Here is a 112,492-nt window from a genome sequence, read left to right as displayed (position 1 = left end):
CCTGCCCGACCGGACGACGGAGATCTGGTTCAAGGCGGACCGCACCGGGACCTATCGGCTCTACTGCTCGGAATATTGCGGCACCGACCACTCGGTCATGGACGGCAACCTGACCCTGATGACCCAGGCCGAGTACCAGCACTGGCTCACCCATGCGGGCGCGCAGCAATCGAACGTGGCAGCGGGCCGCGTCCTGTACGAGTCCTATGGCTGCGCCGGCTGCCACGACGGCGCGGTCGCGGGTGTGAAGGCGCCGTCCCTCGCCGGCCTCTACGGCCGCCCGGTCCACCTCGCCGATGGCCGCACCCTCACGGCGGATGAGGACTACATCCGGGCCAAGATCCTCAACCCCAACGCCAACCGGCTCGCCGGCGGCGGCAAGCAGGTGATGCCGAGCTTTCGCGGGGTGATCCCGGCCGACGACCTCGACCGTCTCGTCGGCTACCTCAGATCCTATGATCGCGTCGCCGAAGGCATGCCCCAGGAAATGTCTCGAGGAACCCCCCGATGAGCAGCGCCGGAACCCTGCACGGCGACGCCGCCGCGCGCGATCCCCACATCCCGGCGCCGACCCTGGACCGGCCGGAGGATTATCTCCACGCCGAATCGACCCTGCGCTCGTGGTTCTTCACCACCGACCACAAGCGCATCGCGCTCCTGTATCTGGCCAGCATCACCGCCTTCTTCGTCATCGGCGCGGTGGCGGCCGGCTTCGTGCGCCTCGCCCTCGTCGTGCCGAACGGCGCGATCATGACCAACGACACCTACAATAAGGCCTTCACCATCCACGGGGTGGTGATGGTGTGGTTCTTCCTCATTCCGTCGATCCCGAACACCTTCGGCAACTTCCTGATCCCGCCGATGATCGGGGCCAAGGACCTCGCCTTCCCGCGGCTCAACCTGGCGAGCTGGTACGTCTTCATGGCCGGCGCCCTGTTCACCCTGGTCTCGGTGGTGCTGGGCGGGGTCGATACCGGCTGGACCTTCTACGCGCCGCTCTCCACCGCCTTCTCGAACACCTGGGTGCTGCCCGCGCTCATCGGCGTCACCATCGTGGGGTTCTCCTCGATCCTGACGGGGCTCAACTTCGTCGTCACCATCCACACCATGCGGGCGCCCGGCATGACCTGGTTCCGCCTGCCGATCTTCGTCTGGACCCACTACGCCACCAGCCTGATCTTCCTGTTGGCGACCCCCGTCATCACCATCGCGCTGATCCTGCTCATCGCCGAGCGGGCCTTCCACGTGGGTGTGTTCGACCCGGCCTATGGCGGTGACCCGGTGCTGTTCCAGCACCTGTTCTGGTTCTATTCGCACCCGGCGGTCTACATCATGGTCCTGCCCGGGATGGGGGTCATCTCCGAGATCGTGCCGGCCTTCGCCCAGAAGAAGCTCTTCGGCTACCGCTTCGTCGCCTACGCGGCGATCGGGCTCGCCTCCGTGACGTTCTTCGTCTGGGGCCACCACATGTTCGTCAACGGGCAGAGCGACCTCGCCTCGCTGGCCTTCTCGGCCCTGTCCTTCGCGGTGGCGGTGCCCTCGGCGGTCAAGGTCTACAACTGGACCGCCACCATCCACAAAGGCCGCCTGCGCCTCGACACCCCAATGCTGTACGCCATGGGCTATATCGGCCTGTTCGTGCTCGGCGGGTTGACGGGGCTCTACCTCGCGACGCTGGCCATCAACCAGCACGTCCATGCCACCTACTTCGTGGTGGCGCATTTCCACTACATCATGGTCGGCGGCACGGTGCTGGCTTTCCTCGGCGGGCTGCACTTCTGGTGGCCGAAGATCACCGGGCGGATGTACAGCGAGCCCTGGGGCCGGATCTCGGCGCTGTTCATCTTCCTCGGCTTCAACGTCACCTTCTTCCCGCAATTCATCCTCGGCTATCTCGGCATGCCGCGGCGCTACGCGACCTACCCGCCGGAATTCCAGCTCCTCAACGTGCTGTCCTCGGCGGGCTCGACCATCCTGGCGGCGGGCTACCTCTTCCCGATGGTCTACCTCGTCTATGCCCTGTGGTTCGGGCGCAGGGCACCCGGCAATCCCTGGGACGCCAAGGGGCTCGAATGGGAGACGACCTCCCCGCCCCCGCCGCACAACTTTTCGCAGCCGCCGCAGGTGCCGGAGGTGCCCTACGACTACCCGATCCAGGCGCAGGAGACCGGGAGGCAGCACACATGAGCGCTGATTCCATCGGTGCCGACCCGGTCGGCGTGACGCGTGCCGAGCACTTCGCCACGGTGGCTCAGCAGCGTCATGCCGCCACCCTCGGCATGTGGGCCTGGCTGCTCACCGAACTCCTGCTCTTCTCGGGCCTGTTCCTCACGGCGCTGATCCTGCGCCTGCTCCATCCCGAGGCCGTGCAGGCGGCGGCCGGACACCTCAAGTTCTGGATCGGGGCGGTCAACACGGTGGTGCTGCTCTGTTCCAGCCTGACCATGTCGGCCGCGATCGAACTCTCGCGTCTCGGCTGGCAGCGGCTGATGGTCGGCTGCCTCCTCGCCACCGCCAGCCTCGGCCTGCTGTTCCTGGTTCTGAAGGGCTACGAGTATGTCGCCGATTACGAGGAGCACATGATGCCCTTCCTGGCCCGCCGGCCCTATGCGCTGGCCGAACAGCCGGCGACGCGGCTCTTCGTCAATCTCTATTACGTGGCGACCGCACTGCACGCGGTCCATCTCGTCACCGGCATCGCCATCCTGCTCGGACTCACCTGGAAGGCCTCGCGTCCCGGATTCCTGCTGCGGCACCAGAACTGGATCGAGGTCTACGGCCTGTACTGGCACTTCATCGACCTGATCTGGATCATCGCCTTCCCGGTGCTCTACGTGGTCAACCGGTAGGAAGACGGCGATGCGCAACCCCTTTCACGCTCTCGGTCACCAGGCTCTCGGTCCCCAGGATCGCGCCCTCCTGTGGAGCCGCCTGCGCAGGCCGGTCCGCACCTTCCTGGCGCTCCTGGCCCTGCTCGCCGTGAACGTGACGCTCGGGGCCACGCGGCCCTTCGCCCAGGCCTGGATCGTCGAACTCGCGGTGGTCGCCGTGATGGCGGCGATCATCATCCTGGTGTCGATGGAGGTCCGCCACGAGGCGCCCCTGGTCCGGCTCTTCGCCGGGGTCGGCTTCTTCTGGGCCGCGATCCTGTTCGGGATGACGCTGACCGATTACCTCGCGCGCTGAGGCGCGCCACCGGAGGAGATCGCGTCCCTATGACAAAGGCGGGGCTCGCGCCCCGCCTTTGTCAGCTCAGGTGTTGCGCGGCCCTCAATAGGCCGGGCCGCCCGAGGTGGTGCCGTAATTGGCGGTCGGCTTGTTGTTCTGCTCGGCGTTGCCGGCCTTGGCCGAGTCGTCGGCGCGGCGGCCGAGCGAGCCGGTGGTCACGTCATCGAAGGCGCCGACGACGCGGCTGCCGGGCGCGGCGGCGGCGGGGATGCCGGCCGGGGCGTTGTAGCTCTGCGCGAGGGCGGATGTGGCGGGGGCGCCGAGGGTCAGGACGAGGGCGACGGCGGCGGAAGCAAGACGGGTGTTCATAGATCTAGTATCCAGATGTACAGGTCCGGTCTCCGTCAAACGATCCTGGATCAAGCTCAGGATGTCCGGGGGCCGTTCTTCTTGGTACAGTCTCGATATAGGCCGGGCTTTTCGAGGACGGCGTGCGCTGCAGCACCCGTTGCATGTGCCAGGCGCATTTCTGCCTTCGGTCTTGCCGTTCTTCATGCGCCTGACGCATCACGCGTCGGAGTGGGCGTCCGAGTGAGCGTCGATGTAGTGGCGCAGGGCGCTGGCGGCATTGAGCATGTGAGCCCGCATGCGCCGGGCCGCCGCCTCGCCGTCGCCCTCCGCGATCGCCGCCAGGATCGCTCCGTGCTCCTCGCGCGAGCCGCGGATGCGGTCGCCGTAGCGCAGCTGCGTCCGGCGGAAGCCCGACAGGCGGGTGCGGAGCGCCAACGCCTGCTCCTTCAGGAAGCCGTTATGCGTCGCGCCGTAGAGCGCCTCGTGGAAGCTGCGGTTCAGGCTGTCGTAGGCGTCGACATCGCCGGCCGCCACCATGGCGCCGGAGAGCGCGTGCAGGTCCATCAGGTGGCTGCGCTCCAGCGGCGTCATCCGGTAGGTGGCGAGCCGCACGCACATCGCCTCGAACTCGGCGGTGGTCTCGAACATGTCCATGATCCGCCCGGGCGTCATGCGCGTGACCACGGCGCCCCGGCGGGGGCGCAGCTCGACCAGCCCGTTGAACGCCAGCTGCCGAAGCGCCTCTCGCACGGGGGTGCGCGAAGCGCCGAAGCGGTCGGCCAGATCCTGCTCGTCGAGGGCGGTGCCGGCAGCCAGACGACCGGCCGCGATCTCGTCGGTGAGCGCGTTGCGGATCTGGTCCGACAGGAGGCCGCGTTCCGTTCCGGGTTCGTCCATCGGGTCGCCTCGCGGAGGCCGGGCGGTGCCCGGCTGCGTATACGGAGGAGCCGCTATAGCACGTCAGATGACGTCACGGAGTCGTTTTCCCCTGGTTCGGGATATCGATGGCCGGAATTCGCGTTATCATGTATACGAAGCGGGTCAGAGTCCGGGAGCCGATCCGATGAGCCAGTGGCAGAAGGAGCGCGACATCCGCGAGGCGCGCCTGGAACGGGCGCGGCCGCACGCGGATGGCAAGGTCGTGCCGGCGTCCCGGGTCGTCGACCTCCTCGAGGCGATCCTCCAGCCGGGCGACCGGGTCTGCCTGGAGGGCGACAACCAGAAGCAGGCCGATTGCCTCGCCCGCGGCCTGTCCGCCTGCGATCCGGCCCGCGTCCACGACCTGCACATGGTGCAGTCCGGCATCGTGCTGCCCGAGCATCTCGATGTTTTCGAACAGGGGATCGCGAAGCGGCTCGACTATTCGTATTCCGGCCCCCAGGGCGCCCGCATCGCCAAGATGCTGTATGGCGGCCAGATCGAACTCGGGGCGGTGCACACCTACCTCGAACTGTTCGCGCGCTACTTCGTCGACCTCACGCCGAACGTGGCCCTGATCGCGGGCGTTTCGGCCGACCGGGACGGCAACCTCTATACCGGCCCCAACACCGAGGACACGCCCACCGTGGTGGAGGCGACCGCCTTCAAGAACGGCGTGGTGGTGGCGCAGGTGAACGACATCGTCGACCGGGTGCCGCGCGTCGACATCCCGGGTGATCGGGTCGACTTCGTGGTCGAGGCCGACACGCCGTTCTACGTCGAGCCGCTCTTCACCCGCGACCCGGCGGCGGTGACCGAGACGCAGATCCTGATGGCCATGATGGCGATCAAGGGCATCTATGCCGCGTACGGCATCCGCCGCCTCAACCACGGCATCGGCTTCGGCACGGCGGCCATCGAATTGCTGCTGCCCACCTACGGCGAACGCCTCGGCCTGAAGGGTCGGATCGCGACCCACTGGGCGCTCAACCCGCATCCGAGCCTGATCCCGGCCATCGAATCCGGCTGGGTGAAGCAGATCCACTGCTTCGGGTCCGAAGTGGGCATGGACAATTACATCCGCGCCCGGCCGGACGTGTTCTTCACCGGCTCCGACGGCTCCCTCCGGTCGAACCGCGCCTTCTGCCAGACGGCGGGGCTCTATGCCTGCGACCTCTTCATCGGCTCGACCCTGCAGATCGATCTCCAGGGCCATTCCTCTACCGTGACCACCAACCGGGTGGCGGGCTTCGGCGGTGCGCCGAACATGGGCTCGGACCCGCACGGCCGGCGCCATCCCTCCGATACCTGGATGAAGGCGGGCCGCGAGGCCGGCGGCACCGGTGATCCGGCCCTGCGGCGCGGACGCAAGCTCGTGGTGCAACTCGTCGAAACCTTCGGCGACAAGCTGGTGCCGGCCTTCGTGGAGCGTCTCGACGCCCTGGAACTGGCGAAAAAGCTCAACCTCGAACTCGCCCCCGTGATGGTCTACGCCGACGATGTCACCCACATCGTCACCGAGGAGGGCATCGCCAACCTGCTGCTGTGCCGGACCCTCGACGAGCGCGAGCAGGCGATCCGCGGGGTCGCCGGCTACACCGATGTGGGCCGGGGCCGCGATCACGCGATGGTCGAGGCGTTGCGCGCGCGAAAGATCATCCAGCGGCCGGAAGACCTCGGCATCGAGCCCCTCGACGCCGACCGCTCGCTGCTCGCGGCGCGCTCGATCAAGGACCTCGTGCACTGGTCGGGCGGGCTCTACGAGCCACCGGCCAAGTTCCGGAACTGGTGAGGAGGGTTCGCCGATGGAGAAACTGAGCTTCCGCCACGCCACCCGTACGGCGCTCCCCGGCACCCGGGCCAGCGCGATCACCGGGGTCGTCGCCTCCGGCAACCTCGAAGTGCTGCTGGAGCGCAATCTCGCGCCCGATGCCTGCCGCGTCGAGATCGACACCGCGATCGCCGGTTACGGGGCGGTCTGGGCCGCCGTGGTGGCGGATTTCGTGGCGCGCCGGCAGCCCGGCGGGCTCACCATCACCATCAACGACGGGGGCGCGCGCCCCGACACCGTGTCCCTGCGCCTCGCCCAGGGCGCGCGCCTGATGGAGATGCCGTGATGGATTTCAAACCCGTCTCTCTCTCCACCTCTCCGTTCGACCAGAGCTGGTACGAGGCCAGCGCCCGCGCCCGCCTCGCGGGTCTCCTCGACGCGGACACGTTCCAGGAATTCATCGGCCCCGAGCAGCGGATGATGAGCCCGCACCTGCCGCTGTTCGACCTGCCGCGCGCCTTCGACGACGGGATGATCGTCGGGCGCGGCCTGCTTGAAGAGCGACCCGTGCTGGTCGCCGCCCAGGAGGGCCGCTTCATGGGAGGCGCCTTCGGCGAGATCCACGGCGCCAAGCTCGTCGGCCTGCTGCGGGCGGCGCTGGCCGTGAAGCCGGCCGCCGTGCTGATCCTGTTCGACACCGGCGGCGTGCGCCTGCAGGAAGCCAATGCCGGCGAGACCGCCATCGCGGAGATCATGCGGGCGATCACGGAGGTCCGCACCGCCGGCATCCCGGTGATCGGGCTGATCGGCGGCCGGGCAGGCTGCTACGGAGGCGGCGGGCTCATCGCCGGCACCTGCGCGCGCCTCGTCATCTCCGAAGGCGGGCGCCTCAGCGTCTCCGGTCCCGAGGTGATCGAGACCAACCGGGGGGCGGAGGAATTCGATTCCCGCGACCGGGCGCTGGTGTGGCGCACCATGGGCGGCAAGCACCGGCGCCTCATCGGCGCCGCCGACGCCTTCGTCGACGACACCATCGGGGCGTTCCGCAAGGCCGCCCTGGCGGCGATCCCGGCAGCCCCCTCCTTCGACCTCGCCACGCTCGAAGCCGAGCAGGCCCGCCTGGAAGCCCGCCTCGACCGCTTCGGCGATGCCCGGGACGCCACCGAAATTTGGGGCCGCCTCGGCATCGCCGATCCCGCCGCCGTGCCGGGCCTGACCACCGAGGGCTTCGACGCCCTGCTCGCCCGCCTGCCGGAGGAGCCGCACCATGCCCGATAAGATGGCCCTCGAGGCGATCCTCGCCGCGCTCTTTCCCGCAGGCCACGCCGTCACGGTGTCGGACGGTCTGATCACCGGGGATGGTCCTCTCGGGGACGGCCGGATCGCCGTGGTCGGCATCGACGGGAACACGGCCCTCGGGATCGAGGGCGCCTGCCACGTGGCGTGGCGCGTCCTCGACGTGGTGCGGGGCGGCGGCGAGACGCCGATCCTCGTCCTGATCGATTCCGACAGCCAGCGCATGAGCCGGCGTGACGAACTGCTCGGCCTCAACGAGTACCTCGCCCATCTGGCCAAGGCGCTGCTGCTGGCCGACGCGCAAGGCCATCCGACCATCGGCCTGCTCTACGGCCACAGCGCGGCCGGCGCCTTCATCGCCACCGCGCTCGCCACCCGCGTGCTCGTGGCCCTGCCCGGCGCCCATCCGAGCGTGATGGATCTGCCCTCGGTGGCCCGCGTCACCAAGCTGCCCCTGGAGAAGCTGGAAGAGATGGCTCGCGCCACGCCGGTCTTCGCCCCCGGCCTCGACAACATGGTCCAGACCGGTGCCGTGCAGGCGGTTCTCGATCCCACACAGCCCCTCGGTCCCCAGGTCGCCGCGCTGATCGCGCAGGGGGCCGCAGCCGACATCCGCGACGTCCTCGGTCGAGAGCGAGGCGGCCGTCCGCTAGCCCACGACATTGCCGCCCGGGTGGTGCGCGAGGCGCAGGGTGCGTGATCCTGTATCGCCCCTGTCGCCCCTCGCGCGCCACGACCTTCTCACCGTGACGCCCGGCGCCTGGAGCCGAGTGCTGGCGGAACGGCCGGACCTCGCGGAGATTCCCCATCTCGCCGGCTGGGCGGAACGCGGCTGGCCCGTCATCGCCCGGCGCCGCGGGCCCGGCGAGGATGCCGGCCTCGTCGCCGCCGGCCTGCCGCTGCCGCCCGCCCTCGGCAAGCGCCGCATCGGCCTCGCCCTCGATCCGGGCTCCGTCACGCCCCGCCCAGGCCTGACCCTGACCGAGGCCGGCGGGGCCGCCCCCGCCGCCTGGCACCCGACCATCGCGGCCCTCGTCGCGCACGGGGCGGCCCATGGCTGCGTGCCGCGCGTGTTCGGCGGCCTGCTCTGGCAGGCGCTGACCGGCCTGCCCTATCTCTCGGACACCTCGGACCTCGACCTGCTCTGGCCCGACTCCCTCGATCGCGCCTTCCTCGACGGTCTGGCGCGCATCGCGGGACCGGCGCCGATGCGCCTCGACGGCGAGATCTGTCTACCGGACGGTTGCGCCGTGAACTGGCGCGAACTGCACGCGGCCGGACCCGACGAGGCGGTCCTCGTCAAGGGCCTGCTGCGCCTGGAGCTTCGGCCCGTCGCGACACTCCGCGCCGCCCTGTCCCCGGCAGCTTGAGCGATGCCGTCCGCCTCCGCACCTGCGATCCAGGGAGCTGCCATCCCGTCCGCGACGCCCGACCCGGCGCGACCCCGCGGCCTGTCGCGGCGGATCGCCCGCCTCGCCACCGCATGCCTGCACCGCGAGCTCGCCACCTATCCCAAGCCCGGTCTCGTCAGCCACGTGGACAGCGGCAGCCATTCCGACATGGACGCGGGCCGCTTCCGGGCGAGTGCCGATGCCCTGGAGCCCTTCTTCGCGGAGCTCGCCGAGGCCGGCGCGGCGGGGGCCGAGATGGCGCATCTGCGCCGGATCGGCCTCGCGGCGGAGGCGGCGATGCGGGCGGCCACCGGGGGCGTGAACACCCACCGGGGCGCCATTTTCGGCCTCGGCCTCCTCAGTGCCGCGGCCGGCGCCTCAGGGATGCGCCCGGCGGCCGGGAGCCTCGGCGCCCATGTCCGCGCGCGCCACGCGGACGCGATCCTCGACGGCCCCGAACTGCTGCACGCGCCGGGCGCGCGGGCGCGGCGCCGACACGGCGTCGGGGGCGCGCCGGCCGAGGCGGCGGCCGGGTTCCCGAGCCTCTACGGCACCGGGCTGCCGGCCCTGCGCCGGGCCCGCGCTCTTCGCCCCGATGCGCCCGAGGCCGCGCGGGTGGAGGCCTGCCTCGCCCTCGTCGCCTGCCTGGAGGACACCAACCTGCTGCATCGCGGCGGCCCCGAAGGGTATGCTTTCGCGCGGGCGGAAGCCGCCCGCTTCATCGCCGCGGGCGGTATCGCGCCGGACGACTGGTTTTCGCGGGCGGAGGCGCTGCACCGGGCCTTCGTCGCCCGCCGCCTCAGCCCCGGCGGGGCCGCCGACCTTCTCGCCATGACCCTGTTCGTCGACGCCTGGGAGCGACCATGATCGTCGCGCCGTCATGACCCTCGCGATCCTGCTGTCCGGCCAGGGCGGCCAGCATTCGGGAATGTTCGACCTCACCGCCGATCGGCCGGAGGCGCAAGGCATCTTCGCGGCGGCGACCCCGCTCCTCGGCCAGGACCCGCGCAACCTCGTGCGCACGGGCGCGGACCTCCACGCCAACCGCACCGGGCAGATCCTGTGCTGCGTCGCCGGTCTCGCCGCCTGGACCCTGGTGCAAGCCGCCCAAGCCTCGCAAGCCGCGAGACCCGCGCGCGTCGTGGTGGCCGGCTACAGCATCGGTGATCTCGCGGCCTTCGGCTGCGCCGGCCTGTTCGCGCCCGAGACGGTGCTGGACCTCGCCGCCGCCCGCGCCGAGGCGATGGATGCGGTGGCGGGTCCGGATTCCGGCCGCGGCATTCCTTACGGCCTCGCGGGCCTGCGCGGCCTGCCCGCCGAGCGGTGTTTCGCGATGGCGGGGGAGCATGGGTGCCACCCGGCGATCCGCAACGCCGTCGACAGCGTGGTGGTGGGCGGTCCCGTCGAGGCCCTCGACAGGCTCTGCGCGGCCGCGCTCGCAGCCGGCGCCGCGCGGGCGGTGCGCCTGCCCGTCCATATCCCCTCCCACACGCCGCTCCTGGCCGAGGCCTCGGCCCGCTTCGCCGAACGGCTGGCCGAAGCGCCCCTGGCGACGCCCCCGCGTCCGGCCCCGCGCCTCCTCAGCGGCCTCGACGGGGCGGCGGTGTTCCGGCCGGAGGTGGGCTTGGCCAAGCTCGCCGCGCAGCTCTCGCAGACCCTGGACTGGGCCGCCTGCCTGGAGAGCATCGGCGAGTTCGGCGCGGACCACGTTCTCGAGCTCGGTCCCGGCCACGCCCTCGCCACCATGGCCCGGGCGGCCCTGCCCGACGCGCGGGTTCATGCATTGGAGGATTTTCGGAGGTCCGCCGGTGTGATTCAATGGATCGAGGACGGGGCCTGAACCCCGACGGAGTGAAACGCACACGATGCAGTATCGCAATCTCGGCCGTTCGGGCCTCAAGGTCTCGCCGCTCTGTCTCGGCACCATGATGTTCGGCGGCCCCACCGACGAGGCCACCGCCGGCCGCATCATCGACAGCGCCCGGAGCGCCGGGATCAACTTTCTCGACACGGCGGACGTCTACAACGAGGGCCGCTCCGAGGAGGTGGTGGGCCGGGCGATCGCCCGGGACCGCGAGGCCTGGGTGCTGGCCACCAAGGTCGCCAACCCGATGGGGCCGGGCGTCAACGACCGGGGCCTGTCCCGCGCCCACGTGCTGCGCGCCGCCGAGGCCAGCCTCCGGCGGCTCGGCACCGACGTCATCGACATCTACTACCTCCACAAGGAGGACCACACGACGCCGTTGGCTGAGACCATCGGCGCCATCGCGCAGCTCGTGCGCCAGGGCAAGATCCGCTACTTCGGCGTCTCGAACTACCGGGCTTGGCGCGTCGCCGAGATCTGCCGCCTGTGCGACGATCTCGGCATCGACCGTCCGGTGGTGAGCCAGCCCTACTACAACGCCCTGAACCGGATGCCGGAGACCGAGCACCTGCCGGCCTGCGCCCATTACGGCCTCGGCGTGGTGCCGTACTCGCCGCTCGCCCGCGGTGTGCTGACCGCGAAGTACGATCCCGATGCCCCGCCCCCCGAAGGCACCCGCGCGGGGCGCCAGGACACCCGCATGATGCAGACGGAGTGGCGCCCGGAATCCCTGGTGATCGCCCGCACGTTCCAGGCCCACGCGGCCGCGCGCGGGCTGACGGCGGGGCAGTTCGCGGTGAACTGGGTGCTAGCCAACCGCACCGTGACCTCGGTCATCGCCGGGCCGCGCACGGAGGCGCAGTGGGACGAGTATCTGGGCGCTCTCGGCTACACCTTCACGGACGAGGACGAGGCGCTGGTCGACGCCCACGTCGTCACCGGCCACCCCTCGACCCAGGGCTACAACGATCCGGCCTATCCGATCGAGGGGCGCGTACGGGGGTAAAACGCCATTGTGCGGGGGAGGGAGACGCGTTCAGCCTGCTTACCCCCGCGTCTCGGCCAGGTGCAACTCCACCAGCGCGTCGAAGCTGGCGTCACCCTTGAAGCCCAGTTCCAGGGCGCGGCGGGTATCGAAGGCCTCCGGCCAGGTCTCCACGATCGCCTGGATGGCCGGATTCGGTTCACGCCGGATCAGCGCCACCGCCGGGTCACCACCCACGCGGCGCAGGGCCTCGATCTCGTCGGCCACCGTCGCCGAGATCCCCGGCATGGTCAGGCTGCGGCGCAGGCCGAGGGGACCAAGGTCGATGCGGGCGGCGTGCAGAAGGTATTCGGTGGCCGAGCGTGGACTGGCGAACCAGTGGCGCACGCTGTCGGGCACCGGCAGGATCGCCTCCTGGCCGGCCAGCGGCTCGCGGATGATCCCGGAGAAGAACCCGGAGGCCGCCTTGTTCGGCTTGCCCGGCCGTACGCAGATGGTGGGCAGGCGCAAGCCGATGCCGTCGAGGAAGCCGCGCCGGGTGTAATCGGCGAGCAGCAACTCGCCCATCGCCTTCTGGGTGCCGTAGGAGGTGGCCGGTGTCAGGATCATGTCGTCCGGGATCACGCCCGGAAGCGGCGGCCCGAACACCGCCAGCGATGAGGTGAAGACCACGCGGGGCCGGTAGCCCTCCGCCCCGTGGGCCTGCCGGATCGCGTCGAGAAGCAGGCGCGTGGCGTCGAGATTGACCCGGTAGCCCTTCTCCAGGTCGGCCTCCGCCTCGCCCGACACGATCGCCGCGAGGTGGAAGATCACGTCCGGCCGGCCCGCGATGGCGGCCTCCGCCGCGCCCGGGATCGCGAGGTCGGCGGCGGCCGTGGCGACAGGGCCGGTGAAGCCCGTCGGCGGCGTCGGCTCCACCACGTCCACCAGGGTGAGGGCGCGGGCATCGCCCTGCGCGGCGAGGGCGTCGGTGAGGCGTCGGCCGATCATGCCGGCGGCGCCGAGGATCAGAGCGTGCATGGGGCTTCCTTTCGGGCTCAGCGCATCAGGTCGAGGGCGCGGGAGAAGAAGTCGCGGCCGCCGAAATTGCCGGACTTGAGAGCGAGCAGCATGGGATCGCCGAGGCCGGCTGCCCCTTGCCCCATCGTCCGGAGCACCGGCACCCCGGCGGCGATCTCGGGACCGAGGCGGAAGGCCTTCAGCCCGAGCGTGTCGACGACCGCGCCGGAGGTCTCGCCGCCCGCCACCACGAGGCGGCGCACACCGCGCGCCACCAGGTCCCCGGCGATGCGGGCCAAAGCGGCCTCGATGGCATGGCCGACCCGGTCGCCACCGTGGCGGGCCTGGAGGGCGCGCACGGTCTCGGGCTCGGCGCTGCTGGCGATGAGAACGGGGCCGGCGCCGACATGATCGCCGGCCCAGGCCACGGCGGCCTCGATCTCGGCCTCACCCGCGGCGAGCAGGCGCTCGGGGTCGAGGCGCCGCACCGGCATCACGGCTTGCGCCGCCGCGATCTGTCCGAGCGTCGCCTGCGAGCAGCTTCCGGCGAGGCAGGCGGCCAGGCCCCCAACGGGCGCGCCGAGATCCGAGGCGCTGTCCGGCGCCGCCGCCCGGCCGGCCGCCACGAGCGCGCGGGCGAGGCCGAGGCCGAGGCCCGACGCGCCCACCGAGATGCGATGGCCGAGCGCCGCCACCCCGAGAATTTCGAGATCGGTCTCCCTCACGGCGTCCGCGATGGCCGCGCCCACGCACTCGGCGGCGAGCGCGTCGAGGCGCGCGGCGACGGCGTCCGGCCCCTTCGCCACAGTGGCGAAATCCACGAGGCCCACGGGCGCCGCGCTCTGGCGGGCCAGCACCCGCACGAGGTTGGCGTCGCGCATCGGGTTGAGGGGATGGTCCTTGAGCGGGCTCTCGTTCAGCGGCACGGCGCCGACGAACAGGTTGCCCTGGTAGACGGTGCGCCCGGTCTCCGGGAAGGCGGGGGTGACGAGGGCGATGGCCTCGCCCGCATCGCCCCGCAGGGCGTCCAGGACGGGACCGATATTGCCCTGGTCGGTCGAATCGAAGGTCGAGCAGATCTTGAACAGGACATGGGCGGCGCCCCGGCCGCGCAGCCAGGCCTCGGCCGCGCGGGAGCGCGCCACCGCGTCCGCAGCCGGGATGGAGCGGCTCTTGAGGGCCACCACCACGGCATCGACCCCGGCCAGATCGAGGTCGTCGGCCGGGATGCCGATGGTCTGCACGGTGCGCAGGCCGGCCTGGGTCAGCGTGTTGGCGAGGTCCGAGGCGCCGGTATAGTCGTCGGCCACCGATCCGAGGGCGAGGCTCATCGGGTGGCCTCCCGGATTTGCGCCTGCTGTCCCTGCGACGCGCGGTAGGGCTCGAACCAGCCGAGGCCCTCCCCCGTGCCGCCGGCCGGGTTGTACTCGCAGCCGACGAAGCCCGCATAGCCGAGGCGGTCGAGCTCGGCGAAGAGGAAGGCGTCGTTCATCTCGCCGGTGCCGGGCTCGTGCCGGGTGGGCACGCTCGCGGTCTGGACGTGCCCGACCATCGGCATCAGGGTCCGCAGGCGGGTGGTCACGTCCCCGTGCAGGATCTGGCAATGGTAGAGGTCGAACTGCAGCTTCAGGTTCGGCAGGGCGAGGTCCTCGATCAGGCGGGCGGCCATGGCGAAGTCGTTGAGGAAGTAGCCCGGCATGTTGCGGGCGTTGATCGGCTCGAGCACGAGGTCGAGCCCTTCGCGACCCACCCGCTCGGCGGTCCAGGCCACGGCCCGGCGATAGGCCGCCTGCGCCGCCGGATCCTGCGCATCCGCCATGCCGGCCATGAGGTGGAGCCGGGCCACGCCGGTGGCCTTCGCGTAAGTCAGGCCGGTCTCGACGCCCGCCTGCACCTCCGCGAACCGGTTCGGCAGGGCGGCGAGGCCGCGCTCGCCCGCCGCCCAATCGCCCGGCGGCAGGTTGAACAGGGCCTGGGTGAGGCCGTACTGCGCCAAGCGCTCGGCAATGGCCTCGGGCGGATGGTCGTAGGGGAACAGGAATTCGACGGCGGTGAAGCCCGCTTCCCGGGCTGCCGCGAAGCGGTCGAGGAAGGGGCGTTCGGTGAACATCAGGGTGAGGTTGGCGGCAAAACGCGGCATCGGCTGTTCTCCCTTCAGGCCTTGGGCGACGGCAGGGTGACGCCGGCCACCTGGGCGTAGAGGCGGGCCACCGAGGCGTCGTCGTCCCGGCCCATGCCGGAGCCCGACGCCATCAGGAACATCTGCAGGGCGGCGGCCGCCACCGGCACGGGGTACTTTTCCGCCCGCGCCATGTCCTGCACGATGCCCAGATCCTTGACGAAGATGTCGACCGCGCTTCTCGGGCTGTAATCGCCGTCGAGCACGTGCGGCATGCGGTTCTCGAACATCCAGGAATTGCCGGCTGAGGCCGTGATCACCTCGTAGACCTTGCGCAGGTCGAGCCCCTGCTTGGCGGCAAAGCTCATGGCCTCGCTGGCGGCCGCGATGTGCACGCCCGCGAGCAGCTGGTTGATCATCTTGAAGGCGGCCCCCTGCCCGGCCGCGTCGCCGAGCGCGTAGAGCTTGCCGGCCATCGCCTCCAGGGCCGGTCGGGCGGCATCGAAGGCCGCCGTGCTGCCGGAGGCCAGGAAGGTGAGTTCGCCGTCCGCCGCCCGGACCGCGCCGCCGCTCATCGGGGCGTCGAGATAGTGCCGTCCGGTCTCCTCCAGCCGGGCCGCGAGGCGACGGGCGATGGCCGGGTCCATGGTGGCGGAGGAGACGAACACGGCGCTCTCGGGCATGGTCTCGGCAGCCCCGTCCGGCCCGAACAGCACCGCTTCGGTCTGGGCGGCGTTGACCACGACGCAGACCACCACGTCGGCCTCCGCCGCCGCCGCCGCCGGGTTCGCCGCCGCCTGTCCCCCGCTCTCGGCGAAGCGCGCGACCGCTTCCGCGTTCACGTCGCAGGCGGTGACCTGGAAGCCGGCCCGGAGGAGCGAACCGGCCATGCCGGCGCCCATGGAGCCGAGGCCGATCACGGCTACGCGGCGGTTCTGGGTGTTCGTGCTCATGGAGGGACCTGTCGGATGGAATTTCGAAATCAGGGGAAGGCGGATCGAACGGATGCTCCTGCCACTCACCCCGTCATCCCGGGTTCTGCTGCGCAGCCCCGGAATCACGGTGTGGGTTTCGGATCCGTCCGGCTCAGCGATTGACCACGTGCTTCGGGGTGACGAACACGCAGACCGCGCCGATCACCAGCATCACGGCGAGCGCGTACATGCCGGCGGCGGTGCTGCCGGTGGAATCGCGCAGGGCCCCGATCACGTAGGGGCTGGCGAAGCCCGCGAGGTTGCCCACCGAGTTGATCAGCGCGATGCCGGCCGCCGCACCCGCGCCGCTGAGAAAGGCGGTGGGCAGGGACCAGAACAGCGGCGCGCAGGTGAGCACGCCGCCGGCCGCCACGGCCAGCGCCGCGATGGCCACGACCGTGCTGCCGGTGCTGGCCGCGACCACGAAGCCGACCGCGCCGCAGAGGGCCGGGACGATGAGGTGCCAGCGCCGCTCGCGCATCCGGTCGGCGCTGCGGCCGAGCAGGATCATGACGAAGACCGCGAACAGGAACGGGATCGCGCTGACGAGACCGATGTTGAGGTTGCCCTGGATGCCGGACGCCTTGACGATGGTGGGCATCCAGAAGGTCAGGCCGTACTGGCCGGTGACGAAGGCGAAGTAGATCAGGCTCATGAACCAGATCCGGCCGTTGCGGAACACGGTGGCGATGGAATGCGGGCTCTGTTCCTTGCCGGCGCCGTCGGCGGCGATGTCGCGCTCGATGACCTGCTTCTCGGCGGCGTTCAGCCACTTGGCTTCCGAGGGGCGGTTGTCGAGATAGAAGAACACGGCGAGACCCACCAGCACCGCCGGCACCGCCTCGATCAGGAACATCCACTGCCAGCCGGACAGGCCGTGCGTGCCGTTGAACGTGTCCATGATCCAGCCGGAAAGCGGGTTGCCGAAGATGCCCGAGACCGGGATCGCCGACATGAACACCGCGATCACCCGGGCGCGGCGATGGGCCGGGAACCAGGTCGTCGTGTAGAGGATCACGCCCGGATAGAAGCCGGCCTCCGCAAGGCCGAGCAGGAAGCGCATGAGGTAGAACGAGGTCGCGGAGTTCACGAACATGAACCCGGCCGAGATGATGCCCCAGGTGATCATGATGCGGGCGATCCAGACCCGGGCGCCGACCCGGTGCAGGATGACGTTCGAGGGCACCTCGAACAGGAAGTAGCCGATGAAGAACAGGCCGGCGCCGAGGCCGTAGACCGTTTCGCTGAAGCCCAGCTCCTGGGACATCTGCAGCTTGGCGAAGCCCACGTTCACGCGGTCGAGATAGGCGACCACGTAGCAGAGCATCAGGAACGGCACGAGCCGCCAGAATACCTTCGTGTAGGTCTGCTCGACGAAATCCGACGATGGCGCGCCGGCGCCGCGCGCGGATGCGCCCGGCATGGTCGAAGCTTTCGCCGTTGAAGCTTGCACGGTCATGTTTCCTCCTGCGGGCGCCCGCTTTGCGGATCACCGTTCTGGCGTTGCAGAATTTTATCGGTGCGCGACTCCTGTTGGCAGCGCTTGCATCCTAGATAACAGTGATTGGCAGCGCTGCCAATCTGATTGTTGCGGGTCGCTAACCTTGCTATGGCTCTGCCGTCCCTGCCCCGAGGATGAAGGTCGCCGATGAACGTGCATGAGCCCGAGCGCCGGCTCGTGACCCTGGCCGACGTCGCCCGCGCGGCCGGGGTCGGCGAGAGCACGGTCTCCCGCGTCCTGCGCAACCAGGGCTCGTTCTCGAAGCGCACCCAGGATCGGGTCGCGGAGGCGGTGGCGCGCCTCGGCTACGTGCCGAACCGCCTGGCCGGCATGCTGGCGGGCTCCGGTACCACGGCGGGCGCCAAGCTGGTCGGCATCATCATCCCGTCGCTCACCAACATCGTGTTCCCGGATCTCCTGCGCGGCGCCAACGCCGCCCTCGACCGCGACGGTTTCCAGAGTGTGATCGGGGTCTCGGACTACGACCCGAGCCGCGAGGAGGCGCTGATTGGCGCCCTGCTCTCCTGGCGCCCGGCCGGTCTCATCGTCACCGGCCTGGAGCACACGCCCGGTGCGGTCGCGCGCCTGCGGGCGAGCGGCATCCGTGTCGTCGAGATGATCGATACCGACGGCACCGGCCTCGACATCGTGGTGGGGTTCTCGAACCGGGCGGTGGGTTGCGACAGCGCCCGGCACCTGCTCGACCGGGGCTACCGCCGCATCGGCTATGTCGGGCACGACATCACGCGGGACCTGCGCGCGGCCAAGCGGTTGGCGGGGTTCTGCGAGACGCTGGTCCAGGCCGGCCATCCCCTGGTGGAGCGCGCGATCGCGTCGGGCCCCTCCTCGGCGGCGGCCGGGCGGGAGGCCCTGGGGCAACTCCTCGCCCGCCGGCCCGACCTCGACGCGGTCTATTTCTCCAACGACGACATGGCGCTCGGCGGCTACTTCCACTGCCTCGCCGAAGGCATCGCGGTGCCGGGGCGCCTCGCCCTGTTCGGTTTCAACGCCCTCGACATCGCCGCGGCGATGCCCCGGCCCCTCGCCACCATCCGCACCCCGCGCCTGGAGATCGGCGCGATGGCGGCCGAGCGCCTCGGAGCGGACGGCCCGCCGGAGGTGATCGATCTCGGCTATGAACTGATCCCCGGCGCCACCGCCTGAGATCGCCCCTCACGATCAAGGAACGCCATGAGCGAGAGAACATCGAACGAGAGAACATCGAGCGAGACTACACCGAGCGAGTCCCGGCTTCGCGAACAGATCTGCCGGTTCGGCCGCTCGCTGTTCGAGCGCGGCCTGACGCCGGGCTCGTCGGGCAACATCTCGCTCCGCCTCGACGACGGCGGCTGGCTGGTGACGCCCACCAACGCCTCGCTGGGCTTCCTCGATCCGGCCACGATCTCGCGCCTGGACGCTACGGGCGCCCTGGTCTCGGGCCACGCGCCCACGAAGGAGATTCCGCTTCACGCGGCGCTCTACGACAGCCGCACGGAGGCGCGCGCCATCGTCCACCTGCACTCGACCCACGCGGTCGCGGTTTCGATGCTGCCGGAGATCGACCCGAAGGCGGTGCTGCCCCCACTGACGCCCTATTACCTGATGCGGGCCGGCGCCACGGCCCTGGTGCCGTATTACCGACCCGGCGATCCGGCGGTGGCGGACGCGATCCGGGGGCTGGCTGGCCGCTACGCCTCGGTGCTGCTGGCCAATCACGGCCCGGTGGTGGCCGGCACCACCCTGGAGAACGCGGTCTTCGCCACCGAGGAGCTGGAGGAGACGGCCAAGCTCTACCTCCTCCTGCGCAACCTCAATCCGCGCCACCTCAGCCCAGGGCAGGTCCAGGATCTCGTCAGCCATTTCGGCCTGACCCTGCCGGAGCCGGACGGGCACGACCACGGGCATTGAGACCGCGACCGGCGTCGATTCAGGCTGCCACCTCGATCTGCGCCCCCGGCAGGGCGGCCGCGATCTCGGCGGCGATGCCGACCGAGGCGATGTTCTTGGATTTCGCCTCGATCTCGAAATCGGCCCAGGCCATGTGGCGGGCCACCAGGGCGTTGACGGCCCGGTTCCACATCATGTCCGAATGGGCGGCGAGGTCGCGCCAGTTGTGGCCGGCCTCCGTCAGCGCGGCGAAATCCGGCAGGGCGTCGGGCGCGTGGCCCTCCAGCAGGCTCTCGCGCGAGACGCTGATATGCGCCACGGGGCGCACCCCGCGCCAGGATTCGCGCACGCGCATCACGCGCGGGTCGTCGGGTTCGATATACGCGCCCCGGCTCTCGACCCAGTGATGGTGCAGGTCGAGCACCACCGGAACGACATCGGCGAGGCCCAGCACCGTGTCGAGCCCGAAGACGTTCTCGTCGTTCTCGACCGTAAGGAGGTCGCGCGCCGTCTGCGAGAGCTTGGGCAGGCTGGCCCGGAAGCCGGCGATGCCGGGGTCGCGGGCGCCCACATGGATGTTGATGTGGGCCCCGTGCGGATGCCAGCCCTGGCCGTAGCCGAGCATCGCCATGAGTTCGGCGTGGTGCTCGAGTTCCTCGATACCGTTGCGCTCGGCATTCGGGTTCTGCGAGGCGATGACGCAGAACGGCCCCGGATGGAAACTCAGGCGCACCGCCCCATCCCGCGCGATGGCGCCGATCCGGGCGAGGCCGTCCTCGACGAGGCGGCGCATCTCGGGTTCGGCGTAGATGTCCTGCGCCACCGCGTGGGTGTAGCCGGGCAGGACGTTGCTGGCGATCCGCAGCAGGCGCTCGATCACGGGCCGGGCGGCGACCCAGGCCACCTGCCGCTCCAGGGCGCCGAGGTTGTGGCGCACCAGACCCTCGAGCTTCGCCCGCCGCGCGGCGGGCGCCAGCGTCTTCAGATGCGCCATGGTGGCGTGGGTGAGATTCATCTGCAGGGTCGCCTCGCGGGCGGCCTTCAGGGTCTTGAAGCTCTCGGGCGGGGCCTCGAGGATGAACTTGCAGCAGAAGCCGAGGCGGGGTGTTGGATCGGTCATGGGGCGATAACGCGGCGGAACGCCATTGGTGCACGGCCGGAACCCCCGGCCGGCCCAGGCGCGTTGCCCCGGCGCCGAACCCTTGTGCAGGGTGGTCCGGTGCAAGCGTAACGTGCCGGCTCCCGCGCCGGACCCGGAGCCCCGATGGACGCCAAACTCGCTGATCAGGTCCGGCACGCGGCCGACCTCGCCCGCCGGCTGACCCTGGCCTACCCGAAGGGGTCGCGCCGCGACGACTTCCCCTTCGCGGTCGTGGCCGCCTTCGACGCCGACATCCGCGGGCGCGTCGAACGCGATCGCCGGATCGAGGACGAGCGCGACCGGGTGCTCATCGCCGCCGTCAACTTCGCCGAGACGCCGCCCGACGACGAGCCCGAGGCCGTCGAGCCGGCGCGCCGCGCCCTCGTCGCGGCGATCGACTACCTCGAACAGGCGACCCTGCGCTTCGGGATCGTCAATCGCGAGGGCGCGCGGCTCGGCTACGGCGAGGCCGGTCAGCGGCTCACGGCGGGCGGCTGACGCCATCTTCCCCGCCGCCCAATTCGTGATGACGGATCCTGCGACCCAGGCGCCGGTCCGCGCGTTATACACCTCCGCCGGCGCATACCCGGCGCTCCGTTCGATCAGCGTGGTCTTCTTCCGATGCGTCGCCTGTTTCCCGTCTTCATCGCCGCCGTCGCTCTCCTGGCAGGGGTGATCCTGTTCACCTTCGTCAAGCACGGCGACACCGCCCACACCCAGCCGGTGCCGGAAGCCGGCGCGAGCGCCCGCTGATGCCGCGCTGGCTGCCGCTCGCGGGCGCCGCATTGCTCGCCATCCTGGTGGTGATCGGCCTCGGCCTGTGGAAGTTCGAGCGGTTGCAGGAGGCGCGCATCGAGAATGGCGGCCGCCCGGCCATTCCCGCCTGCGCACCCGACCGGGTCGGCGATACGGGGCTCGCCGCCAATTGCCCGGGAACCGCCTTCCCGCCCGCCAAGGCGCCGTAGGACCCGCGTCGCACGGCGGGGACCGCGTTCAGGGCCGGCAGGCCCGCAGGAAGAAATCCAGCGAGCGCTTCAACGTCTCGCGCTTGACGTGGGTCATGCCCGGCCGCTCCAGGCCGAGTTCCGTCCGGTCGACGAACCCCCGGATGGTCAGCCCCAGGAAGGCGTCCGCCGCGTGACGGACATCCTCCACGGCGATCTCGCCGGACCGGACGCCTTCCTCCAGGCAGCGCTCGACCAGGGGCACCACGCGTGCCAATCCGAAATCATGGAGCGCGCGGGCGAATTCCGGGAAGCGCGCGGCCTCGGCCACCATCACCCGCCGGAACGCGATGCAGTCGGGGGTCAGGACCGTCTCGAGGATGGCGAGGGCAATGCGGTGGAGCCGCTCCTCCAGGGAGCCGGCCTCGGCCGCCACCCGCTCGATGGAGGGCACGTTCTCCTCGATGAAGCGCACGCAGACGGCTTCGAAAAGATCGACCTTGGAGGTGAAGCGCGTGTAGATCGTCTTCTTCGACAGACCGGCGGAACCCGCGATCGCGTCGATGCTCGCCGCTTCGAAGCCCTCGGTGAGGAACACCGCCTTGGCTGCGGCCAGGACGCGCAGCAGGACGTCGCCCTCGGTCCCGCGCGGCGGGCGGCCGAGGCGCCGGACCGGCGACGGCGTCACGTCCCTCTGAGTCACGGCGCGGTGTCCTCCCCCGGGGAAACGATGCCAGCCCTGCCCGGCGAACACCAGGGCGGCGGCACCAACGCCATGTGGACCCGGTTCCGCCATGTTGATCCGGCTCGCCCCTCCTGCCGTTTCAGAAGAACGCCTGCAGCCCCGTCTGCGCCCGGCCGAGGATGAGCGCGTGGACGTCGTGCGTGCCTTCGTAGGTGTTCACCGTCTCGAGGTTCTGGGCGTGGCGCATCACATGGTACTCGCCCATGATGCCGTTGCCGCCGTGCATGTCGCGGGCGACCCGGGCGATGTCGAGGGCCTTGCCGCAATTGTTGCGCTTGATCAGCGAGATCATCTCGGGCGCCATCCGCCCCGCGTCGAACAGGCGCCCGACCCGCAGTGCGGCCTGGAGGCCGAGGGCGATCTCGGTCTGCATGTCGGCGAGCTTCTTCTGAACGAGCTGGGTCTGGGCGAGCGGCCGGCCGAATTGCTGGCGCTCCAGGGTGTAGGACCGCGCCCGGTGCCAGCAATCCTCCGCCGCCCCCATGGCGCCCCAGGCGATGCCGTAGCGTGCCCGGTTGAGGCAGCCGAACGGCCCCTTCAGGCCCGAGACGTTGGGCAGAAGCGCGTCCTCCCCCACCTCGACATCCGCCATCACGATCTCCCCCGTGGTGGAGGCGCGGAGCGAAAGCTTGCCCTTCAGGGTCGGGGCCGAGAGACCCGGCATGCCCTTCTCCAGGATGAAGCCCCGGATCGCGCCCTCATGCGCCTCGGACTTGGCCCAGACCACGAACACGTCGGCGAAGGGCGCGTTCGAGATCCACATCTTGGCTCCCGATAGGCGATAGCCCCCGTCGGTCTGCACGGCCTTCGTCTTCATGCCGGCCGGGTCCGAGCCGGCATCGGGCTCGGTCAGGCCGAAGCAGCCGATCCACTCGCCGGCGGCGAGCTTGGGCAGGAACTTGCGGCGCTGGTCGTCCGAGCCGTAGGCGTGGATCGGGTACATCACCAGCGAGGATTGCACGCTCATCATCGAGCGGTAGCCGGAATCCACCGCCTCGACGGCGCGAGCGACGAGGCCGTAGGCGACGTACGTGGCGCCGGCGCCGCCGTATTCCTCCGGCAGGGTCACGCCCAGCAGCCCGCGCGCGCCCATCTTGGCGAAGAGTTCGGGGTTGGGGGTCTCGTGGGCGTAGGCCTCGACGATGCCGGGCAGGAGTTCCTCCTGCGCGAAGGACCGGGCCGCCTCGTGGATGGCGCGTTCGTCCTCGGTGAGCTGGTCGTCCATCAGGAAGGGATCGTCCCAGGCGAAGCCGGCGGAAGCGGGGGCTGTCGGCGCGGCTGAGCCGGGCGGGCGCGTCGGAGCGTTCATCGGCGTTCCTCGAATTGTCTGTTCCGGCGATCCTATCAGGCCGCGCCGGAGAGGCCACCCGCGCGGCGCCGGAGTGGAACGGGGCGAATTCCTGGTAGACAGGCACCGCGCCGGAGGGCGTCGTGCCGGGCGGCGCAGGGATGGGAGAACACGTATGGGCGAGACGACGGCGCAGGACGGCGGCCCACAGCCTTCATCGCCGGCCCTGCCGCTGACCGGCATCCGCGTGCTCGATCTCTCGCGCGTGCTCGCCGGCCCCTGGTGCGCCATGTGCCTGGGCGATCTCGGGGCCGAAGTGATCAAGGTCGAGCACCCGGAGCGGGGCGACGACACCCGCGACTGGGGCCTGCGCACGGGCGCCACCAACACCTCGTATTTCGACAGCGCCAACCGCAACAAGCGCTCGATCACCCTCGACCTCGCCACCCCGGAGGGGCTGGCGATCGCGCGCGATCTCGCCCGGTCCAGCGACGTGGTGGTGCAGAATTTCAAGACCGGCGGCGCCGATCGCCTTGGCCTCGGCTACGCGGACCTCAGCGCCGAGAACCCGCGCCTGATCTACTGCTCGATCTCCGGCTACGCCTCGGACGGCCCCGAGGCGACGCGGCCGGGCTACGACATCGTGGTGCAGGGCGAGTCCGGCCTGATGGCGCTGAACGGCGAGGCCGACCGGCCCCCCCTGAAGTTCGGCCTCGCGGCGGTCGACCTCTTCACCGGGCAATACGCGACCCAGGGGGTGCTCGCCGCCCTGTTCGAGCGCGAGCGCACCGGGCTCGGGCGCCACGTCGAACTGGCCCTGTTCGATTGCGGCGTGGCGCTCACCGCCTATTGCGGCCTGGAGGCGATGGTGCGGGGGCACGATCCCGTCCGTGCCGGCAACGCCCATCCGTCGATCGCGCCCTATGGCGTGTTCGAGACCGGGGACGGCCCGATCGTCCTGGCGGTGGGCAACAACGGCCAGTACCGCCGCCTGTGCGAGCAGGTGCTGGAGCGTCCCGACCTCGCCTCCGATCCGCGCTTTTCCACCAACCTGGAGCGCTCGCGCAACCGGTCGCAGTTCCTGCCGGCGCTCGAGGCCGAACTCGCCCGCTGGACCCGGGCCGATCTCGTCGCCCGGCTGGACGCGGCGGGCATTCCCTGCGGCGAGGTGCTGGGTCTGCACGAGGCCCTGACCTCCGATCGGGCGCGGGCCGGTACCCTCGTGCTGCCCCAGGGCGGCGACGCCCATCCGCGCGCCCACGTCCTCGCCCCGCCCTATCGCCTCGACGGGGAGCGCCTGCCCGTCCGCCTGATGCCGCCGGCCCTCGGGGCGTCGAGCGCCGAGATCCGAGCGGAATCCGACGCGCGGCGCGCGGGAGAGATCCGGGCGGAGCCGGTGGACGGAAAACCGTAGCGCGACCCGAGGACGAATCCCTCGAACCCGCAGGCGTCTTCAAACCGGCAGCAGCGTGAACCCGAGGCTCCGGCCCGCGAAGCGCGCCGTGATCCGGCCCGGCTCCGCCAGGTCGAACGGCACCGAGAGCGTGCCGGTGGAGACGATGCTGCCGGCGGGAAGAGTCATGCCGCGCTCGCGCGCCACGGCCATCAGGTCGGTGAGCGCGGCGAGCGGGTCGGTCACGTCGTCGCCCGTGACGGCGCGGACCCGCTCGGTCCCGTCGACTTCGACCACGAGGCTGCGCGCCACCTCGGCGAGGTCGGCCGCCGGAATCGCCGGGCCGAGCACCAGGGCCTGGAAGGCGGAATTGTCGGCGGCGAAGCTCGGCCAGCCGACGGCGCGGCGATCGAAGAACCGGGACAGCACGAGTTCGAACGCCGCGCAGGTCTCGCCGACGATGTCGGCCGCCGGGACCACGGGAGCGTCCGGGGCGACATCGCGGGCGATCCGGTACGCGATCTCGAACTCGATCGTGACCGCGCCGGCATGCGGCATCCGGAGCGCGGCGCCGTCGGCGTGAAGGTGATCCTTCAGCACCCGGCCCGCGATGGAGCGGCCGACGCCGGAACTGCGCTTGCCCTTGTGACTGCCAATGGCGAGCTTCCAGCCGACGGATTCCGCGTCGAGGGCGGCCAGGAGCCGATCCTGGACGTCGTAGCCCTCCGCCATTGTGCGCGGGCGGACGGCCTCCGGCAATTCGGCGAAGGGCCGCCCGTCGCGATAGGCATCCCGCAGCAGCTCCGCGGCGGGCCGGGGATCGAAGGTATCGGAATCGAACGTATCGGACATGGCGGACCTTGCTGTCGGGCGGAGCGGAGCGCGACCGATCCCCTCCCGGATCCTCTACCGGATTCCTGCGCCCGAATGCGTCTGTTTCCTCAGCGCGCCCTGTCCGGAGAAGGCTCGGCCCGCAGGAAATCGAAGTCGCAGCCTTCGTCCGCCTGCAGCACCGTCTCGTAGAACAGGTGCAAGTAGCCGCGCCTAGCCCAATCCGGTCTGACGGGCGGTCCGAGCGCGATCCGGCGCCGCTCCAGCTCCGCATCGTCGACCAGCACGTCGATGCGCCGGCCCGCGGTGTCGAGCCTGATGAGGTCGCCGCTCCGGACGAGGCCGAGGGGGCCGCCAACGGCCGATTCCGGCGTGATGTGGAGGACGATGGTGCCGAAGGCGGTTCCGCTCATGCGCGCATCGGAGATCCGCACCATGTCCTTGATCCCGCGCGCCAGGATCTGTTTCGGAATCGGCAGGTAGCCCGCCTCGGGCATGCCGGGGGCGCCCTTCGGTCCGCCGTTCTGGAGGACGAGGACGTCGTCCGGTCCGACGTCGAGGTCGGGATCGTCGATCCGGGTGGTCATGTCGGCGATCGAGGTGAACACCACCGCCCGGCCGGTGTGCTGAAGCAGGGCGGGGCTTGCGGCGCTGTGCTTGATCAGGGCGCCGCGCGGGGCGAGATTGTCGCGCAGGACCGCCATGGCGCCGACCGGCTTGATCGGGTCTCCGGCGGAGCGGATCACGGTCTGGCCCGGCACGTCCTCGGCATGCGCCACCACGTCCCGCAAGGTGCCGCCCGCCACGGTGCGGGCGTCGCGATCGATCAGCGATCCCAGGTTCCGGAGCAGGGTCGGCAGGCCGCCCGCATGGTGGAAATGCTCCATGTAGTGCTGGCCCGAGGGCTTGAGGTCGACCAGCACGGGCACGGCCCGGCCGATTGCGTCGAAGGCGTCGAGATCGATGCCGTGCGGCGTCCGATTGGCGATGGCGGTCAGGTGGATCAGGCCGTTGGTCGACCCGCCGATCGCCTGCATCACCACCTGGGCGTTGCGGAAGGCGGCCGGTGTCAGGAGTTCGCTCGGCCGCGGGCCGCCCGAGACCGCCATCTCGGCGGCGCGGCGACCGCTCGCCTCGGCGATGCGGATGCGCTCGGCATGGGGCGCCGGCACGGTGGCGCTCATCGGCAGCGACAGGCCGAGCGCTTCCGTGACGCAGGCCATGGTGCTGGCCGTGCCCATCACCATGCAGGTGCCGACGGAGGGGGCGAGGCGGCTGTTGACCCGCTCGATCTCCTCGGCGTCGATCGCGCCGGCCCGATGAGCGCTCCAGAGCCGGCGGCAATCGGTGCAGGCGCCGAGCACCTCGCCCTTGTGGTGGCCCACCACCATCGGGCCGACCGGGATGACCACGGTGGGCAGGTCGACGCTCGCCGCCGCCATGATCTGCGCCGGCAGGGTCTTGTCGCAGCCGCCGATGACGAGGACCGCGTCCATCGGCTGGGCCCGCAGCATCTCATCGGTGTCCATGGCCATCAGGTTGCGCAGGACCATCGAAGTCGGGTGGGCGAAGCTCTCGTGGATCGAGATCGTCGGGAACACCATCGGCAGGCCGCCGGCCAGCATCACCCCGCGCTTGGCCGCCTCGATCAGGGCGGGGGCGTTGCCGTGGCAGGGGTTGTAGTCGCTCGCCGTGTTGGTGATGCCGACGATGGGCCGGTCGAGGGCATCGTCCGAGTAGCCCGCCGCCTTGATGAAGGCCTTGCGCAGGAACAGGGAGAAGCCCGCGTCGCCGTAGCTGGTGAGGCCCTTGCGCAGACCTTTGCTCATGATGCGCGTCCCGTTCCGGATGTCAGGGCGCCACGCGGGCGCGTGGGTCGACGCGGGCGATGCGCGACAGGAGGTAGTCGACCTCCGCCCTGCCCTGCGCCGACAGGCTCGCGGCCGGCTTGCGCTGGGCGTCCGAGGCGAAGATGCCCCGCTTCTGGAAGACGTACTTGCGCACCGCGAGGCCCAGGGGACCCTGCTGCTGTTCGTATCGCAGATACGGCAGGTGCGCGTCGAAGAGGTCGTGCGCCGCATCGCGCGCCCCGGCCTTCGACAGCCGCACGACGTCGACCAGCATCTCCGGGAAGGCGTAGCCGGTGTTGGCGCCGTCCGCGCCGCGCTCCATCTCGAAGTCGAGGAACAGGCCGCCATTGCCGGTGAGGATCGCGATGTGGCGCATCGAACCGTCCTGCTCGAAGGCGCGCAGCGCCGTGATCTTGTCGAGCCCCGGCCAATCCTCGTGCTTGAGCATGACGCAGGACGGATTCTCGGTGACGATCCGGCGGATGACCGCGGGGGTCATCACCACCGAGAAGGTCAGCGGGTAATCCTGGATCACGAAGGGCACGTCGGCGCCGATCGCCTCGGCGGCGTTGCGGTAATAGGCCACCACCTGATCGTCGGTGCGCAGGGTGTTGGGCGGCCCGATCATAACGCCGGCCGCACCCAGATCCATCACCCCGCGGGCGAGCGACCGCATGGCGGCGAAACCGGGTGCCGAGACGCCGACGAGGACGGGGATATCCAGGCGCCCGACGACCCGCTTGGCGATGGCGACCGCCTCGGCATGGTCGAGCTTCGGCGCTTCGCCGAGCTGGCCCAGGATGGTGACGCCATCGACGCCCGCGCCCGAGAAGACCCCGCACATCCGGTCGAGGGAGGCCTCGTCGACCCGGCCGTCGGGATGGAAGGGGGTCGGGGCGATGGGGATCACCCCCTTGATCGCGCTGGTCAGAGCCATGGTGTCCTCCTTGGGGGTCGGCGGGGCCGCGGAACGGGGAAGTGACGAGGAAGTGGCAGGGGATCGTCGGGGGATCGTTGGCGCTGTCGGGTTGACGAGGTCTGACCGCGGCCGGCCGCGGATCGGGCGGTCCGCGCGAGGCTTCAGGAGCCCTCCCCCGCCACCTCGATGCGGGCCTTGAGGATCTCGATGAGGGACCGGTCGCGGCGCTCGGCCAGGATCTCGAGCGAGCGGCCGGCGGCCTCGGCCTCGATCCCGTCCACGATCCGGTTCTTGACCGCCTCCGTCAGGCTCGGGGTGCCGAGGCTGGCCCAGCGCCGCTCCTGGCTCGGGCCGAGATGGTCGAGATAGTGGCGGATGCCGCCCGCCCCGCCGCCCAGGTGATAGGTCATGTGCGGGCCCATCGCGGCCCAGCGCAGGCCGGGACCGTTGCACAGGGCGGCATCGATGTCGGCGACGCTCGCCACGCCCTCGGCCACGAGGTTCACCGCCTCCCGGTACAGGGCCGAGGCGAGGCGGTTGGCGATGTGGCCCGGCATCTCGCGGTCGAGGATCACGGGCCGGCGCCCGAGGCGGGCATAGAAGGCCGCGGCCCGCGCCGCCACCGCGGGCGTGCCGGCGACGATCTCCACCAGCGGCACGAGGTGGGGCGGGTGGAACGGATGCGCCACCAGGATCCGCTCCGGCCGGACGCAATCGGCCACGAGGGCGCTGCGCAGCATCGCCGAGGTGCTCGACGCCACGAGGATCGAGGGCGGCAGCAGGCGATCGACCTCCGCCAGCAGGGTGCGCTTCACCGCCTCGTTCTCCGGCGCGTTCTCCTGCACGTAGTCCGTGCCGGCGAGGGCGTCCTCCGGGCGGCCGTAGAATTGCAGCGCGCCCTGCCCGCGCAAGCCCAGCTCGGCCAGCTGCGCGCGCGCCGCCTCGATCGCCCGGCCGGCGCTCGCCTCGAACCCGGGCGCGGGATCGCAGGCCGCCACATCGAGGCCGTGAGCCAGGAACAGGGCGGCCCAGCTGGCACCCAGGGTGCCGCAGCCCAGCACGGTGACCCGGCCGATTTCATCCGTTTCAAGGCCCGCCAAAACTCTCCCTCCCGGCGCTTTACATTCGAATCCAGAATACGCTTAACTCAAGACTGTACCGACCGTTTTCACGGCGGACAAAGCGGGCGCCACGACCCGCGACCGGAGGACACCGATGTTCAAGCGCCACGCGACGACGCGCGCAGCCCTGTTCGTTCTCGCGACCCTGGGGGCTCTCGGCAGCGCCCGGGCCGACGACGTGGTGCGCCTCGGCAACCTGAAGTTCGCCCATTACGGGGCGATCTCCTACATGAAGGAGATCGCCCCGAAATACGGCCTGAAGATCGACGAGAAGGTCTTCGCCAAGGGAGCCGACATCTACCCCGCCATGGCGGTGGACCAGATCGACATCTCGGCCTCGGGCGCCGATGGCGCGGTGGCGGCGCGCGGCAACGGCGTGAAGCTCTACGTGGTGGCGGGTTTCGCCAATGGCGGCGTCCGCATCCTGCGCCGGCCCGACCTCGACACGGTCAAGACCCTGAAGGACGTGAAGGGCCTCAAGGTCGCCACCGTGCGGGGCGGCACCCAGGACCTGATGCTGCTGGCCGAGCTCGACAAGCACGGAATGACCTGGTCCGAGCGGGCCGGCAAGGACGTGCAGCTGATCTACTTCAACAACTACGCCGACCTGAACCAGGCGCTCGCGCAGAAATACGTCGACGTGATCTGCCAGAGCGAGCCCCAATCGACCCAGGCCATCAGCGCGGGCTACGCCACCGAGGTGGTCAAGCCCTACGACACCCCCATCGGCGTGCCGGTGCGCCCGCTGGTGATGACCGAGAAGATGTACAACGAGCGGCCCGAGGTCGCCGCCAGGGTCCTCAAGCTGTTCGTGGCCGCCACCAAGGCCTTCATCGACGATCCGGCGCTCGCCGAGAAGTACGTCCGTGAAACGGTGTTCAAGGGCCAGCTCTCGAGCCAGGATTTTCGCGATGGCATGGCCAACGCGAAGTACACCTACGACGTGCCGGCCGGGCACATGCAGACCACGACCGACTACATGATGAAGTACGGCCTCGGGAAGATGGTGAACCCGCCGAAATCCGACGCCGAGTGGGTGAAGACCGACCTCCTCGACAAGGCCAAGGCCGAGCTCAAGACGAACTGAGCGGACCATGAACCGGTTTCGCGGCGCTCTCGTCCCCCTCGTCCTCCTCGTCCTGTGGGAGATCCTCAGCCGGGCCGGCGTGTTCTCCCCGATCGTCCTGCCGCCGCCGAGCGCGGTGGCGGTGAAGTGGTACCAGGGCCTCCTGCCCGGCCTGCCCTACGATCCGGCGACGGAGAGCTACGGGCAGTGGCTGGTCTCCGGCGAGATGCCGCACGACGCGGTGGCGAGCCTCGCGCGCGTCCTCATGGGCTTCTGCGTCGGCGCCGGGCTCGCGGTGCCGGTCGGGCTCATCCTCGGCACCAGCGACCGGCTCTATGGGCTGTTCAACCCGCTTCTCCAGATCCTGCGGCCGATTCCACCCATTGCCTACATCCCGCTGGCCATCGTGTGGTTCGGCCTCGGCAACCCGCCGGCCCTGTTCCTGATCGCGCTCGGGACCTTCTTCCCCGTGCTGGTCAACACCATCGCGGGCGTGCGGCAGGTGGATTCGATCTACATCCGCGCGGCCCGCAATCTCGGGGCGAAGCCCTGGACGATGTTCCGCCGGGTGATCCTGCCGGCGGCGAGCCCCTACGTGCTCGCAGGCATGCGTATCGGCATCGGCACCGCCTTCATCGTGGTCATCGTGGCCGAGATGATCGCGGTCTCGGACGGCCTCGGCTACCGCATCCTCGAGGCGCGCGAGTACATGTGGTCGGACAAGATCATCGGCGGCATGCTCACCATCGGCATCCTCGGGCTCATCATCGACGGGGCGATGTCGCGCCTCAACGACCACCTCCTGCGCTGGCATCGCGGCCTTGAACGCTGAACCGGGACGGCTGATCATGTCGGCGCAGATCGAGATCGCTCACGCCAGCAAGGTGTTCGGGACGGGCGCCGGCGCCGTGCCGGCGCTGGACGACATCACCGCGACGGTGCCGGAGGGGCAGTTCCTCTGCCTGCTCGGGCCGTCCGGCTGCGGCAAGTCCACCCTGCTCAACGCGGTGGCGGGCTTCATGCCCCTCAGCGCCGGGCAGATCCGCATGGGCGGGCGCCCGGTGACGGAGCCGGGCCCGGACCGGGGCATGGTCTTCCAGGAATACGCCCTGTTTCCCTGGATGAACGTGGAGGACAACGTCCGCTTCGGCCTCGACATCCAGGGCGTGCCGCGCGCCGACGCCACGGTGACGGTGGACCGCATCGTCGCCACCCTCGGCCTGTCGGATTTCCGCAAGCGCTACCCGAAGGACCTGTCCGGCGGCATGCGCCAGCGCGTGGCCATCGCCCGCATCCTGGCGCTGGACCCGCCCGTGATGCTGATGGACGAGCCGTTCGGGGCGCTGGACGCCCTGACCCGCCGCACCCTGCAGGACGAGCTGCTACGGATCTGGGCCGAGTTCCGCAAGACGGTGATCTTCGTCACCCACTCGATCGAGGAGGCGATCTATCTCGCCGACCGCATCCTGGTGATGACCTACCGGCCGGGCCGCATCAAGCGCGACCTCACGGTCGAGATCCCACGCCCGCGCGACACCGCCTCGGGCGAGTTCAACGCCCTCAAGCGCGAACTCGCCGGCCTGGTGATGGCCGAGCAGCAGCGCTTCACCAGCGCGGAGCTGCACGGGGCCGCGGTGGACTGAACCGCAACCCCCGCCGGTGGGACCCGGAACCGGGCTCGCCCGGTCGTCGCCCCGGCCTGATCAGGGCTGGATCCTGACGTTTCGATCCGCGTGTGATCCGCACCTCATCCGCGCGCCCGATGGGCCCGGCGCCTCGGCGCACCGCGACCTTTCGAATATCTGTCGGCCGACGCTCGGCGTCCCGTCCTTTCTTATGATAATCGTATTTCACTTGGAGATCTGATCAGATAAAAACCGCGAGGTAATCCTCTGCTAAGTGATTAAAATGCAGTCTAGTTTTTCTCGATCCCTGATGTGGTCGCCCACCATCGCCTTGTCATGGTTCTGGGGATTGGGGTTCTTCTATACTATTCATGTGACCCTGACCAATGGATGGCTTGGGTTCCTTGCGTTTGCACTGCCTAATGCGGGAGGGCTTTGCCTATTCGGGTGGATGCTCGGAGCGCCTCAGAGAAATCCCGCCAAGATCCTGGCCGATGTCGGGTCGCGATACGCGCTCCTGTTCCAATTGTGCCAACTGTTTGCCTTCGCCATCACAGTGTTCGGTTTCGCGTATTACGCGTGGATTCCGCTGTTCGGCACGCAGGCCGAACTCGGACTCTCCGTTCTGATCCTGGCCGCCTGCTCGATCGGACACGCGCTTCCGTTGCGGAGGCTCAAGACACTCCACGCGGCTTATCTGGTCATCGGGCTGATCGCCGCCGGCGTAGCCCTCGTGCGCTTCTGGCCGGCCTCGCAGGCCGCCAGCCTCCCGCTGTTCGCCCTCGACGATCGCTTCACCGGTCTCGTCGTCCCGACCCTCGTGGGTTTCCTGCTCGGACCGTGGATGGACGTGCAGCACTGGCAGCGGGCGGTGGAGATCCGGCGCGAAGGCGCGTCGATCCGGCTGGCCTATGGCGTCGGCGCGATCCTGTTCTTCGGTCTTCTGTCGATGAACGCCCTGCTGGCGGCGGCGGCGGGGTCGGCCGGCAGCATCGTGTCGGCCGACGGGATCACCGGATTGCAGCCGGCGGTCGCCCTCGCGATCGCTCGCGGCCACCTCGACGGAGTGGTCCTGCCCTTCGTGGTGTGGACCGTCATCGCGGCGGCCTCGACCTTCGACAGCTTCTACGGCGCGACGCGCTGGTTCATGACGGCGGTCACGGCGCGGAGTTCCTCCCCGCTGCTCGCCTTCATCCCGGCGGGCCTCATCGCCTCCCCGGTCTGGATCGTGTTCGCCGCGCTGGCGCTCGCCTTCGCGATGATCGCCGCCAACCTGTCGATGATGTACCTGATGCTCCCCTTCGCCACGCTCCTGGTCGGCGCTGCGGGCAGCCTCGTCGGCGAGACCCTTGGTGCCAGACGGCCCTACGATCCGGTGCTGAGCTACATGATCGGCCTGACCGCGGCGCTGATCTTCCTCGCGGGCTACGTCACGCCCGTTCCGGCCTTTCTGGCGATCGCGCCGCTGATCGGCCTGATCGGCGCGCTGCCGGCAATCCTGGATCTCTTCGGCTGGACCGCGCCCCAGCCCGTCGCCTCGGCGACCGACCCGAACGCCGTCCCGCAGGCGCCCGCCCCGATCGCCGCCCCCGTGGTGACGATGGCGCGCGAGGACGCGGTCATGTCGCACGGGTTCGACGGGCAATGGTTCGTGATGCGGATGATCCCGACCTACGACGACACCAATTCGGTCGGGAACGTCTATTTCGCCAACTACGTCCGCTGGGTCGGCAAGACGCGCGAGCTGTTCTTCAACATCTGCATGCCGCGGTTCGATCTGAAGACGACGAGCTTCTACGTCCTGACCAAGTCTTTCACCCACGATTTCCGGCGCGAGGCCGCGGAGTTCGAGCCCATCGTCGTCCGGTTGCGGATCGCCAACCACAATCGCAAGTTCGTTACTCTCGCCCACGAGATCCACAGCGAGCGGCACGGCCTTCTCGGCCGGGGCGAGCAGTCGCTGATGTTCGTGGACACGCAGCTGTTCCGGCCCCTGGATATCCCCCGCTCGATCGTCGAGGGCTTCCTGCCCTACTGGCCGAAATCCTCGCCTCATACGGTCCAGCCGCCGCAGGCCGCGGAGAGTGCGGCGATCGGGGGACGCTGAGCCGGGATCAGGCCGCGTGAGGCTGCCTCGGGCGGATCACCCGCAGCGCCGCCAGCGCCGCGGCCTCCTTCAGGGGCAGGGGCTTGCTGAACAGGTAGCCCTGGAGTTCGTGGCAGCCCTGCTGGGCCAGGCACAGGCGCTGCGCCTCGGTCTCCACGCCCTCGGCGGTGATCGTCATGTCGAGGCTCATCGCCAGGTCGACGATGGCCCGCACGATCGCGGCGCCGCTCTTCTCGTGCGGCAGGTCGCGCACGAAGCTCTGGTCGATCTTGATCTTGTCGAAGGCGATGCGGCGCAGGTAGCTCAGGCTCGAATAGCCCGTCCCGAAATCATCCAGCGAGAGCCGGACGTTCATCTCGCGCAGCTTGATCAAGGTGGTGTGGACGGCCGGCGTCGCCTCGAGGAACACCGATTCCGTCACCTCGAGTTCGAGGCAGCCGGCCGGAAGGCCGCTGTCCCGCAGGGCCGAGCGCACGATCAGGGTCAGGTCGGAGTGGCGGAACTGGATCGGCGACAGGTTGACGGCGATGTGGAGGCCCCGCGGCCAGTTCGCGGCGATCCGGCAGGCCTCCCGGATGATCCATTCCCCGATCGGGATGATCATGCCGGTCTCCTCCGCCAGGGGGATGAACTCGGCCGGGGAGACGAAGCCGCGGATCTGGTGCTTCCAGCGCAGCAGCGCCTCGAAGCCGTGGATCCGGCCGTCCGCCGCACTGACGATGGGCTGGAAGTAGAGGACGAACTCGTCGCGATCGAGCGCGCCGCGCAGATCCGCCGTCAGGGCGCGCCGGGCCTCGATGCGCTCGTCCATCTCGGCTTCGTAGAAGCGGTAGCCGTTGCGGCCCTCGTTCTTCATCCGGTAGAGTGCCAGGTCGGCGCGGTGCATGATCTCGCGGCGCCCATCCTTCGGGGCGACTGCGATGCCGATGCTGATGCCCACGCTGACGCAGATGCCCTCGATGTGGAACGGCAGGGCGATGGCCTCGACGATCCCGCTCGCCAGGGCCTCGAGGGCGTAGTCGTCGCGCAGGTGCGACCCCGTCGCCAGGATCGCGAACTCGTCTCCGGCCAGGCGCGCGAGGAGCACGTCGGGCGCGGCCCGGCGCAGCCGCTCGGCCATGGCGCGCAGCAGCGCGTCTCCGGTGGCGTGGCCGAAGGTATCGTTCACGCTCTTGAACTCGTCGAGATCGAGGGCCAGCACGGCGAACCGGTCGGCCTCCCCGAGGTCCGCGAGAAGGCTGTCGAGCTGCTGCTGGAACAGGACGCGGTTGGGGAGGTCGGTGAGGGAATCGTGCAGAGCCAGGTACGACAGCCGCTCCTCGGAGCGCCGCTTCTCGGTGACGTCTGAGCCGACGCCGCGGAAGCCCGCGAACTCGCCCTTCCGGCTGAAGGTCGGCTTGCCGCTCAAGGACCAGGTGCGCGCCTCGCCGGCGATGTCGATGGGGAGCAGGATGTTCCGGAACGCGCGGCGCTCCTCGATATGCTTCCACAGGCTCGCGCTCGGATGCCCGAACGGCGCGGCAAGCGAGGGCAGGAGCAGCCGTTCGAGCGGAAGGCCCTGGAGCTGGCGCTCGGAGGAGCCCGCGACCTCGATCAGGCGCGGGGACACGTATTGCAGGCGCAGGTCGGAATTGGTCTCCCAGAGCCAGTCGCTGGCGCTTTCCTCGAACTCGTTGAGCAGCAGGTGGGTGAATTCCTGCTGCCGTTCGAGATCGGCCTGCGCGATCACCCGCATCGTCACGAGACGGCTCAGGTGGATGATCGTCAGGCAGATGAACGCGGCATAGAAGGTGAGGAGAAGGCCGACATAGATGTAGAACTGCTCGCCCGTCATCACGAGGGCGACGAACGAACCGACGATGATCGGGCCGGAATACGCGATAGCGGCGCGGGGCAGGACCGCCGCGCTCATGCCGGTGGCGATGAGGCCGGCGCAGCTCGCCGCGATCAGCAGGCGGCCATCCGCGTCGGCCTTGCCGAACAGCATGACGGGGATCGAAGCCAGGAGGCACCCGTAGAGAAACGCCGCGAGCGTCACCCGGCGGACGAAGCGCAGATTCACCTCGGTCGGCTTGGCGCGCGAGCGCCAACGCCAGCACTGCTCCAGCGCACCGACGGCCAGCGGGAGGATGCAGGCTTCGAGCAGGGCCAGATAGGTACGCTCAGGCGAGTTCCAGTAAAGGTACACGATGACCTGCACGACGCTGAGGCTGACCAGCACCGTGAAGGGCACGAGGCGGAGGGCCACATCGATCTGCTCGAGACGAACGCGATCGCGCAGACTGGAATCCAGGGGTCCGCCCCGCCGATCCGTGTCGACCAGGAATGAAATCAACATCTCGAACGACACCGACGTCCCTTGCTGAGCGTCTGTAGACCTGGAACTAAAGGTGGAAACTCTTAATATGACCTGTAGCCGGGATTCTTCGACGATGGGCGAAACAGAAGGTTAACATAAAAATAATATCCTTCGGTGAACCATGCTATGATCCTCAAGTGTATTTTGAATATCGGAAATCGACGCAAATGGCGTGATCTTCCCGCATGATCGTTGGCTCCGGGCGGGCCGGACCATCCGGCCGTCGGGATACGGATCGCCCGACCCGTCATGTCTCCGATCCTCCTCGGTCGCCTCTCCGTGATCCCGCGCTCCGGAACGGGTCTAGATGCGCCCCGACGATCCCCGCACGACGAGGCGGCCGCTCAGGGTGACCTTGCGCACCGCTTCCGCCGGCGCCTTCAGCCGGTCGAACAGCAGCGCCATCGCCTGGGCGCCGATCTGCGCGACGGGCTGCTCGATCACCGTGAGTCCGGGCTCCACAAGGTCGGTCCAGGGGTCGTTGTCGAAGCCGGCGAGGCCGAGCCGGTCCGGCACCGCCAGGGCGAGCGCGCGCGCGGCCCGCACTGCTCCCATCAGCATCAGGCCGTTCGACAGGATCAGCGCATCGGGACGGTCCGGCTCGGTCAGCCAGCGGGTCAGCGTGGCTTCGGCCGCCTCCGCCGTGGGCGGCGCGACGCGCGCCAGGGGCTCGGCGCCGAGGCGCCGGATCGCCACCTCGTAGCCGGCCTGCCGCTCCTGCGCCGTGGAGCTCGTCGAGCCGAACAGGCCGCCGATCCGGCGATAGCCCCGGGCTCGAAGATGATCGACCAGGGTGCCGGTCGCGGCCGCGTTGTCGAGCACCACGCTGTCATAGGTGCCCGCGGGGCCGGTCCGGTCGATGAACACCACCGGCACGTCCAGGCTGTCGGCCTTGAGCGACTCGGCGGTGACGCGGGTGGGCGCGAAGATCACGCCGGTGACCCGCTCCTCCTCCATCAGGCGCAGGTACAGACGCTCGCGCTCGGGGTCCTCGTCGGTGTTGCACAGGATCACCCGCATGCCGGCGGCGTAGGCGGCATCCTCGACCGCACGGCTCACGGCCGTGAAGAAGGGATTGCGGATGTCGGCGACGATCAACCCGATGGTCTGCGTTGATTGTGAGCGCAGGCGCCGGGCCGAGAGGTTCGGGCGGTATCCGGTGGCTCGAACCGCGGCTTCGACTTGCTGGCGCAGGACGTCGCTGACCGGTCCCCGCCCCAGAGCCCGGGAGACCGTCGCCGTCGAGACACCGGCCGCGCGCGCCACGTCGCGAATACTGGCACTCATCGGGAAGAGAACGTTTTCAGCGTCATAGCGCCGTTCTGGCACCGGGATCCGTGATCGACAAGGGTCCGGGTTGCATTATTGCGCCGAATTCCGTTGACAGGATTTGTGAAAACGTTTTCATACAGCCAACAACTGCACCGGCAACGATGTTCACGGGAGGAGCACGCCATGCTCGCGCCGACGCCGACCCTTTCTCCGCGCCTGCTGATTCAGCTGGGTGCCGCGCCGGCCACCAAGGAAGCGGCGATCCGGGCTGCGGCCCAGCTCCTCATCGCATCCGGCTGCATCGAGGCGCCCTACGAAGCCAGCATGCTGCGGCGCGAGGGCGTGGCGAACACCTATCTGGGCCACGGCGTGGTCATCCCGCACGGCATGGTCGACGACCGTCACCACGTCCGCGACAGCGGGCTGGCGGTCCTGCAGGTTCCGGGCGGCATCGCGTGGCACGACGGCCAGGTCGCCCACCTCGTGGTCGCCATCGCGGCCCAGTCGGACACCCACATCACCATCCTGCGTCGCCTGACCCGGCTGATCCAGGACGAGGCGCGCCTCGCCGCCCTGCGCACCACCACCCGCAAGGAGGAGATCGTCGCGGCCCTCACCGAAGATGCGCCTGCGCCCGGTGCGGCCGGCCCGGCGGGCGACCTCAGGCAGCGCTTCGACTGGACCGTCGATTATCCCACCGGGCTCCATGCCCGCCCGGCCGCCCATTGGGTCGAGACGGCCCGCGCCTGCCCCGCCCGGATCCAGGTGCGCCACGGCGCCGAAGTCGCCGACGCCAAGAACCTGATCGCCCTGCTCCAGCTCGGCCTGCGCTGCGGCGACGCGGTGACGATCTCGTCGGAGGGGGACGACGAGGCCGGTGCCCTCGCCCGGATCTGCGCGGCGGTGACGGGCCTGAGCGCCGGGGAAAAGGCCGCCGCGCGGGCCGCTGCGGAAGCCGCCGCTCGTGCGGCCGGCCCGGTGGCCGGCTGGAATCCCGCCGACGCGCCGCGCGTGCTGGCGGGCATCGGCGCGAGCCCCGGTCTCACCATCGCGCCCATCCATGTGCTGAGCCAGGCGGAGGCCACCGTCCCGGACGTGCCCGAGCCCCTGACCTCCGGCGGCGACCGCCTGCACGCGGCCCTCGCCGCCACCGAGGGTCAGCTCCGGGCCCTGGCCGACGACACCGAGCGCCGCCTCGGCAAGGCGGATGCCGGCATTTTCCGGGCGCAAGGCGAGCTCATCGCCGACACGGACCTGATCACCCTGGCCTGCCAGCTGATGGTGGAGGGCCACGGGGTCGCATTCGCCTGGAACCAGGCGGTGGAGCGGATGGCCGGCCGGCTCTCGGCCCTGGGCAATCCCGTGCTCGCCGCCCGCGCGGCGGACCTGCGCGACGTCGGCCGGCGGGTCCTGGCGCAGATCGATCCGTCGCTCAGGAGCCGCCACGACCTGCCGGACGCGCCCTGCATCCTCATCGCTCCCGATCTCGCCCCGTCCGACACCGCCGGGCTCGACCCGTCCCGGGTCATCGGCCTCGCCACCGCCCAGGGCGGCCCGACCTCGCACACCGCGATCCTGGCCCGCACCCTGGGGATTCCCGCCATGGTGGCGGGCGGCCCCACCCTGCTCGCCCTGAAGAACCACACGCCCGCGATCCTCGACGGCGGCACCGGCCGGCTCTACCTCGACCCGAGCGCGGCCGACCTCGCCTCGGCCCGGGCCTGGGGTGCGCGCCAGCGCGCCAGGGCCGAGGCGGAGGCCCGCGAGCGGTCCCTGCCCGCGCGCACCCGCGACGGGCACACGGTCGCCATCGGGGCCAACGTCAACAATCCCGAACAGGTGCCCCTCGCCCTCGACCAGGGCGCCGAGGGCGTGGGCCTGATGCGCACCGAGTTCCTGTTTTTGGAGCGCGGCGACACGCCGACCGAGGACGACCAGTACGCCACCTATCGGGCGATGCTGGACGCCCTCGCCGGCCGGCCGCTGATCGTGCGCACCCTCGACATCGGCGGCGACAAGCAGGTGGCTCACCTGCACCTGCCGCGGGAGGAGAACCCGTTTCTCGGCGTGCGCGGCGCCCGGCTGCTCCTGCGCCGGCCCGACCTGATGGAGCCGCAGCTGCGCGCCCTGTACCGGGCGGCACGAGACGGCATTCCGGCCGGTGCGCCCACCGGCAGGGAGGCCCCGCTCTCCATCATGTTCCCGATGATCACCTCGGTGCCGGAGGTGCTCGCGCTCCGCGCCCACTGTGCGCGCATCCAGGCCGAACTCGAGGCGCCGGCCTTGCCGCTCGGGATCATGATCGAGGTGCCGGCCGCCGCGATCCAGGCCGACGCCCTGGCCCGGCACTGCGACTTCTTCTCGATCGGCACCAACGACCTGACGCAGTACGCCCTGGCCATCGACCGCCAGAACACCGAGCTCGCGCCGGAGGCCGATTCCCTGCATCCGGCGGTGCTGCGCCTGATCCACATGACCTGCGCGGGCGCGGCCCGGCACGGGCGCTGGGTCGGCGTCTGCGGGGGCATCGCCGGCGATCCGTTCGGCGCCGGCCTGCTCGCCGGCCTCGGCGTCCACGAGCTGTCGATGACCCCGCGCGACGTGGCCGCCGTGAAGGCCCGGCTGCGGGTGAGCGAGATCGGCGCCCTGCGGGCGCTGGCCGCCCGGGCCTGCGCCCAGGAGGACGCGGCCGCGGTCCGAGCCCTGGCTGCGCCCGACGAGGGAGAGCCCGCATGAGCCGCGTCGTCACCCTCACCCTCAACCCGGCCCTCGACAGGTCCGTGACCCTCGACGCCCTGCGGCCCGGGCACGTCCATCGGGCGCGCGGCACGCGCTCGGATGCGGCCGGAAAGGGCGTCAACGTCGCCGCCTGCCTCGCCGATTGGGGCGTGCCGGTGGCCGCCGCCGGCATCCTCGGCCAGGACAACGCCGCGCCGTTCCAGGCCCTGCTGGCGGCCAAGGGCATCGAGGATCGCTTCGTGCGCATCCCGGGCGAGACCCGGACCAACCTGAAGCTGTTCGACGCGGAGACCGGCGACACCACGGACCTCAACCTGCCGGGGCTCGCCGTCGATTCCGCCACCCTCGACCTCGTCCGGGCGCTGCTGCGCCGGGATGTGACATCCGACGCCCTGGTGGTGCTGGCCGGCAGCCTGCCGGGCGGCGTCGTGCCCGGGATCTACGCGGAGATCGCCGCCGAGCTGCGGCCGCGCGGCGCCCGCCTCGTCCTCGACGCGTCCGGCCCCGCCCTGGCGGCGGCCCTGGCGGCCCCGGCCGAAGCCCTGCCTTTCGCGGTCAAGCCCAACCGGCACGAACTCGAGGATTGGGTCGGGCGGCCGCTACCGACCCTGGCCGATGTGGTCGGGGCGGCCCGCGATCTGGTGGCGCGCGGCATCCCCCTGGTGGTGGTCTCGTTGGGGGCCGAGGGCGCGCTGTTCGCGGCGGCCGACGGCATGGTCCACGCCCATCCCCCGCCGACCCGGGTGACCAGCACGGTGGGGGCGGGCGACGCCCTCGTGGCCGGCCTCGTCGCCGGCCTCCATGCGGGCCTCGACCGGGTCGCGACCGCGCGCCTCGCCATGGCCTTCGCGGCCGGCAAGCTCGGCCTGGCCGGCGCCAACCTGCCCGCCCGCGAGACCGTCCTGGCGATCGCCAGGACGGTGCGGGTCGAATCGCTCGACGTCCCGGTCTGAAACCTCGGACTCCGGACCATGACACCGACGCACCCGCACAGCGGCGCGCGACGCAACGGGAGGAAGCCATGACGCAGGTGCTCGCAGTGGTGGGAGGTGGGGATCTCGGCCTGCACGCGGTGCTGGCCGGAGAGGCCCTGCGCAAGGCGGCCGGCCGGCGCAACCAGCCCCTCGACCTCGAGTTGCGCGGCAAGGGCGTCTCCGGCAACGCCCTGAGCGCCGACGCGATCGCGGGCGCCGACGCCGTCCTGCTGGTGGGCGACGGCGACCTCGACGAAGGCCGCTTCGGCGCCATGCGCCGCGCCCGGATTCGCATCGAGGACGTGCTCACCGACGCCCATGCGGTGCTCGACCGCTTCCTCGCCGGGTCGGGCGAGGCGGGTCCGCCGAAGGACGTGGCGCCGAAGGACGTGGCGCCGAAGGACGTGGCGCCGAAGGACGTGGCGCCGAAGGACGTGGCGCCGAAGGACGTGGCGCCGAAGGACGTGGCGCCGAAGGACGTGGCGCCGAAGGACGTGGCGCCGAAGGGGCGCCGGCGGATCGTCGCCATCACCTCCTGCCCCACCGGCATCGCCCATACCTTCATGGCCGCAGAGGGCATCCAGGCGGCGGCTCAGGCGCTCGGCCACGACGTTCGGATCGAGACGCAAGGGTCGGTCGGCGCCCGCGACACCCTCACGGCTGCCGAGATCGCTGCGGCCGACATCGTTCTGATCGCCGCCGATACCGGCGTCGACCGGAGTCGGTTCGCCGGCAAGAGGCTCTACGCCACCAACACCAAGGCGGCGATCCGCGACGGCAAGGGACTGCTCGCGACGGCGCTCGCCGAGGCGCAGCGCCAGCCCGATGCCGGAACCGCTACCGAGGCCGGCGGGTCGGCCCGGCCGGAACCGGAGGAGAAGAAGGCCGGGGCCTACAAGCACCTGATGACCGGTGTCTCGTTCATGCTGCCCTTCGTGGTGGCGGGCGGCCTGCTGATCGCCCTGGCCTTCGCCTTCGGCGGCATCGACGCGATGAAACCCGACCACGCCGGCAGCCTCGGCTTCGCCCTGGGCGATATCGGCGCCAAGGCGGCCTTCGCGCTGATCGTGCCGGTGCTGGCCGGCTACATCGCGTTCTCCATCGCGGACCGGCCCGGCATCGCGCCGGGCATGATCGGCGGCATGCTCGCCGCCAACCTGCAGGCCGGCTTCCTCGGCGGCATCGCGGCGGGCTTCATCGCCGGGACCACCACCGCCTTCCTCAACCGGCACATCCGCCTGCACAGGAACCTGGAGGGCCTGAAGCCCGTCCTGATCCTGCCGCTGCTGGCCACCACCGTCACCGGCCTGCTGATGATCTACGTCGTCGGCGTACCGGTGGCGGCGATCCTGGCGGCCCTCACCGACTGGCTGAGAAGCATGCAGGGGGCGAGCGCCCTGGTGCTCGGCCTGGTGCTCGGCGGGATGATGGCGGTGGATATGGGCGGCCCGGTCAACAAGGCCGCCTATGCCTCGGCCGCCGCCCTGATCGCATCGGGCATCACCGCGCCCATGGCCGCCGTGATGATCGGCGGCATGACGCCCCCGCTCGGAATCGCGCTCGCCACCCGGCTGTTCCCCGGCCGCTTCACCAAGGCCGAGCGCGAAGCCGGCGGCGCGGCGGCTGTGCTCGGAGCGGCCTTCATCACCGAGGGCGCGATCCCATTCGCCGCGGCGGACCCCCTTCGGGTGATTCCCTCCATGGTGGTGGGATCGGCGCTCGCCGGTGCCATCGCGATGAGCCTCGGGGTCGAGCTGAAGGTGCCGCATGGCGGCCTCTTCGTCCTGCCGATTCCCAACGCGGTGACCAACGTCCCCGGCGCGCTGATCGCCCTGGTGGTCGGAACCCTCGTCACCGGTCTGCTCGTCGGCCTGCTCAAGAAGCGCGCCGCCTGAGGCCGCCAGCGGCCCCGCACGGGGACCGGCGGCCAGCACCCTACCCGGCATCAAGACCGGCCACGCAAACACCACGCGATCGAAGGGGACACCGGATGAGCAAGGGATTGAGGGCTGCTGTCGTAAGCCTGGGCTTGATGACGCTGGGATCGGAGGCGCGGGCGCAGGCGGTGGAAGCGGTCGGGATCGGCGTGGCGGAGACGGTCCGGCGGCAGGTCCTGCGCCGTCCGCGGCGCCTGCCGCCCCGTCCGGGCGGCCAGGGCATCGCGGGGGCCCAGAGCGCGGCCGGTGCGGCGGACGCCCTGGGCCAGAGCGCGACGCCCCCCACCCTGCCCACGGGCGTGTTCGACCTCGGCCACGGCCTGACGCTCAGCGCCAACTACACCGGTCAGGCCGCCGCCAACCCGATCGGCGGCATCCGCCAGGGCGGCGCCTATGCCGGGCAGCTGTTCTTCGGCATCGACGCCGACCTGAACCGCCTCGCCGGCATCCGTGGCGGCGCCTTCCACATCGCCGTCACCAACCGCCACGGCGACAATCTCGCCGGCGACTTCATCGGCAACAACACCTCGGTGCAGGAGATCTACGGTGGCGGCCAGACCACTCGGCTCACCCTGCTCAGCTACGAGCAGAAGCTCTTCGACGATCGGCTCGTGATCGAGTTCGGCCGCCTGGTGGCCAACATCGCCTTCCTGAACTCACCGATCTACTGCAACTTCCAGTCGAATTCCGCCTGCGGTAACCCGACCTTCGTGTTCAAGACCTCGAACTTCACCTTCTGGCCGGTCTCCAGCTGGGGCGCCCACGCCAAGGCCTGGCTCACCGACCGGGTCTTCGTCCATGCCGGCGTCTACGAGGTCAATCCCCGCCATCAGCAGCCCGGCGACAATGGTCTCGACCTCTCGACCCGCGGCGCCACCGGGGCGATCCTGCCGGTCGAGCTCGGCTATTCCACCACCTTCGCCAACGACCCCCTGCCGCGCAACTACGGCATCGGCGGCTGGTACGACGCCTCCGACTATGCCGACCCGGTGCGCGACATCACCGGCCAGCGCGCGGTCCTGACGGGGCTCGCCCCGGCCAGCCGCTTCGGGCGCTCGGGCGTCTATGCCCGCTTCGACCAGATGGTCTGGCGTCCCGATCCCAGCGCCATCCAGGGCCTGACCCTGTTCGGCGTCGCCATGGCGGGCACCTCCGGGCGCCTCGTCGAGGATTACTTCCTGGAGATCGGCGCTCTCCAGACCGGCACCTTCGCGGGCCGCCCCTTCGACACCCTGGGCTTCGTCATCAACACCCAGCGCTTCTCGCCCCTGGCCCTCTCGAACATCACGGCCGCGCAGAACGCCCTCGGCCTCGACCGGTCGATTCCCCGACAGCAGATCATGATGGAGCTCAACTACGGCATCCAGGTCACCCCGGCGATCCGCCTGACCCCGAACCTTCAGTACATCATCAACCCGGACCAGACTCGCTTCCCGGCCTACACCCGGAACATCCCCGACGCCCTCGTGGTCGGCGCCAAGCTGTCGGTCGATCTCTTCACCCTCGCGGGGCTGGCGCCGGGACCGGTGTCGAACTGAGGGCGCCTGCCTCCGGCCTCGCCGCGAGGATCGATCGGCTGCCGGTTTCACCCACACCCGGTCCGGGTGCGATAATGAGACCGGCGATGTCCGAGGCCGCGCGGCAGCTTCGAACGCGCGTTGTGGCCGCGGATCGCCGCGACAGGCTCACTCCGCAGACCCTTCCCACGCTCAGGCTCGACGTTTCGGTTCGAACGAAAAAGCGTTGTTCTCGTCGGCGAGCACCTGCCGTCACCGCTGGAACGAGGTCGTGTGGTCTGGGCTGGGCTCGCCTGCAATGATCAGCGCAGCGAGCGTGAGTCGGACAATCCTACATCGTCCGCCACGACGCGATGGGCATCCTCGCCGTCCGGGACCCCTACCAGCCAGCTGGCGGCGGCGTACGGCCGGAGGCCGGCAGCGCGTCGGTCAGGAAGCGCGCGCGATCCGAGCCCCCCGAGGCCGTCGGCCGGGGAACCACGGATACGGTCTGCGCGGCCGGAGCCGGAGCGGGCTGCGCGAGGTAGGACTGGCCTGCCGGGGCCGGTGGCAGCGTCACCAGAGTGCGACTGCTGTTGACTGCAACCGAGGGCGGGCCCGGAACTGGGGTCGGCGCAGCGATGGCAGGGGCGACCGGGGCCAGGGTGGCCACGGGCTCGGCGGCCAAGGGCTCGGCGGCCGGTCTCGGCCGTACGATCCGGGGACGCGTGGCACGGGCCACAGCTTCGGTGGACACCCCAAGGCGGATGCGCGTGAGGTCGGCCAGGAGCGTCTCGGCGGCCATCGGCCTGCGGCCGCAATGCTGCACGCGGAGCGAGACCGCGACCGGCCCGCGCAGGGCGGCACGGCCGAGTTCTACCCGCTGAAGGTCGTCGATCCACTGCCAAGCATAGGCGCAGCGTTGGCTCACGGCGACCCCGATGGGTCCGTAGGCGTTGCGCATGGGCTGGCGGACGATGCGGTAGGAGGACCCGTCTTCCAGACTTCCGAGTTCGGCCGCGATTCCGGCGCGGCTTGGCTTGGCCATGGCCGGATCGTCCCACACCCGGCCCGACGCGATGGTGAGATCCACCCGGCCGCGGGATTGTCCGTACACGATGCGCTGCCGCAGGCTCGCGCTCGAGCGCGTCTCCTCGACGGACTCGATGGCGCCGCTGTTCGGAACGAAGACCAGGGGCTGGTTGCCGGCGGACCCCGTGGAGGCGAAGGCCGTCTCGAATCGGGGGGCGGTACGGCTCGTCTTCGCGGTCTGGCAAGCCCCGAGCAGGCTCAGGCCGAGGGCGAGGCCGGTCATCCGGAGCAGCGTGTTCCGGAAGGGCACCTGCGGCCGGCCGGAGGAGAACTTCGGTCCGTTCATCGATCCAGTCCTGGATTTCGCTGGCCGCTCCGTTCGGTGCTGGCGGTATCGAACGGACCGAAGCGGTCGCCGTCCCGGGGCTGCACCGACCGGGGCGAGCCGGTCTGCGCAAGAATGCCACCCTCAGCTTGCGCGAGGGTGCCCACAGGCGGGGCCGGCGGTCCTGCCTGAAGGCTCGCCCGAGCGAGGCCGTTCCATCCCGGCAGCAGGGTGAAGCCGTAGCGCTCGTAGGGCATGGCCCCGACGCCCACGACGCGGCGGGCGATCAGGGGCTGCGGCCCGCGCACCTCACGCAAGTATTCCGAGTCCCGCGCACGCGGCGTGAGAGAGGCGCCCTCGCCGAAGCGCAGGGGGTTCTCAGCCGCGACCGTAATCGGAAATTCCCCACGCTGGACGGCCAGGGGTCGGACCGGCGCGGTGGCGACGGCCGGCTTCGGCACCATCACGCGCGACGGGGCGGGGGGCGCCGCCTGCTGCGGAACGGCCGGGGCCGGGCCGCACGGGCCGGTGTCGCGCGCCTGCGGATCGGGCTCGGCGAAGACGAGTCCGACCACCTTCGGGAACAGGCCGTCGTACCGGTTCACGGTTTCCAGGTAGTCCCGCGTGCGCTTGAGGCGCGACAGGCTGAGGGCGTAGCCGAGCACGGCGGATTCGCGCGGCCGCCAGCTGACGGCCCTCTGGAACCAGTCCGCGGCGGCGTCGAACTGGCAGGCATTGTAGGCGTACCAGCCGAGCGCCTGCGCGCCTTCGGGAGCGCTCGTGGCAAGGACGACCTTGGCAAACCGGTCGAGGCGCTCGGTCTCGACCGGCGAGGCGGGGCCTTCGCCCAGGCGCCGCTCCATCATGTCGACGTAGAGGGAAAGGTTCGTCACCGAGGCGGTGCGCCAGGCGAAGGCGACCTCCTCCGCCTCGCGATCCTGTCCCATCTCGCGCAGCGACAGGGCAAGGCCCGTCGCCACCGCGGCATCGCCGCCGCGGGCCAGGGCCGTCTTGAACCAGTCGAGGGCCTCGCGGAACTGGCGTCGGTGGTAAGCGTACCAGCCGAGCAGCGCGATCTGCGCGGGCTCGCCCACGCGGCGGGCTTGTTCGCCGAGGGCGGCCAGATCGGCCGGCTCGATGCGTCCGGCCGGCTGCCCGTGCAGGACCGCCGCGATGCGGGCCCGGGTCACGTCCTGATGGATGGACCGGAACTCGTCCGTGCCCTCGGTGCCGGGGCTCCGCATGGCCAGGAGCGGCTCGACGGCGGCCATCGGCATCGCCGCCATGGCCTTCTGCACCGTGGCGAGGCGCAGGCCGGGATCGGCCTGCTCCTTCAACAGGGTACCGTACAGGGCGGAGGCCGAAGCGATGTCGCCGGTCCGCGCATAGGCTTCGGCCAGCGTCCAGGCGATGTCGATGTCGAGGTTCTGGATGCCCTCCTGGGTGGCCTTCACCCGGGCGATGAGGTCGTCCCAGGATCCGTCCCGGGCGGCCGCCCGCGCGGCGCTGCGCAGGGTGCCGCGGTTGAGCTTGCGCGCGAGATCCTCCGACGGTTGCCAGCCGGGATCCACCGATTGGCGGACGCTGATCGCCGTGCGCAGCTCATCGAAGCGGCCGGCCGTGAAGAGGTCCCACATCGGGGCCTCCTCGGGCGGGCTCGGCTTCAGGGTGTCGAGATCGGCCGGGACGGTCCAGTTCGGATGGCGCCGCCGCAGCCGCGCGATCTCGGCCTGGACGCGCTCGCCCTGGCGCTGGGCGGCGTAGTAGCGAAGGGCGCTCTCGTCGATGATCTCGGCGCCGCCCGCGTTCTGCGGCGTGTCGAGGATGACCGGCGCGCGCCGTTCGTTGAGTTGAAGCACCCCCGTGCGGACGGGGGCCTGCTGCGCCAAACCGGGGCCGACCCAGGCGAGACCGCCCGCGAGGGCGAGGAGGAGCGGCGCCGTGCCGGGTCGCAGGTTCAGCGGCCGAGGCATGAGCGGTACCTCATGTTGGTGGCCGTCAGGGCCAGAAGGTGGAGCGTGGCGGGATAGTAGTTCTCGTTCGGGGCCGGGTCCGCCAGCCCGCCAGGCAGCGGCGTGCCGGAGACGGCGCAGGCGGCCAAGGCCGGGATCGCCGCGTAGCCGGGCTCCGCCATGCGTCCCGCGACGGTGTCGCTCGCGGTGTCGATGATCGGCAGCCCGGCGGGATCCGGCTCGGCCCAGAGCTTCAACAGGGGCTCGTAGTAGTTCCGCTCCGTGATGCCCGCCATGGCAAGGTAGAGGGGGAGCCGCACCGCGTTGTAGGAGAAGTGCGGCGGGAAGCCGGCGGCCGGTTGAGGCTGGCCCCCGCGCATCGAGATCCATTCGGTCGGCAGCTGGGCCGCACCAAAGCGGGCGCGCAGGGTGAGTTCCTGGCCCACGGCGCTGAGGCGGCTCCACTCGAACTCCGGCGCTACGCCGGCGAGCCGTGGGAAGGCCGGGAAGACCCAGTAGGACAGGTTGATCACCGGACCGTCGTTCCGGTCCTCGGCCGAGAAGCCGCTCATGGCGGGCAGCAGCAGGGGCAAGCCCTCGTTACGGAACAGGACCGTTCGCCGGGCGATGTCCACGGCGATGCGCCGGCTGGCGAGGCGATAGCCCTCGTCCGACCAGCCTTCGGCGGCCTCGGCGAGGGCCCAGGCCACGAGGATGTCGCCGTCCGTGGCGTCGTTCATGTCGGCGACGGCGGGCCGCTTGTCCGGCTCCCAGCGCCAGGCCAGCAGGGCGTCGTCGCGGACCATCAGGTTCGCGCGGGTCCAGTTCCAGATTCGCTGGAAGGCGTCGCGGTCGCCCGCCGCCACCGCGAGCAGCATGCCGTAGCCCTGCCCTTCGCTGTGACTGATGCGGCCGTTGCCCGTGTCGACGACCCGGCCCTGGTCCGTGACGAAGCGGGCCTTGTAGCTGCGCCAGCCCGGCGTGTTCCCGAGGCTGTTCAGCATCGGAAGCACCTCGGCCGGCCAAGCCCCGCTTTGTTGACGCCCCTTTTGCCGAGCCCCGCCTTGCTGGGGGGCGCCTTGCTGGGGACCGCCCTGCTGAGGAGCGCTTTGCTGGGGACCGCCTTGCCCGACGGGCTTGGCATCGGTGGTCTGGACCTCACCGGGCCGCGCTTCGTAGGGCCTCGTTTCGATGGGTTTGGCGTCGCCCGCTCCGGCTTCGCCCGTCTTCGTCCCGAAAGGGATGGCGGGGCCCTGCGCGGCCGCCGGCACCATGGCCAGCAGCGGCAGACAGAGCGAAGCCGCATACGCTTGCGCCCGATACCGCTTCATCGCGGAACTCCCTCATCGTCGGATCGGGCCGGTGCGGCGGTGCCCGGATTGGCCCGGCCCAGGCCGCGTAGCATCGCCGAGGTGCTCAGGCCGAGGCTGATCGCGGCGGCGAACATGATGAGCGTGAACATGCTCGGATTGGTGGAGAACCAGCCCGCAACCACGAGGCGCAGGTTCTCCAGGGAGGCCGGCCCGCTCTCCACGAATCGGGCCTGCTTGGCCGCGTGATTGGTGAGCGCGCCGTCATTGGCGTCGAGGGTGGCGACGCGACCCTCGATCCGGTTCCAGATCGAGGGCGTCGTGAGGCAGATGGCCGAGGCCTGGAGGGTGGCCGCGCTCGGGGCCGTGAACACGGTCAGGAGTCCATTCGGATCGCGTCCGGGCAGGCCCTGGCTGACGATCAGGGAGGCCTGCGATCCGATCTCGATCTCGGGCTCGCGAACCTGGTCCTCGGCCCAGGCCTTGGTGGCGGCCCAGCTCTCGCGCGCCGCGGCGCCGAGTCTCGCCGACATCGTGGCGACCTGGTCGGAGAGGCGGTCCTGCGAAGCGGTGGCGCCGTTCCATTCGGCGATGACATCGCGCTCGCGCCGGTCCGTGGTGGAATCGGGACGCGACCGGCCGACCGCGCCGGCCGGACGGGGACCCGCGGCCGGAAGCGCGCAGGCCGGGGGGCGGTCGTTGCGCAGGCGATCGAGACTCGCGCCGTCCATCACGGCGAAGCGACGGCCGGGCTCGCTCAGGTGTGTCGTGGCCGCCCGTCCCTGCCAGATCTGGCGGATCTGGTCCGGATCGAGGCCGGTGGTGCGCAGGATGGCGGGATCGAGGGCGCGGGCCGGCCCGACGACCACGGTCGGCGTCCGCCCTTCGAGGGCGCGATCGTTGGTCAGTTCGAAGTCGATGGGCTTCTCGGCCGAGAGCGCCATCTGGACCGCGAGGGTCGCGGCGGCGGCCATGGATTCCCGGTCGGGCGCCGGCACGATGAGGCGCGGGCGCTGGCCGGGCGCGACCTTCGGCAGGCCGCCACCGAGCGTCGCGGCGAGGTCCGGCAGGCGGATCGCCCGGGCGAGTTGGGGAACCGCCAGGGTCGACCGGTTGAGGAGCAGGAAGCGGCTCTTCGTGCTGCCTCCCTCGCAGGCGCGGTCCGAGGGGGCCGGCAGCAGGGCCTTCACCTCGACCTTGTTCCGTCCAGGCCGCCAGCGGCTGAGCGGCAGGGCGATCGTCTCGTCCCGGAAGAGTTCGCCGCCCGCATTCGCCAGGGGCACGCTGGCCACGTTGCGCCCGTTGACGTCCACGATGATCTGGGCGCCGAGCTCCAGCCCCGCCGCATAGCCACCCGCGAGGGTGAGAGCGACCTTGTCGTAATCCGCCGGCACGAAATCCGTCGGCAGGGTCAGATCGAAGCCGGTCCGGAACAGGCGGCCACTGAATTCCCGGTTCTCGATGCCGAACGCGGAGAACGGCAACGTCTCCCGGCCCTGGGCCGGCACGCCGCGCGCCAGGGCGAGGGCCTTGAGGCCCTGCGGGCTACCCATCGGTTCGCGTGTGGCGAGGCCACTGACGATGCTGCTGGCCGCCTCGATCTCGGCGGGCGTGTCGCCCGCGAGGGTGATGCGAGCGGCCCGGTCACCCTGCGGCGGCTCGAAGGTCAGGGGCTGGCGGCTGAGACCGCCCGGGCCACCGTCATCCGCCACGTGGATCTCGAGGCCGGCCGACCCCTGAGTTTCGCCGGCGAACTCGACCGACACCTGACTGAACCTGCCGGCGAGCGCCAAGCGCTGGACGAGGCCGATCAGGCGCTCGAAGGTGGCGAAGCCCGGCCGGTTGCGCAGGACGATCCGGATCGGGACGATGCCGCGCGCATCCGGCGCGATGGCGGGCAGATCGCGCAGGGAGTTGGCCATCGCGGCGCCGGAAACCGAGACGAGACCCGTCCAGGCCGGGTCGATCTGGGTCCAGAGCTCGTAGGTCGCATCGAGGGAGCAGTCGACCCGATGCCGCTGGACACCGGCGATTTCCAGGGCGTTGTAGCCCGGCTTCAGGAGGTCGCCGGGGATGTCGAATTCGATGATCCGGATCGCGCCCGGTGCCTTGATCTCGCTGCGGCCCACGGCCACGCCGTTGACCTTGGCGGTGAGGAACGAGGCGTCGGGCACCACAGAGATCGCGGCGAGGTAGCCGATGCGCAGGCGCAGGTGCTCCCGAGACTGCGATTCCGTGAGGTAGACCGGCCATTGCAGACCGCTCTCCTCGCCGCTGAGTCGCAGGCTGCTGGACAGGGCCGGGAACGGGCGCTGCGGAAGCGGCGGCGCAGCGGGAGGAGACGCGGGCTCCGCCTCCGCCCGGACGGCGGCGGACGGCCGGCCGGCGCGCTCGGCATCGGGAACGGCGAGGACCCGCGGCGCGCCGCGACCGATGAAGCTCTGCGCCAGGGCCGGGTGGGACACTGCCAGGAGCAGGCCGGCCAGCGTCAGCGCTGAGGCCGCGTGCGATCTGGGGCGACGCTGGGATGTGACGGGCATGGCCGGGTTCGCGCTCGTGTCCGAGGAATGGACTGTCCGTGGGTGGGCTTGCGGTCGCGCCATCTCAGCTGCGCAGCCCCGTCGGGGCAGCGACCATCCGGTCTGAGGTCCGACGTCCGCGCTCCGCCTCGTCCTGCCCGGTCTCGGTCTCGACCATCAGCTGGAGCCAGCTCGGCGATCCGTCGGCCGGTGGCGCGGCGGCCGCCGGCCTGGGGGCCGCCTGCGTGTCCGAATCGGCGGCGCGGCGGCGTGCGCCTGCGGCGGCGGCCTTCGGGGCCTCCTCCTCGACAGGGCGCTGTGCCGTTCCCGTCATCAGACAGGCCAGGGCCCGGATCGGTCCGTACAGACCCCAGCCGATGAACTGCCCGGTCCCCGACAGGATGTCCTTGTGGGTGCGGCGGCGTTGCTGGAAGCGGACCATCGCGTCGGCATCGCCGTACATGATGTCCGCGAGGGCGAAGTAGCTGCCGGGCGTCAGGGTCTCGAAGACAAGGTCGCAGATCGATTCCTCGCCGGCGGCGGTGATTCCTGCCACCCGCACCGGGATCGTCCGGGCATGACTCAGGAGCGGCATGTGTCCCTGGTGGGTCGCCGCGAGGGTGCCGACCGAACCGTCGTCGCTACGGCGCATCGGAACCACCGCATCTATCCGGATCCGGCATCGGGCGCTGGAGATGCGCTCCACGGTGACGTCGGTGGTCGTGCCGTTGAGGTTCAGCACCGCAGGCCGGTCGACCGGCAGCGAGGGGGCCGTCTCCGTCTGACGCCGCTCGGTAGCGACGCCCAGAGCGGCGCCGGCCGTGATGAGATTGAACAGGTTCCAGAGGCCGACTACGAGCATCAGGTTCGTGACGCCGGGCTCGAAGCTGTAGCGGTAGGTAGCGAAGGCTTGAGCGAGGAAGAGGACCGCGAAGACGATGAAGTAGGGCAGCGCCAGGGGGGAGAGCTGGTCGTGGTCCAGGCTGACGTTCTTGGCCGTCACGTTGAAGGTCGGCTTGCGCGGCGACAGGATGACGGCGGCGGTCGCCTTGATGAGGAACAGGCCCTGCACGTACTCGTACAGTTCGGAGACGAAGGGCCAGCGTACCCGTCCGTAGAGGTAGTTCTGCATCATCAGGTTTACGACGATATAGGTGGCTGTGTAGGCGATGGCCTCGTCGACGTTGGCGACGACGATCTTCATGTCGAAGAAGATGTACAGCAGTGGAGCCGCCATGAAGATCAGGCGCGGGAGCGGGAAGAACCAGAACGTCATGCTCGACAGGTAGCAGAGCCTCTGGATCGGCCTCAGCCCACTCTTGAAGAGCGGGTTCTTGAGAAGCATGATCTGCAGCATGCCCTGGCACCAGCGCGAACGCTGCCCGATGAAGGCCGAGAGGGTCTCCGGCTGGAGGCCGGCGATCAGGGGCTTGTCGACGTAGAGGCTGGTCCAGCCCCGCGAATGCAGCTCGAAGGCGGTCTCGCAATCCTCCGTGATGGTGATGCCGGAGAAACCGCCCGCCTCGTCCAGCGCGCTGCGCCGGAGCAGCGCGGCCGAGCCGCAGAAGAACGAGCCGTTCCACTTGTCGAGCCCGCACTGCCCCACCGCGTAGAACATCTCGTTCTCGGAGGGCATCCGCTCGAAGGTCTTCAAGTTCCGCTCGATCGGGTCGGGATTCAGAAAGGCGTGCGGCGTCTGCACGAGGAACAGCTTCGGATCCACGCCGAAATGGCCGATCGTGTCGCGCAGGAACGAGCGGAAGGGCACGTGGTCCGCATCCAGGACCACGACGATCTCGCTGATCGAGTTCTGGAGGCCGTTGTTGAGGTTTCCGGCCTTGGCGTGGAGGTTGCGCCGTCGAGTCAGGTAGGACACCCCGAGATCCGCGCAGAGGGCCTGCAGGACCTTGCGGCGCGCACGCGCCTCCTCGGCCTTGCGGGGATCGCTATCCGCGCATTTCTGATCCGTCCCGCCGTCGTCGAGGAGCCAGACGGTGAACTTGTGCGCCGGGTAGTCGAGGGATTTTGCGGCCGCGAGTGTCGTCGCGAGGATGTGCCGGTCCTCGTTGTAGGTCGGGACGAAGATGTCGACGGTCGGCAGGTCGTCTTCCGCATCCTGCGGGGGCGGGGGACGCCGCAGGGGATCGGCGTTGATCACGAGGCTGACCGCCAGGATGTAGAAGCAGTAGAGCTCCGCTGCGATCAGGATCACGCCGGCCGTGAAACCCGGAAGATCACTGACAGGCGGCAGCGTGCTCGACAGGCGCCAATAGATGTAGCGCAGCACCACGAGGCTGCCGATGGCAAGGAAGGTCAGACGCCCGGTGCGCCCCTTGGCGAACAGCCACAGGAGGATCATGACCGCAATGGCGCCGAGGCTCATCTCAAGCTGAACGTCCGTTCCCAGAGGTTGCGACAGCAACAGCAGGGTCACCGCGGCGCTGGCGAGCCAGATGGTTCGGACGAGAAAGGGTGGCATGGGGCCACTCCGCGTTAGGCGAAGGAAGGATGGGTTAGGCGAAGGAAGGATGGGATGATGGGATGCCGCCCGCGCGGCATACCTCCAGCGTGATCTCAGAATGCGATGCGACCATCGACGCTGGTGTAGTATCCACCCTTGCGAATACGGTCGAATGCGTAGCCCGCCCCGAGCGAAAACTTCATCGGACCGATGGCGAACCCGGTGATATGGCCGCCGGCTCGCCAGCCGTTGAAGAATTCGTCGCCCAGGAGTGTGGCCTCGGGGCCGACGAAGACGCCCGGCACCACCGCAACGCCGGTGCGGAAGCGCGCGTAATAGGCGTTGAACAGCGTCGAGTAGGAGGCATTGGCCGAGAACAGCGTGTTCTCGGTGGGGTTCACATAAAGGTCCGCCGCCACTTTCACGCCCAGGCCCGTGCCGACCACGGGATTGCCGGGGTCCAGGATGGAGAGCTCGTTGCTGCGCACGTTCATGCCGATGTAGCCGGCCAGCGCCGCCTGCTGCCAGATCCACTCGTAGCCGAGCAGGACCGTGCCTTCCTGCTGAACGCCATTGACGGTTTGACGGACTGCCGCGCCCGGATAGGAATAGGTGCCGGCTACGCCCTGCAGGCGTACGCGGAGACCGTCGTTGAGGAGGTTGCCGACGGGCGCGATCGTCGCCGTGATCGTTCCAAAAGCGGAGCTGTTGGTTGTAACGGTCGCACTGGCATCGACGGCCACGATCCATTCGTCACCCGCGACTTCTGGCTGAGCGGCACCCGTATACCAGTCGGCCGCGCGGGGAGAGGTCGGCGCCACGGCCAGTGCACTGAGCAGGAACGACACGTTTCTGAGACGGTGGAACACTTGTGCCGAACCCCGAGAAGTAGCAAATTTGCGCCTCTTTTCGCGCTACATCATCAAGCGCCTGTATAGTTAATTGCCAGTTAATCGAGGTTCCTTGGCTGGCGTCCCTGGTGCGTGCGAAGACTGTTTTCGGCAGCATCGCTGTGCGTGAAGTCCGTGCTTGTGACCATTGAATGGAAAAGCAGCGTAGCTAGCGATTCAATATCGAATTTAAGCGTTTCACGTCCCATTTCATGAGGACTGATTTCGGAGCGCGGGACGGTGTTTTCGCGACGCCCATGACGTTCGGACGAAATCTGGAAGCTTTCTGCAGAGTTTCGGGCTCAAAGCTCGACGTGAGGTCGCGTGCGCGCCGCGTGCCGCGCCAGCCGCTCGGTGCCGTTCCCGGCCTTGCGTCCCCTATCCCGCAGGGTCAGCCAAGGCGGCGAATCGCGCTTTCGTGGCGTGGCCGCGCCAGGCCCGGGCTGCGGCGCTCGACGCTTACCGCGCTGCACTCGACGCTCGGGGCGATCAGGAGTGGCTCGAAGTACTCGCGGCTCAGGGCGTAGATGCGGCCCGTGCCGGCTCCCCCCACCGCCGAGAGGCGGAAGGCGAGCCGGCGGCCGGAGATCCGTTCCGCGCCCGACCGGGTCCGTACGATCACTTCGCGGACGGCCCCGTGCTTGGCCTGAACCGTGCCGAGGGCGTCGCTCATCATCGCGCGATCCTCGGGCTCGACATGCGCGAGTACATCTTCAAGGTTGCAGACCCGCTCCGGCGTGGTCCCGCCCTGCTCATCCTCGCGGTCCGTCCAGACGACTTTCCCGGTCGCGAGATCGATTTCCCAGCAGGTCGAGCCCGACAGGGACCGGATGGCCCGGATCCGATCACGGCTGCGCGCGAGGGCCGCGCGTTTCTCTTGGAGCAGGCGCTCGCGCACCATGCTCCGCTCGATGGCCGCGCGAATCGACCCGGTGAGGCGGTTCAAGTCGCGGGTCAGGGGGAACGCGACCGTCCGATTCTGGCCCTCCTGACGGCAGAGCGCCTCGGCGAGGTCGAGGCTGCATGTCGCCCATCCGCCGAGGAGCCAGCCGACCGCAGCCGCGAACAGGCCGGCGCCGAGCAGGACCAGAAGGGGAAGCGCCGGGGCCGCGGTCTCGGGAGGGCGCAGGGTCACGAGCCATCCCACGCCGCCCCGCTCGACGTCGCCGACGGTCGCCCGAACTTCGGGGCCCTGCGCGTCTGGACCGGAGTCGTGGAGGCTGCGCCCCGACCCGTTCATGACGCGGATCCACAGGCCCCGCCCCCCGTTCGGAAGCATGCGCCGGGCACCGGCAACGATTCCATCGGTCCATTCGGGCGGGAGCTGGACGGCGACGATGCCGAGGGGAGCGCCGGCTTCGCCCACGGGGGCCGCCACGATGAGGTTGCGGGTGACTCCGATTCCGGCCCGGCTTCCCTGCGCGGCCTCCCCGACGACCAAGCCCGAGAGCGCCTTGGTGAACCAAGGACTGCTGGAGACGTCTGCCCCCTGGATGCTCCGACGCGAGGCGGCCAGAACCACACCAGCCCGGTCGGCGAAGAGCGCGTCGGCCAGTTCGGGATGGAGCCGCTGCCAGGCCGCGAGCAGGCGCGCCGGCGCGTCCGGATCACCGCCGGGCGCCTGGATCGCCAGACTCTGTGCAGCGAAGAGCAGTTCCCGTTCGACCGCTAGAAGGCCCCCTTCCAGGCGTTCGGCAACGAAGTCCGCCTGGACGCGCCACTCGGCCTCAATGCGCCGGGGGTTGCCGGTCACCCGATCGCTCGTGCTCAGGACGGCGAGCCCGCCGAACACCGTGGCTAGGAGGAGCAGGAAGGCCAGCAGGCTGCGGAGGGAGGGAAACAGTCCGGTACGCATAGGCCTGCCAAACGAGCGGAGGTGCCGCATTCGACCGGCGGGTCGAAGATGGGTTAACGAGTCATTATCGGAAATGGTAAACGAAACCTTACTGTTGGGTGCGCCGGTTTAGACTTGTATCCCTCGGGGGAAAATTCAGTCCTCCGGTGTGGGGTCTGTGCAGCCATCCTCGGCATGCTCGTCCAACGCTCCATCGTCTTCGGGGCAGCGGCGCAGGCGAGCCCGCCCCCGTCCGCGGCCGCCAGCAGCGGCACGCGCCGGTGGTCGAGCACGGCCAGGACCTCGTCCTCCAGCCGGTTGCGCCCGGCTTCGTGCGCCGCGAGCGCGTCGACGAGGTCGCCCAAGCGCGTTCGACTGGAGTGGCGTCGTTGCCCGCGCCGGCGTCGATGATCGGGAGGAGCTTCAATTGATGCGGGGCGAAGGCGACCTGTTCATTCGTGAAGCGTTTGCGAAGCATGGCATCCACCCTCCTTCAGGGTTCAGGATGCCCGAAAAGCTTGCGCTCAGCGCGGACCGGTTTGCTGGGTCAGGGGCAAGCTTTGGCGGCTTCTGTAGGCGTCAGATCCCAGACTGCGATTCCCTGACACTTCAACATCATCTCCGCGAAGGCCGCCTCGTCGAGACGGTTGCCGGGCAGCGCCTCGCGACCCTTGAGCGGCCATCGTCGCGTATTGCCTAACGCGGGCTTCGCGTCCGCACTCAGGCAGCGGTCCGCGGGTAAGCCGGCCGGCGTTTTCGTCCGACAGCATGGTGTCGTAGAAGTCGCGGACGAGGTGGGCGAGTTGGTCGTCGGTCAGCATCGGCAGGGCGCGTAGAGTCGAGAACAGCTCTTCCGCGGCCACGTATAGCCGACAGGCCCCAAGCTTGGCAGTGCGGAGGTCGTTCGTGCCGAACTGCACACGAATTCGTGGCGGCCGAGGCGCTGCCGCAGGTCGGCTGGAAGCCGGCGTCTGAAATGGGAAGTGCGTCCGCGCTGGACGACGTTGGCGGCCGAACCCAGACCGTGCTCCCGCCGTCCGTGGGGACGGCCTGTGTAGCAAAGGGCTCAGACCGCAGGGCGGCTCAGCGAAGTATCGAATGCCGAGAGTAACTTAGTTCTGACAGTGGCTGGGGGACCAGGATTCGAACCTGGACTAGAGGAGTCAGAGTCCACTGTTCTACCGTTAAACTATCCCCCAAGATCCCCGCGTGGCACGAGGATGGATCCGGTTTTTGCGTCTGCGCCGATGCGATGCCCGGCGGTTTCGACCCGGTCCGTTCCGGTGCAGGGGCGATAGCATGGCTTTCCGGACCGATGCAACCCCGCTTCTGACGGCCCGTGATAGGGTCCGTTACCCTGACATGGGGCGCCGGCCCGGGTCTCAGGCGATGCCGGGTGGCTCGGTGCGGGCCTCGATCATGCCGAGGGTGCGCAGGATGGCCAGCGCGACGATCTCGCAATCGGTCTCGCCTTCCGGCGTGGCCGGGAGGATCGCCACCGTGCTGACCTCGTCGTCGGTCAAGAAGCCGACCACCACCTTGTAGACGTCACCCTCCGGGGCGGCCTCGTCATGCACGAGGCAGACCCGGCAGCCGTGAGCCTCGCCGTAGACCCGCTGCGTCAGCACCTGGACGCGGCGCGGATCGGTCTGTTCCGTGCGGCGCGGGGCGCCGAAGGTGGGGCGGATGATGTTGTCCATGCCCGTCCCTATACCCGACCCCCTCGGATTCGGGGAGACCCCCCTGTCCGCCGCGGCGCAGGACATCCGCCTCTCCGCTGCGGATCCCGTCCGTTCACCGGGTCGGCAAAAGCGCTGCTCACCGTGCCAGGAGGGAGGCCTGATCTTCTTTGGCGAGCTTGAGCAGGTTCTGGCCGTAGGCGGTCTTGGAGAACAGGTTGCCGCGGGCGATGAGCTGGTCCTTGCCGATGAAGCCCTGCAGGTAGGCGATCTCCTCCAGGCAGGCCACCTGGAGGCCCTGGCGGTGCTGCAGGGTGCGCACGAACTCGGCCGCCTCCAGCAGGCTGTCATGCGTGCCGGTATCGAGCCAGGCATAGCCGCGGCTCATCCGCTCCACGTGGAGCTGGCCCCGCTCGAGATAGGCCTCGTTGATGCTGGTGATCTCGAGTTCGCCACGCGCCGAGGGCTTCACGGCGGCGGCGATGTCGAGGACCTGGTTGTCGTAGAAGTACAGCCCCGTCACCGCCCAGGGGCTCTCGGGCTCCGTCGGCTTCTCCACGAGCCGCAGGGGACGCCCCTCCGGGTCGAGGGTGACGACGCCGTAAGCCGCCGGATTGTCGACATGGTAGGCGAACACCGTGGCGCCGGTCGTCCGGGCGCGGGCGCTGCGCAGCAACTCGGTCATGCCCGAGCCGAAGAACAGGTTGTCGCCCAGCACCAGGGCGACGCTGTCGTCGCCGACGAACGCGCGCCCGATGAGGAAGGCCTGGGCCAGTCCTTCCGGCCGGGGCTGGACCGCGTAGCTGAAGGACAGGCCGAACTGCTCGCCGGTGCCGAACAGGCGCTTGTAGTTGTCGAGATGCTCGGGCGAGGAGATGATCAGGATCTCGCGGATGCCGGCCAGCATCAGCACGGAGACCGGATAGTAGATCATCGGCTTGTCGTAGACCGGCAGCAGCTGCTTGTTGATCGACAGGGTGGCCGGGTGCAGGCGCGTGCCCGTGCCGCCGGCCAGAACGATCCCCTTCATGCCCGCGTCTCCGTCTGTGTCCGTTCAGGGCCGACCAGTCGGTCGAGGATGGCGTCGACGGCCTCGGCCCAGGGTCGCGGCGTCAGGCCGTAGGCGGCCGTCAGGCTCGCCGTCGAGAGCACCGAGTTGGCCGGGCGCCGCGCCGGGGTCGGGAAGGCGGAGGTCGGGATCGCATCCACCGGCACGGAGCGCCCGCCGCGCCGGGCGTTGCCGGCGATGATGGCGCGGGCAAAGCCACACCAGGTCGTGGCCCCGGCATTGACGTAGTGATGCGTGCCCGTGGGCGCGGCCGGATCGGTGGCCAGCGCCTGGGCGACCACCGCGAGCCCCGCGGCGAGGTCGCCCGCGCTGGTCGGGCAGCCGTGCTGGTCGTCGACCACGCTCAGGCGCTCGCGCTCGGCGGCGAGGCGCAGCATCGTCTTGACGAAGTTGCCCCGGTGCGGGCTCACCACCCAGGCGGTGCGGATGATGGCGTGGCGCGGATTGGCCGCCCGCACGGCGATCTCGCCGGCCGCCTTGCTGGCCCCGTAGACGCTCTGCGGGTTCACGGCCGCGTCCGAGGGATAGGCGCCGGTGCCGGTGCCATCGAAGACGTAGTCGGTGGAGACGTGGACGAGCGGGATGCCGGCCCGGGCGGTGGCGGCGGCCAGGAGCGCCGGCGCCACCGCGTTCAGGGCCCAGGCCGCGGCGATCTCGCTCTCGGCCCGGTCGACGGCGGTGTAGGCGGCCGTGTTGACCACCGCCGCGTAGGGGCGCTGCGCCAGGGCGGCCTCGATCGCAGCCGCGTCGGTGACGTCGAGTTCGGTGCGGCTCGGGGCGTACAGGCGCACGCTCGGGTCCCAGAGGCCGGGCGCCTGCAGTTCGGTGCCGACCTGGCCGGCGCCGCCGAGGATCAGGATGTTCATGGATTCAGGCATGTTGACGGGGTCAGGCATCTGCCGGGCTCACCCGTGCCCGGCGGGCGATGCGCTCGCGCCGAGGCCGAGGCGCTCGCCGGTGTAGCGCCCCGCGCGGATCGGGCGCCACCAGGACTCGTTGGCCAGATACCAGCGCACGGTCTCCTCCAGCGCCTGCTCGAAGTCCTTGGTCGGGTGCCACCCCACCTCGGCCTCGGCCTTGGACGGGTCGATGGCGTAGCGCCGGTCGTGGCCGGGCCGATCGGTGACGGAGGTGATGAGCCGGTCGTGGGGCGCGTGCTCCGGGCGCAGGCGGTCGAAGGCGGCGCACAGCGCCTTGACCACGGCCAGGTTGTTGCGCACCGAGCGCCCGCCGAGCAGGTAGGTCTCGCCGAGCCGCCCCTTCTCGAGCACGGCCACGAGGCCGCGGGCATGGTCCTCGACATGGATCCAGTCGCGCTCGTTGAGGCCGTCGCCGTAGACCGGCAGCGGCTTGCCCTCGAGCGCGTTGAGGATCATCAGGGGGATGAGCTTCTCGGGGAAGTGGCGCGGGCCGTAATTGTTCGAGCAGTTGGTCACCAGCACCGGCAGGCCGTAGGTCTCGTGCCAGGCGCGGGCCAGGTGGTCGGAGGCGGCCTTGGAGGCCGAGTAGGGCGAGCGCGGATCGTAGCGGCTGTCTTCGGTGAAGAAGCCGTCCGGCGGCAGCGAGCCGTAGACCTCGTCGGTGGAGACGTGGAGGAAGCGGAACCCCGCCCTGGCCGTGCCCGAGAGCCCGTCCCAATGGCTGCGGGCGCCGTCGAGCATCACCTGGGTGCCGACCACGTTGGTGCGGATGAAGGCGCCCGGATCGGTGATCGAGCGGTCGACGTGGCTCTCGGCGGCCAGATGCATCACGGCCTCGGGCCGGAAATCGGCGTAGAGGGCGTGGACCGCCTTCGGGTCGCAGATGTCGGCTTCCACCAGGCGGTGGCGGGGATCGTCGGCCAGGGGCTGGAGCGAGATCGGGTTGGCCGCGTAGGTCAGCGCGTCCAGGGTGGCCACCTCGTGTCCGAGATCCTGCACCAGGTGCAGCACCAGGGCCGATCCGATGAAGCCGCAGCCGCCGGTTACCAGGATGCGCATGGGATGAACGGTCTCTCGTGAAATCGGGACGGGCGGACGATCGGGCGGTGCGGCGCTGTCGTCTCCGGCCGCGTCCCCCCCTGTACAGGCTTCAGAAAAGCGGCGGAAGATCGGCCAGCCGTGGGGCGATCCGGTCCTTGGCCGAGAGCTGCGCGTCGGCGTCCGTCACCGGCCAATCGATGCCCAGCGCCGGATCGTTCCAGAGCAGGCCGCCGTCGTGCTCGGGGCTGTAGACCCCGCCGGCGACCTTGTAGGCCACCATGGTGTCGGGCTCCAGGGTGCAGAAGCCGTGCCCGAAGCCGACCGGGATGTAGAGCTGCTCGCCGCCCTCCGCGTCGAGCCGCACGGCCACGTGGCGGCCGTAGGTGGGCGAGGCGCGCCGCAGGTCGACGGCCACGTCCAGGATGGCGCCGGCCAGCACGCGGATCAGCTTGGCCTGGGCCATCGGAGAGCGCTGGAAGTGCAGGCCGCGCACGGTGCCCTGCGGGGCGGAGAAGGATTGGTTGTCCTGGATGAAGACGTCGTCGATGCCGCTCGCGGCCAGGATGTCCGCCCGGTAGGTCTCCGAGAACCAGCCCCGCGCATCGCCGAAGCGCGTCGGCACCACGCGCCGCACCGCAGGAATGGTCGTCTCGATCACGCGCATACCCGGATCCTCAGCAGGGGCGTCGAACGGAGAAGAACCGCGACATCAGAATGGCACGCGTTCTAGGCGGGGTTCCACCGGTGACCGTCAAGGGCCGAGGCGATTTTTCGTCCGAATGCAATCCGGGATTCAAGTCGGGATCGACCGCCCCCGAACCGCGCCGCAGAAGGTGGCCCTGTTTCCGACACAGGATGTCGCGACACGGGAACCAAGGTTCGATCTCACGGACGTCCCCTCCCCCGGAGGATCGCCCGGATGGATAAGGAGCGACGATGGAGATTCAGGTCACCGCCGGATCCTGCGGCACCGGTTCGGCCTCCTACGAACTCGGCCTCTTTCGGCTTCCGGATGGAAGCCTGCGCGGCGTCGAGGATCTGGAGGCGCTGGTCCTGCCGATTCCGGAGCGCCCGGCGCCCCGGCGCAGCGGCATCGCCCGCGGCCTGCGCGAGGCCTTGGCGGCGACCGGTCCCTTGCCGAATCCCTTGGGTCTGGCCGCTTCCCTCGTGGGCGTCGGCCTGGACGTGCTCGGGGGTGAGGGCCCGAGCCTGTCCGTGGAACTCCGGTTCCGGGATGGCGCCACGGCACTGATCCGGGTGGCGGCCGACATGGCCGCGCAGATCGAGCGCGACCGCGCGGTGGTTCAACACGCCACCCTGCGCCTGTCCCCAGCGCATCCCTCGGTGCCGGACGCCGCGGCCGACGAGGCTCCCCCGGCGGATGGGATCGCGGTGCATTCGGGCGAGGCACACTCCGGTGAGGCACACTCGGGCGAGGCACATTCGGGCGATGAGCATGCGATCGAAGAGATCGCGCCGGACGACCGCACCCTCGCTTCGCTCTTCGCCTACGAGAAGCGCGGCGGCCGCGTGCGCCGGCTGTCGAAGGCGCTGGACAGCTGAAGCTACGCCGCCCGGTCAGCTCTCGATGACGCTCACATGGGCCGCGACCACCTTCCAGCCGCCGGGGAAGCGGATCCAGGTTTGGCTCTGGCGTCCGATGCGCCCGGGAGCGCTTGACCGGGTGAACAGCGTCATGGCGATCCCCGTATCGGCGCCGTAGGTGGTGATCACGGTGTCCCGGAGGTCGCGGGCGAGGCCCTCGGAAGAGCGCGCCCGGCGGAAGGCCCGGATCGCCTCCATGCCGTAGAGGTTCTCGGCCCCGCCATACCGGATGGTGCGGGGATCGTCGTGGAACAGCGCCTCCAGCGTCGGGACGTCGTTGCCCACCAGTGCCGCCTCGTAGGCCGCGAAGGCGGCTTCCACCTCGGCCTTCACGGCCGGATCGTCGATGATCATCGGGGGTCGGCTCACAGGTTCGCCACGGGGGCCCGGGCGACGCCCGCCCGCTCGAGGTGGTACGCGATCCGCAGGGCGACGTCCTCGCGCCAGGGTGCGGCGATGACCTGGACGCCGAGCGGCAGGCCCGCGTCGAGGCGCACCGGCACCGCCACCACCGGCAGGCCGATGAACGAGATCGGCTGGGTGAACACCCCGATATTGGCCCGCACCGGCAGGGTCACCCCGTCGAGCACGAAGGTGGTCTGGCCCGAGCGGGGGGCGCGGCACGGCGTGGCGGGTGCCAGGATGACGTCGACCTCGCGGAACAGATCGAGCACGGCCGCCCGGTACCAGCGGCGGAAGCGCTGGGCACGTTCGACCATCGGGGCCGGGATCATCGCCCCGGCGATCAGGCGGTCGCGCACTGCCGGGTCGAAATCCTGGCCCCGCGTCCGCAGGCGGTCGAGATGGAGGGCGGCCCCCTCGGCGGCGGTGATGAGGTAGGCCGCCGCCCGGGCGCGGGCCGCTTGCGGAATCTCGATTTCGCGCGTCGCATCCAGCGCCCGGGCGACGGTCGCCACGGCCTCGAACGCCTCGGCATCGCCGCCGCGCGCGAAATAGCCGCCCGCCACCGCGACGCGCAGGGTGCCGAGGCCGTCTGCGAGGCGGGAGGCGGTGAACTCGGCCGGCCGCGTGGTGGCGACCGGGTCGTCCGGGTCCGGCCCCTGCATCGCGTCGTAGCCGAGGGCGAGATCCCTGACGCTGCGGGCCATGGGCCCGAGATGGTCGAGGCTGCCCACGAAGGGAAAGCTGCCGGCCCGGGTCAGGCGGCCGTAAGTGGGCTTGAGGCCGAAACAGCCGCAGAAGGCCGAGGGCACCCGGATCGATCCGTTGGTGTCCGAGCCGAGGGTGATCGGCACCAGCCCCGCCCCGATGGCGCCGCCGGACCCGCCGGACGAGCCCCCGGACATGTGGCCGAGGGCGTGCGGGTTGCGGGTCGACCCGTCATGCACGTTCTCGCCGGTGAAGTCGTAGGCGTATTCGCCCATGTTGAGGCCGCCGACCAGGATGGCGCCGGCCGCCTCCATGCGGCGGATCAGGGCGGCGTCGCGCGACGCAGGCGCCCGCGCGCGGTTGATCGTCGATCCCGCCCGTGTCGGCAGGCCGGCGATGTCGAACAGGTTCTTGACCGCGAAGGGCACGCCCGCGAGCGGCCCGAGGGGTTCACCGCGGGCACGGGCCGCGTCCAGGGCCTCGGCGCGGGCCGCGGCGCGTTCGGGTAGCACATCCGTGAAGGCGTTGACCGCGCCGTCGACGCGCGCGATCCGCGCCAGGCAGGCCGCCACGATGGTGCGCGCGCTCAGCGTGCCGTCGCGAAATGCGCCCGCCAGCGCCTCGGCCGTCATGGTGCCCGGATCGCGGGCCTGCTCCACACCCTCCATGCGGCTCATGCCTCGTAGACCGGGGCGGCGTCCACCGCGTCGGCCAGGGGGAATTCGGCCACATGGGCCGCGGCCGCGCGCAGGACCGCGAGGTTGCTGCCGATGGCGCCGATCCAAGTCGGATCGAGAGGAATGGCGAGCAGCCCGGCCGCCGCTTCGATGTAGGCATCGAGGCCGCCGGTCGGCGGTTCGTTGCGCTCCGACATGAGCTTTCTCCCAGTGATGTTTTTTCGTGCCGCCGGGACGCCGCGCGGACGGGGATCTATTCTGCCGCCGCGGCGGCGTGAGTCGCGGGCGGGGTCGACGGCGCGGCCGCCAGGGAGCGGGACGCGGCGTAGAGCAAGGCCGCCACCATCGCGTAAGCAAGCGCCAGGCCGGGCGTCACCGCCACGCCGACCGCCGGTCCGTGCATGAAGCCGAAGAAGGTGAGGACCGCCCCCGCCAGGGCGAAGGCCGCCGCTTTGGCGAAGGCCTGCTCGATGATGAACACCGTGATGGCCCCGAGGACGAGCCCGCCCAGAATCGCGCCTTCGCCGAGGATGCCGAGGCCGGCATAGAGCACGCCGGCCTGCCCGAGCTTGTCGAGGCCCACCGCGGCGGCACTGGTGCCGGCCGCACCCAGCGCCCCATCGATCAAGGTCTTGGCCCAGGCCGCCAGATGGGGCGCGAAGGCGAGCACGATGGCCGGCGCATGGGATTGCGGCGTCTCCTGGAAGGCCTGCGCGCCGATCAGCATGCCGATGTAGAGCAGGATCGGGGCGATCGCGACCACGGGCACGAGGCTGGACAGCAGCGAGACCAGGTTGAGCCAGCACAGCAGCAGGATCACCGCCCCGGTGGCGAAGGAATAGCCGATCCGCCCGCCCATCGCCTTCCAGCCCGGATGGCCGATATAGACCGCATTGATGAAGGGGTTGCCCATCAGGCAGCCGATCAGGCTGACGACGCCGTCGGCCGTGAGCACGCGGGTGGTGGGATAGGGGTCGCCCGCCACCTCGGCGCTCTCGACGTTGTCCATGGCCTCCACGAGGTCGTAGATGCCGAACGGGATCGCGGTGACCAGGATGATCCCGATGAAGTCGAAGCCCGAGAACACGTGGCCGAGAGCCGGCAATGGCACCGAGAAGCCGATGCCGTGGAGCGCCGCCGCGAGGCCGGGGCCGCTCACCCCGCCGATGTCGAGGCCGAACAGCTTGGCGCCCCAGGCGATTCCCATCCCGAACAGGATGGCAACGAGGCCCGCCGGCAGGCGGCCGGGATAGCGCAGGCCCCCGAACCAGGCGAGCAGGATGATGGCGAAGGCCACCACGCCGATCACCGGCGTGGTGATGAGTTCGAGCGCCGGGCGCATGGCGATGAAGGTGACGGAGACCCCGGCGAGCGTGCCGAGCAGCGCCGCCCGCGGGGTGATCCGGCGGATTGCCGGGGCGGCAAAGCCGCCGATCATCAGGATGAAGCTCTGGATAAAGACCCAGGCGAGCCCCGCCTCCCAAGCTTTCACCGGATCGCCGGTGGCGAGCTTGATCGGCAGCATGATCACGAAGACCACGATGAACATGTGCGGCACGCTGATGCCGGAGGGCAGCGCGCAGACGTCGTTGCGCCCGGTCGCCGCGGCGAGGCGATAGGCGAGCCAGCCGTAATAGGCGGTGGAGAGGCAGAGCATCAGTCCGATGGCCGGCAGGATGCGCCCGAACGTGATGGCGTCGGGCATGCCCAGCACGAAGCGCAGCAGGCCGGTGAGCACCAGGAGGTTGACCAGGATGTTGGTGCCGAAGCCGAAGAAGGCGTTCCAATCCCCCGGCACCCACAGGCTCGGCCCGTGGCGTCGCCCGATACCGGATGTCGCTGGCCCCGTTCCGTCCGCGCCCGCCGCCATGATCGAGGTCCTTCCTGCTGGTATGCCGCGCCCGCGTGCCGGGGCGATGATCCGGTCGCGTCGTGAGACCGGGGCTGCGCCCGCGCCTAGCGCGCGCCGGCGAGGGCTTCGACCACCGCATCCGAGGACGTGACCCAGCCGAAGATCCCGCCTTGGGCGGCGATCATCGCGAGGCCGACTCGGTGGAATTCAGGGCAGTAGGAGGCGCAGCCATCGCCGATCGCGATGCAGCGATAGCCGCGGTCGTTGCCCTCGCGGATGGTCGTGTGCACGCAGACCTCGGTGGTGACCCCGCAGACCAGCAGGGTCGCGATCCGGCGGGCCGACAGGACGGCCCCCAGATCGGTGGCGTAGAAGGCGCCCTTCCCGGGCTTATCGATGACCACCTCGCCCCGGATCGGCGCCAGTTCGGGCACGATGCCGTGACCCGGTTCGCCGCGGATCAGGATGCGGCCCATCGGACCCGGCGCGCCGATGCGCGCGGTGGGCGTCCCTCGTTCCAGCTTGGCCGGCGGCGCATCGGAGAGGTCGGGCTTATGGCCCTCCCGCGTATGCACGATGAGGAGGCCGGCGTTTCGTGCGGCGGCCAGCACCGACCGGATCGGCGGCACCGCCGTCTGCAGCAGGCTCACGTCGTTGCCGAGGGTCTCGCCGAAGCCGCCGGGCTCCAGGAAGTCCCGCTGCATGTCGATGATCACCAGCGCGGTGGTCGCCGGATCGAAGGAGGCAGGGGCAGGTTCGGCCGCGATGACTGGACGCATGATCGGGGCACCGGGCCGGAGGAGTCTCGACCCGGGCGGGGCGGCGTCGTGTCCGGCCCCGATCTCGAATCTCCGGTGATCATGGATCCAAGCTCTGCCGGAGACACGCCCAAATGATGCGCGGCGCTGCATCCTTGCCGTGCAGGTTGCGCCGCGCTTGTCCGCCCCGCGGCGCGCCCAGCGTGACGGGACCTGTCCGCCGGGACACGCGGGGGGGGGGGCAGTCCACGCGACCCGGTGCCTTCGCCAGCCGGCCGGGACGCCGCGGAACGGACGGTCCGGGGCGCGTGCCACGAGGCCATGGACGCTCGAGCCGTGGACGCTCCAATGCCTAACGATAATGCAACCCTGGCTAGAAATTAGACCATCTGGTCCGACTATCATTTGGCGCGTGGCGTTTCCAGGGCGCGAGCGGCCCGGTGTGCGGGACGGCGCAGGTCCGTTTCCGTAGGGGAGCGCGCCAGGATTGTTGCATTTTTGTATCACCCCGCCTGGTTGCGTGGACGGGCCGGCCGGATGGCACATCGGTTGCGGTCATTTGCCCCAACGGATGCTTAAATCCGAGGGGGACGTTATCGATGATCACGACATTCACACGACCGCTGCTGGCTGCCACGCTGAGCCTCGCCGCCCTGGTGCCGGCCCTGGCCGCAGACCTCACCAAGGAGAAGGCGCCGATCGCACCCGTGGTGGTGCCGTCCGGGTTCTTCCTGTTCTCCGATACGCAGATCAGCTACCGCTACCAGTTCCCGGCTGCCAGTCCCGGCGCCCAGGTCCAGCGGTCCGACGGCAGCTTCCGCAACCAGGACGCGCCCAAGCACATCCTCAACCTCTCGCATGCGGATGCCTGGGCCTACGGCACCAACTTCTTCACCCTCGACATCCTGAAGTCGGGGTCGCAGTTCCCGGCGGGCACCACCGATGGTTTCGGCGTGCCGACCTACTTCGAATACGGGAACACCGAGGCCTACGGCCTTTATCGCGGAACCTTGAGCCTGAACGCCCTGACGGGGACGAAGGCCTTCGTGGTGCCCGGCATCATCAAGGATGTGTCGCTCGCCTTCGGCTTCGATGCCAATGCGCAGAACGACGCCTTCGGCTCCAAGAAGCGCGACGTGGTCGGCGGCCTGAACTTTGCCTTCGACGTCCCGGCCGGCTTCCTCAGCGCCTCGGTCCATGCCTACAAGGAGTGGAATCGCAACGGCTTCAACGTCGCCCCGAACCGGGATACCAGCTTCAACACGGTCCCGGAATTCGAAATCGTCTACAGCTTCCCGCTGGCCTTCACGGGCCTGCCGCTCAGCATCGCGGGCTTCAACAACATCGTCCTGCCCAAGGGGCGTGGCGTGAGCGATCCGTCCGCCTTCGCCTCCAACCCGAAGACGGGCCTCGAATTCCTGTCGCGGACCAACCTGGTCCTCGATGTCGGCAAGCTGATTTACAACCAGCCGAACCGGGTCGACGTCTTCATCGGCTTCCAATACTGGCTCAACAAATTCGGCAACGTCGAGCGCGCCAACTTCAAGGGGACCGAAGAGAAGAGCTTCCTGGCCGGCGTCTCCTTCCACGTGTTCTAAGGGTAGGCTCCAACGGCAGGCGCCTTCTCACAGGACAGGCACCTTGATCGATGGTCTGCAGGCGAGGTCTGCAGACCATGACCTGAACGACGAGGCCGGACCGCCGTCCGGCCTCCCGATTTCCGGGCGGGCCAGGGTGAGGGCCGGTCCGCACCGAGGGAACACCGGATCAGCATGGTCGAAACCCCCGCGACGCGACGAGTCTGGATCCGCAACCCGCTGGCGATCCTGGCGCTGGATTCCGGCGGCGGCCTCGTCGTCGCAGGTACCCGCATCGTCGAGCGCGTGCCCGCGGGCGGCACGCCCGCCGCGCCCGTCCACGAGACCTTCGACGCCAGCCGCCACGTGGTCGTGCCCGGCCTCATCAACACCCACCACCACTTCTTCCAGACGCTCACCCGCGCCCACCCGGTGGCGATCAACAAGCCGCTCTTCCCGTGGCTGAAAGCGCTCTACACGGTCTGGGACAGGATCACCCCCGAGGCGTTCCGGCTGGCCACCCGGCTTGCCTATACCGAGCTGCTGCTCTCCGGCTGCACCACGGCCGGCGACCACCATTACCTGTTCCCCAAGGGCCTCGAATCCTCCGTCGACATCCAGGTCGAGGAGGCCGGCCCCCTCGGTATCCGGGCCTTCGTCACCCGCGGTTCGATGAGCTTGTCGGTGCGCGACGGCGGCCTGCCGCCCGAATGCCTGACGCAGGACGACGACACCATTCTGGCCGATAGCGAGCGGGTGCTGCGTCTGTTCCACGACCCCAAACCGGGCGCGATGGTGCAGATCGGGCTGGCCCCGTGCTCGCCCTTCAACGTCACCAAGCGGCTGATGCGCGAGAGCGCGGCCCTGGCGGACGCCCACGATTGCCGCCTGCACACCCATCTCGGCGAGACGCTGGACGAGGACCGCTACTGCGTCGCGATGTTCGGCCAGCGCCCGGTGGACTACCTCGAGGAGGTGGGCTGGATGGGGCCGCGCACCTGGCTCGCCCACGGCATCCACTTCAACGACGCGGAGGTGAAGCGCCTCGGTGCGGCCGGCGTCGGCGTGTGCCACTGCCCGACCTCGAACATGACCCTGGCCTCGGGCCAGTGCCGGACCTGCGAATTGGAGGCGGCCGGCTCGCCCGTCGGCCTCGGGGTCGACGGCTCGGCCTCCAACGACAGTTCGAACCTGATGGAGGGCGTGCGCCACGCCCTGATGATCAATCGCCTGACCTACGGCGCCGAGGCCGTCACCCATCTCGACGCCCTGCGCTGGGCGACCGAGGGCTCCGCCGCCTGCCTCGGGCGCAGCGACATCGGCCGGATCGCGGAGGGCTGCGAGGCGGATCTGGCCCTGTTCACCCTCGACGAGCTGCGCTTTTCCGGCGCGCACGATCCCCTCGCGGCCCTGGTACTGTGCGGCGCCCACCGGGCCGACCGGGTGATGGTGGCAGGCTCCTGGCGGGTCATCGACGGCCAGCCCCTCGGGATCGAGACCGGCCAGTTGCGCGAGGCCCATACCCGCCTCGCCCACGCGCTGTTCGGAGCGCTCTAGCGTGGTCCCCGTCGTCCCCCCTGTCCGCACGGAGGGGCCGACACCCCTCTTCGGCGCCTATGGCATCGTCAAGCGCTTCGGCGCCTTCACGGCCAATGACGGCATCGATCTCGAGATCCGGGCCGGCGAGATCCACGCCCTGCTGGGCGAGAACGGCGCCGGCAAGTCGACCCTGATGAAGATCCTGTACGGGCTCCTGGAGCCCACCGAGGGGGTGGTGACCCATCGGGGCGACGTCGTGCGCCTCGCCCATCCGGAGGCCGCCCGCGCGCTGGGCATCGGCATGGTGTTCCAGCACTTTTCGCTCTGCGAGAACCTGACGGTCGCCGAGAACATCGCGCTGGTGATGCCCAAGGGTCTGAGCGGCCGGACCCTGAAGGCCCGGATCGCGGAGGTCGGGTCGACCTACGGCCTGCACCTCGACCCTGACCGGCCGGTCTGGTCGCTCTCGGCCGGCGAGCGCCAGCGCATCGAGATCATCCGCTGCCTGCTGCAGGACCCCAAGCTCGTGATCCTCGACGAGCCGACCTCGGTGCTGACCCCGGGCGAGGCCGAATTGCTGTTCACCGTGCTGGAGCGCCTGCGCGACGAGGGCCGGGCGCTGCTCTACATCTCGCACCGCCTCGACGAGGTGCGCCGGCTGTGCGCGCGTGCCACCATCCTGCGCGGCGGCCGGGTGGTGGGGGCCTGCGACCCCCGCGCCGAGACCGCCCGGTCCCTCGCCGCCATGATGGTGGGCGTCCAGGTGCGTGAGGTGAAGCCACCTTCCGACGTGGCGACCGGGCCGGAGCGCCTGGTCCTGACCGGGCTCACCCTCCCCGCCCCCGGCCTGCACGGCACCGCCCTCGACGGCGTCTCCTTGAGCGTGCGCGGCGGCGAGATCGTCGGCCTCGCGGGGATCGCCGGCAACGGGCAGGCGGAGCTGTTCGATGCCCTCTCGGGCGAGACCCTGGCGCCGGAGGCCGGCATGGTGCGGTTCGACGGCGTCGCTTCGGGGCGCCTCGGCATCACCGCCCGGCGGCGGGGCGGCGCCGGTTTCGTGCCGGAGGAGCGCAACGGCCACGGCGCGGCCCCGACCCTGAGCCTGTCCGACAACGCGATCCTGTCGCGCCACGCCACCGCAGGCCTGAGCCGCTTCGGAGTCCTGCGCCGCGCCACCGCCAAGGCCCTGGCCCGGGACGTGATCGCGGCCTTCGACGTGCGCAAGGCGGGACCCGATCCCGCCGCCGGAACGCTGTCGGGCGGCAACCTGCAGAAATACCTGATGGGGCGCGAGATCCTGGCCGAGCCCGGCATCCTCGTGGTCAACCAGCCGACCTGGGGCGTCGACGCCCTCGCGGCCGCCCATATCCGGCAGGCGCTCCTCGATCTCGCTTCCCGCGGCGCCGCCGTGCTGGTGATCAGCCAGGACCTCGACGAATTGTTCGAGATCGCCGGCCGCATCGCCGTGCTGCACGACGGCACCCTGTCGCCGCCGGTGCCGGCCGCCGAGACCACCCGCGAGGCCTTGGGGCTGCGCATGGGCGGGGCGAACCCCGCGGAAGCCGCCGAGGGTTCGGTGGCGGGCGCGCCGGATCACGCCCGGGAGCCGGCCCATGCGCATTGACCTGACCCCGCGCACCAACCGGTCGGCCCTGATGGACGCGCTCTCGCCCATCCTGGCCTTCCTGGCCGCGCTGGTGGTGGGCGGGCTCGTGGTGGCCGTCATGGGCCGCTCGCCGGCCACCGCCTTCGTCACCTACTTCGTGGCGCCCCTGAGCGAGGTCTGGTCGCTGCAGGAGGTGGCCGTCAAGGCCGCGCCGCTCGCCCTCATCGCCACCGGCCTGGCCTTCTGCTACCGCGCCAACATCTGGAATATCGGGGCCGAGGGACAGTTCGTCGTCGGCGGCCTGTTCGGCGGCTGGATCGGCGTCGCCACCCACGGATCGCCCGGCGATCCCCTCTGGGTGCTGCCCCTGATGCTCCTCGTCGGCACGGGGGCCGGCATGCTCTACGGGCTGATCCCGGCCCTCCTCAAGGTGCGCCTCGGCGTCTCCGAGATCCTCACCAGCCTGATGCTGGTCTACGTGGCCGAACTGCTGCTCGACTACATGGCGCGCGGCCCGCTGCGCGATCCGGCCGGCTTCAACTTTCCCCAGAGCGTCACCTTCGATGACGCCGCCCGCCTGCCCTACCTGATGGAGGGCGGCACCCTCCATGCCGGCGTCGCCATCGCGGTGGCGGTGGTGGTCCTCGCGACCCTGGTTCTCGGCCGCACCCTGTTCGGCTTCACCGTGCGGGTGGTGGGGGCGAGCCCGCGCGCGGCGCGCTTCGCCGGCTTCAGCGACGGGCGCCTGACGCTCGCGGTCTTCGCCGTCTCCGGGGGCGCCGCGGGACTGGCCGGAATCTGCGAGGTGGCGGGCCGGATCGGCCAACTCCAGCCGTCGATCTCGCCGGGCTACGGCTTCACCGCCATCATCGTGGCGTTCCTCGGGCGGCTGTCCCCGATGGGAATCCTGGTGGCGGCCCTGGTCATCGCCCTCACCACCATCGGGGGCGAGGGCGCCCAGATCGACCTGAAGCTCCCCCTCGACCTGACGCGGGCCTTCCAGGGCCTGCTGCTCGCCCTGGTGCTCGGGGCCGACGCCCTGTCGCGCTACCGGGTCCGCCTCGTGCCGGGAGCGACCGCATGACCATCCACGGCGTCAGCCTCGATATCGTCCAGATGGTGCTCATCACCATCGTGGCCGCCGCCACCCCGCTGATGATCGCGGCGCTCGGCGAACTCGTCGCCGAGCGCGCGGGCGTGCTCAACCTCGGCGTCGAGGGCATGATGGTGCTGGGCGCCGCCGCCGGTTTCGCGGTGGCGGTGGAGACCGGCTCGACGCTGCTCGGCGCGCTGGCGGGGGCCGGGGCGGGCCTCGCCCTCTCGGCCCTGTTCGGACTTCTCACGGTGGTGCTGAGCGCCAATCAGGTCGCCTCCGGCCTCGCCATGACGATCCTGGGGCTCGGGCTCTCGGGCCTCGTCGGCGCCTCCTATGTCGGCCTCAAGCGCGATCCGGCCCCGCACCTGTCCGTGCCGGGTCTTACCGATCTGCCCGGCCTCGGCGGCCTGCTCTTCGGGCAGGACGGCTTCGTCTACTTCGCCTTCGCGCTGGCGGCCGGGGTGTGGTGGTTCCTGTGGCGCACCCGCGCCGGCCTGATCCTGCGGGCCATCGGCGACGACCACACCGCCACCCACGCGCTGGGCCTGCAGGTCCGCAAGGTGCGCGTCCTCGCGGTGCTGTTCGGCGGTGCCTGCGCGGGGCTGGCCGGGGCCTACCTGTCGCTGTCCTACACCCCGTTCTGGGCGCCCGCGATGACGGCCGGGCGCGGCTGGATCGCCCTGGCCCTCGTGGTCTTCGCCTCCTGGAATCCGCTCCGGGCGGTGGCCGGCGCCCTGCTGTTCGGCGGCGCCACGGTGCTCCAGCTCAATGCCCAGGCGGCCGGCCTCGGCCTGCCGGGGCAACTCCTCTCCGCCCTGCCCTACCTCGCCACCATCCTGGCCCTGGTCTTGCTCTCCCTCGGCAGGCGCCAGGGCGGCTCCCTCGCCCCGGCGGCCCTCGGCCGCGTCTTCACCCCGCACCGGTAGACGTGCATTCTGGAAGGATATCGGAACGATGCGGATCGTGCAGGGTGCCCTGGTGGCCGTTCTCGCCCTCGCATTTGGGGCCGCGCAGGCCCCGGACGCGCACGCGCAGGAGAAGAAGCCCGGCGAGAAGCTGAAGGTCGGCTTCGTCTATGTCGGGCCGGTGGCCGATTACGGCTACTCGTACCAGCACGACCAGAGCCGCAAGGCCCTCGCCGCCGCGCTGGGCGACAAGGTCGAGACCAGCTTCCTCGAGAACGTGCCGGAGGCCGACAGCGAGCGGTCCATCGAGAGCTTCGCCCGCTCCGGCTACGGCCTGGTCTTCACCACCTCGTTCGGCTTCATGGAGCCGACCCTGAAGGTCGCCAAGAAGTTCCCCAAGGTGAAGTTCGAGCACGCCACCGGCTACAAGCGCGCGCCCAACGTCTCGACCTACTCGGCCCGCTTCTACGAGGGCCGCTACGTCTGCGGGGTGATCGCCGGGCGCCTCTCGAAGACGGGCACGCTGGGCTACATCGCCTCGTTCCCGATCCCCGAGGTGGTGAGCGGCATCAACGCCTTCATGCTCGGCGCCCAGTCGGTGAACCCCGACATCAAGATCAAGATCGTCTGGGTCAACACCTGGTTCGACCCGGGCAAGGAGGCCGAGGCCGCCAAGGCGCTGCTGGCCCAGGGCGCCGACATCCTGTCGCAGCACACCGATTCCGCTGCGCCGTTGCAGGAGGCCGAGAAGCAGGGCAAGCTCGCCTTCGGACAATCCTCGGACCAGATGCGTTTCGCCCCGAAGGCCCAGCTCACCTCGATCGTCGACGACTGGGACAGCTACGTCATCGGCGAGGCCAAGGCCGTCCTGGACGGCACCTGGAAGAGCCACGACACCTGGGGCGGCATCAAGGACGGCATGGTCGTGCTGGCGCCCTTCGCCAACATGCCCGACGACGTGAAGGCCCAGGCCGAGGCCACCAAGACGGCGATCGCGAACGGCACGCTCCTGCCCTTCCACGGCCCCGTCTTCAAGCAGGACGGCACCGAGGCGGTGAAGGCCGGCGAGAACGCCCCCGACCCGATGATCCTCGGCATGAACTGGTACGTGAAGGGCATCGCCGACACGCTGCCGCGCTAGGGCCGTCGCGAACCGACCCGTGGGGGAGCGAGGAACCGGCGTTCGAACACGAGAGGCCGCATGAGACACGCGATCCGCTTCCTCCTCGGCCATGAGGCGCGCACGATCGAGGCCTGCGATCCGGCCCTGACGGTGCTCGACTGGCTGCGCGGCCCCGAGCGGCTGATCGGCACCAAGGAGGGCTGCAACGAGGGCGATTGCGGGGCCTGCACGGTGGTGGTGGTGCGCCCCGAGGGGCCGCCCGGCGCCGAGCGCCTGCGCTACCGCACGGTCGATGCCTGCATCACCTTCCTGGGCATGCTCGACGGCTGCCAGCTCCTCACCGTGGAGCACCTGCGTGGGAGCGACGGCACGCTCCATCCGGTCCAGCGCCTGATGGTGGAGGAGCACGGCTCGCAATGCGGCTTCTGCACGCCGGGCTTCGTGATGTCGCTGTTCGCCATGACCAAGGATTGGCCCACCGCGGCCGGGGAAGTCTGGACCTCCGCGAGCCCCATCGACGATGCCCTCGCGGGCAATCTCTGCCGCTGTACCGGCTATGCCCCGATCGTGCGCGCGGCCGAGCGGGCGCTGGCCCTGCCGGAAGCGGATGCCTTCGACGCCGCCCACGACGCCACCCTCGCCCGGCTGCTGGCCTTGCGCGACGACGAGACCGTTGCGGTCTCCGGGCCGAAGGGCCGCTTCTTCGCCCCGGCCACCATCCAGGCGCTCGTCGATCTCATGGCCGAGCACCCCCAGGCGACGATCGTGGCCGGCGCCACCGATGTCGCCCTCTGGGTGACCAAGGGCCTGCGCGTGCTCGACCCGGTGATCTGGCTCGGGCGGGTGCGAAGCCTGCGCGTCGTGGGCGAGGCGCCCGATCACCTGTATCTCGGAGCCGGCGTGAGCCTCGCCGAGGCCGGCACGCATCTCGCCGGACTGCATCCGGATCTCGGCGAACTCTTCCGCCGCCACGGTGCCGCCCAGACCCGCAATGCCGGCACCCTCGGCGGCAACATCGCCAACGGCTCCCCCATCGGCGACGCGGCGCCGGCCCTGATCGCCCTCGGGGCAGGCCTCCATCTCATCGGCCGGGGGACCGAGTGCGAGATTCCCCTCGCGGATTTCTTCGTCGCCTATGGCCGGCAGGACCTGCGCCCGGGCGAGTTCGTCGCCGGGGTGCGGGTGCCGAGACTCGGCCCGAAGGCGATCTTCCGCGCCTACAAGATTTCGAAGCGCTTCGACGAGGATATTTCGGCCGTCCTCGGCGCCTTCCGACTGACGCTCGACGGCGGCACGATCGAGGAAGCCTGCATCGCCTATGGCGGCATGGCCGGCACCCCGAAGCGGGCCGTCCAGGCCGAGGCCGCGCTGGTGGGGCAAGCCCTCGACGCCGCCGTGATCCCGGCCTTCAAGGCCGCACTCGCGCAGGACTTCACCCCGCTCACCGACATGCGGGCCTCGGCCGGCTACCGCCTCAAGGTCGCCGGCAACCTGATCGAGCGCCTGATCCACGAGAGCGCCCCGGAGGCGCCGGAAACCCGCTTGGCGAGGGTGGGAGCGCTGGCTCATGCTTGATCGCACGCCCCCTGCCCCGAAGGCGGACGACCGGATCGCGGGCGGCGCCCACACGCCGCGCATCCACGACAGCGCCGCCCGCCACGTCGGCGGTTCGGCGATCTACATCGACGACATGGCCGAGCCGGCCGGCCTGCTGCATGTCTGCCTGGGCCTGAGCGAACGCGCCCATGCCCGCCTGGTCTCGGTGGATCTCGACCCCGTGCGCAGCGCCGAGGGCGTGGTCGCGGTGTTCACCGCCGCCGACGTCCCGGGCGTAAACGACATCTCGTCCTCGCACCGGAACGACGAGCCGATGCTGGCCGAGGACACGGTGTCGTATGTCGGCCAGCCGATCTTCGCGGTGGCGGCCCTGACCCGCGATGCGGCCCGCCGCGCCGCCCGCCACGCCGTCATCGCCTACGAAGACCGCGCACCCGTCCTGACCTACCGGGAGGCCCGGGCGGACGGCACGCTGGTCTGGCCGCCCATGACCCTGACGCGCGGCGATTCCGACGCGGTGCTGGCGGAGGCTCCCGGCATCGTCCGGGGCCGGATGGCCATCGGTGGCCAGGAGCACTTCTACCTCGAGGGCCAGATCGCGCTGGCCATTCCGGGCGAGGACGACGAGGTCACGGTCTACACCTCGACCCAGCACCCCTCGGAGGCCCAGGCCCTGGTCGCCAAGGTGCTGGGCACGGTCAATTCCGCGGTGACGGCCGAGATCCGCCGGATGGGCGGCGGCTTCGGCGGCAAGGAGAGCCAGTCGAACCTGTTCGCCTGCGTGGCGGCCCTGGTGGCCAAGACGACCGGACGCGCCGCCAAGATCCGGCCCGACCGCGACGACGACATGATCATCACCGGCAAGCGCCACGATTTCGAGGTCGATTACCTCGTCGGCCACGATGCCGCGGGCAAGATCCTGGCGGTCGACATGCAGCTCGCCGCCCGCTGCGGCTGGGCCGCCGACCTGTCGGGGCCGGTCACCGACCGCGCCCTGTTCCACGCCGACAATTGCTATCACTACCCGGCGGTGCACCTGACCTCGCGGCCCTACCGCACCCACACCCAGTCCAACACCGCCTTCCGGGGCTTCGGCGGCCCGCAGGGCATGGTGGCGGCCGAGCGGGTGATCGAGGAAGTGGCCTATGCCTGCGGCCTCGACCCGTTGGAGGTGCGCAAGCGCAATTTCTACGGCACCGAGACCGACAACGTCACGCCCTACCACCAGACCATTTCCGACAATTGCATCCGGGATTTGGTGGCCAAACTGGAAGTGGATTGTGAGTATGCTGAGCGCCGCGCGGCCCTGCATGCGGCAAATGAAGCGAGCCCTGTGATCAAGCGCGGCATCGCCCTGACGCCGGTGAAGTTCGGCATCTCCTTCACCTCGACCGCCTACAACCAGGCCGGCGCCCTGGTGCACATCTACAACGACGGTTCGGTCGGCCTGAACCACGGCGGCACCGAGATGGGCCAGGGGCTCTACGTCAAGGTTGCGCAGGTGGTGGCGGAGGAATTCCAGATCGATGCCGACCGGGTTCGCATCACCGCGACCACGACCGGCAAGGTGCCCAACACCTCGGCCACCGCCGCCTCGTCGGGGGCGGATCTCAACGGCATGGCGGCCCGCACGGCCGCCCAGACCCTGAAGGACCGCCTCGTCGCCTTCGCGGCCGAGGCCTGGAGCGTCGCGCCCGAGACGGTGCTGTTCCTGCCCAACCGGGTCCGGGTCGGCAACCAGGAGATCGCCTGGGCCGAGTTGATCCACAAGGCCTACCTCGCCCGCGTCCAGCTCTCGGCCACGGGCTTCTACAAGACCCCGACCATCCACTGGGACCGCGATGCCGGCCGGGGCCACCCGTTCTACTATTTCGCCTACGGCGCGGCCTGCGTGCAGGCGGCGGTGGACACGCTGACCGGCGAATACCGGATCGAGCGGGCCGACATCCTGCACGATTGCGGCCGCTCCCTGAACCCGGCGGTGGACCGGGGCCAGATCGAGGGCGGCTTCATCCAGGGGCTGGGCTGGCTCACCACCGAGGAATTGTGGTGGGACGGCAAGGGCGCCTTACGCACCCATGCGCCGTCCACCTACAAGATCCCGGCCTGCGGCGACCGCCCGCGCATCTTCAACGTGGCCCTCTACGAGAACGCGAATCGCGAGGCGACGATCTACCGCTCGAAGGCGGTGGGCGAGCCGCCGCTGATGCTCGGCATCGCCGGGCTGCACGCCCTGTCGGACGCGGTGGCGAGCGTCGCCGGGCACCGGCACTGCCCCCGCCTCGACGCCCCGGCGACGCCCGAACGCGTCCTCGACGCCGTCGAGCGGATGCGGGCCCTGGCGGACCATCCGCGAACCGCGCAGCCGTGAGCCTCGGCCCGTCGGAGGCGCTGTCGGAAACCCTGGCGGGCGCCCTCGCGGCGGGCGAGCCGGCGGCCCTCGTTACCCTGTCGGAGGCGCGGGGCTCGACGCCGCGCGCCGCCGGCACCGCCATGCTGGTGATGCCCGGCCGGGTCCTCGGCACCATCGGGGGCGGCACCTACGAATGGGCGGGCATCGCCCGGGCCCGGCAACTCCTGGCGGCGGGCGAGCGGGAGGCCACCCTGCCGATGCCGCTCGGGCCGGAAACCGGACAATGCTGCGGCGGGCACGTCACCCTGACGATCGTCCGGGCCGGGGCCGAGACGTGCGCGAGCCTCAACGCCTGGGAGGCCGAGGGAGCGGCGCGGGCGCCGTGGGTGCTGATCTACGGCGCCGGCCATGTCGGGCGCGCCCTGGCGCTGGCCCTCGACCCGCTGCCGTTCCGCACCCGGATCATCGACGACCGGCCCGGAGAGATCGCCCGCGTCGAGGGCGCCCGCATCCTCCGGGAGGTCGGCTCGGCCAGTGCCGTGGCCGAGGCCGCGCCGCCGGGGGCCGCGCACGTGGTGCTCACCCACAGCCACGCCCTCGACAGCCTGATCTGCGCCAGCCTGCTGGAGGCCAACAGCTTCGCGTATCTTGGCCTGATCGGATCGGCCACCAAGCGGGCGACCTTCCTCAGCGCCTTCCGGGCGATGGGGCTCGACGCGGCCGCCCTCGACCGCCTCGTCTGCCCGATCGGCGGCAGGCCGGTGCGCGACAAGCGCCCGGCCGTCATCGCCGCCCTGGTGGCGGCCGAACTGATCGGCGTCTTTGCGGGCTGATCTGGAGGCTCGACCGGCCGATCAGGGACGCGGCGGCGGGACGTTCGCTCCGCGTGTGGGCATCGCCTCGGCAGGCATCGCCTCGGCAGGCATCGACTCGGCCGCAATGCCGCCGGCCCGGGGCGGGACCGGGATCGCGTCGCCGCTGCGGATCGCCTCGGCCTCGTTGCGGGGGCCTGCCCGGCCCTCGGTGCCGCCCGGCGCGGTGGCGGCATCCATGCCGGCCGGCGCGCCGGCGCCCTGGGCCAGGGCCGCCCCGGCGAGGCCGAGCGACAGGGTCAGGACGGTGATCAAACGGATCGGGGTGGGCTGGATCATGGCAGGCTCCAGGGTTCGCAAAGGAGGCGGAGAGCGTCGCGCGATGTCGCGTCGGGCTTTCGGAAAGGTCGGCGTTCGGCGCGGCTTCGGCGGAAGCGGGCTCAGCGGTGACGTTTGTGCCGGGGTGCCCGGTGCCGGATCGCCCGGTGTCGGAGGGCCGCGCGTCCGCGCAGGCCGCCGGGGGCCGTGACCCGGGACTGGCCGCCGGGAGCGATCAGGGTGCCCTGGGCCCGGGGCGCCGGCGTCAGCATGAACAGGCCGGCCGTGACGAGCGCGGCCGCGAGGCTCCGCCCGAGCATTCCAACGCTTGCAAACCTGCGATTCAGGAACAGCTGCGGCACATCACGTCCTCCCGCGAGCCCGGCGCCCGCATGATCGAGGATGGTCCTGGCAAAGGACGTGCCGGACCGACCCGACATCACCGAGGCTTGTTCCGCGCATCTCGACGTCTGCGCACGCGTGCCGGCGGTCTTCAGGATGGTGCCGGTCGATATCTTGCGCGGATCGGGCGGGATCGATGCTGGCTGCTTCGCTCGGCAACGGATCGACCGGATGGCGAAGCCCGGGCGCTCCGCGTCGGGACAGCGCATCCCAAAGAGCGCAGGATTCGGGTGCTCAGAAGTCCAGTGCTCAGAAGTCCGGGGCTCAGGAGTCCGGGGCTCAGCTGCCCCGATAGGTCTGGTAGCTCCACGGGCTCGCCACCAGCGGCACGTGATAATGCCCCTGATATAAAATGTTGCAAATCAACGACTTAGCTTTGGTTGTCACTCGGTCTGCCGCAAATTGTGTCACAATCCGAGGTCAATATGGCAACCATACGCAAACGAGGTAACTCCTGGCAGGTTCAGATACGCAAGAGTGGTACCAACCCCATATCAAGCAGCTTTCCTACTAAGCAAGCTGCAATGGAGTGGGCTTCACAAAAGGAGCTAGGTGCAGAAGGATGTCTCGATCTATTCGAGCTTCTAGATATATACAAAAATAAAGTTTCATTTAAGAAAAAAGAATATTTAACCGAGTGTTGGCGCATTGTCGTGATCAAGCGACACCCGATATCGCGGATCCCCATTAGTAAGTTATCAATAAAGCATATGTCTGAGTACCGAGATGACAGATTAAAAGTCGTAAAGCCCGACACATTGTTGAGAGAGATGTGCACAATACGAGCCTGCATAGATATTGCTATGAGAGAGTGGGACGTAAAAATCGCTTCAAATCCAGCAAAGGGACTGAGACTTCCTCGACAAGGAATGCCCCGTGCACAAAGATTGAGTCCCGACGAAGAAGTTAGAATGCGGGAAGGTTTCGCTGGAAGTCCTACATGGTTTCTGAAGCCTATCGTATTGCTTGCTATCGAAACTGCTATGCGTCGCGGAGAGTTGCTAAGGTTAAAATGGTCAGACATTGATTTAATCAAAGGAACTGCCCACTTGTCCGTAACTAAAAATGGCTACTGCCGTACGATTGCACTTAGCCCTATGGCAATCAAAATTCTAAGCGAAATAGAAAAAGGTGATGAAAGAGTATTCCCGCTTAATATCAGTCAAGTTCACAATGGTTGGGTCAATCTTAGGCGAAGATCTAAACTACAGCATCTGCGCTTTCACGACCTAAGGCACGAAGGAATTAGCAGGCTTTTCGAACTAGGCTTATCAGTTCCGGAAGTTGCAATGCAAAGCGGGCATAAAGATTATAAAATGCTTGCAAGATACACGCACCTAAAACCTGAAAATGTCGCTGAGAAGATCAGAAAGCTAGTTTCGATTGCTAATTTAAATTGATTCAAAACTCTCGGCAGCAGAAGCGCCAATCAGTGTGGGGCGAGGATACCTCTTGCCCCTAATTGGCGCTTCTTTCGTCCCAATCGGAACACTAAGCAACGCAGCCTCAAGATCTTTACGGTCGGAAAATGCTACGAACTATTTTTTTGAAAATGTGCTAGATCTTAGTTGAGCTACAATAAGCGTAGGGTGATTGCCATCGCGGAGTATATTCCATGCCTGCATTAGTTTTTTTCGATGTGCTTTAATCCATCGTTCCATAGGACGGTCGAATTTCCTAATACCTACTAGCCAACCACCAGTGTCCACTGCATAGGAGGCTACGTGTCTATCGACTCCATAATCAAGATGAACGTGCGCTCTTTGATGGTTCAGGTTTGCATCCATTCGTATAATTATAGTTTCATATTTCAAAAGTAAAAGCTCTGGATAAGTTATCGAAGATGATCTAGATAATAGTTCTATTGACGCCATTTCATTTTGAATAGCTTCCAAGGTTTTATTTAGGCCAAACGGATCAGGCTCTGCGGGTAACGTGAGGGTCATTGGCCTTGATATCCTTGTAGCCGTACTCTACTCGCCCGTACGCTTTTTCGGTTTGCGTCTTGATTGAGCGCTGACCGCCTTTCTTTTTACATTATCTTCAATCTCTGTTTCACCATAAGTAAATTCCGCCTTTCCTTTACTCACGTATTCGGCAAGCGTCCGTATGCGTCGGTACACCGAGAGCAAAATTTTTAGTGTTAAGTATGGGCTGCCTGTAAGTTCATTTATATGGGACAAACTCCTAAATCCTAGCAACGTAGCCATCTGTTTACTGCTAGTGATTATATAGTCCATCTCATGTTTGCGGAATTTTATTTCGGCTTCGTCGGTTTTTAGTTTCAGTAGCTTACGCTCCTGCATACCTTTATAAATATTATTGTATGTAGTATTGGCCGAATCAATAGCTAAGGAGATTTTTTTAACCGCTCCTGCAACAGATGTTGCTGTCACAATCCAGAGCGCTAGGTCAAAATAACCCGGAGAACTTTTGTGAATAGCTAATATTTTGGGACGTGCTTGCTTGCGAGTCGAATATTTTAGTTCATTGAAGAAGCTTACTGCACTATACCCTCCCTGCCATGGAAAATTAGAATATGCCCTTGCCATGCGCTCGCTATCACCTTGCCCTAGATCGCCACTGACTGACGCAAAGAAGAAATAGACCTGCTCGTAGGCTCGAGGGAATATATACAGGTCTTCGAGAGACCATTCTTTATTTAGTTCTATCCTATATCGACCAGTCTCGGCCATTTCGTGTCCCACAGTTTTGAAAATCCAGTTGAAAGATCTGGGAATAAATTTGCAAGAACTTTTGTGCGAAACCACGCTTTATGCACCGAACTGTGAGCGTTACTTTCCCAGTAGCTCGGTTTCGCTATAAAGAGCGGGGGGGTGTCTGAAGGACATCGGATGGAAGGGATCCTCTGAAACAGAACGGAGATTCCAACCTTACTGACGCTCAAGCAAAGCGAATGTTTCGTTCGCCGCATTCGCAGGAGCCTCTTCCAGGCTTCTAGGAGCGCCGCCAGCAGGCGGATGGGCAAAAGGCGAGCCGTGGGTCCGTTTCGTCCGGCAAGGCCGTCAGCGGTCTGCCCTGGCAACCTGCTGAGGCACCAGCGTGTCGCGTCCTGCTTACGCCCGAGCAGAGCGACAGGGCAGGCCTCACTTTCCACGCTTGCATTCGCAGGAGCCTCTTCCAGGCTTCTAGGAGCGCCGCCAGCAGGCGGATGGGCAAAAGGCGAGCCGTGGGTCCGTTTCGTCCGGCAAGGCCGTCAGCGGTCTGCCCTGGCAACCTGCTGAGGCACCAGCGTGTCGCGTGGCGCCCCAGGCACAGGATCAGCATTAATTTCACCGAGAGGGTTGAGCCGGATGGGAGGATTGCACACTAAGGTAATGCTGTGTTTTGATTGGGGATCAGTATGCCAAGCATCGAACGTCAAGAGATACAATCCTGCAGTTACTGTGGAGCCCCTCACAGCATCACGTACGAGTACGCAAAGTTTGGACCTGCTAATGATCAAGAGAGGGCCAGCTGCCGCAGCTGTGGAGAGCTTCTTGTCCGCGAGCGTTGTCTTTCGATTACAGCAAAACTAGTTCAACCTATATCCCATCATCATGAACCGAAGGCGGACTCTTGATAATTCTATGGACGCTGGACTTACTAATACCAATTTCAGCCGCAACGGCAGCCATTGATAATCCTTTAAGACTTAGCTCCTTTACGAGATCTGACTTTAACCGAGCACTAGGTTTGCGCCCTTTATAGGCACCATCAGCTTTCGCCTTAGCGATACCCTCACGTTGTCTCTCTAGCATCATCTCTCTCTCGAACTGAGCAACACCAGCCAGCACGTTCAGCATGAGCTTGCCGGTTGGCGTGCCTGTATCTACGCCCAAGTTCAGGATCCTCAGCGCAGCACCCCTCCCTTCAATCTCAGAAATAACAGCACCCATGTGCGTTACTGATCGAGCCAACCGATCCAGCTTTGTCACAACCAGAGTGTCGCCGGCTCGAACAAACTCAAGCGCTGCAGTTAGCGACCTACGAGGACCTACCGACGAAGCGTGCTCATGGAACAGCTTCTCGCATCCTAGGGCGGATAGCTCCCGGATCTGAGCCGCAAGCCCTGCTTCCTGTTCCAAGGTAGAGGTACGCGCGTATCCAATGAGCATGAGGGTACCTGCCGTTCCACTAGGGTCCTAGACATAGAACACTTGACCGTTCCAAAATGCAATAGATATCTTTTGAGACGATCTGAGCTGATTGATGGAACGTTCCATTAGAGCTTGCCCTATTGGAACGAGTGCAGCCTCTCGCCTGGGTGTATAGAACCCTCTTAAATCTATCTTCGATAGGAGGATGGATTGCAGTTCCAACCCGATGATTTTATCTGAGGCTTATGCATCTATGGATCATAGTCGGATATGGTATTAGAACTAGGATTATCATTGGTCCTATCCTAGTATCTTATGGATATTTCTATAATGTAGATCTATTTCTGACATCTCTATCAGCAGCCATCTGATGATCTAGCCTACGCCATCTATATCTAGTTCTTAGAGTCATAGGACTCCTCTGCTATGGTTCTCTCTAGTTCTATCTTAGGATATCTGTAGGCTAGCCATTTATGTTATATTCAGTATGTATCTAGTTCTAACTATGTAGTGTCTAGTTATATGTAATTATCATGTGCCTTCTATATGTCTATTTATAAATGGTATCCTTTATATGGTTCTATTAGTTATCTTCTATATCAACAGCTATCGGTGGGTATATCTATCTACTTTCTAGTAGGTATATCTAGTTCTATTCTATCTCCTATCTAGTTCTATCTGTTTTGTATCTTGGAAACTGATACCGGGATTGCTCCTACAGTATCAGTGGCCTTTTATATCCACATATGAAGGGAGTAGCAGGCTTAGGCTCTATGATAGTTTATCTAATTGATATAGCTTAGAGCACGAAACAGATACCGACCCAAGCAAGCCAACTCTAATCAATCTGAGATATCGGATTAGAACTATGATCTATACTATGAATAGAACTATGATCTAATCTATGATACATACTGATCTAAGCTTGGATTAGCGCACCTTCGATGCTGATCTAGGGGCGGTGGGGGACTTGCGGTTGTTGTAACTGTTAGATGCGGGCGCAGAAAATTATGTCATTATCAGCAGGATTGCTAATAAGAATCTATAGTCAGGTATGGACCTACCGACTGCGAAATTTTCTCTGGTAATTGCCGGTGTCAGCGCCGATCTGATCCACTATGACAAGGCACATTTGCCGAAATGTCGATGTGAGCGAAGAGCGATCTTTCAGCTTGTACGGCAGCCCAATCTACGACAATTTATTAAGAGGTTAACATTGGCGCGGCGAGCTTCCGGCGCATGTGTTGGGCAAGAAAATTCTGACCGGAGTTTCGAAAAGTAATGACTTATAGTGCACCAATATTAAAAGGATATGGTGAGGCTACTCAGTCGCTGAAACTCTATCGGCGCGCTGAATTGAGGAGCGATGCTACCGACGAGCCACTTATCGAAAAGCTGTATGTAGATCCTCTTCAGAACGATACAGTACTAGAGACAATGATGCGCTCTAATACAACGATGCTTATCGGGCGGAAAGGCACCGGGAAGTCAACTATTTTTCAGCGCGCACAATATGAGATTAGGAAAAAGCCTAAATCTATATCTGCCTATGTCGACATCAAAACAATATATGAGTCTGCTGAAGTTGATCCTGGTTTGGCGCAGAAGATTTCTCTAACATCTGGATCAATGAACGAGAAAGAAATTCGAAAGCTGCTGCTTTATCGAGCTTTTACAAAGGCCGTTTTTGTAGACATACAGAAAGAGATCAAAGCGCAAGCAAACTCTTCTGTAATGTCAAAATTCAGGGAAGCAATTTCTGCACGGCGTGGTAGTGTAATTGAGGCAATCGATGAGTTGCTTGATGGCACATTTGATACTGAGTTGACCGATGTTACATCCGCTATAAATAGAACTACCAAGGCTGCGGATAGTTTGAAATCATCCAGCAAAAGAACTATGTCTGCATCTGGGGAAATATCTTTATCTGCATCAGCCGAAGCCGCCGCTAAAATCAATGGTGGTATCAATAGAGAAAAAACCAAAGAATCAACGGCTAGCGAAGAAAACGAGTATTCGCAGGTACTGCTTAGAACCTTTAATATAAGCTCTTTGATGGAAAAACTAGAGAACGTTCTTAGTGAAATTGGTGTGAAAAGTCTCTATATTTTTATTGATGATTTTTCGGAGCTACCACAGGAAGCAATGATGGTGTTCGTAGACACCGTTCTGGCTCCACTTAATAATTGGTCAAATGAACTTATCAAGTTCAAAGTTGCGGCGTATCCGGGGCGCGTGTACCTAGGAAAAATTGATCCTTCGAAAATAGATGAGCTATACCTTGATACGTTCAATTTGTATGGCAGAACTGATGTTTCTTCGATGGAAGACAAGGCCATTGATTTCACAAAGAGACTAATAAACAGCCGATTCAATCATTACATAGGAATGAATTTTGATAATTTTTGTGACAGTGATTTAGATGATATTTATCGACAGTTGTTTTTTGCTAGCATGGGTAATCCAAGAATTATCGGGCATATACTCCATAACTTAAGAGAGTCACACATTGCTTATGGCAGATCGATCGGTTCAAGAGCAATCCGAGATGCTTCTACTCGCTACTACGAGGAAAAAATCGAGCCGTTTTTCGGAATGCAGAAATTTGTACAGGAGTCTTTTGAAGAGAAATCGTCGGTTTTTAGCTTAAAAGAGCTTCTCGTATCAATTGTTCAGAGAGCAAGGGAGCTCAAGAACTATAAAGAATCAACAGTTACTCGTGATATAAAGGGTTGGACTCCGTCTAGCCATTTTTACGTATTGACCGAATTCGATCAAATACTTTCATCGCTTGAGCTTAATTTTTTTATTAGTAAGTATTACGAAATGAAAGACAGGGACGGCCGTCAGGTTTCTATATATGCACTTAATTATGGGTTGTGTAATCGACACGCAATCGCTTATGGAAGGCCCACAGGTAAGAGGGAGTATAGGCTCTATTTTGTAGAAAGAATATTTGATTACAATTCTATTATTAGAAAATACGTTAAACAGCATCAAGAGATCAGATGTGAAGGATGTGGTGCGATTCACCCACTTGAGGCGCTTAATAGTTTGAAATTATTTGGTATGCTATGTCCTACTTGTAAGGTCGCCAAGTGTGAGGTAATCAATCTTTCAAGAAAATACGAGTCGATTATTGAAGATATCGATAGTGAACTATTTCTCCCTGCGACAGAAATTGGAATTCTTGAGGCGCTGTTTACGGAGAACAGTGGTATGGCGGCCTCGGAGATTGCTGGCGAACTCGATTGCTCTTATCAGCTCGTTGGAAAACGAGGAAAAATAATGGCGGATCGTGGGTTGGTATCCAGATCCGTTTCGGATCGAAATCGAAGAATCTTCGAAATAACCGCTAAGGCTAAATCGGAATACTTCGATGGTAACGATGAGCGTCGTATAGATTTGGATGATGGCGAAGATCTTATTTAGGTGTCAAGCGCGCGGTTGTCCGTCAGCTGAGATGCAATTTTTTGATAGTAGTTCCCCCCACTGATCTGTCACATAAATTTTGTGACAGGCTGTGACCACGCCTTGCCGCAAACTGGTTACTGTGCAAAAATCGCGTCTGGATCGGTTACAATTCAAAGCAACAAGGGGCTCAGCTGCCCCGATAGGTCTGGTAGCTCCACGGGCTCGCCACCAGCGGCACGTGATAATGCCCCTCCGGCTCGGCGACGCCGAAGCGCAGCGTCACGATGTCGAGGAAGGGCGGTTCGGGCAGGCCCGGTTGGGTCGCCCGGAAATGGTCGCCGATGTGGAAGCGCAGCTCGTAGGCGGCGATCGGCACCGGACGGTCGGCGATGAGGGGCGCGTCGGTGCGCCCGTCCGCGTTGGTCACGGCCCGGGCGATGAGGGCGGTCTCGGTGTCGGAGACCCATTCGTGCAGCTCCACCGCCACGCCCGACGCCGGCCGTCCCGCCGCGGTGTCGAGGATGTGCGTCGAGATCCGCCCGGTGGTGCGCAGGGCGCCCAGCCCTTCGACCAGCGCACCGAGGCGGATCGCGGCGATGCGGAACACCTCCGCCAGGGCGGTGGCGCGCTCGGTCTCGGCGTCGGAGGCGAGGCGCGCCGCGAAGGCGCGCAGGAGCGAGGCGCGGCCGTGGCGCCGGATGCAGAGGATGAAGGGAAACCCGAAGCGCGCCACGTAGGCCGCGTTCAGCGCCGCGAACCGCGCGTATTCCGCCTCGGACAGGCGGTCGAGCCCGGCCGAGGCCTGCTCGGCGATCGAATCGGGGGCGATCCGCCCGTCGCGGGCGGCGCGGCCCGCGAGTTCGGGGTGGTCGGTCAGCAGGCCGAGGCGCGCCGCCTCGGGGGCAGCCTCCACCGCGGCTCGCATGGCGGCGAGGAGCGCCGTGACCGTGGGAAATGGGCGCTGCCCGGCCGCCGCCTCGGCGACCCAGGGCGCGTGCTCGAACACCGCCCCGAGGGCATCGACGAACGCCGCGGGCGAAGCCCGGTTCAGGTCGTCGAGAATCGGCATTGGAATCTTTCCTGCTCGGGGCCGGTTTCGGCAGGCCGGCATAGCAGGCAACGGGCCATCCGGCGCGCGTGGCGCTCGCCAGGGCCGCGGAAATGTGGTCTTGCGCGCGATCCTGCCCGCCGGGCGAAGTCCGCTCGGTCCGCTGGACCATGAGACGAGGGCGCCATGATCCGCAAGACGCATCTTCCGCCCGACGCGACCCTGCTCCAGGTCGCGGGCGATCTCGCCGCGCCGGAGGAGTACCTGCGCCGCCTGCTCGGCAACATGCGCTTCTGCCAGAAGCGGCACGGCGACGCCCGGGTGCGCATCGGCGTGACCGGCAAACAGAAAGGCAAGGGGTTCAGCCCCTCGTACCGGATCGACTATCACCAGGACGGAGTCGAGACGGTGTTCAACGGCTTCGGCGGCACCTCGCACAGCGCCTTCACCGAGACCAATGTCCGCGAGACCAACTGGAGCCGGGGCCATGCCACGATCCAGGAGGTCCAGCGCCTCTACGACGAACTTCGCAAAAGCGATTCGCACAAGGGCGACCCAAAAACGGACGGCGCGAGCCGGCAAGACGCGAGCCGGCAAGACGCGAGCCGGCAAGACGCGAGCCGGCAAGATGGAAGCCGGGACAACGTGAGCTGGGACGACGTGACTCAAAGCGTGCCGCGCGAATCCTGACCTTCCGTCAGGCGGCCCGACAGGCAGGGCCGCGATCCAGGCCGCGATCGGGCGCCCGCCCGGGCGCGGGTGTCCCCGCCCCCGGGCGGAGTAGGATTCAGCAATCCCGCGTGTGGGTCGTGCGCGAATCCTGGGTCTTGTTGCCGTCGGCGGCCGGCGATGCACCGGGGACGCCGGTATTGCCCGATCCGCCGCCCATCTCCCCGGCCTTCAGCATCTCGCCCTTCCGCATCTCTCCCGCCGTGCCGGCCGGCGACGTGCCGGACGGGGCGGGGCCGCCGGAGCGGTACGCGGCCTCGGATGGTGCCGCGTGATTTCACCCGGTCGTACGGGTCCGCCCTTCCGGGGGACGAGGCCTTGGGCTGGCATGTGGCTTGCGGACCCGGACTGCCGCGGCCTTCCCGGGCCCGCGCGAGACGAGGGACCGTCGCGTGGATCACAGCTCTTCCGCATCCGGCTCTTCTTCAACCCCCGCATCGTCCCAGCCCGGTCCAGCCGGCCGCTCCGCGCCCACCGCCCCACCATTGGCGCTCCTGCTTCTCGGGCTTCAGCACGTGCTGGTGATGTATGCCGGCGCCGTCGCGGTGCCGCTCATCGTCGGGCGCGCCCTCAAGCTCCCGCCCGAGCAGGTGGCGATGCTGGTCAGCGCCGACCTGTTCGCCTGCGGCCTCGCCACCCTGATCCAGAGCTGGGGCCTGCCCGGCATCGGCATCCGCATGCCGGTGATGATGGGCGTGACCTTCGCGGCGGTGACGCCGATGATCGCCATGGGCACCAGCCCGGATCTCGGGCTCACGGGCATCTACGGGGCGGTCATCGTCGCGGGCCTGTTCGCCCTCCTGGCGGCGCCCCTGGTCGGGCGGCTGCTGCCCTTGTTTCCCCCGGTGGTGACCGGCACGGTGATCCTCGTCATCGGCATCTCGCTGATGCGGGTGGGCGTGAACTGGGCCGCCGGCGGCCTCGGCAACCCGGCCTACGGGGCGCTGCTCTATCTCGGCATCGCGCTGTTCGTCCTTCTCGTCATCCTGGGCCTCACCCGCTACACCCGCGGCTTCGTCGCCTCGGCCTCGGTGCTCATCGGCATCGTGGTCGGCATGGGGGTCGCGGGCGCCTTCGGCCTCGTCGACCTGTCGCGGGTGGCCACGGCGCCGTGGTTCGACGTGGTGCGGCCCTTCGCCTTCGGGGTGCCGAAGTTCGATCTCGTGGCCAGCCTCACCCTCTGCCTCGTCATGGTGGTGGTGATGATCGAATCCACCGGCATGTTCCTGGCCCTGGCCGAGATCACCGGCGAGACCGTGGACGAGGCCCGCCTGATCCGGGGCCTGCGCGCCGACGGCCTCGGCACCGTGCTGGGCGGGGTGTTCAACACCTTCCCGTACACCTCGTTCTCGCAGAACATCGGCCTCGTCGGCGTCACCGGCGTGCGCTCGCGCGTCGTCACGGTGATCGGCGGCGTGGTGATGCTCGGCCTCGGGCTGGTTCCGAAGCTGGCGGCCCTGGTGGAGGCGGTGCCGCCCTGCGTCCTCGGGGGAGCCGGGCTGGTGATGTTCGGCATGGTGGCGGCCACCGGCACACGCATCCTCGGCGCGGTCGATTTCGCCGCCAACCGCAACAACCTGTTCATCGTCGCGGTCTCGGTCGGGTTCGGGCTGATCCCCCTGGTGGCGCCGGCCTTCTTCAAGCAGATGCCGGACGTGCTGCATCCGCTGCTGGAATCCGGCATCCTGCTGGCGGCCCTGTCGGCGGTCGCCCTGAACCTGTTCTTCAACGGTCTCGGCAGCCGGGACGGCGCCCGGGCCGAGGCCGCCCGCCTCGCCCATGCCGCCGAGGCGTGAGCCGCCGGACCCGGTCCGGGAGGCCATCGATCGTGAGAGGACCCGCACCATGGCGCTGACGAAGGCACGATACGGCAAGGGCCGCGTGCGGGTGCTCCGGCTGGTGCGCGGGGACGCGCGCCACAGCGTGCGCGAACTCACCCTGACGGTGCTGCTGGAGGGCGATTTCGGCGCCGCCTGGACGTCGGGCGACAACCGGCAGGTGATCGCCACCGACAGCATCAAGAACATCGTCAACATCACCGCCGCCCAGCAGGTCGAGGCGGAGACCGAGGCCTTCGTGGGCCATGTCGCCGACCTGTTCCTGGAGCGCTACGCGCAGGTCGCCACCGTCACCATCGAGGCGCTGGAAACCCGTTGGCTGCGCCGGACCATCGCGGGGGCGCCGCACGCCCACACCTTCACCCTCGACGGCAACGGCGCGCCCTTCGTCCGCCTCGTCGCCGACCGGTCCGGCGCGGTGCTGCAATCGGGCCTGCGCGGCTACACCCTGATGAAGACCACGGAATCCGGCTGGGCCGACTTCGTCGACGACGCCTTCCGGACCCTGCCCGACACCCATGACCGCATCTGCGCCACCAGCATGGACGCGACCTGGACCTGGACCGCGCCGCCGGCCGACCCGGTGACGGCCAACGCGGCCATCCTCGACACGATGATCACGGTCTTCGCCACCACCTACAGCGCCGGCGTGCAGGACAGCATGTACCGCATGGGCGAGGCGGTGCTGGCGGCCCGGCCGGACATCGCCGAGATCCACTTCGCGATGCCCAACAAGCACTACATCCCGATGAACCTGGCGCCCTTCGGCATCGCCCATGGAGGCCAGGTCTTCCTGCCCACCGACGAGCCGCACGGCCAGATCGAGGCCACCCTGGCGCGCGACGGCTGACCGCCGCGAAGCCGAGCCTCCTGTTGGGCGCCGATCCGTGCTTCAGACCTCGGTTCGTCCGCAGGCTGGGCCGGCGTTTCGCGTGCCGAAGCCGAGAAATCCAGCTGCCCGGGTGCGGATTCGCACGCGGCGTCCAGAACCATGCCAGATCCGCCGCGATGCCGCAGAAAACGGCGATGTTCGATCAAGTGCCTGGAGCGAATAAGGAATTTTCAAGACTTCGAGCACATCGGCGGGAGATGAGCGGTGGAGTTCGTGCCGCTTTGCTCATCCTTGATGCACAATCCTCAAGCAGGATGTGTTGTTTTCGGCGCCATACGCGCACAGATTGCAGGAACCGGACCGCACCGCCTCGCGTCTCTGCGACACGCGTTCCGATCGAGGATTCCTGCCATGACCCATCGTCGCCTCACCACTGCGGTTTCCGCCACCCTCGCCATCGCCCTGGGCCTGTCCGCCTCGGGCGCCGTCGCCCAGAGCTACAACGCACCCGCCGGCATCCCGGCCGCCGTGGCTCCGGGTGGTCTCGAGGGACGGGCCGCCGCCCACAACCTGCACGCACTGCGCCGGAGCCACGGCGATACGATCGTTCAGCGGAACGTCACGGGCGATCTGACCACCGGTTCGGTCCGCGCTCCCCGCGCCGACCGCTGGTAAGTCCCGGTCCCGATCCTGAGGATGGCCGGTGTTCCCAGGCGGGGCGCCGGCCTTCGTCGTTCCGGAAGCGGAGCGGTTTTTGATGCGCCGGAGTCTCTGCTTCGCCAGAGGACGGAGGCCGTTCAGGCCGCGGCTTCGCGCGGGGCTTCGGGCGGGGCTTCGGGGCTGAGCGGCACGGTGTGATAGCGCCGGTCGGCGTAGACGAGGCCGTGCCCGTCGCCGGGCTCGGCCAGGCCCACCACCTCGCAATAGAGGACGTCGTGGGTGCCGACCGGGTGCCGGCCGACGATGCGGCAATCGAAGGCCGAGAGGGCTCCGGGAAGGGCCGGAGCGCCGGTCACGAGGGTGGTCCAGGTGGCGGCGGCAAAGCGCGTCTCCATCGGGGTGCGCCCACCGAAGGCCGTGGCGATTCCGGATTGCTCCGCCGCCAGGGTGTTCACGCACAGCACGTCGTTGGCGCTCACCGCCGCATAGGCCGAGGACGACCGGTTGATGCAGACCAGCAGCGTCGGCGGCCCGTCGCTGACGCTGCACACCGCGGAGGCGGTGAAGCCGGCCCGGCCCCCGTCCCCGTCGGTCGTGATGAGGTGGACGGCGCCGGCCACGCGCGCCATCGCGCCGCGATAGGCGTCGGCCTCGACGCCGGGCAGGTTTGCCGCGCCGGGGAAATCTGCCGCGCTGGGGTTCGTCTGGCTCATGCGGATCACTCCTGGGATGCGAGGAACGCCACGAGCGTCCGGTTGAAGGCGTCGGCGCGGGTCACGCTGTGGGCGTGGCCGCCGCTCGGCACCCGGTCGAGGCGCGCGTTGGGCAGCCCCCGCGCCAGCGCCTCCGAGCACAGATAGGGCACCAGCACGTCGTCCTCCGCCGCCATGACGAGGGTCTCGTGCGCGATGCCTGGGAGATCCGCCGTCAGGTCGAAGGCTTCCAGCGCCGCGATCCGGGCCAGCACCGTGTCGCGCCCGGGGAAATGCGCCAGGGCGTGCGCCTCGTCCTCGGCCACGCGGTCCGCGTGCTCGGACAGCCAGGCCGCCGGGTAGAGGAAGATGGCCTGCGCCCGGACATAGGCCTCCGGGCTCTCGGCCAGCAACACCTTGCGGGCGGCAAAGCAGCGCTTCGTGGCGGAATCCGCCCGGGCCCAGCCGTTGATCACGACGAGGCGGCCGACCCGGTCCGGATGGGTGCGGGCGAGTTCGAGGCCGATCAGCCCGCCGAGCGCGTGCCCGACGATGTCGCAGCGCTCGGACCCGCAGGCATCCATCACGGCGAGGGCGTCGCGCGCCATGGCGGCGATGTCGTGGCCGGGCTCGAGGGGCCCGCCCGAGCGGCCGGTGCCGCGATGGTCGTAGGTGATCACGCGCAAGCGCGCGGTCAGCGCGTCCATCTGCGGCGCGAAGTAGCCGGCCGAGCCGCCGAGCCCCGGGGAGAGCAGGACCGTCCGGGCGCCGGAGCCCTGGACCGCGTGATGGATCGCCATCGATGCCTCACGAGAATGGGTCAGGAGGAATGCCTCGGGCAGGATGAGGCTTGAACGAAGGACGAGGCTTCAGCGAAGGACGAGGGCTCAGGCCTTGCCCACATGCGCGACCGAGGCGATCTCCACCAGCGCGTCGGGCTTCACCAGGCCGCACTGGATGCAGTAGCGCGCCGGCTTCTCGCCGGGAAAGTACGTGGCATAGACCGTGTTGATGGCGGCGTAATCGGCCCAGTCCTTCAGGAAGATGTGGTTGAAGGTGATGTCGTCCATGGTGCCGCCGGCGGCGGTGACCACGCCCTTGATGGTCTCCAGCACATGCCGGGTCTGCGCGGCGGCATCGCCCACGTGGACGACGTTCGCCTCCGCGTCGAGGGGCAGCGTGCCCGAGACGTAGAGCACGCCGTCGGCCAGCGTACCGGGCACGTAGGGCGCCAGCGGCTTGCCGGTGCCGGGCGGAATGATCACGGTCTTGGGCATGGTCGGAGGTCTCCTGGGGCGGGAAAGGCGCCTCTGTCGATGGAGCTTGCAGGCGAATCGCGGCGGGCGGCCCTATTCCGCCGCCGCCGGGCGGGCGAGATCCGGCCGCAGGGCCGCCTCGAAGGCGGCGACGTCCGAGACCCAGCCGAAGAAGGTCTCGATATTGGCGAGCGCCCCCGCCTGCAGGGCGGCCGGCCCTGCCTGATGGGTGGCGTCGGCCAGCACGATGCCGAAATATTCGAGGAAGAAGCCGTCGCGCAGGGTCGATTCCACGCAGACGTTGGTGGCGATGCCGGTGAGGACCAGGGTGCGGATGCCGGCCGCACGCAGCAGGCTGTCGAGCTGGGTGTTGTAGAAGCCGCTGTAGCGCGACTTGCCCAGCACGATGTCGCCGGGCTCCGGCTTGAGGGCGTCGACCAGGGCGTAGTCCCAGGTTCCCTTGGCGAGCAGGCGGTCGTTCATGGCCGGCTTCGCCCGCATGGTCTTGAGGGCGTTGGACTTGTGCCAGTTCGGTGAACCCGGGCCGCCGGCCTCGACGTAATCGGGGTCCCAGCCGTTCTGGAACCAGACGATCCGGATGCCGGCGGCCCGGGCCGTCGTCACCGCGCGGGCGATCTGCGCCACCACCGGTCCGGTGCCCGAGACGTCGAATCCCGCCAGATCGAGGTAGCCGCCCGGGCTGGTATAGGCGTTCTGCATGTCGACGACGATGAGCGCGGTGGCCGCGGCGTCGAAGGCGATGGGCTCGGGCCGTGCCGCCAGGGTGATGGCGCCCTGGCGACCTGCCGCGTCGGTGTAGCCGGCCGGTTTCGCGATCTGGTCCATCACGCCACCTTCGCCATGGTCTCGGCATCCGCGGCGATATGGGCGCGGCTGGCCATCAGGGGCTGGATGCGGGTGCCGTAGGCGTCGAGCCCCTTGAGGAAGTCGTCGAACACCAGCAGCACGCCCTCGGTGCCCGGCACGGTGGCGACCTCGTCGAGCATGCGCGCCACCTCGGCGTAGGAGCCGACCAGCGTGCCCATGTTGATGTTCACCGCCGAGGTCGGGTCGGCCATCTGGCGCACGTTGGTGTCGGTGCCCGACTTGGTGTCGGCGGCGCCCTGCACCCCGAGCCAGGCGATGGCCTCCTGGTCGGCGCCGGCCTTGTAATGCTCCCAGGTGGCCCGGGCGGCCTCGTCGGTCTCGTCGGCGATGATCATGAACAGCACGTAGGAGGAGACGTCGCGGCCGGTCGCAGCCTTGGCAGATTCCAGCCGCTCCACCGTGGGGGCGAAGGCGGTCGGCGTGTTCACGCCCTTGCCGAAGCAGAAATTATAGTCGGCGTACTTCGCCGTGAACTCCATGCCGGCGCTCGACTGGCCGGCGCAGATGATCTTCATCTCGGCCTGCGGGCGCGGGCTGAGACGGCAATCGTCCATCTGGAAGAAGTCGCCCTTAAGGGTACAGGTGCCGGTCTCCCACAGGTCGCGCAGAACCTGCGCGTATTCCGAGAGATACTCGTAGCGGCGCGAGAAATATTCGTCGCCGGGCCACAGGCCCATCTGGGCGTATTCCGGTCGCTGCCAGCCGGTGACGAGGTTGAGGCCGAAGCGCCCGTTCGAGATCGAATCGATGGTGGCGGCCATCCGGGCCGTGATGGCGGGGGGCATGCACAGGGTCGCGGCCGTGGCGAACAGCTTGATCCGGCTGGTGACGGCGGCCAGACCCGCCATCAGGGTGAAGGATTCGAGGTTGTGGTCCCAGAACTCGGTCTTGCCGCCGAAGCCCCGCAGCTTGATCATCGACAGGGCGAAGTCGAAGCCGTAGCCCTCGGCCTTGAGCACGATCTGCTTGTTCAGCTCGAAGCTGGGCTTGTACTGCGGCGCGTTCTCCGACAGGAGCCAGCCGTTGTTTCCGATCGGGATGAAGACGCCGACGTTCATGGCAACCTCGCTCGCACCGGGCAGCCCCGGCTGAAGGACAAGACTTCGCAACAGGCACGGACTGGACAAAGCAAGACGAGGGCCTGTCGAGACCGGACGGGAGACTGACATCACCCCCCGGCACCGACGATCCAACTCTATTCAGACCAAATGGTCAAACTCCATCCGGCGCTTTTCCGGTGGTTGCATAAAGTCTCTCCGGTTTGCCTAGCGGTTGAGCGGTCGCTGCCCAGATGGATGGCGGATTCGGCCCGCTACCGCGCGGGATTCAGGCCGAGCCCGGCCAGAATCAGGTCCTGCGTGCTGGCGACGACCGATTCGAAGAAGGCCGGATCGTCGAGGCTGCGCCCGCTGACGGCATCCACCTGCACGGCGAAGTCGGCGTAGTGCTGGGTGATCGCCCAGATCGAGAAGATCAGGTGATGCGGGTCGTGCGGGCCGATTCGCCCCTGCGCGCTCCAGCTTCGGATGACGGTGGCCTTGGCCTCGACGAGGTCGCGCAGCGGGCCTTCCAGCTCCGGCCGCAGCAGCGGCGCTCCCTGAACGATCTCCAGGCAGAACAGGCGCGAGGCTTGGGGCGCATCGCGCGACAGGGTCAGCTTGGCGCGGATGTAGTGCCGGAAGGCCTCGGCCGGCTCGCTGTCGGCGTCGAAGGCCTGGAGCGGATCGAGCCAGACCGCGAGCACCCGGCGCAGGACCGCGATGTAAAGCTCCTCCTTCGAGGGAAAGTAGTACAGCAGGTTGGTCTTCGAGAGGCCCGCCCGCTCGGCGATGCCCTCGACGCTGGCGCCATGCAGCCCAACGCTCGAAAACAAGGCAAGCCCTGCATCGAGGATCATCACGCGGCGCGCCTCGCCGTCCTTGCGACGCCGACGTGCGGGTGGGGAGGCGACGGCGGCGTCCGGGCTGGTCTCGGTCATGGCGCGCATCGAAGCCCGCGGCGGCGGCGCCTGGCAAGAGGGGCGATGCGGTGTGTCCCGCGCTATTCCGGCGCGCCGCCGTCAGGCGGGCGGGTGCGTCCGTATCCAGTGCTCGGCGATGTCGATGCGGCGGGCGACCCAGACCCGGTCGTGGGCGGCGATATGATCGAGGAAGCGGATCAGGGCGCCGATCCGCCCCGGCCGGCCGACGAGCCGGCAATGCAGGCCCACCGACATCATCTTGGGCGCGTGCTCGCCCTCTTCATAGAGCGCATCGAAGGTGTCGCGCAGGTAGGTGAAGAGGTGGTCGCCGGTGTTGAAGCCCTGGATCGCCGCGCATTTCATGTCGTTGGCGTCGAGGGTGTAGGGCACCACGAGGCCCCGGCCGCTGGGCTCCGTGATCCAGTACGGCAGGTCGTCGGCGTAGGAATCGGCGAGATAGGTCATCCCGGCTTCGATCCCGAGGTCGAGGGTGTGGGGCGAGGAGCGCCCGGTGTACCAGCCGCGCGGGCGCGCGCCCGTGATCTCGGTGTGGATGCGGATCGCCTCGTCCATGTGCGCCTTCTCCTCGGCGCGGGTGAAGTTCCGGTAGTCGATCCATTTGAGGCCGTGGCAGGCGATCTCCCAATCCGCTTCCCGCATGGCGACGGCGACATCGGGATGGCGGGCGAGCGCGGTGGCGACGGCGAATGCGGTGACGGGGATGTTTCGCGATCGGAACAGCCGCCACAGGCGCCAGAACCCGGCCCGCGCGCCGTACTCGAACAGCGATTCGAGGCTCATGTGGCGCTGGCCCGGCCAGGGCTGCGCCCCGACGATCTCCGACAGGAAGGCCTCCGAGGCCGCGTCCCCGTGCAGGATGCAGTTCTCGCCCCCCTCCTCGTAGTTCAGCACGATCTGCACCGCGATCCGCGCGCCGCCGGGCCAGTGCGGGTGCGGCGGGGTGCGGCCGTAGCCGACGAGATCGCGGGGGTAGGTCACGGGGCCGGCCCTCGGGGGAGAGAAGGATCGGCTCCGCTGTTCGGCCGGGGAGGCGCCTGCTGTCAACCGGCTCGGGGTCCTTGCACTCGCGGCGCCGGAATGCATCCATGCGCGCCGCGCTGACTGCGGCGAGCTTGCCGCGCCGAACCCCCATCGCGCACGGTCCTTGCCTTCACCGGCGGCTGACCGGCCCGCGCCCAACCCCCGAGGTCTCTCCCGTGCTCCTGACCCCTCGCGAAAAGGACAAGCTCCTCCTCGCCATGGCCGCGCAGGTGGCCCGCAACCGGCTCGGCCGCGGCGTGAAGCTGAACTATCCGGAGGCGGTGGCGCTGATCAGCGACTTCGTGGTCGAGGGCGCTCGCGACGGGCGCTCGGTCTCGGAGCTGATGCAGGCCGGCGGACACGTGCTCACCGCCGAGCAGTGCATGGACGGCGTGCCCGAGATGATCCACGACATCCAGGTGGAAGCCACCTTCCCGGACGGGACCAAGCTCGTCACCGTGCACCACCCGATCCGGGGCGCGGCCTCGGCGGAGGTGCCCGGCACCGTGACCACCCTGCCCGGCGAGATCGTGTTCAACGAAGGTGCGCCCCGCACCCTGGTGACGGTCTCGAATGTCGGCGACCGGCCGATCCAGGTCGGCTCGCACTACCACTTCTACGAGGTCAATCCCGGCCTGACCTTCGACCGCGAGGCGGCGCGCGGCCAGCGCCTCGACATCGCCCCCGGCACGGCGGTGCGCTTCGAGCCCGGCGTGACCCGCGAGGTCGTGCTGGTGCCGCTCGGCGGAAACCGCACCGTCTACGGGTTCCGCGGCGACGTGATGGGAGCGCTCTGACACCATGGCCAACATGCCCCCTCGCGCCGCCCTGCCCCGGGCCGCCTATGCCGACATGTTCGGCCCGACCACGGGCGACCGCATCCGGCTCGCCGACACGTCCCTCGTGATCGAGGTCGAGCGCGACCACACCACCTATGGCGAGGAGGTGAAGTTCGGCGGCGGCAAGGTGATTCGCGACGGCATGGGGCAATCCCAGGTCACCAACCAGGACGGGGCGGTGGACACCGTCATCACCAACGCGGTGGTCCTCGACCATTGGGGCGTGGTGAAGTGCGACGTCGGGATCGTGAAGGGCCGGATCGCCAAGCTCGGCAAGGCCGGCAACCCGGATATCCAGCCCGGCGTCGACATCGTCGTCGGCCCCGGCACGGAGGTGATCGCCGGCGAGGGCAAGATCCTCACGGCCGGCGGGTTCGACAGCCACATCCACTACATCTGCCCGCAGCAGATCGACGAGGCCCTGTGCTCCGGCATCACCACCATGCTGGGCGGTGGCACCGGGCCGGCGCACGGCACCTTCGCCACCACCTGCACCCCCGGTCCGTGGCACCTCGCCCGGATGATCGAGGCGGCGGATGCCTTCCCGATGAACCTCGCCTTCGCGGGCAAGGGCAACGCGGCGCGGCCCGAGAGCCTGGTGGAGATGGTCCGCGCCGGGGCCTGCGCGCTGAAGCTGCACGAGGATTGGGGGACCACGCCCCAGGCCATCGACACCTGCCTCACCGTCGCCGACCTCCACGACGTGCAGGTGATGATCCACTCCGACACGCTCAACGAATCCGGCTTCGTCGAGGACACGATCCGGGCCTTCGCGGGGCGGACCATCCACGCCTTCCACACCGAGGGGGCGGGCGGCGGCCACGCGCCGGACATCATCAAGGTGGCGGGGCTGGCCAACGTGCTGCCGTCCTCGACCAACCCGACGCGGCCCTACACGAAGAACACCATCGACGAGCATCTCGACATGCTGATGGTGTGCCACCACCTCGACCCGGCCATCCCGGAGGACCTCGCCTTCGCGGAGAGCCGCATCCGGCGCGAGACCATCGCGGCCGAGGACATCCTGCACGACATCGGCGCGCTCTCGATGATGTCCTCGGACAGCCAGGCCATGGGCCGGGTCGGCGAGGTCGTCATCCGCACCTGGCAGACGGCCGACAAGATGAAGCGCCAGCGCGGCGCCCTGCCGGGCGACACCTCCGGCAACGACAACCTGCGCGCCCGCCGCTACGTGGCCAAGTACACCATCAACCCGGCCATCGCGCACGGCGTCTCGGGCCAGATCGGCTCGGTGGAGCCGGGCAAGCTCGCCGATCTCGTCCTGTGGAATCCGGCCTTCTTCGGGGTGAAGCCCGATCTCGTCATCAAGGGCGGGGCCATCGCCACCGCCCCGATGGGCGACCCCAACGCCTCGATCCCGACGCCGCAGCCGGTGCATTATCGGCCGATGTTCGGGGCCTACGGCCGGGTGCCCTTCGCCACCGCCCTGACCTTCGTGTCGAAGGCGGCGATCGAGGATGGCCTGGGCGAAAGGCTGGGGGTGCAGAAGCGCCTCGTCGCCGTCGAGAACGTGCGCGGCGGCATCTCGAAGAAGAGCATGATCCTCAACGACGCCACCCCGCACATCGAGGTCGACCCCGAGACCTACGACGTCCGCGCCGACGGCGAACTCCTGGTCTGCGAGCCCGCCGAGGTGCTGCCGATGGCGCAGCGCTACTTCCTGTTTTGAGGTAGGATGCGGTCGACGCGCGCGGAGTCCCACATGTCCAAGGCGGCCCTCAGCCCATCCCAGGGGCACGACCTCTACGAGACCGACCTCTACCTGTGGACGCAGGATCAGGCCGCCCTTCTGCGCACGGGGGGGCGGCAAGCCGGCGACCAGCAAGCCAGCGACCAGCAAGCCGGCGACCGGCACCGCATCGACTGGTACCATCTTGCCGAGGAAATCGAGAGCTTGGGTGGATCGCAAAAATCCGAGATCCGGAACCGCCTCGCCGTGCTGCTCCAGCACCTGCTGAAATGGGAATTCCAGCCGGACCATCGGAAATACGGCTGGCGCGCCTCGATGGTCGAGCAGCGTCTCCAGATCGAAGGTCTTCTCGATGTCAGCCCGAGCCTCCGGGCTTGGCCGGAGAGGGTGCTGGCCAAGGCCTATCACCTGGCGCGCGTCCGCGCGGCGAGCGAGACCGGGCTGGCGGAACAGACATTTCCGCAGGCCTGTCCCTACACCCTGGCGCAGATCCTGGACGACAGCTTCTATCCCGGCCCTCTCGAGCCTCGCTTCACCTGATGAACTCTGCCGATCCCGTGACCACCTGCACCGTATCGTCCCACGCCCCATGATCCGCGCCACCCACGTCCAGCGCCGCGATGCCCTGTCCGGCGAGATCGTCGATCGCATCGTCCTCGACCATGGCGACCGGCACCGCCGGCGTATGGCCATGCGCGCCGCGGGCGGGCTGTCCTTCCTGCTCGACTTGCCCGAGCCGACCGTCCTCGACGACGGCGATGCCCTGGTGCTGCAGGATGGCCGGCTGGTCTGGGTCGAGGCCGCGCCGGAGCCGCTGCTGGAGATCCGGGCCACCGACGATCACGCCCTCAAGCGCCTGATCTGGCACATCGGCAACCGGCACATCCCGGCCGAGATCGGCACCGACGCGGTCTATATCGGCTTCGACCACGTGCTCGCCGAGATGGTGCGCGGACTGGGCGGCAGCGCCGAACCGGTCCAGCGCCCGTTCCGGCCGGAGGGCGGCGCCTATGCGGGCGAGGCCGCCAGTCAGCATCACCACGCCCACCATCAGGGTCACCACCCGCACGACCACCCGCACGACCACTTGCACGACCACTTGCACGACCATCCGCACGCTCATGATTGAGGCCCTGCGCCTGATGGCGTGGCTGTCGCCGGGCTATCCGGTGGGGGCCTACGCCTATTCGCACGGGCTCGAGGGCGCGGTGGAGAGCGGCGAGGTCGGCGACGAGGCCTCGCTGACGGATTGGCTCGCCGACGTGCTCGAGCACGGCTCGGGCCGCAACGACCTCATCCTCCTGGCCGAAGCCCATGCGGCGGCGTCGGCCGGAGACGCGCCGGGGCTGTCCGAGGTCAACGACCTCGCCCTGGCCCTGGCCCCCTCGCCCGAACTGCACCTGGAGACGAGCCAGCAGGGCCGCAGCTTCCTCGACGCCACCGTGGCGGCCTGGGGCACGCCGGGCCTCGATCGTCTCGCCGCGGGCCTGCCCGGCGCGGTCGCCTACCCCGTCGCCGTCGGGCTCGCGGCCGGCGCCCACCGCATGGCCCGGGCGCCGGTGCTGGCCGGGTTCGGCCTCGCCTTCCTGCAGAACCTGGTCTCGGCGGCCCTGCGCTGCGCGCCCATCGGCCAGAGCGCCGGCACGCGGATCGTCGCCGCCCTGACGCCGCGGGTGACGGCGCTCGCCGCCACCATTCCGGCGCTCACCCGCGACGATCTCGGCAGCGCCACCCTGAATCTCGACCTCGGCTCGTTCCGGCACGAGACCCAGTATTCCCGGATCTTCCGGTCCTGAGCCCCCCGCATGAGGAATGTGCGATGACGTCTCTCAACGGCCCGCTTCGCGTCGGCATCGGCGGCCCCGTCGGTTCCGGCAAGACGGCCCTGATGGAGCAGCTGTGCAAGCGCTTCCGCGACACCTACGAAATCTGCGCCATCACCAACGACATCTACACCAAGGAGGATGCCCGCCTCCTCACCGTGGCGGGGGCGCTGCCCGAGGAGCGGATCATGGGCGTCGAGACCGGCGGCTGTCCGCACACGGCCATTCGCGAGGATGCCTCGATCAATCTCGCGGCGGTGGCGGAGATGCGCCGGCGTTTCCCGAAGCTCGACCTGATCCTGATCGAGTCGGGCGGCGACAACCTCGCGGCGACCTTCTCGCCGGAACTCGCCGACCTGACCCTCTACGTCATCGACGTGGCGGGCGGCGAGAAGATCCCCCGCAAGGGCGGCCCCGGCATCACCCGCTCGGATCTTCTGATCGTCAACAAGACCGACCTCGCGCCCCTGGTCGGCGCCGATCTCGGCATCATGGAATCGGACACGAAGCGGATGCGCGGCACCCGGCCCTACGTGTTCTCGTCTCTGCGCGACGGCCACGGGGCGGACGCCATCGCGCGCTTCGTGGTGGAGGCCGGCGGGCTGAACGCCTGAGCGGCCTTCTTCGGACGGACCGTCCTAAGACCGGCCCACCGGCGCCCTGGTCCCGGCCGACGTTCGTGCAGGCGACGCGGTGCGGAGGCGGTGGACCTGCCAGGTCAGCATCATGCTGGCCACCATCAGGGCGGCATGCAGCAGGTGGAGCAGAACGGGCGTCTCGTGCAGCGTGTCTGGCATCGGCGGGACCTGCGGGCGCATCCGGCGCGCCGGGAGCCGAGGCGTGCAACAAGCGGGCCAGACGTCCCCGCTCGGAAGGCCGGTCCCGCTTCAGGAACCCGGATCCGGCTCGGGAGCCGGCTGCAGGGCCGCTCCCCGGGGCGCTACGTCCGGCGCCTCGAACGCCTTCGCCGAGACCAGGCGCGTCAGGACCGCGAGCAGGTCGGTCTGGGTGACGATTCCGAGGATGCGGTCGTCCGGAGCGGTAACCACCACCGCGTGGCTGTGGCCGTTGGTGAGGACCTCGACCAGGCTGAGCACCGGCGCGTCCGGCCCGGCCGTCCGCGCCTCCGACATCACCCGCGCCAGCTCCGGCACGGGATTCTGCCCCGAACGCCCCTCGCTCCGCAGCGACAGCTCGCGCAGACCGACCGTGCCGACGAGCTGGCCGGATTCCGACACCACCGGCAGCGTCCGGATGTTGTGCTGGAGCAGCAGGTCGCGGGCTCGCTCGGGCGATTCGTGCAGGCCGAGGGTGATCACGTCGCGGGACATCACCGCCCCGCAGGTCAGGGTTCCGTGGGTCCTCTGCAGGGCCTGGGCCTCGACCTCCCGCAGCAGGCGGTCGAGGTCGGTGCGGTCGATGTCGAGGGTTTCGTTGAGGGTCAGCAGCGCCGCGTCGACGTCCCGGACGTTGAACCCCACCCGCACTGGGGCGGGCGCGTCGGCGGTGCCGTGCGGATTGACCGGGGTGGCGGGTGCGACGTGCGGATAGGTCCGCCCCGAGACCCGATGGAAGGCGATGCCGAGCCCGACCAGGATGAGGGAGTTGAGGCAGACCGGGACGAACGGGAACAGGAAGCCGGACGAGGCGATGGCGGGGCCGCCGATCAGGGCGGTCAGGGCGGCGGCTCCGCCGGGCGGATGCAGGCAGCGGGTGAACGACATCACGGCGATGGCCAGCGAGACGCCGACCCCGATGGCCAGGACCGGGTTGGAGATGAAATGCGCGGCCGTGACGCCGATCAGGGCCGAGATCGTATTGCCGCCGATGATCGGCCAGGGCTGGGCCAGGGGGCTGGCCGGTACGGCGAAGAGCAGCACCGCCGTCGCGCCCATGGGCGCGACGATCAGGGGGATGTGCGGCCCCTCCCCGACGATCCAGCCGCTGACGAGCCCCGTGAGGGCGATGCCGATGAGCGCGCCGAGGCAGCCGATCAGCCGCTCGCGCAGGGTCGCGCCGGCCAGGATCGGCCGGAACACCCGGGCGCTCAGGGATGATCCGAGAGGAACGCCGGCAGGGACACCACCGACAGGGATTCCGGTCCGGCGTTCAGGGCCAACCCCATGCGACATCTGACACCCCACATTCTCGCGCCGTCCGCCTTCAGGGTCGGCCATCGCCGACGATGCGGGTAGGCATCTCTGGTATACCAGCGAAAAACTGACAGACCGGCTCGGAAAATGCAACGCGCTTGGGCAGAATGCCTGCCATGAAGGCAGAGCCTTATGCCTGCCATGAAGGCAGATGCTTCGGCTTCAGATGCCCGCGTACCAGGGGAATCCGAGTTCGGCGACCATGCTGCCGCGACCCTGGCCGAGGCCGTCGACCCGGTCCACCGCCTCGATCGCGCTGAGATATTTCAGGCTCTTGTAGCCGAGCTGGCGTTCCACCCGCAGGCGGACCGGGGCGCCGTGCGCCACCGGCAGGGGGGCGTCGTTCATGCCGTAGGCCAGGATTGTCTGCGGATGGAGGGCATCGAACAGGTCGTAGCTGTCCCACCAGCCATCGACGCTGCGCACCACGATGAAGCGGGCCTCCGGCTTCAGGCCCACCGTGGCGAGCAGGTGGGCCAGCGGCACGCCCGTCCACTTGGCGATGGCCGACCAGCCCTGCTCGCAGGCGTGGAGGGTGATCTGTGCCCGGGCCGGCATCGCCCGGAGGTCGGCGAGGGAGAACGCGCCCGGGCGCTCGACGAGGCCGCCGACCGGGAGCCGCCAATCCGTGAATCCGAGGGCCTTGGAGCGCCGGTAATCGGAATGGTCCGGGTCCGTGGTGTTGATGGTCGGGAACACCGCCGAGATCGCCTCCGGCCCGAACTCGCGCACCAGGGGCTGGTGGCGCTGGAGCCAGCGCTGGACCGCGAAGGTCAGGCCGTTGCTCCAGTCGTAGGGGGTGGCGAGCCGCGACAGGGCCGGCGCCTCGCAGCCGCCGAGCAGCCCGGCGCCCAGCAGCGTGCCCGAACCGGCGAGGAGGCGGCGGCGCGAGAGGTCACGCATCGGGGGGCTCCGCAGCAGGAATTCGGGAAGGGGCTCGGGAAGGAACTCGGGAAGGAACTCGGGAAGGAACTCGGGAATCGTCTCCGGGAACGCGGAAGCGTCCGGTGATCATCGAGCGCATCAGGTTGCCGGCCCCGCCGACGAAGACCTGGGCCACGTGCACCACCAGGAACGCCACCAGCAGGCAGGCGGTGAGGAAATGCAGCGTGCGCGCCGATTGCCGGCCGCCGAACAGGGTGAACAGCTCCGGATAGGCGGCCGTGACGCCCGGCGACATGGTCAGCCCGGTGAGCACCATCAGGGGAAACAGGCCGAACAGCACCGCCAGGTAGGCGAACTTCTGCAGGGCGTTGTAGCGCAGGGCCTCGCGGCCGCGCGCCGGCCGGAGGCGGACATGGTCGGCGATCTCGCGGGCGAGGTGGCGCGGAGCGAGCTGGTCCCGGTCGGGGACGAGGTCTCGGGCGAAGTGGCCGCCCACGAAGGCGACGATGCCGTAGACGATCCCGTTGAGCACCAGCACCCAGGCGGCGAGGAAGTGCAGGTTGCGGCCCCAGCCCGTCTGTTCGAGGTTGACCGGCAGCGGCAGGTCGAGGGCGGCCGGCGCCCCGTTGGCCCCGGTCTCGCCCCAGAACAGGCGCGGCAGGGCGAGCAGGATCGCGACGCCGCTGACCAGCAGGGCCAGGAACGCGGCGGCATTGAGCCAGTGGGTCAGCCGCACCCAGGCGGCGTGGCGATGGACCAGGGACGGGTCCGGAGCCTCTGCCGGGGGCGCCCGCCTCACGCGGGGGCCTGCGGGGCCGAAACCGGAGGCGCCTGCAGCACGTCGAGGCGGTAGCGCTCGGTGCGGCTCTGGTGGCGGGACGTCAGGCCGGGCGCCGTCAGCCCGATCAGGGTTTCCACGGCCGCATCGGCGCTGAGGGGAAAGTCCGTCTCCCCGAGCCAGTGCACCAGGACGACCTCGCCCCCGGGCTTCAGCGACGCGGTGAGATGTTGGGCGATCCGGGACAGGTCCTCGGGGGTGAAGAAGTACAGCACCTCCGACAGCAGCACGAGGTCGAACCGGCCGGGCGGCCATTCATCCGGCACCGCCGCCCGCAGGAAGTCGACCTGCGGGCTGTCGGCGCAGCGCGCGCGGGCGGTGTCGAGGGCGCTCTCGGCCACGTCGAGGGCGAGCAGGCGCCTGCAGCGATCGGCGAGGCGCCGGGTCATGACGCCGATCGAGCAGCCGATCTCCAGGGCCTCGGCGTAGGTCGGCCGGCCGAGCGCCGTCAGGGTGGCGGCGTACTTGGCGTGCTCGTAGGGCGAGGTGGTGAAGTCCCAGGGATCGGGATTGGCGGCGTAGAGGTCGGTGAAATAATCCGCCGGCAATGTCCGGGTGGCGCGTGTCGGGATGGAGCCGGTCATGAAAGCCTCGCCGATGGGACGCACGGCCCCGAGCCTGAAGCGGACGGGAGGGGAATCGGTGGTCCGGACGCCATCATGCGCGGACCGCGCTGCACCTCAAACACCCGCCGATCGCGCCTCTGGCGCGGGCATCCCGGGGGGATCACGCCACAGGAGGTCCGCCGGCCGCGCCTCGGCGAGGATATGGGCCGCCGCGGCGGTGAGCGCCCGGTCCGGCCCGGGCTGGCGCAGGTAGGTCGCCAGGTCCCGTGCCAGGCGCTCCAGGGGATGCGGGCTGAGGAAGCCCGAGAGCCCGACCGAGCGCTGGGCCCGCTCCAGCACGTCGAGCCCGGCCCGTTCCACCGCCAGACGGGTGAGGTTGACGTAGGCGATCACCCGCTCGGGCTCCGCCGCCGGGTCGCTGGCCAGCACCGCCGCCCGGGCCACGAACAGGCGCGCCGTTTCCACCGCGATCGCGGCCTCCCCGAGGCGGGCGGCCTGGTGCGGGTCGCCGCCGCGCCCGGTGGCCCGGAGATGGGTCCGCAGGGCGTCGAACACCGCCTCGATGCCGCCGAGCTGCACCGCGGCGAAGCGCCAGGCCCCGCCGGAGAAGTGCGGCTCGGCGAAGTAGGCGTCCGGTCCGCCGACGAAGCCGCCCGGATCGGCGGGCAGGCCGGTGAAGTCGAGGATGCCCGAGGTGGAGGCGCGCATGCCGTGGGCCTGCCAACCGGAAAGGTCGGCCCGGGTCCCGGCCACGAGGTTGGCCACCAGCATCTGCTGGCGCCCGTCCGGCCGGCGCGCGGTGACGAGGGGGCGGGTGACCGATCCGGCCCCGGAGGCGAACGACTTGACCCCGCGCAGCCGCCAGCCGGCCCCGGCTCCTTGCGGAGCTTCCGGGCCTTGCAAGTCTTCGACGCCCGGCAAGTCTTCGACGCCCGGCACGTCTTCCACGCCCGGCACGTCTTCCAGACTGAGGCCGCCGGTCTGGGGCTGGGTGTTCCAGACCCCGAACAGGTGCCCGGCCCGGACGTCGCCTGCGAGGCGCTCGGCCACCGCCGGGTCGGCGTAGCGCAGGATCAGCAGCAGGGCGTTGACGTGGCCCTCATAGAGTCGGCCGAGGGCGAGGCTGCCGCGCCCGACCCGCGCCAGGACGTCGGCGAGGACCGGCGCCCGCTCGGGCGCGTCGAGGCCGGCGCCGCCGAGGGACACCGGCAGCGGCGCCGCCAGCAGTCCGGCCTCGTATGCGTGGGCCACGTCTTCGGCCGGAAACCCGCCCGCGCGGTCGAGGGCGTCGGCGCGCTCGCCGGCCCGGTCCGCCACCGCCCGGGCCGCCGCCAGAATCCTCGCCGGGTCGGGGGCCGAGCAGTCCTGAAGATGTCGATGAAGGGGGATGAAGTTCATGGACAGCACATGGATCACGCCCGCGCGATCTCCAGACGCTGTTTGCGTACACAAGCTCCGTTTTTCCGCGTCGAAGCCCGGTTCTCCCGCGTCAAAAAGCACCTGGGTTGCCGAGGCGCACGACGGCGCGGCGGGGGCGCCGCCGCGCTCCGTCCGGTTCCCCCGCGTCAGCTCCAGGCGTGGAAGGGCGGGTTCACGCCGTTGAGGGCGTGATTGCCGACGATCGCGTATTTCCAGCGCACGGGGTCGTGAAGGGTGTGGGTGCGGGCGTTGCGCCAGTGCCGGTCGAGGTTGTGCTCGGCCAGGGTCGAGCGGGTGCCGGCGAGCTCGAACAGGGTGTTGGTCGTGCTCAGAGCCACCTCGGTGGTGAGCACCTTGGCCTCCGCCACCGCCAGCTGCGCCGCCGCCACCGTGTCGGCCTGCGGTGCCGCCACGGCGGCGTCGAGGGCGAGGCCCGCCCGGTCGAGCAGCGCCTCGGCCGCGTGCAGCCGGATGGTCAGGTCGCCGACGATGCGGATGGTGTGGGGGTCGTCGGAGGCCCGCTCCAGGCCGCTGTCGACCCAGGGGCGCGACCGGGTGCGCACGAACTCGATGGTCTCGGCGAGCGCCGCCCGGGCGATGCCCGCATCCACGGCCGCCTGGATGATCTGGAAGATGGCCCCGTCGGCGCTCGGGGCGGCGTAGCCCTTCCAGGCCGGCACCAGATGGGTCTTGGGCACCCGCACGCCGTCGATCCGCACCGTGCCGCTGGCGGTGGTGCGCTGGCCGAAGCTCGACCAGTCGTCGATCACCGTGAGGCCCGGGGCGTTGCGTTCGGCGATGGCGTACCAGGCCCGGCCCGCGTCATCGAGGGCCACGATGGGCACGAGATGGGCCAGCAGCGCGCCGGTGGCGTAGAACTTGGTGCCCTGGACCACGACGTGGTCGCCGTCCTCGACGAAATGCGTCTTGAAGTCGGCGGCACGCGGCGTGCCCATTTCCGAGAAGGCGTTGCCGAAGCGGATGCCGGCCAGCACCAGCCCGAACAGCAGCGCCTTCTGGTCCGCGTCCGACACCGTGTCGATCGCCGCCACGATGCCGAGGTGGTTCTGGGCGATCTGGCCGATCGACGGGTCGGCCGCCGACACGATGGCGATGACCTGGGCCACGGTCCGGTACGACAGCTCCGGCCCGCCCTGCGCCCGCGGCACGTTGATCGACCACAGGCCGCTCTGCGAGAACGCGTCGAGTTCGGCCAGGGGGCGGCGCCCGGTGCGGTCGCGCTCCGAAGCGCCGGCCCGGAACCCCTCCGCCAGCGCGTGGGCGATCCGCAGCGCCTCGGCGTCGTCGCGGACAATGTGGGCCGGGGCGGCGGGGCGCTCGGGACCGGGCGCCCCGGCGGGCCAGCGATGGGTCTCCCGTGATGTCTGGCTGGCGGCGATGTTCGGGCTGACGGCGATGGTCATGGCGTGTCTCCGGATCGGGGGCGGTTCGGCGGAGGGCCGCGCGTCAGGCGGCCCGCGCCCGTTCGCGGCGGGCCGCCTCCAGGGCGCGCACCCGCGGGATCACGTGTTCGCCGAAATAGGCCACGTCCTCCTGGAAGTGCAGGAAGGCCAGCAGCGCCAGGTCGGCCCCGGCATCCTTGAGCGCCACGATGCGCGCGGCGATCTGGTCCGGCGTGCCGATCAGGTTGGTCTTGAAGCCGTCATTGTACTGGACGAGGTCCTCGAAGCTCGATTTCGCCCAGTTGCCCTCCCCTTCCGGCGAGGCCTTGCCGGCGTTCTTCGCCTCGTGGCCGAAGGCCTTCACGGCGTCCGGATCGGCCTGGTCGATGATCTCCCGCAGGACGGCCTGTGCCTCTTCCTCGGTGTCGCGCGCGATGACGAAGGCGTTGACGCCCACCTTCACCGCATGCCCGTTGGCCTTCGCCTTGGCCTGGAGGTCGTCGACCTGGGCCCGCAGGCCCTCCGGCGTGTTGCCGTTGGTGAAGTACCAGTCGGAGACGCGGGCGGCCATGTCGCGGGCGGCGCGCGAGGAGCCGCCCTGGAAGATCTCCGGCTGCGGGTCGGCCGGCTTCGGCCGCAGGGTGTAGTCGCTGTAGCGGTAGAAATCGCCCCGGAAGGTGAAGTTGTCCTGGGTCCAGATCCCCCGCAGGGAGCGGATGAACTCCTCCGAGCGGCGGTAGCGCTCGTCGTGGTCGAGCCACGGTTCGCCGATGGCGCGGAACTCGCCCGAGAACCAGCCCGAGACCACGTTGACGGCGATGCGGCCCTCCGAAAGCTGGCTGATCGTGGCGATCTGCTTGGCGGCCAGCGTCGGGTTCCACGGGCCGGGCAGCAGCGCGGCGATGACCTTCAGCGTGCTGGTGGCGGCCAGCAGCGCGTGGCTGAAGGCGACGGATTCATGCTGATACTCGGCGCCGTAGCCGGCGGTGAAGCGGATCTGCGTCAGGGCGTAGTCGAACCCGGCGGCCTCGGCGATCTGCGCGA

At 68.7% G+C, this 112,492-nt stretch carries 104 protein-coding genes, 1 tRNA gene and 1 pseudogene (2 of these 106 running past the window's edge); 48 read left to right on the top strand and 58 right to left on the bottom strand.

Annotated features, from left to right (window positions below):
• The 4 genes in view from coxB to ACV7NL_RS15360 are tightly spaced (at most 10 nt apart) and all read left to right on the top strand, a layout consistent with a single transcriptional unit that may run on beyond the window.
• Nucleotides 1-511, top strand: partial view of a cytochrome c oxidase subunit II gene (gene coxB, locus ACV7NL_RS15375; protein ID WP_463356126.1) — the 3' portion only. It extends 476 nt beyond the left edge of the window; the window shows 511 of its 987 coding nt (coding positions 477-987); the start codon falls outside the window, past its left edge; the stop codon is at nt 509-511.
• Nucleotides 508-2,187: a cytochrome c oxidase subunit I gene (locus tag ACV7NL_RS15370; protein ID WP_463356125.1), complete on the top strand. Its 1,680-nt coding sequence runs from the start codon at nt 508-510 to the stop codon at nt 2,185-2,187. The genes coxB and ACV7NL_RS15370 overlap by 4 nt, the downstream gene beginning before the upstream one ends.
• Nucleotides 2,184-2,849, top strand: a complete 666-nt coding sequence (locus ACV7NL_RS15365) for a cytochrome c oxidase subunit 3 (protein WP_463356124.1) — start codon at nt 2,184-2,186, stop codon at nt 2,847-2,849. The genes ACV7NL_RS15370 and ACV7NL_RS15365 overlap by 4 nt, the downstream gene beginning before the upstream one ends.
• A 10-nt stretch (nt 2,850-2,859) precedes the next feature.
• Nucleotides 2,860-3,186: a cytochrome C oxidase subunit IV family protein gene (locus ACV7NL_RS15360; RefSeq protein ID WP_463356123.1), complete on the top strand. Its 327-nt coding sequence runs from the start codon at nt 2,860-2,862 to the stop codon at nt 3,184-3,186.
• Nucleotides 3,187-3,270: 84 nt separating this feature from the next.
• Here ACV7NL_RS15360 and ACV7NL_RS15355 read toward each other — a convergent pair whose 3' ends face one another.
• Nucleotides 3,271-3,537 (bottom strand): hypothetical protein, encoded by a 267-nt coding sequence (locus tag ACV7NL_RS15355; protein ID WP_056190679.1) that lies wholly within the window; start codon nt 3,535-3,537, stop codon nt 3,271-3,273.
• 198 nt (nt 3,538-3,735) lie between these two features.
• The gene (locus ACV7NL_RS15350) at nt 3,736-4,416 is read right to left on the bottom strand and encodes a GntR family transcriptional regulator (protein WP_463356122.1); all 681 of its coding nucleotides are present in this window, start codon (nt 4,414-4,416) and stop codon (nt 3,736-3,738) included.
• 166 nt (nt 4,417-4,582) lie between these two features.
• Between ACV7NL_RS15350 and mdcA the strand changes: the two genes are divergently transcribed.
• The 8 genes from mdcA to ACV7NL_RS15310 are packed head-to-tail and all read left to right on the top strand — an operon-like array spanning nt 4,583 to nt 11,765.
• Complete coding sequence (gene mdcA, locus ACV7NL_RS15345; RefSeq protein WP_463356121.1) at nt 4,583-6,229, top strand: malonate decarboxylase subunit alpha; 1,647 nt, start codon at nt 4,583-4,585, stop codon at nt 6,227-6,229.
• 13 nt (nt 6,230-6,242) lie between these two features.
• Complete coding sequence (gene mdcC, locus ACV7NL_RS15340; RefSeq protein ID WP_056481057.1) at nt 6,243-6,554, top strand: malonate decarboxylase acyl carrier protein; 312 nt, start codon at nt 6,243-6,245, stop codon at nt 6,552-6,554.
• Nucleotides 6,554-7,486, top strand: a complete 933-nt coding sequence (locus tag ACV7NL_RS15335; protein WP_463356120.1) for a biotin-independent malonate decarboxylase subunit beta — start codon at nt 6,554-6,556, stop codon at nt 7,484-7,486. Before mdcC ends, ACV7NL_RS15335 begins: the two co-directional genes overlap by 1 nt.
• A 1-nt stretch (nt 7,487) precedes the next feature.
• Nucleotides 7,488-8,204, top strand: coding sequence for a biotin-independent malonate decarboxylase subunit gamma (mdcE, locus tag ACV7NL_RS15330; RefSeq protein WP_463357138.1), 717 nt, complete (start codon nt 7,488-7,490; stop codon nt 8,202-8,204).
• Entirely contained in the window at nt 8,197-8,874 is a 678-nt protein-coding gene (mdcG, locus tag ACV7NL_RS15325) for a malonate decarboxylase holo-[acyl-carrier-protein] synthase (protein ID WP_463356119.1), read from the top strand. Before mdcE ends, mdcG begins: the two co-directional genes overlap by 8 nt.
• Nucleotides 8,875-8,877: 3 nt before the next feature.
• Nucleotides 8,878-9,762: a triphosphoribosyl-dephospho-CoA synthase MdcB gene (gene mdcB, locus ACV7NL_RS15320; RefSeq protein ID WP_082503728.1), complete on the top strand. Its 885-nt coding sequence runs from the start codon at nt 8,878-8,880 to the stop codon at nt 9,760-9,762.
• Between the two features lie 13 nt (nt 9,763-9,775).
• Entirely contained in the window at nt 9,776-10,735 is a 960-nt protein-coding gene (locus tag ACV7NL_RS15315) for an acyltransferase domain-containing protein (protein WP_056481050.1), read from the top strand.
• Nucleotides 10,736-10,760: 25 nt separating this feature from the next.
• Nucleotides 10,761-11,765, top strand: coding sequence for an aldo/keto reductase (locus tag ACV7NL_RS15310; RefSeq protein WP_463356118.1), 1,005 nt, complete (start codon nt 10,761-10,763; stop codon nt 11,763-11,765).
• A gap of 39 nt (nt 11,766-11,804) precedes the next feature.
• Here the strand turns inward: ACV7NL_RS15310 and denD are convergent, their stop codons facing one another.
• From denD to ACV7NL_RS15285, 5 genes are all read right to left on the bottom strand, one after another.
• Nucleotides 11,805-12,764, bottom strand: coding sequence for a D-erythronate dehydrogenase (denD, locus tag ACV7NL_RS15305; protein WP_056190660.1), 960 nt, complete (start codon nt 12,762-12,764; stop codon nt 11,805-11,807).
• Between the two features lie 17 nt (nt 12,765-12,781).
• Nucleotides 12,782-14,074, bottom strand: coding sequence for a 3-oxo-tetronate kinase (gene otnK / locus ACV7NL_RS15300; protein ID WP_463356117.1), 1,293 nt, complete (start codon nt 14,072-14,074; stop codon nt 12,782-12,784).
• Nucleotides 14,071-14,883 (bottom strand): 2-oxo-tetronate isomerase, encoded by an 813-nt coding sequence (gene otnI, locus ACV7NL_RS15295; RefSeq protein ID WP_463356116.1) that lies wholly within the window; start codon nt 14,881-14,883, stop codon nt 14,071-14,073. The genes otnK and otnI overlap by 4 nt, the downstream gene beginning before the upstream one ends.
• A gap of 14 nt (nt 14,884-14,897) precedes the next feature.
• A complete protein-coding gene (gene ltnD / locus ACV7NL_RS15290) occupies nt 14,898-15,815 on the bottom strand; it encodes an L-threonate dehydrogenase (protein WP_463356115.1) in 918 nt (305 codons plus the stop codon).
• A 133-nt stretch (nt 15,816-15,948) separates the two neighbouring features.
• A complete protein-coding gene (locus ACV7NL_RS15285; RefSeq protein ID WP_056190729.1) occupies nt 15,949-17,259 on the bottom strand; it encodes an MFS transporter in 1,311 nt (436 codons plus the stop codon).
• Nucleotides 17,260-17,484: 225 nt separating this feature from the next.
• On the opposite strand from ACV7NL_RS15285, the gene ACV7NL_RS15280 reads away from it, so the two are divergent.
• Nucleotides 17,485-18,501, top strand: a complete 1,017-nt coding sequence (locus tag ACV7NL_RS15280; RefSeq protein WP_056481042.1) for a LacI family DNA-binding transcriptional regulator — start codon at nt 17,485-17,487, stop codon at nt 18,499-18,501.
• Nucleotides 18,502-18,528: 27 nt separating this feature from the next.
• Complete coding sequence (otnC, locus tag ACV7NL_RS15275) at nt 18,529-19,245, top strand: 3-oxo-tetronate 4-phosphate decarboxylase (RefSeq protein ID WP_463356114.1); 717 nt, start codon at nt 18,529-18,531, stop codon at nt 19,243-19,245.
• Nucleotides 19,246-19,264: 19 nt separating this feature from the next.
• On the opposite strand, the gene ACV7NL_RS15270 is transcribed toward otnC, so the two are convergent.
• Nucleotides 19,265-20,344: an apurinic/apyrimidinic endonuclease family protein gene (locus tag ACV7NL_RS15270; protein WP_463356113.1), complete on the bottom strand. Its 1,080-nt coding sequence runs from the start codon at nt 20,342-20,344 to the stop codon at nt 19,265-19,267.
• Nucleotides 20,345-20,488: 144 nt separating this feature from the next.
• Here ACV7NL_RS15270 and ACV7NL_RS15265 point away from each other — a divergent pair, with 144 nt between their 5' ends.
• From ACV7NL_RS15265 to ACV7NL_RS15255, 3 genes are all read left to right on the top strand, one after another.
• Nucleotides 20,489-20,863 (top strand): hypothetical protein, encoded by a 375-nt coding sequence (locus ACV7NL_RS15265; protein ID WP_056481038.1) that lies wholly within the window; start codon nt 20,489-20,491, stop codon nt 20,861-20,863.
• A 123-nt stretch (nt 20,864-20,986) separates the two neighbouring features.
• On the top strand, nt 20,987-21,118 hold the full coding sequence (locus ACV7NL_RS15260) for a hypothetical protein (protein WP_274533606.1): 132 nt from the start codon (nt 20,987-20,989) through the stop codon (nt 21,116-21,118).
• Entirely contained in the window at nt 21,118-21,330 is a 213-nt protein-coding gene (locus tag ACV7NL_RS15255) for a hypothetical protein (protein WP_056481036.1), read from the top strand. The genes ACV7NL_RS15260 and ACV7NL_RS15255 overlap by 1 nt, the downstream gene beginning before the upstream one ends.
• A gap of 28 nt (nt 21,331-21,358) precedes the next feature.
• Here the strand turns inward: ACV7NL_RS15255 and ACV7NL_RS15250 are convergent, their stop codons facing one another.
• Complete coding sequence (locus tag ACV7NL_RS15250) at nt 21,359-22,012, bottom strand: TetR/AcrR family transcriptional regulator (protein ID WP_463356112.1); 654 nt, start codon at nt 22,010-22,012, stop codon at nt 21,359-21,361.
• A gap of 121 nt (nt 22,013-22,133) precedes the next feature.
• Nucleotides 22,134-23,363: an acyl-CoA dehydrogenase gene (locus ACV7NL_RS15245; protein ID WP_463356111.1), complete on the bottom strand. Its 1,230-nt coding sequence runs from the start codon at nt 23,361-23,363 to the stop codon at nt 22,134-22,136.
• 154 nt (nt 23,364-23,517) lie between these two features.
• Between ACV7NL_RS15245 and ACV7NL_RS15240 the strand changes: the two genes are divergently transcribed.
• Entirely contained in the window at nt 23,518-24,756 is a 1,239-nt protein-coding gene (locus ACV7NL_RS15240; protein ID WP_463356110.1) for a CaiB/BaiF CoA transferase family protein, read from the top strand.
• A gap of 39 nt (nt 24,757-24,795) precedes the next feature.
• On the opposite strand, the gene ACV7NL_RS15235 is transcribed toward ACV7NL_RS15240, so the two are convergent.
• From ACV7NL_RS15235 to ACV7NL_RS15220, 4 genes are all read right to left on the bottom strand, one after another.
• Entirely contained in the window at nt 24,796-25,587 is a 792-nt protein-coding gene (locus ACV7NL_RS15235; protein ID WP_463356109.1) for a 2-keto-4-pentenoate hydratase, read from the bottom strand.
• Between the two features lie 89 nt (nt 25,588-25,676).
• A complete protein-coding gene (locus ACV7NL_RS15230) occupies nt 25,677-27,395 on the bottom strand; it encodes an IlvD/Edd family dehydratase (RefSeq protein WP_463356108.1) in 1,719 nt (572 codons plus the stop codon).
• Nucleotides 27,396-27,417: 22 nt separating this feature from the next.
• Nucleotides 27,418-28,353, bottom strand: a complete 936-nt coding sequence (locus tag ACV7NL_RS15225; protein ID WP_463356107.1) for a dihydrodipicolinate synthase family protein — start codon at nt 28,351-28,353, stop codon at nt 27,418-27,420.
• Between the two features lie 143 nt (nt 28,354-28,496).
• A complete protein-coding gene (locus ACV7NL_RS15220; RefSeq protein WP_463356106.1) occupies nt 28,497-29,435 on the bottom strand; it encodes a 3-hydroxyacyl-CoA dehydrogenase NAD-binding domain-containing protein in 939 nt (312 codons plus the stop codon).
• Between the two features lie 115 nt (nt 29,436-29,550).
• Between ACV7NL_RS15220 and ACV7NL_RS15215 the strand changes: the two genes are divergently transcribed.
• The 4 genes from ACV7NL_RS15215 (at nt 29,551) to ACV7NL_RS15200 (ending at nt 34,254) form a co-directional block, all read left to right on the top strand.
• Nucleotides 29,551-30,543 carry an ABC transporter substrate-binding protein gene (locus tag ACV7NL_RS15215; RefSeq protein ID WP_082503726.1) on the top strand — a complete coding sequence of 331 codons (993 nt, stop codon included), beginning with the start codon at nt 29,551-29,553 and terminating at the stop codon, nt 30,541-30,543.
• A 7-nt stretch (nt 30,544-30,550) separates the two neighbouring features.
• Complete coding sequence (locus tag ACV7NL_RS15210; RefSeq protein WP_056190629.1) at nt 30,551-31,354, top strand: ABC transporter permease; 804 nt, start codon at nt 30,551-30,553, stop codon at nt 31,352-31,354.
• Nucleotides 31,355-31,370: 16 nt separating this feature from the next.
• Nucleotides 31,371-32,165, top strand: a complete 795-nt coding sequence (locus tag ACV7NL_RS15205) for an ABC transporter ATP-binding protein (RefSeq protein ID WP_463356105.1) — start codon at nt 31,371-31,373, stop codon at nt 32,163-32,165.
• 433 nt (nt 32,166-32,598) lie between these two features.
• A complete protein-coding gene (locus tag ACV7NL_RS15200) occupies nt 32,599-34,254 on the top strand; it encodes an acyl-CoA thioesterase (RefSeq protein ID WP_463356104.1) in 1,656 nt (551 codons plus the stop codon).
• Between the two features lie 7 nt (nt 34,255-34,261).
• Here ACV7NL_RS15200 and ACV7NL_RS15195 read toward each other — a convergent pair whose 3' ends face one another.
• Together ACV7NL_RS15195 and ACV7NL_RS15190 are read right to left on the bottom strand one after the other, a co-directional pair.
• Nucleotides 34,262-36,592 carry a putative bifunctional diguanylate cyclase/phosphodiesterase gene (locus ACV7NL_RS15195; RefSeq protein WP_463356103.1) on the bottom strand — a complete coding sequence of 777 codons (2,331 nt, stop codon included), beginning with the start codon at nt 36,590-36,592 and terminating at the stop codon, nt 34,262-34,264.
• A gap of 324 nt (nt 36,593-36,916) precedes the next feature.
• On the bottom strand, nt 36,917-37,900 hold the full coding sequence (locus ACV7NL_RS15190; protein WP_463356102.1) for a LacI family DNA-binding transcriptional regulator: 984 nt from the start codon (nt 37,898-37,900) through the stop codon (nt 36,917-36,919).
• A gap of 168 nt (nt 37,901-38,068) precedes the next feature.
• Between ACV7NL_RS15190 and ptsP the strand changes: the two genes are divergently transcribed.
• From ptsP to ACV7NL_RS15170, 4 genes are all read left to right on the top strand, one after another.
• Nucleotides 38,069-40,621: a phosphoenolpyruvate--protein phosphotransferase gene (gene ptsP, locus ACV7NL_RS15185; protein WP_463356101.1), complete on the top strand. Its 2,553-nt coding sequence runs from the start codon at nt 38,069-38,071 to the stop codon at nt 40,619-40,621.
• Nucleotides 40,618-41,577, top strand: a complete 960-nt coding sequence (pfkB, locus tag ACV7NL_RS15180) for a 1-phosphofructokinase (protein ID WP_463356100.1) — start codon at nt 40,618-40,620, stop codon at nt 41,575-41,577. Before ptsP ends, pfkB begins: the two co-directional genes overlap by 4 nt.
• 68 nt (nt 41,578-41,645) lie before the next feature.
• Entirely contained in the window at nt 41,646-43,493 is a 1,848-nt protein-coding gene (locus ACV7NL_RS15175) for a fructose-specific PTS transporter subunit EIIC (RefSeq protein ID WP_463356099.1), read from the top strand.
• A 137-nt stretch (nt 43,494-43,630) separates the two neighbouring features.
• A complete protein-coding gene (locus ACV7NL_RS15170; RefSeq protein ID WP_463356098.1) occupies nt 43,631-45,073 on the top strand; it encodes a carbohydrate porin in 1,443 nt (480 codons plus the stop codon).
• Between the two features lie 358 nt (nt 45,074-45,431).
• On the opposite strand, the gene bcsN is transcribed toward ACV7NL_RS15170, so the two are convergent.
• From bcsN to rfbC, 14 genes are all read right to left on the bottom strand, one after another.
• A complete protein-coding gene (gene bcsN, locus ACV7NL_RS15165; protein WP_247636506.1) occupies nt 45,432-46,409 on the bottom strand; it encodes a cellulose biosynthesis protein BcsN in 978 nt (325 codons plus the stop codon).
• Nucleotides 46,406-48,361: a hypothetical protein gene (locus tag ACV7NL_RS15160; RefSeq protein ID WP_463356097.1), complete on the bottom strand. Its 1,956-nt coding sequence runs from the start codon at nt 48,359-48,361 to the stop codon at nt 46,406-46,408. Before ACV7NL_RS15160 ends, bcsN begins: the two co-directional genes overlap by 4 nt.
• Complete coding sequence (locus tag ACV7NL_RS15155; protein WP_156375993.1) at nt 48,346-49,344, bottom strand: glycosyl hydrolase family 8; 999 nt, start codon at nt 49,342-49,344, stop codon at nt 48,346-48,348. The genes ACV7NL_RS15160 and ACV7NL_RS15155 overlap by 16 nt, the downstream gene beginning before the upstream one ends.
• 323 nt (nt 49,345-49,667) lie before the next feature.
• Nucleotides 49,668-52,190: a cellulose biosynthesis cyclic di-GMP-binding regulatory protein BcsB gene (locus tag ACV7NL_RS15150; RefSeq protein WP_463356096.1), complete on the bottom strand. Its 2,523-nt coding sequence runs from the start codon at nt 52,188-52,190 to the stop codon at nt 49,668-49,670.
• 64 nt (nt 52,191-52,254) lie between these two features.
• Nucleotides 52,255-54,648: a UDP-forming cellulose synthase catalytic subunit gene (gene bcsA, locus ACV7NL_RS15145; protein ID WP_463356095.1), complete on the bottom strand. Its 2,394-nt coding sequence runs from the start codon at nt 54,646-54,648 to the stop codon at nt 52,255-52,257.
• Between the two features lie 95 nt (nt 54,649-54,743).
• Nucleotides 54,744-55,469 carry a cellulose biosynthesis protein BcsS gene (bcsS, locus tag ACV7NL_RS15140; RefSeq protein WP_056190718.1) on the bottom strand — a complete coding sequence of 242 codons (726 nt, stop codon included), beginning with the start codon at nt 55,467-55,469 and terminating at the stop codon, nt 54,744-54,746.
• A 442-nt stretch (nt 55,470-55,911) separates the two neighbouring features.
• On the bottom strand, nt 55,912-57,375 hold the full coding sequence (locus ACV7NL_RS15135) for a PDC sensor domain-containing protein (RefSeq protein ID WP_463356094.1): 1,464 nt from the start codon (nt 57,373-57,375) through the stop codon (nt 55,912-55,914).
• Between the two features lie 793 nt (nt 57,376-58,168).
• Nucleotides 58,169-58,375 (bottom strand): DUF6538 domain-containing protein, encoded by a 207-nt coding sequence (locus ACV7NL_RS15130; RefSeq protein WP_463357137.1) that lies wholly within the window; start codon nt 58,373-58,375, stop codon nt 58,169-58,171.
• Between the two features lie 104 nt (nt 58,376-58,479).
• Nucleotides 58,480-58,553, bottom strand: a tRNA-Gln gene (locus ACV7NL_RS15125).
• A 183-nt stretch (nt 58,554-58,736) separates the two neighbouring features.
• Nucleotides 58,737-59,054 carry a hypothetical protein gene (locus ACV7NL_RS15120; RefSeq protein ID WP_056190599.1) on the bottom strand — a complete coding sequence of 106 codons (318 nt, stop codon included), beginning with the start codon at nt 59,052-59,054 and terminating at the stop codon, nt 58,737-58,739.
• Between the two features lie 118 nt (nt 59,055-59,172).
• On the bottom strand, nt 59,173-60,063 hold the full coding sequence (gene rfbA / locus ACV7NL_RS15115) for a glucose-1-phosphate thymidylyltransferase RfbA (protein ID WP_463356033.1): 891 nt from the start codon (nt 60,061-60,063) through the stop codon (nt 59,173-59,175).
• Nucleotides 60,060-60,968, bottom strand: a complete 909-nt coding sequence (gene rfbD / locus ACV7NL_RS15110) for a dTDP-4-dehydrorhamnose reductase (protein ID WP_463357135.1) — start codon at nt 60,966-60,968, stop codon at nt 60,060-60,062. The genes rfbA and rfbD overlap by 4 nt, the downstream gene beginning before the upstream one ends.
• 39 nt (nt 60,969-61,007) lie before the next feature.
• A complete protein-coding gene (gene rfbB / locus ACV7NL_RS15105) occupies nt 61,008-62,081 on the bottom strand; it encodes a dTDP-glucose 4,6-dehydratase (RefSeq protein WP_463356034.1) in 1,074 nt (357 codons plus the stop codon).
• 91 nt (nt 62,082-62,172) lie between these two features.
• The gene (rfbC, locus tag ACV7NL_RS15100; protein ID WP_463356093.1) at nt 62,173-62,727 is read right to left on the bottom strand and encodes a dTDP-4-dehydrorhamnose 3,5-epimerase; all 555 of its coding nucleotides are present in this window, start codon (nt 62,725-62,727) and stop codon (nt 62,173-62,175) included.
• 272 nt (nt 62,728-62,999) lie between these two features.
• On the opposite strand from rfbC, the gene ACV7NL_RS15095 reads away from it, so the two are divergent.
• Nucleotides 63,000-63,626 carry a hypothetical protein gene (locus ACV7NL_RS15095; RefSeq protein WP_463356092.1) on the top strand — a complete coding sequence of 209 codons (627 nt, stop codon included), beginning with the start codon at nt 63,000-63,002 and terminating at the stop codon, nt 63,624-63,626.
• A 15-nt stretch (nt 63,627-63,641) separates the two neighbouring features.
• Here the strand turns inward: ACV7NL_RS15095 and hpxZ are convergent, their stop codons facing one another.
• The 5 genes from hpxZ to ACV7NL_RS15070 form a co-directional block, all read right to left on the bottom strand.
• The gene (gene hpxZ / locus ACV7NL_RS15090; RefSeq protein ID WP_056480768.1) at nt 63,642-64,022 is read right to left on the bottom strand and encodes an oxalurate catabolism protein HpxZ; all 381 of its coding nucleotides are present in this window, start codon (nt 64,020-64,022) and stop codon (nt 63,642-63,644) included.
• An 11-nt stretch (nt 64,023-64,033) separates the two neighbouring features.
• Nucleotides 64,034-65,410 (bottom strand): AtzE family amidohydrolase, encoded by a 1,377-nt coding sequence (locus ACV7NL_RS15085; protein ID WP_463357136.1) that lies wholly within the window; start codon nt 65,408-65,410, stop codon nt 64,034-64,036.
• A gap of 41 nt (nt 65,411-65,451) precedes the next feature.
• Nucleotides 65,452-65,652 (bottom strand): DUF4089 domain-containing protein, encoded by a 201-nt coding sequence (locus ACV7NL_RS15080; protein ID WP_056190587.1) that lies wholly within the window; start codon nt 65,650-65,652, stop codon nt 65,452-65,454.
• A 56-nt stretch (nt 65,653-65,708) separates the two neighbouring features.
• Nucleotides 65,709-67,325: a regulator gene (locus ACV7NL_RS15075; RefSeq protein WP_463356091.1), complete on the bottom strand. Its 1,617-nt coding sequence runs from the start codon at nt 67,323-67,325 to the stop codon at nt 65,709-65,711.
• Between the two features lie 86 nt (nt 67,326-67,411).
• The gene (locus ACV7NL_RS15070; RefSeq protein WP_056190582.1) at nt 67,412-68,086 is read right to left on the bottom strand and encodes a cysteine hydrolase family protein; all 675 of its coding nucleotides are present in this window, start codon (nt 68,084-68,086) and stop codon (nt 67,412-67,414) included.
• 578 nt (nt 68,087-68,664) lie between these two features.
• Here ACV7NL_RS15070 and ACV7NL_RS15065 point away from each other — a divergent pair.
• The 9 genes from ACV7NL_RS15065 to xdhC all read left to right on the top strand — a co-directional run bounded on the left by ACV7NL_RS15065 (nt 68,665) and on the right by xdhC (nt 80,654).
• Nucleotides 68,665-69,663 carry a hypothetical protein gene (locus ACV7NL_RS15065; protein WP_056190580.1) on the top strand — a complete coding sequence of 333 codons (999 nt, stop codon included), beginning with the start codon at nt 68,665-68,667 and terminating at the stop codon, nt 69,661-69,663.
• Nucleotides 69,664-69,837: 174 nt separating this feature from the next.
• Nucleotides 69,838-71,199 carry an 8-oxoguanine deaminase gene (locus ACV7NL_RS15060; RefSeq protein ID WP_247636991.1) on the top strand — a complete coding sequence of 454 codons (1,362 nt, stop codon included), beginning with the start codon at nt 69,838-69,840 and terminating at the stop codon, nt 71,197-71,199.
• 1 nt (nt 71,200) lies between these two features.
• On the top strand, nt 71,201-72,805 hold the full coding sequence (locus tag ACV7NL_RS15055; RefSeq protein ID WP_463356090.1) for an ABC transporter ATP-binding protein: 1,605 nt from the start codon (nt 71,201-71,203) through the stop codon (nt 72,803-72,805).
• Nucleotides 72,795-73,871: an ABC transporter permease gene (locus ACV7NL_RS15050; RefSeq protein ID WP_463356089.1), complete on the top strand. Its 1,077-nt coding sequence runs from the start codon at nt 72,795-72,797 to the stop codon at nt 73,869-73,871. Before ACV7NL_RS15055 ends, ACV7NL_RS15050 begins: the two co-directional genes overlap by 11 nt.
• Nucleotides 73,868-74,809: an ABC transporter permease gene (locus ACV7NL_RS15045; protein ID WP_247636988.1), complete on the top strand. Its 942-nt coding sequence runs from the start codon at nt 73,868-73,870 to the stop codon at nt 74,807-74,809. Before ACV7NL_RS15050 ends, ACV7NL_RS15045 begins: the two co-directional genes overlap by 4 nt.
• Before the next feature lie 28 nt (nt 74,810-74,837).
• Nucleotides 74,838-75,929 carry a BMP family ABC transporter substrate-binding protein gene (locus ACV7NL_RS15040; RefSeq protein WP_463356088.1) on the top strand — a complete coding sequence of 364 codons (1,092 nt, stop codon included), beginning with the start codon at nt 74,838-74,840 and terminating at the stop codon, nt 75,927-75,929.
• A 60-nt stretch (nt 75,930-75,989) separates the two neighbouring features.
• On the top strand, nt 75,990-77,486 hold the full coding sequence (gene xdhA / locus ACV7NL_RS15035) for a xanthine dehydrogenase small subunit (RefSeq protein ID WP_463356087.1): 1,497 nt from the start codon (nt 75,990-75,992) through the stop codon (nt 77,484-77,486).
• Entirely contained in the window at nt 77,479-79,839 is a 2,361-nt protein-coding gene (xdhB, locus tag ACV7NL_RS15030; protein WP_463356086.1) for a xanthine dehydrogenase molybdopterin binding subunit, read from the top strand. Before xdhA ends, xdhB begins: the two co-directional genes overlap by 8 nt.
• A complete protein-coding gene (gene xdhC / locus ACV7NL_RS15025; RefSeq protein ID WP_463356085.1) occupies nt 79,836-80,654 on the top strand; it encodes a xanthine dehydrogenase accessory protein XdhC in 819 nt (272 codons plus the stop codon). Before xdhB ends, xdhC begins: the two co-directional genes overlap by 4 nt.
• 21 nt (nt 80,655-80,675) lie before the next feature.
• Here the strand turns inward: xdhC and ACV7NL_RS15020 are convergent, their stop codons facing one another.
• The 3 genes from ACV7NL_RS15020 to ACV7NL_RS15010 form a co-directional block, all read right to left on the bottom strand.
• Nucleotides 80,676-80,972, bottom strand: a complete 297-nt coding sequence (locus ACV7NL_RS15020) for a hypothetical protein (protein ID WP_463356084.1) — start codon at nt 80,970-80,972, stop codon at nt 80,676-80,678.
• Nucleotides 80,973-81,073: 101 nt separating this feature from the next.
• Nucleotides 81,074-81,271: a hypothetical protein gene (locus tag ACV7NL_RS15015; protein ID WP_463356083.1), complete on the bottom strand. Its 198-nt coding sequence runs from the start codon at nt 81,269-81,271 to the stop codon at nt 81,074-81,076.
• A 361-nt stretch (nt 81,272-81,632) separates the two neighbouring features.
• The gene (locus ACV7NL_RS15010) at nt 81,633-81,740 is read right to left on the bottom strand and encodes a hydroxyisourate hydrolase (protein ID WP_463356082.1); all 108 of its coding nucleotides are present in this window, start codon (nt 81,738-81,740) and stop codon (nt 81,633-81,635) included.
• Nucleotides 81,741-81,778: 38 nt separating this feature from the next.
• On the opposite strand from ACV7NL_RS15010, the gene ACV7NL_RS15005 reads away from it, so the two are divergent.
• Entirely contained in the window at nt 81,779-82,753 is a 975-nt protein-coding gene (locus tag ACV7NL_RS15005) for a site-specific integrase (RefSeq protein ID WP_463356081.1), read from the top strand.
• Nucleotides 82,754-82,891: 138 nt separating this feature from the next.
• Here the strand turns inward: ACV7NL_RS15005 and ACV7NL_RS15000 are convergent, their stop codons facing one another.
• The 3 genes from ACV7NL_RS15000 to ACV7NL_RS14990 form a co-directional block, all read right to left on the bottom strand.
• Nucleotides 82,892-83,299, bottom strand: coding sequence for a DUF4160 domain-containing protein (locus ACV7NL_RS15000; protein WP_463356080.1), 408 nt, complete (start codon nt 83,297-83,299; stop codon nt 82,892-82,894).
• A 27-nt stretch (nt 83,300-83,326) separates the two neighbouring features.
• Nucleotides 83,327-84,049, bottom strand: coding sequence for a hypothetical protein (locus tag ACV7NL_RS14995; RefSeq protein ID WP_463356079.1), 723 nt, complete (start codon nt 84,047-84,049; stop codon nt 83,327-83,329).
• Between the two features lie 849 nt (nt 84,050-84,898).
• The gene (locus ACV7NL_RS14990; RefSeq protein ID WP_463356078.1) at nt 84,899-85,471 is read right to left on the bottom strand and encodes a recombinase family protein; all 573 of its coding nucleotides are present in this window, start codon (nt 85,469-85,471) and stop codon (nt 84,899-84,901) included.
• A 1,263-nt stretch (nt 85,472-86,734) separates the two neighbouring features.
• On the opposite strand from ACV7NL_RS14990, the gene ACV7NL_RS14985 reads away from it, so the two are divergent.
• Nucleotides 86,735-88,885: a hypothetical protein gene (locus ACV7NL_RS14985; RefSeq protein ID WP_463356077.1), complete on the top strand. Its 2,151-nt coding sequence runs from the start codon at nt 86,735-86,737 to the stop codon at nt 88,883-88,885.
• A 169-nt stretch (nt 88,886-89,054) separates the two neighbouring features.
• Here the strand turns inward: ACV7NL_RS14985 and uraD are convergent, their stop codons facing one another.
• Nucleotides 89,055-89,936: a 2-oxo-4-hydroxy-4-carboxy-5-ureidoimidazoline decarboxylase gene (gene uraD / locus ACV7NL_RS14980; RefSeq protein WP_463356076.1), complete on the bottom strand. Its 882-nt coding sequence runs from the start codon at nt 89,934-89,936 to the stop codon at nt 89,055-89,057.
• A gap of 165 nt (nt 89,937-90,101) precedes the next feature.
• Here uraD and ACV7NL_RS14975 point away from each other — a divergent pair, with 165 nt between their 5' ends.
• Nucleotides 90,102-90,605, top strand: a complete 504-nt coding sequence (locus ACV7NL_RS14975) for a hypothetical protein (RefSeq protein ID WP_463356075.1) — start codon at nt 90,102-90,104, stop codon at nt 90,603-90,605.
• Between the two features lie 97 nt (nt 90,606-90,702).
• Here ACV7NL_RS14975 and ACV7NL_RS14970 read toward each other — a convergent pair whose 3' ends face one another.
• Nucleotides 90,703-90,837 (bottom strand): hypothetical protein, encoded by a 135-nt coding sequence (locus ACV7NL_RS14970; RefSeq protein ID WP_463356074.1) that lies wholly within the window; start codon nt 90,835-90,837, stop codon nt 90,703-90,705.
• A gap of 292 nt (nt 90,838-91,129) precedes the next feature.
• Between ACV7NL_RS14970 and ACV7NL_RS14965 the strand changes: the two genes are divergently transcribed.
• The 3 genes from ACV7NL_RS14965 to ACV7NL_RS14955 all read left to right on the top strand — a co-directional run bounded on the left by ACV7NL_RS14965 (nt 91,130) and on the right by ACV7NL_RS14955 (nt 93,989).
• Complete coding sequence (locus tag ACV7NL_RS14965) at nt 91,130-92,440, top strand: nucleobase:cation symporter-2 family protein (protein WP_247636980.1); 1,311 nt, start codon at nt 91,130-91,132, stop codon at nt 92,438-92,440.
• Nucleotides 92,441-92,489: 49 nt separating this feature from the next.
• The gene (gene pucL, locus ACV7NL_RS14960) at nt 92,490-93,332 is read left to right on the top strand and encodes a factor-independent urate hydroxylase (RefSeq protein ID WP_247636979.1); all 843 of its coding nucleotides are present in this window, start codon (nt 92,490-92,492) and stop codon (nt 93,330-93,332) included.
• Nucleotides 93,333-93,725: 393 nt separating this feature from the next.
• Entirely contained in the window at nt 93,726-93,989 is a 264-nt protein-coding gene (locus tag ACV7NL_RS14955; RefSeq protein WP_056190559.1) for a hypothetical protein, read from the top strand.
• Nucleotides 93,990-94,111: 122 nt separating this feature from the next.
• On the opposite strand, the gene ACV7NL_RS14950 is transcribed toward ACV7NL_RS14955, so the two are convergent.
• The 7 genes and pseudogenes from ACV7NL_RS14950 to puuE all read right to left on the bottom strand — a co-directional run.
• Nucleotides 94,112-94,687, bottom strand: a complete 576-nt coding sequence (locus ACV7NL_RS14950; RefSeq protein WP_056190557.1) for a flavin reductase — start codon at nt 94,685-94,687, stop codon at nt 94,112-94,114.
• A 5-nt stretch (nt 94,688-94,692) separates the two neighbouring features.
• Nucleotides 94,693-95,466: a pyrimidine utilization protein D gene (gene rutD / locus ACV7NL_RS14945; RefSeq protein ID WP_463356073.1), complete on the bottom strand. Its 774-nt coding sequence runs from the start codon at nt 95,464-95,466 to the stop codon at nt 94,693-94,695.
• Between the two features lie 87 nt (nt 95,467-95,553).
• Nucleotides 95,554-95,943, bottom strand: coding sequence for a pyrimidine utilization protein C (rutC, locus tag ACV7NL_RS14940; protein WP_056190553.1), 390 nt, complete (start codon nt 95,941-95,943; stop codon nt 95,554-95,556).
• 72 nt (nt 95,944-96,015) lie between these two features.
• Nucleotides 96,016-96,768 (bottom strand): pyrimidine utilization protein B, encoded by a 753-nt coding sequence (gene rutB, locus ACV7NL_RS14935; RefSeq protein ID WP_463356072.1) that lies wholly within the window; start codon nt 96,766-96,768, stop codon nt 96,016-96,018.
• A complete protein-coding gene (gene rutA / locus ACV7NL_RS14930; RefSeq protein WP_463356071.1) occupies nt 96,768-97,868 on the bottom strand; it encodes a pyrimidine utilization protein A in 1,101 nt (366 codons plus the stop codon). Before rutA ends, rutB begins: the two co-directional genes overlap by 1 nt.
• Before the next feature lie 254 nt (nt 97,869-98,122).
• A complete protein-coding gene (gene rutR, locus ACV7NL_RS14925; protein WP_463356070.1) occupies nt 98,123-98,788 on the bottom strand; it encodes an HTH-type transcriptional regulator RutR in 666 nt (221 codons plus the stop codon).
• 90 nt (nt 98,789-98,878) lie between these two features.
• Nucleotides 98,879-99,769 (bottom strand): annotated as a pseudogene (gene puuE / locus ACV7NL_RS14920) (allantoinase PuuE); the annotation flags it as partial.
• A 218-nt stretch (nt 99,770-99,987) separates the two neighbouring features.
• Between puuE and ACV7NL_RS14915 the strand changes: the two are divergent.
• Genes ACV7NL_RS14915 through ureG form a run of 6 tightly spaced genes read left to right on the top strand, consistent with a single transcriptional unit; the run spans nt 99,988 to nt 104,798 of the window.
• Nucleotides 99,988-100,608 carry an urease subunit gamma gene (locus ACV7NL_RS14915; protein ID WP_056190544.1) on the top strand — a complete coding sequence of 207 codons (621 nt, stop codon included), beginning with the start codon at nt 99,988-99,990 and terminating at the stop codon, nt 100,606-100,608.
• 4 nt (nt 100,609-100,612) lie between these two features.
• A complete protein-coding gene (gene ureC, locus ACV7NL_RS14910; protein WP_056190542.1) occupies nt 100,613-102,340 on the top strand; it encodes an urease subunit alpha in 1,728 nt (575 codons plus the stop codon).
• A 33-nt stretch (nt 102,341-102,373) separates the two neighbouring features.
• Nucleotides 102,374-102,901 carry a DUF29 domain-containing protein gene (locus ACV7NL_RS14905; RefSeq protein WP_463356069.1) on the top strand — a complete coding sequence of 176 codons (528 nt, stop codon included), beginning with the start codon at nt 102,374-102,376 and terminating at the stop codon, nt 102,899-102,901.
• A gap of 49 nt (nt 102,902-102,950) precedes the next feature.
• Entirely contained in the window at nt 102,951-103,490 is a 540-nt protein-coding gene (locus ACV7NL_RS14900) for an urease accessory protein UreE (RefSeq protein ID WP_463356068.1), read from the top strand.
• Nucleotides 103,483-104,157 carry an urease accessory protein UreF gene (locus tag ACV7NL_RS14895; RefSeq protein ID WP_463356067.1) on the top strand — a complete coding sequence of 225 codons (675 nt, stop codon included), beginning with the start codon at nt 103,483-103,485 and terminating at the stop codon, nt 104,155-104,157. The genes ACV7NL_RS14900 and ACV7NL_RS14895 overlap by 8 nt, the downstream gene beginning before the upstream one ends.
• 23 nt (nt 104,158-104,180) lie before the next feature.
• Nucleotides 104,181-104,798, top strand: coding sequence for an urease accessory protein UreG (ureG, locus tag ACV7NL_RS14890; protein WP_056190534.1), 618 nt, complete (start codon nt 104,181-104,183; stop codon nt 104,796-104,798).
• Nucleotides 104,799-104,822: 24 nt separating this feature from the next.
• Here ureG and ACV7NL_RS14885 read toward each other — a convergent pair whose 3' ends face one another.
• From ACV7NL_RS14885 to sfnG, 8 genes are all read right to left on the bottom strand, one after another.
• Entirely contained in the window at nt 104,823-104,981 is a 159-nt protein-coding gene (locus tag ACV7NL_RS14885; protein ID WP_156375972.1) for a hypothetical protein, read from the bottom strand.
• Nucleotides 104,982-105,071: 90 nt separating this feature from the next.
• On the bottom strand, nt 105,072-106,316 hold the full coding sequence (locus tag ACV7NL_RS14880) for an HPP family protein (protein WP_463356066.1): 1,245 nt from the start codon (nt 106,314-106,316) through the stop codon (nt 105,072-105,074).
• Nucleotides 106,317-106,499: 183 nt separating this feature from the next.
• Entirely contained in the window at nt 106,500-107,240 is a 741-nt protein-coding gene (locus ACV7NL_RS14875; protein ID WP_056190530.1) for a molybdopterin-dependent oxidoreductase, read from the bottom strand.
• The gene (locus ACV7NL_RS14870; RefSeq protein ID WP_463356065.1) at nt 107,233-108,021 is read right to left on the bottom strand and encodes a cytochrome b/b6 domain-containing protein; all 789 of its coding nucleotides are present in this window, start codon (nt 108,019-108,021) and stop codon (nt 107,233-107,235) included. Before ACV7NL_RS14870 ends, ACV7NL_RS14875 begins: the two co-directional genes overlap by 8 nt.
• Nucleotides 108,018-108,644, bottom strand: a complete 627-nt coding sequence (locus ACV7NL_RS14865; RefSeq protein ID WP_463356064.1) for a class I SAM-dependent DNA methyltransferase — start codon at nt 108,642-108,644, stop codon at nt 108,018-108,020. The genes ACV7NL_RS14870 and ACV7NL_RS14865 overlap by 4 nt, the downstream gene beginning before the upstream one ends.
• A 96-nt stretch (nt 108,645-108,740) precedes the next feature.
• Nucleotides 108,741-110,024: an acyl-CoA dehydrogenase family protein gene (locus tag ACV7NL_RS14860; protein ID WP_463356063.1), complete on the bottom strand. Its 1,284-nt coding sequence runs from the start codon at nt 110,022-110,024 to the stop codon at nt 108,741-108,743.
• 167 nt (nt 110,025-110,191) lie between these two features.
• The gene (locus ACV7NL_RS14855) at nt 110,192-111,469 is read right to left on the bottom strand and encodes an SfnB family sulfur acquisition oxidoreductase (RefSeq protein ID WP_463356062.1); all 1,278 of its coding nucleotides are present in this window, start codon (nt 111,467-111,469) and stop codon (nt 110,192-110,194) included.
• A gap of 43 nt (nt 111,470-111,512) precedes the next feature.
• Nucleotides 111,513-112,492, bottom strand: the 3' portion of a protein-coding gene (sfnG, locus tag ACV7NL_RS14850; RefSeq protein ID WP_056190705.1) for a dimethylsulfone monooxygenase SfnG. It continues 136 nt past the right edge of the window; 980 of the gene's 1,116 nt are visible here — the last part of the coding sequence; the start codon falls outside the window, past its right edge; the stop codon is at nt 111,513-111,515.

The sequence above is a fragment of the Methylobacterium sp. Ger2507 genome, from assembly GCF_055231875.1.
This window is presented reverse-complemented; position numbering and strand designations above follow the sequence as displayed.

Coding starts and splice junctions, on each gene's coding strand:
- ACV7NL_RS15360 (WP_463356123.1), top strand. CDS start 2,860: ATGCGCAACCCCTTTCACGCTCTCGGTCACCAGGCTCTCGGTCCCCAG.
- ACV7NL_RS15245 (WP_463356111.1), bottom strand. CDS start 23,363: ATGAACGCTCCGACGCGCCCGCCCGGCTCAGCCGCGCCGACAGCCCCC.
- rutR (WP_463356070.1), bottom strand. CDS start 98,788: ATGACCGAGACCAGCCCGGACGCCGCCGTCGCCTCCCCACCCGCACGT.
- ACV7NL_RS14990 (WP_463356078.1), bottom strand. CDS start 85,471: ATGCTCATTGGATACGCGCGTACCTCTACCTTGGAACAGGAAGCAGGG.
- ACV7NL_RS15000 (WP_463356080.1), bottom strand. CDS start 83,299: ATGACCCTCACGTTACCCGCAGAGCCTGATCCGTTTGGCCTAAATAAA.
- ACV7NL_RS15260 (WP_274533606.1), top strand. CDS start 20,987: ATGCGTCGCCTGTTTCCCGTCTTCATCGCCGCCGTCGCTCTCCTGGCA.
- rutD (WP_463356073.1), bottom strand. CDS start 95,466: ATGGCGATCCATCACGCGGTCCAGGGCTCCGGCGCCCGGACGGTCCTG.
- rfbB (WP_463356034.1), bottom strand. CDS start 62,081: ATGCGCATCCTGGTAACCGGCGGCTGCGGCTTCATCGGATCGGCCCTG.
- ureC (WP_056190542.1), top strand. CDS start 100,613: ATGGCCAACATGCCCCCTCGCGCCGCCCTGCCCCGGGCCGCCTATGCC.
- ACV7NL_RS15160 (WP_463356097.1), bottom strand. CDS start 48,361: ATGCCTCGGCCGCTGAACCTGCGACCCGGCACGGCGCCGCTCCTCCTC.
- ACV7NL_RS14855 (WP_463356062.1), bottom strand. CDS start 111,469: ATGACCATCGCCGTCAGCCCGAACATCGCCGCCAGCCAGACATCACGG.
- ACV7NL_RS14970 (WP_463356074.1), bottom strand. CDS start 90,837: ATGCGGAAGGGCGAGATGCTGAAGGCCGGGGAGATGGGCGGCGGATCG.
- ACV7NL_RS15235 (WP_463356109.1), bottom strand. CDS start 25,587: ATGTCCGATACGTTCGATTCCGATACCTTCGATCCCCGGCCCGCCGCG.
- ACV7NL_RS15285 (WP_056190729.1), bottom strand. CDS start 17,259: ATGCCGGGCGCATCCGCGCGCGGCGCCGGCGCGCCATCGTCGGATTTC.
- ACV7NL_RS15240 (WP_463356110.1), top strand. CDS start 23,518: ATGGGCGAGACGACGGCGCAGGACGGCGGCCCACAGCCTTCATCGCCG.
- rfbA (WP_463356033.1), bottom strand. CDS start 60,063: ATGAAGGGGATCGTTCTGGCCGGCGGCACGGGCACGCGCCTGCACCCG.
- ACV7NL_RS15150 (WP_463356096.1), bottom strand. CDS start 52,190: ATGCCCGTCACATCCCAGCGTCGCCCCAGATCGCACGCGGCCTCAGCG.
- ACV7NL_RS15265 (WP_056481038.1), top strand. CDS start 20,489: ATGGACGCCAAACTCGCTGATCAGGTCCGGCACGCGGCCGACCTCGCC.
- ACV7NL_RS15075 (WP_463356091.1), bottom strand. CDS start 67,325: ATGGCGGCGGGCGCGGACGGAACGGGGCCAGCGACATCCGGTATCGGG.
- ACV7NL_RS15015 (WP_463356083.1), bottom strand. CDS start 81,271: ATGCTCGGGCGGAGCCTCGCGGCCGCGCTCGTCACGGCCGGCCTGTTC.
- ACV7NL_RS15310 (WP_463356118.1), top strand. CDS start 10,761: ATGCAGTATCGCAATCTCGGCCGTTCGGGCCTCAAGGTCTCGCCGCTC.
- ACV7NL_RS15045 (WP_247636988.1), top strand. CDS start 73,868: ATGACCATCCACGGCGTCAGCCTCGATATCGTCCAGATGGTGCTCATC.
- rutC (WP_056190553.1), bottom strand. CDS start 95,943: ATGCCCAAGACCGTGATCATTCCGCCCGGCACCGGCAAGCCGCTGGCG.
- mdcC (WP_056481057.1), top strand. CDS start 6,243: ATGGAGAAACTGAGCTTCCGCCACGCCACCCGTACGGCGCTCCCCGGC.
- ACV7NL_RS15205 (WP_463356105.1), top strand. CDS start 31,371: ATGTCGGCGCAGATCGAGATCGCTCACGCCAGCAAGGTGTTCGGGACG.
- ACV7NL_RS15080 (WP_056190587.1), bottom strand. CDS start 65,652: ATGTCGGAGCGCAACGAACCGCCGACCGGCGGCCTCGATGCCTACATC.
- ACV7NL_RS15065 (WP_056190580.1), top strand. CDS start 68,665: ATGATCACGACATTCACACGACCGCTGCTGGCTGCCACGCTGAGCCTC.
- mdcB (WP_082503728.1), top strand. CDS start 8,878: ATGCCGTCCGCCTCCGCACCTGCGATCCAGGGAGCTGCCATCCCGTCC.
- ACV7NL_RS14905 (WP_463356069.1), top strand. CDS start 102,374: ATGTCCAAGGCGGCCCTCAGCCCATCCCAGGGGCACGACCTCTACGAG.
- xdhA (WP_463356087.1), top strand. CDS start 75,990: ATGAGACACGCGATCCGCTTCCTCCTCGGCCATGAGGCGCGCACGATC.
- ACV7NL_RS15020 (WP_463356084.1), bottom strand. CDS start 80,972: ATGATCCAGCCCACCCCGATCCGTTTGATCACCGTCCTGACCCTGTCG.
- ACV7NL_RS15135 (WP_463356094.1), bottom strand. CDS start 57,375: ATGCGTACCGGACTGTTTCCCTCCCTCCGCAGCCTGCTGGCCTTCCTG.
- ACV7NL_RS15190 (WP_463356102.1), bottom strand. CDS start 37,900: ATGAGTGCCAGTATTCGCGACGTGGCGCGCGCGGCCGGTGTCTCGACG.
- ACV7NL_RS15370 (WP_463356125.1), top strand. CDS start 508: ATGAGCAGCGCCGGAACCCTGCACGGCGACGCCGCCGCGCGCGATCCC.
- xdhB (WP_463356086.1), top strand. CDS start 77,479: ATGCTTGATCGCACGCCCCCTGCCCCGAAGGCGGACGACCGGATCGCG.
- ACV7NL_RS14985 (WP_463356077.1), top strand. CDS start 86,735: ATGACTTATAGTGCACCAATATTAAAAGGATATGGTGAGGCTACTCAG.
- ACV7NL_RS14950 (WP_056190557.1), bottom strand. CDS start 94,687: ATGAGCCAGACGAACCCCAGCGCGGCAGATTTCCCCGGCGCGGCAAAC.
- mdcA (WP_463356121.1), top strand. CDS start 4,583: ATGAGCCAGTGGCAGAAGGAGCGCGACATCCGCGAGGCGCGCCTGGAA.
- ACV7NL_RS15060 (WP_247636991.1), top strand. CDS start 69,838: ATGGTCGAAACCCCCGCGACGCGACGAGTCTGGATCCGCAACCCGCTG.
- ACV7NL_RS15270 (WP_463356113.1), bottom strand. CDS start 20,344: ATGACCGATCCAACACCCCGCCTCGGCTTCTGCTGCAAGTTCATCCTC.
- ACV7NL_RS15050 (WP_463356089.1), top strand. CDS start 72,795: ATGCGCATTGACCTGACCCCGCGCACCAACCGGTCGGCCCTGATGGAC.
- hpxZ (WP_056480768.1), bottom strand. CDS start 64,022: ATGATCATCGACGATCCGGCCGTGAAGGCCGAGGTGGAAGCCGCCTTC.
- uraD (WP_463356076.1), bottom strand. CDS start 89,936: ATGCCGATTCTCGACGACCTGAACCGGGCTTCGCCCGCGGCGTTCGTC.
- rfbD (WP_463357135.1), bottom strand. CDS start 60,968: ATGAACATCCTGATCCTCGGCGGCGCCGGCCAGGTCGGCACCGAACTG.
- ACV7NL_RS15230 (WP_463356108.1), bottom strand. CDS start 27,395: ATGAGCAAAGGTCTGCGCAAGGGCCTCACCAGCTACGGCGACGCGGGC.
- ptsP (WP_463356101.1), top strand. CDS start 38,069: ATGCTCGCGCCGACGCCGACCCTTTCTCCGCGCCTGCTGATTCAGCTG.
- ACV7NL_RS15335 (WP_463356120.1), top strand. CDS start 6,554: ATGGATTTCAAACCCGTCTCTCTCTCCACCTCTCCGTTCGACCAGAGC.
- ACV7NL_RS14875 (WP_056190530.1), bottom strand. CDS start 107,240: ATGCGTGACCTCTCGCGCCGCCGCCTCCTCGCCGGTTCGGGCACGCTG.
- ACV7NL_RS15355 (WP_056190679.1), bottom strand. CDS start 3,537: ATGAACACCCGTCTTGCTTCCGCCGCCGTCGCCCTCGTCCTGACCCTC.
- denD (WP_056190660.1), bottom strand. CDS start 12,764: ATGCACGCTCTGATCCTCGGCGCCGCCGGCATGATCGGCCGACGCCTC.
- ACV7NL_RS15070 (WP_056190582.1), bottom strand. CDS start 68,086: ATGCGTCCAGTCATCGCGGCCGAACCTGCCCCTGCCTCCTTCGATCCG.
- otnC (WP_463356114.1), top strand. CDS start 18,529: ATGAGCGAGAGAACATCGAACGAGAGAACATCGAGCGAGACTACACCG.
- ACV7NL_RS14995 (WP_463356079.1), bottom strand. CDS start 84,049: ATGGCCGAGACTGGTCGATATAGGATAGAACTAAATAAAGAATGGTCT.
- ACV7NL_RS15120 (WP_056190599.1), bottom strand. CDS start 59,054: ATGGACAACATCATCCGCCCCACCTTCGGCGCCCCGCGCCGCACGGAA.
- ACV7NL_RS14865 (WP_463356064.1), bottom strand. CDS start 108,644: ATGACCGGCTCCATCCCGACACGCGCCACCCGGACATTGCCGGCGGAT.
- ACV7NL_RS14895 (WP_463356067.1), top strand. CDS start 103,483: ATGATTGAGGCCCTGCGCCTGATGGCGTGGCTGTCGCCGGGCTATCCG.
- ACV7NL_RS15215 (WP_082503726.1), top strand. CDS start 29,551: ATGTTCAAGCGCCACGCGACGACGCGCGCAGCCCTGTTCGTTCTCGCG.
- pfkB (WP_463356100.1), top strand. CDS start 40,618: ATGAGCCGCGTCGTCACCCTCACCCTCAACCCGGCCCTCGACAGGTCC.
- ACV7NL_RS15005 (WP_463356081.1), top strand. CDS start 81,779: ATGGCAACCATACGCAAACGAGGTAACTCCTGGCAGGTTCAGATACGC.
- ACV7NL_RS15040 (WP_463356088.1), top strand. CDS start 74,838: ATGCGGATCGTGCAGGGTGCCCTGGTGGCCGTTCTCGCCCTCGCATTT.
- ureG (WP_056190534.1), top strand. CDS start 104,181: ATGACGTCTCTCAACGGCCCGCTTCGCGTCGGCATCGGCGGCCCCGTC.
- ACV7NL_RS15155 (WP_156375993.1), bottom strand. CDS start 49,344: ATGCTGAACAGCCTCGGGAACACGCCGGGCTGGCGCAGCTACAAGGCC.
- otnI (WP_463356116.1), bottom strand. CDS start 14,883: ATGCCGCGTTTTGCCGCCAACCTCACCCTGATGTTCACCGAACGCCCC.
- ACV7NL_RS15085 (WP_463357136.1), bottom strand. CDS start 65,410: ATGACGGCCGAGGCGCTGGCGGGCGCATTTCGCGACGGCACGCTGAGC.
- rfbC (WP_463356093.1), bottom strand. CDS start 62,727: ATGCGCGTGATCGAGACGACCATTCCTGCGGTGCGGCGCGTGGTGCCG.
- rutB (WP_463356072.1), bottom strand. CDS start 96,768: ATGGACCAGATCGCGAAACCGGCCGGCTACACCGACGCGGCAGGTCGC.
- ACV7NL_RS15280 (WP_056481042.1), top strand. CDS start 17,485: ATGAACGTGCATGAGCCCGAGCGCCGGCTCGTGACCCTGGCCGACGTC.
- ACV7NL_RS15200 (WP_463356104.1), top strand. CDS start 32,599: ATGCTCGGAGCGCCTCAGAGAAATCCCGCCAAGATCCTGGCCGATGTC.
- mdcE (WP_463357138.1), top strand. CDS start 7,488: ATGGCCCTCGAGGCGATCCTCGCCGCGCTCTTTCCCGCAGGCCACGCC.
- ACV7NL_RS15170 (WP_463356098.1), top strand. CDS start 43,631: ATGACGCTGGGATCGGAGGCGCGGGCGCAGGCGGTGGAAGCGGTCGGG.
- bcsA (WP_463356095.1), bottom strand. CDS start 54,648: ATGCCACCCTTTCTCGTCCGAACCATCTGGCTCGCCAGCGCCGCGGTG.
- ACV7NL_RS15350 (WP_463356122.1), bottom strand. CDS start 4,416: ATGGACGAACCCGGAACGGAACGCGGCCTCCTGTCGGACCAGATCCGC.
- rutA (WP_463356071.1), bottom strand. CDS start 97,868: ATGAACGTCGGCGTCTTCATCCCGATCGGAAACAACGGCTGGCTCCTG.
- ACV7NL_RS15255 (WP_056481036.1), top strand. CDS start 21,118: ATGCCGCGCTGGCTGCCGCTCGCGGGCGCCGCATTGCTCGCCATCCTG.
- ACV7NL_RS15095 (WP_463356092.1), top strand. CDS start 63,000: ATGGAGATTCAGGTCACCGCCGGATCCTGCGGCACCGGTTCGGCCTCC.
- ACV7NL_RS15210 (WP_056190629.1), top strand. CDS start 30,551: ATGAACCGGTTTCGCGGCGCTCTCGTCCCCCTCGTCCTCCTCGTCCTG.
- ACV7NL_RS15175 (WP_463356099.1), top strand. CDS start 41,646: ATGACGCAGGTGCTCGCAGTGGTGGGAGGTGGGGATCTCGGCCTGCAC.
- ACV7NL_RS14880 (WP_463356066.1), bottom strand. CDS start 106,316: ATGTCGCATGGGGTTGGCCCTGAACGCCGGACCGGAATCCCTGTCGGT.
- ACV7NL_RS14885 (WP_156375972.1), bottom strand. CDS start 104,981: ATGCCAGACACGCTGCACGAGACGCCCGTTCTGCTCCACCTGCTGCAT.
- pucL (WP_247636979.1), top strand. CDS start 92,490: ATGGCGCTGACGAAGGCACGATACGGCAAGGGCCGCGTGCGGGTGCTC.
- ltnD (WP_463356115.1), bottom strand. CDS start 15,815: ATGAGCACGAACACCCAGAACCGCCGCGTAGCCGTGATCGGCCTCGGC.
- ACV7NL_RS14975 (WP_463356075.1), top strand. CDS start 90,102: ATGATCCGCAAGACGCATCTTCCGCCCGACGCGACCCTGCTCCAGGTC.
- ACV7NL_RS14860 (WP_463356063.1), bottom strand. CDS start 110,024: ATGAACTTCATCCCCCTTCATCGACATCTTCAGGACTGCTCGGCCCCC.
- ACV7NL_RS15365 (WP_463356124.1), top strand. CDS start 2,184: ATGAGCGCTGATTCCATCGGTGCCGACCCGGTCGGCGTGACGCGTGCC.
- ACV7NL_RS14900 (WP_463356068.1), top strand. CDS start 102,951: ATGATCCGCGCCACCCACGTCCAGCGCCGCGATGCCCTGTCCGGCGAG.
- otnK (WP_463356117.1), bottom strand. CDS start 14,074: ATGAGCCTCGCCCTCGGATCGGTGGCCGACGACTATACCGGCGCCTCG.
- ACV7NL_RS15315 (WP_056481050.1), top strand. CDS start 9,776: ATGACCCTCGCGATCCTGCTGTCCGGCCAGGGCGGCCAGCATTCGGGA.
- ACV7NL_RS15225 (WP_463356107.1), bottom strand. CDS start 28,353: ATGGCTCTGACCAGCGCGATCAAGGGGGTGATCCCCATCGCCCCGACC.
- ACV7NL_RS14955 (WP_056190559.1), top strand. CDS start 93,726: ATGACCCATCGTCGCCTCACCACTGCGGTTTCCGCCACCCTCGCCATC.
- ACV7NL_RS15195 (WP_463356103.1), bottom strand. CDS start 36,592: ATGTTGATTTCATTCCTGGTCGACACGGATCGGCGGGGCGGACCCCTG.
- bcsN (WP_247636506.1), bottom strand. CDS start 46,409: ATGAACGGACCGAAGTTCTCCTCCGGCCGGCCGCAGGTGCCCTTCCGG.